Below are 112669 nucleotides of genomic sequence, written 5' to 3' on the forward strand. Positions count from 1 at the left end.
TGCATTCAAATTGTAGAACGCGATAAGGGTCTGTCCAGCGCAGCCCTTCAAATCAAGGAACTGGTGATAAGCGCTTTCTGACTTGCCATTCTAACAATCAGTGCTGGCCCTGACGGTGACGTCGCCATGACCCTAAGCTGCGCTGTGCTGCGACGCTTGACGATCCGATGAACAGCAGTTGAGGGCCGCCTTGATCGGGCTCGACGGCTCACGTTGGGCCGATGCTGCGCTGCCTCGAAGGTCGGCAACGAGCCCAAAGTGACAGATGCTGCAGTTGGAATTGATGTCTGCATTGGCGTTCGCGTTGTGCACTGTCGCGCAATTTTCAAGCGTATTTCAAGGAGTGAGCCGCAACGCCCGGTGTGGAGTGTTGCGGCTGGTAAATTGGAATACACGAACGGAGTGTTAATTACAATTTCTGGACCATCTCAGGGGAGACATTATCGGGATAATGTCGACCTGTGCCTGTGGCGCGGATCTAGAAGCTACCTGGATTGTGCCGTGGTGGATGCCTATCATGTATCATTGAATTCGTTTCGCAGTGATTGTTTCTCCAACGAACCAGCTTTCACCACCGTCCGCGCTTAATTCCATTGCCCACTCGAAACTGTTTTCAGCGATGTCAAAAAAGCGGATCCTTGCCTTTACTGAATTTCCGGGGGACAGGCTAATGACGGCGTTGAAATGCCCTTCGCCATCAATGAATTTACCGCGAAAAGTCTCGGAATGCCGAGAGGTAAGAGAGGAAAGGTAAACCATTTCCCATTCACCCGCTTCCACACCGAAGGTGCGCAAGGTCGCATCGTAAAGGACTTTTTCGCCAGTTGGTGAAAACCAGGTCACAGCGTCAAATAGAACCCGACCATCATCAAGAAACTTTGCCTCCCATTCGCCTTTATACTCGGCTGTTTGCGAACCATCGGGCAGATAACGTTTGCTCGTCGCTGTCCACTTGCCAGCAATAAAGTCAAAGTCGTCCATTTGGGCCGGTGCCTCGCCCAAAGGGGCAGCAAGGGAACTGAAATCTTCCGCATGCACTGCACACACAGAGGTGAGAATCAGTATGAGACTTGCTGCCAATGAATGGATTGCACTTTGTTTTTTCATTTTTGATATCCTCTTTCTAATTTTGGTACGCTAACCCGAAAAGGAGGTTAAGCTGTTGTTGAGTTAGGTCTTCTCGGGCAGCTGTGATGCGGCAAGCAGCAAGGTAGTTGTAATCAGGACCTCGATGATGATCTGCTCTAGCGCGAATGGGGCACCATGAACCGCCCAAGCAAGAACGCGCAAAACTGCGGCAGATCCCACGAAAATTGCAGAAGCTTGGTACCAGACGGTTTTTCGGGTCTTCAGTCCTAGCACCATCATTGCGCCCACCCCCCAAAAGAAGGCGCCAACGTCACCAATCTGACTGCTAAGACCCAGCCCCTCCATCATTGACATGCCCAGAATTGAGGCTGCGACTGTTGGCGCAAAAACCCAGCCGAGCCCATTTAGTAAAAAGACCAAGGCGAACAGGGCAACCAATGCCCGTATTAAGGTATGCATCTTAGACTCCATGTCGAAGTTTTCCTTGGATGTACTCAAGAGGTCGTGCGAGGCAGAAACTAGGAAATCCGCCGGACAAGGTTGGATTGTCGACGCACCCAATTTTTCTGTGTGAGGTCAGTCGCGGGCGCCTTTATCTGGCATCAAGGTCTCGTAATTTGGGGGACATTGAGGTCAACTTTGTTGAAGGTTCAGCGGCTTGACCGGATCTTGGATGACCCCTCGAATTCTATTCGAGGGTGATTGGATGAAATCCCTCTTGAACCTTGAACCCTGGGGAAAATGATCCGTCAGAATACACAAAGCGATGCTCGCCAGAGCTCGTATCATGTTGTACTTGATAGCAATATATGCCGTCCTTATCCCAATCTTCACAATAAGTGTCAGGCTCTTTAATAAACCACGGGGCAAAGCGCATTGGCGATCCGTCAACATGGATCACTGCTGTGCCATTCGCGTGAATGCGTTGCGCATACCGTGTGTTTTCTGCGCCGAACACACCTGAAATCGTGTTGCCGCTAAACAGTTCCATAATTTCGGTTGCAGAAAGTATCTTTGTTTCATCTGCAAAACCTGCAGATGCGATTCCAACTGTCATTGCGGCCGCAACAACCAAAGCGCGTTTTACGCATGTCATAGTTTCTTCCTTTCTGATTTAGCTTCAGCACGTAGGAAATTAGGATTGCCCAAGCCGGTTGGTTTGATAATTTCGTGAGGGGATTTGCGTGTCCAAGAGTTCATCGTGCCGATTGAGCTCTTAGGCGCCAACTAAGCAAAACCCATTCCCGAATGGATCAACACAAGCAGCAAAGTTCGCGGAAGCCTCGCCCTCGATGGAACCCCCGTGCGTCTGTACCAGCGCTGCTGTGGCAGCGACATCTTTTACGCCAAAGTCAAAATGGATCGGTGTCCAATGACGCTCATAGCTGCGTTTTTGATCAGCGGCCGCCACGGTACCTGCCGCCTTTTCAAGCAGGTTGATATCAAGCGTACCAACAGACAGCACAGCCCAATCGTCAGAGTTCTTTTTCTTTAATTCACAGCCAAGAGCCTGCGTGTAGAACGCCGTTGCAGCAGACAGGTCGGCAACATCAACCGTGATGGAAACTTGGGGTAGCATTTCTTTCTCCATTATCACCTTCTAATGCATATAGATGGTGATAACAAGATTTGCCAGACTAAAATCGAAGATGGTGATAGAACACAAAAATGGATCATGACGCGCTCGCATCAATACTCAGTACTGGCACCCCACCTGCGCCTGGCAACCTCGTGTTGTTGGAAGGGTTTCTGAACACCTATGCAGGTGAATTTGGCGTTGAAGATTTCGAGACGCCAGATAGCACCGAAGCGTGGCTGAGAAGCGTCAACCTGTGGACTGGCACCAAAAAGTTGTCCACAAGCCAAACCCGGAAAATCATCAACTTCCGCGACACCCTACGCATGTGGATATTGGACAAGGAAGCTTATCAACCCATCAATGATTTGATTCAGAAAGTTCCATTCCACGTTACCTTTGGCCCTCATGGCGAAATAGGATTTCAATCAAAGGGAGACGCTGCTGACCAAGTGCTGGGCGTGCTAATTGAAGTGATTTTAGAAAGCCAGAAAAATGGCACATGGGATCGCTTCAAATGTTGTGAATTGCCTACTTGTGCTTGGGCATACTACGATTCAACCCGCAGCAGGACTAAGCGTTGGTGTTCGATGAAGACATGTGGCTCCCGTCATAAAGCGAGAGAATATTATAAGCGCAAACGGTAGGTGTTGAAGAATTCTTCATGTCAGAATTACTATTCAAGTTCCTGATAATACGGGTGTGAACTTCGCCACGGTTTGCTTCCGGGCGGTACAGAACCCGCTCATCCAAGTCCCACCAGCACCAGGTATCTGCAGCACGGAAGGCCGATGGCTCTGTGTGTAACGCTTTCGAATCTACCCTGTTTGGTAAGGCCCAGATTAGAGCTGTGCCGAAAACGTGGCCCGTATAACTTGGCTAAGGAGAATTCGTCCGAAAGCCACCATCGGAGCGGGCGTGGCCAATGCACACTTAGTCCGCATTGCGTGAGTTCAACCTATCTCATCTTTTGCGCTTGCGGCGAACGGCAGCAATGCGGGCTGCGGATGCAGTATTTCAAGACAGTGTTCAAGGTCGGCTCTGGGCCGTCAACGTCGGCACGGGCGTCTTCCACCGAAGCGGTGATCTGCACTGCCGCATGATCGCAAAGAGCCCATTCTGACAAACGCTGCGCGCCCGACGCATATCGGCTCCTTGGCAAAATACCAAATCTCGCGTTCGGTCAACTTGTTGACGCGCTGCCTCTGTCGCGCGTTCTTCGAATCCATACTTCTGCAAGTAGGAGGTTGGGGACCCAACTCATCGCTACAGCGATGAAATATGCCGTGCCTGTTCCCAGATTGTCGCCTGCCAGGACCGGCACCCAGAAGCTGAATGTCACGAAGAAAAACGCCAGGAAATAACTTCGCAACATCCATTCACGGTGCAGAGAAACATTGCGTTTCCGGATCATCTTGTATGCGAAAAGCGTGGACAGGAGCCAAAAGAATCCCAGCAGGAAAAACGACAATCTCGCGGCCCAGCTCACATCGAAGAATGCAGCATTGAGTACCGCCGCGATGCTCGCCAGACATGCGCTGTAGACATAGATGCGGCCACCCCAGCGATGCGCGCGAATGAAACGGGTTCGTATCGCAGGGTTGAACTGCATTATCCCGGCGATCAATGCGATTCCGCCAGCCAGAGCATGGATTTGAAATGGCAACGGCAGCGCGCGCATCTTGTCAGTTTCAGCAAGGCCAATACTTGCTGCGATAGCGAAAACCCCATACGCCACGCCGGTAGCTGCAAGGATGCACCATGCGCCCCACATTTTCCAACGCCATCGCATGAAATGATCTTTAATAATGGCCATCTCCGCGCGCGCCTATCATCGACTTGCCCGCACCGGCCGTGAGCATCGACCCAGCAACCAGTTCGAGGATTTCGCAGGACCCTGGCCCCCGCACGTGGTCGTCACCAGACACCAGAGCAGCGGCAATCGACCCTGCGTAACCAAGCGACACAATTGCAACCGCCGCCCACACGCACCTTGACTGAAACTGCAGGCCGATCAATACGGCGAGAGTGAGCCCCAAGCCGATCTCGAGTACCATGAAAACCCGACCGTAGTATCGAGGTTCCCAATAGGAAACTGGTGAGCGGAAGATCCAGTTCGTGAAAGGCATCCATTGCGCGCGCGCATCGTCATGGTGCAGCAGAAAATCAATCCCCACATGCAGCAGTGCGGAGCTGGCGAACACGATCACTATCAGCGCGATCCTACGTGGCCAAACGGCAGGCAGGATCAGACCGGTGAGGCCCAGGGCGATAAGGGCGAGATACAAGGGGATCGAGTTCAGCAGCATCTGAAGCGTTGTCCACGGCTGCTCCCAGTACCGATAATGAAACACTTCGCACCCGCTGGCCCCTTGCTGCCGCTCGACTATGAACATCGCCCAGACATCGGTATCAGGCACTAACGCGCCCATCAGACCAGCCAGAGCAACTGTAGTACGTCCCGGCCTCGCGAAGATTGCGGCTCCGATCAGTAGATGGGTTTGCGTGAACATGAGCAGCATCACCATATTGACAATTAAGTTGTCATAATTCACATTGACACCTAAGTTGTCAAATAGAATCCCGGAGCCCCCGCGTGACGCAGCAAAACAAAGAACTCACCGCACTGATCAAAGAAATAAGGACAGCGTTCAACCGGCTCAAATCCGTTGCCGAAGCTCTGCACGCCGATCTGGATATCAATCCGTCGATGCGGGCGGTCCTTCAGGCATTGATCTTCAAGGCGCCACAAACGGTGCCCGATATCGCCAAAGCCAAAGGAGTCTCGCGTCAGCATGTGCAGAAAAACATGAATACCCTACTGGAGAAGGGTCTTGCCCACGCGCAGGACAATCCCGATCACAAGAGATCAGTACTCTATTTGCCCACCCCAACCGGCATTGATCTTTTTGCCGAGATGCAGGACCGGGAAGACGCACCGATGGCCGCGTTGGCCGAGGCCATGGCAGCGCATGATGTCGCAGCTTCGGCGCAGCTGTTGGCCAGTCTCAACGACGCGCTTGAAATCATGATGGAGAAGGGGAGCTAACGTGATTCAGCACTCGAAACGTCACAGCAAGACCCTCGGCATCGTCATTGTCGCACTATTTATATGGGGTGTCGCCTCCCTGTGGTTGTGGAATACCTTTGCAGTGGACCTTCTGGGGTTTCCCGAGATGCCGTATCGCCATGCGCTTGCCCTTGGCGTTCTCGGTCTTTCGACTGGCGGGTTGCTGGCGATGCCCCTGTGTATGTCTCGCGCGGGTAACGCGTAGTGTCGATGAAACCGAAGATCGTCGCACAGTTTCGGCATCCATCGGGCCTGTTGGGTGCGTTGGCGGGACGGATCATGGCAGCTCGGCAATCGAACCGTTTCCGAAATGACAGAACAGTCGATTTGATGGCTCTGTCGCCCGACAGCCGCGTGCTTGAGATCGGCTGCGGCCCCGGTCTGGCCCTCGCAAAATGTGCCTCTGTCGTAACGTCAGGGCGGGTGGTCGGTCTTGACCATTCCGTGGTGATGATCCGGCAGGCTCGCAATCGGCTGAGAGAACAGCGTGCCGCAGACAGAGTCACGTTGATCGAGGGCGGGATCGACCGCCTTGCTAACTGGCCGGGCGCATTTGATCGCATCTTCTCGCTGAACGTCATACAGTTTCAGAGCGATAAACACGGGTTTTTTGGTGCAGTATATGAAGCATTGGCTACGGGCGGGCTTTGCCTGACCACCTATCAACCACGGCTCGACGCGGATGGCCCGGGTGCTGCGCGACGCATGATCGCCAGCATCGAGGAAGCGCTCCACGCTGTTGGTTTCGAGAACGTGACCGAAATCGAGATCTTTGGCGGGGCCACTCCGGCGATTTGTGTCATCGGCCAGAAGAACGATCCTAACCGAAACTAACCAAAGGAGATCTAACACTGCACAAATTTATGGAATTGGAGGATCTTTCTTCAGATCTGATGATCCGGCTAGACTAGCAGAATGGTATGGGACCCATCTATCAATCCCTTCAACTCCGGCTTCGCCCACCATGCAATCCCGGATCAGCGAGCGCGGCGTGACAATCTTTTCGACGTTCCCGAAAGACAGCGACTACTATCCCGGAGACCGGGGCTTCATGCTGAACATTCCACGTCGCGGACTTTGATGCGACGTTCAAAGAGCTGAATGTTGCCGGAATCGAAAGCGGCGCCGAAGTCGCGATAGGGGATTGGAAGGTTTGCTCGCATTCGCGATCCGGAATTAAATCCAATCGATCTGTGGAAACCCATTCAGAGGTGTTGTCACATTAACCGTTGTTCGGTTACTCATGCTTGGAATTGGTAGTAAGTGGCATCGATAAATCCATCGCCCATCACCTGCAAGCGTCACCGATTTCCTTCTCGGATCATTACCCAGGCTGGGTGGCTTTATGTTCGAGCTTGCGTGAAGTTGACGCGAGGCTTCTGCAGCGCGGGGTCGATATTTCTTACGCGACCCTCCGCCGCTGGGTCATCAAGTTCAGACCGCTGACCGTAACACTGCGCGCAGAATTTTAACCTGAGCAGTACTGAGCGCAAAACGATGGTAAATCCAGGCGGCTTAGGCGATGATCTCTCGCGGAAAAACGATAGCACTTCAGGCGCTGCATTTTGAACGGCATCTTCATGCGTGAGCGGTAACCAGTTCAGAACGCGCGAACAAGTTGGCACTAACCATTTGTTGCCTGGAATGTCGCCTCCCAAGCAGCTTGAAATCTGAGCATGGGCACTTCTTTGTGGACTGGATGTTAACGTGACAACACCCAGAATCCCCCTATCTCGCGCTGTGCTACATGTGTGGTCACGATGAGAGCGATCGCCCATCCTGTCACAACGGCAGCCGCGGTGCCAAACCAAACACCGGTTTCGTTAAAGCCCAGCAGCCAAACAAAAACCCAGACAAAAAAGGCTACCCCAAACCCTTGCCGATACAGGCTGATCCACACCGTCCAGATCGGTCTTTTCAAAGCCTGCAAAAGAGAGTTGATCGAAAAAAGCATCATATAGAAAGGCAGTATCAGGCTGTCGACGCGCAAGTAACTCACTCCAACACGGATGACTTCGGGGTCATCAGTAAACTGCCGCAGCAAGGGTCTTCCAAAAATCCATAGAGTTGGCGCTGCGATAGCTGTCATGATGAAGCCAACTTTCCAGCAATAAAATACTGCTTCCCTTACTCTCGCGTATTCATGGGCCCCAAAATTTTGGGATGCAATTGGTAGCAGCGCCCCGGTTACACCCAGCACCGGCAAAAGTAGAATCTGTTCAAGTCGAATTGCCACTCCATGGCCCGCGATTGCGTGTTCCCCAAAGATTTTCAGGGCGAACTGCATGACAAAACCTGACAGCAACATCACCATGAAGGATGTGGCTGTTGGTAGAACCTGGACAGATATTTCGGCAAACTTTTCCAAACGTGGGGCAAAGTTTCGGAATCGTATGCGCCTCATCCTTCGCCGTCCGAGTACTTGCCGGACCATGAAGACCATGACGCCGGTCTGACTGATGACGGTCGAGACAGCCAAACCATCGAAGCCTATGCCGGGAACCAGACCTGGAATGCCATAGATCAACAGCGGGTTTAGACCGATATTGACAAAAAATGCGACCACGAGTGCGCGCTGCATCGAAACCGCATCGCCGTGCGCCTGTAGGATACCGTTGCACCCAAACGCCAGCAAGAACCCAGGCAGAGCCAAAAGCAACCAATAGAAGTAACGCAGCCCCGCATCACGATATGCGCCCGGCTCAGACACCAGCCGGATCAGAGCTGGACCATACCAGTGCCCAGCCAATGCCAATAGGCCGGACGCTATGAGCCCATAGCTCATTCCTTGCGCAGCCAGCCGACGGGCTTTGCGATGATCGCCGGCTCCCAGAGCGTTTCCAACAAGAGCGCTCATCGCGGCCCCAAGCCCAACGCCGACCGATATGGCAATAAAAAACGCCTGAAACCCCAGTGCCAACCCGGCCTGTGCGCTGGTGGACAAAAGCCCAGCAAAGAACATGTCCACGACGTTGTAGAGGGTGTTGAACAGCATTCCGACTGCGGCAGGAATTGCCAGTGTTCGAAAATGCGCCGAGATCGGTCCGCGTGTCAGATCAAGTTCGGCTGGAATGGCCATATCAGCAGGTCATTACGGGCGCTCGGCCTGCACGGTCAAAAAGACAAATTCTGGTGTCAAAACTTCTTCAAACCCATGGTTCAGTTCGGCATCCACGCTGATACTGTCCCCCGCCGACAAAGTGAACCGGGCCTCACCATAACGATAAACCGCCTGCCCCTCGATCGCCTGAACAAAGACAACGCCGTGACCTACGTAGGTTGGTGGATGGCCCTCGTCACGCAGCAGGGTTACACGGCGTGCCTGAAACCTCAGATCTTTCCGGGAATGTAGCGCGAGATTGACATACTCATGGGAATGACCGCTCGCCAGCCGGGTGGATTTCAATCCCTGACCGTGACGGACGAGGGTATAGTCGGTGTGATCCGTTCTTGCTTCGCGAAACAACGAGACGATGGGCACTTCAAGCGCCTCGGCCAATGCGGCCAATGTGTCGATCGAGGGCGAAACCAATCCATTCTCTATGCGGCTGACCATCGCCGCAGATATGCCAGACTGTTCGGCAAGTCGGCGGGCTGATTGCTTCCGGCTTTGGCGCAGCTCTTTTAGCGACGCGCCGATGGCGCGATCAATTTGTCTTCCCGGAGTGTCACCTTGCATGATACATCCTGTCACTCGTCGGCGTAGTAACCCACGACATCCCCATCCGTGGTGACGCCCAGACCGTTTAGTAAACGGTTGGCATAGTTGAAATAGCTCACAATCTGGTTGATTTCGAGGATCTCGCCGTCCTCCCAACCTTCATCTTTCAGAGTGGTTGCATCCGTCTCAACCATCGTTCCGGGTGCTAGGGTAAGTTTCTCGGCATAGATCAATGCAGCAAGGTGTGCCCCTTCAAAAGCATCCTGCGGTTGGTGGGCCTTTAGCGCAGCTTCAATTTCATCGGCGCGCGCATTGTCATCAATCAGGTGCCGAGCGTTTGCCCAGTGGTTGGCATAGGAGTAGGGGCAGTTGTTCAGGGTCGACACGTAAGAGCTGATGACTTCCTGAAACCACATCGGTATGGAGTTTGCGTGATCGTGCAGGCACGCCCGGTACAAAATAACATGCCCTTTCATTGTGTTGGGCCGCAGGGAATGCACGCGCATGACATTATCCACTGTCCCGTGCGGCGTGCGTGCCATATCCAATGTGGCCTTTAGCTGATCGTCGGCTTCTTCGTCAGAAATCATCCGAATCCAGGCAGACATTTATGTTTCCTCCCTTGGTCGTCAGCTCAATTTTTAGGCAGCCAAAACCTGCCCGTTGAGTTTTTTATTGACGAATATTGCATATTAAGCAACCATATTAATTAGCGTGCAACAGAATTGAGGATTCTATGGCCTTGCCCGATTGCTCCACTCAATCGCATCGCCAAGCCAACGGCTGCTATCTGGGCAATCCCCGGATCGTGCCACGGCAACAGAATTTCCCGACGGATTTTCGGGGCGGTAGCTTTCTCACCTCTGATTTCATCCACTCACGAGGACACCCGAAAGCGTGGTCTCCCGAAACGACAGGCCCGTCATGAACCAACCTTCTCCCATGATTGAGGTAACCAACCTGGATAAATTCTATGGCTCATTTCATGCGCTTAAGAACATTGATCTGAGTGTTCATCAGGGTGAAAAGGTGGTGATCTGCGGCCCGTCCGGTTCGGGGAAATCCACGTTGATCCGCTGTTTCAATGGTTTGGAGTGGCACAATTCCGGGCGTCTCGTGATCGATGGGATCGAAGTATATGAAGGCATAAAGGAAATCCGCGAATTAAGGCAAGAAGTTGGGATGGTCTTCCAACAGTTCAATCTGTTTCCGCATCTGACGGTTCTTGAAAACCTGATGATCGGACCGATGAAGGTGCGCAAGGTATCAAAATCTCAGGCCGAAGAGACTGCGCGCAATTATCTGGACCGGGTCCACATTCCTGAACAAGCAGATAAATACCCGGCTCAACTATCTGGTGGACAACAACAGCGGGTGGCCATTGCACGATCCCTGTGCATGGAAACCCGGATCATGCTTTTTGATGAGCCGACCTCTGCCCTTGATCCCGAAATGATCAACGAAGTGCTGGATGTGATGGTTGAACTTGCTGAGACCGGTATGACCATGGTCGTCGTCACCCATGAGATGGGATTTGCCCGTAAGGTCGCTGATACGATGGTTTTTATGGAAGCGGGGCAAATTGTCGAAGTTTCGCCGCCGGAACAGTTCTTTACCAACCCCTCAAGCGAACGCTGTCGCTTGTTTCTAAACCAAATTCTGGAACACTGATATGAGCGATCTGGGCATATCGGGACCTACAGGTCAGGCGCTGCCGAAACCGCCGGTCATTAAGAGGTTTTTTGGCTCAGTACCCGTATCGATCGCTATCTATACAATCATCGTAGGTTTGATTGCCTATGGCTCTTATGCTGGTGCTCAGGGCATGGGGTATAATTGGCAGTGGTACCGCGTACCACAGTTCCTTTACCGCAATACCGAGGTTGGGTTCGAGTGGGGCGAAATTCCTATTGGTCTGGTCGCCACTATTCAACTATCCGTCACGGCCTTTTTGCTGGCAACCGTTCTGGGGTTGTTGTTGGCGCTATTGCGGCTGTCCGGACTGGTCGTGGGTTCAGCGGTTGCGGTTGGCTACCTTGAGCTTATCCGAAACATCCCGCTCTTGGTTCTGCTTTATCTCTTTTACTATGTGCTGGGTCCGATCTTCGGGTTTAATCGTTATACCGCGAGTATCTTGACCCTGGCGGTGTTTCATTCTGCGTTGATATCTGAGATTTTGCGGGCGGGGATCAACGCCATCCCCACGGGTCAGTGGGAAGCGGCCAAATCCATCGGGATGAGCCCCTTTCAGGTATATCGTTACATCATCCTGCCACAATCGGTGCGGTTCATGCTCCCGCCGATGACCGGCGAGGTCGTTCATCTGATCAAATCATCAGCAATTGTCAGCGTGATTGCGGTGGCCGAACTGACCACTTTCGGACGTAACATCATTTCTGACACCTACATGAGTTTCGAAATCTGGTTCACCATCGCATTGGTCTATCTGGTGGTGACCCTGATCCTGTCGATCGGCGTGAGCTATCTGGAGAAGAAATATGCCGTCGACCAATAAACCTGAACAAATTGTCGGACAACAAGGAGAACCAATATGAAGCTTTCTCGCAGAATGCTCGGGGTAGCCCTGGGTGCGGTCGTGGCGACTGGACTGGCGACCTCAAGCTGGGCACAAAGCGCGACCCAGGAACTGTCCAGTGAAAGTGTGATTGAAACCATCAAGCAGGACGGGGTGATCCGGATTGGTCTTTCACTGTTCGTGCCGTGGTCGATGCGTGACAATAATGGTGAGCTGATCGGCTTCGAACTGGATGTCGGGCGCAAATTGGCCGAAGACATGGGGGTCGAGGTCGAATTCGTTCCAACCGCCTGGGATGGCATCATCCCTGCGTTGGTGTCGTCCAATTTTGACGTGATTATCTCAGGTATGTCGATGACCGCGCAGCGAAACCTGACCATCAACTTTACCGATCCTTACGCCTATTCAGGTCTGGCCATCCTGGCCAACAAATCGATGACCGAAGGCATGACCCTGGAAGATTTCAATAAACCAGAGATCACTTTTGCCGCCCGCCGCGGTGCGACCCCGGCTGCGGTGATCGCACAGAACTTCCCTGATGCGACCTTGCTTTTGTTCGATGAGGACGGGGCCTCGACCCAGGAAGTTCTAAACGGCAACGCGCATGCATCAATGGCTGCGCAACCGACTCCAAACCGCGAAGCGGGGCGCAATCCTGAAACGTTGTCCGTTCCGTTCGAAAATCTCTATGACCCGCGCGGTGAGGCCTTTGGGGTGCGCAAAGGTGATCCGGATGCCATGAATTTTTTCAACAACTGGATTGCACAGCAATGGCGGTCCGGTTGGCTGGAAGAGCGTCACAACTATTGGTTCGCCACCGAAGAGTGGGCTGATCAGGTTGCGCAGTAACTAAACTAACCGGGGGCGGGTGCACCGCCCCCGAGATTGACGCGGAGCGCGCCCGGTGCAGAATTTCATCAAGAAGCTCAGATGGCCCGACTACCTGATCTTGGCGATTTTGATTGCCTTTTTCGGGTATATCTGGCTGTCGATCGAAGGCACGCTCAATTACAAATGGCGCTGGGAGCTTATTCCTGGATATATAGTCGGCTGGCATTCAAGTCGTGAAGAGTACTTTGCCAACCTGCTTTTGCAGGGGCTAGCTGCCACCGTCCGCATCAGTATCTATTCCGGCATTCTGGCCCTTCTGTTGGGCACTATTTTGGGCGTTGCCCGGTGTTCAGCTAATTTGACAATCCGGATGCTGGCCCGAACCTACCTCGAGTTTTTGCGCAACGTGCCACCGGTTGTTGTCGTCTTTATCTTCTTCTTTTTCCTGTCCCAACAACTGATTGACGCCCTGAATCTCGAACGCTGGGCGCGTGGGATCGCGCGGCAAGAGAACAACCAGGTCTGGACTTTCTTTTTTGGTGAAATGCGGCGTTTTCCTTCGCTGGTTTCCGGAGTCATCGTTCTGGCGTTGTTTGAAAGCGCCTTTGTCGGGGAAATTATCCGGGCGGGTATTCAGTCAATTCCGAAAGGCCAGCGCGAAGCCGCGCGTTCGATCGGGATGAGTCAACTACAGGAACTTCGCTATGTAGTCCTGCCTCAAGCGTTGAAGAAAGTGGTCCCGCCGCTGGCAAACCAATTTATTTCGTTGATTAAGGACAGCTCGATCTTGTCACTGATCTCAGTACAGGAACTGACATACAAGACCGTCGAACTTGTTGCGTCCTCACGTATGATCTTTGAGGCCTGGATCACAACGGCAGCTTTCTATTTCATCGTCTGTTTCGGCCTCAGCCGTATCTTTGCCCGCCTCGAAAAACGATCGGATAAACGATAGGTCGGACGACCCGAATGATACGTCTTTATGATTTCAAGTTATCTGGTAGCTGCCACAAAGTCCGATTGTTGTTGTCGATGCTGAAGCTTGAATATCAGCTCATCGATATTGATCTGCTGAACTGTGACCAGACACAGGAAGAGTTTCTGCGGATAAACCCGCTGCACAAGGTTCCTGTTATCGATGATGACGGAATTGTTCTGCGCGACAGTACGGCAATCATGTTGTACCTGGCACAGAAATACGATGCTGAGAATTGGGGACCCAGAACACCGGAAGAACACGGCGAGATTCAGCAGTGGCTCTCATTCTCGGTCAATGAGATATTTCACGGCATGGCAACAGCCAGAGCGATTGTTTTATTTGAACGGGATGTTGATCTTATCGGACCGCAATCACTGGGCGAGGCGTCGCTGGAGATCATGGAGCGGCAGTTGTCAGACAGCCCTTGGCTGACGTGTGGCAGGCTGACCCTGGCGGATCTGGCCTGTTACCCGTACACAGCGTTAGCTTATCAGGGCAACATTCCATTGTCCCCGTACCCGTCGGTTCGAAATTGGATCCGACGGGTTGAAGCATTACACGGATATGTGGCTATGCCCGGAATACCGGCGCTTGCCTAACGCACATGGCTGACAGGTATGTGGACACATTCATAGCCTGACCTGAACCATTCCATTTTCGATCCGAGTGTCAAAAATGCGCATTGCTCGCGTTGCGGGTGCTGACACGGGTTTGCCGTCTCGTACATCGAACGCGCCCTGATGCAACGGACATTCAATCACGTGTCCATCGAAATAGCCGTCACATAAATCAGCGCCGCCATGGTTACACAGCGCCAGCGAGGCAAAAACACCGCTTGGCGTATCATAAACGGCAATTAGCCGTGGTCCGATCTCAACGCGCGTGACCCAGTTCTTTTCCAGCTTCGCAACATCGATCAGGTCGCGCCATGGTTTCTCATTTCCCATCGCTCAAACCTCTGCCGATTGCTCGGGTTCACGCCGCAAAATTTGCCGCAGAATGTCACGATGCGCTGCCAAGTAGCCGCCTCTTTCGACAAAAATGTGATCCTTCAGCTTTTCATGCAAACGCGGCAGCGAATGGAATGGAACCGATGCAACGTAATGATGTTCCGCGTGATAGTTCATGTTCCAGCACAGAAAGGCCATCGGTGTTGATACCAGATTGGTGCGGGTGTTTTCCGACATCTGGGCAACCGTTGGTCGCCCCACATGTTCGGTCATTCGCACAAATCGCATAACTGGTTCCCCCAGAAACAGTGGAATGATCCAATACCAGATCAGGCCCCACCAGCCGGTCAGAGCCATGGCTAGAAAAATGGCGGTGTAAATGGCAAGCATCCTGCGCGCGTCCCGAAAAACCGCTTTGTGCTCGACCTTGGGGATAAAGCGCAACTCTGTCTCGTTCAGCCGTCCGCGGGCATGTCGGAACACTTCGGTGAACTTACCGCGCCAATAGGGCAGGGCTGAAAGGTAAAGAAGATACTGTCCAATCGTCTTGGGCATAGGGATAAGTTCAGGATCTTCACCGGTGAGTTGGGTATAGGTATGATGGTCGCAATGCTCGTACCGGAAAAACCGGTGCGGCAGAATGATGATCAGCCCACAGATCTGACCAACCAAATCATTCAGCCAGCGTGTCCGAAACACTGTGTAATGCACACATTCGTGCTGCAGCGAAAAATGATGCACCAGGACAACGCCTTGAAGGAACATTGCCAGCCAGATCAGCCAGCTGTTCCAGGCAAGTGTTATCAGCGTCGTGGTAAACGCAAGCAACAGGATCCAAAGCGCCAGATGGCGCAATCCCGGTCCGTTTGAACGTTGCATGAATCCTTTGAGTTCTTCGCGCGTGAGTTTTCCTTCGGCCAAGGCCTGAGTCAGCGGCGTAACGATAGCTTTTGACATATGGGTTCCATAATTTTGCCGGTGCGGGGGGACTTGCCCTCTTCGTACATACCGGCACCGGAGACGGGAGTGCTCCGCACCATAAGACCAACTTGATCGGGTCCTATTAACAATAGATCATCCTATCTGGGCGCGATTCGATCAAGCTAGGAATGATCAGACAACCGCACGCAATCCTATATTCAGATCAGGATCAGCAAACAATGCCGCCGCGCAGGAATGGCGATCGAGAATTGACGGCCCAGCAGGCAGCCGTTCAGCGTGAAAAACACCATTGTCCCAGTAAGTCTCGCCGTCGATCACAATGGTCGGATCGATTACGTTCCAGCTGATTTCACCGGGGGCATAAGCTCCACAAGTGTGGAAATGCAGAATACGCGGATTGCCAAAAGCAGACCCGCCCCATCTTTCGTAATTTTCTCGCATATCCCAGGGATATCCGCAGCCTGGGTGAATCCCAGCATGCCACGAATGTACGAAATTACGATCTATGTCGAACTGCCCGGCAACCCGGTCATAGTGGGCCTCAGCCCTTGCAACATTAGCAAGCTCGCCGTCGAACCGCGTTAGCCGGCCATTTTCCATGATTGCAAAAATCGGTTCGTCGAATTCGACAGTATAATTGTCATAATACCTCGACCCGGTCCCGGTAAGAAAACTGACGGCCACCCTGCCAGAAAAACTATGTGCTGGAACCGGTGTAAAGACGGACATCGGAAAGCGCAGGATCGAGGTATCCCCAGTGGGCTTCAGATCCATAATCGGGTGTCCACGTACATCAGTTCCCAACGGGCAGGTGATCCGGACTTCGTCTGCCGCATCAAGCACTGCATTGACGTCTGACTTGAGTTCCAGAAACGCATCGTGGTGGCCGTTCGAAAACCCCGAGCCCAGCAGTTCTTTGTTCACCGCAAAACTGACAATGATCCTTTTGCCCTGCGGCATGTCCGAAAACCGCAACTGATCGCCCAGGCGCGCCAAGAACAGGATGATGTCTGCAGCTCGAAATCGGACAAGAAGGTCGGGCGAGAGATGGGGGTTGTCAGGGTTGAAACCCACATCAACCGCATCAACAATTAGCCCTAGGTGCTGTGCCGCCTGGCTGACGATGTCTACACAATTTGAGTCGAAATACCCGAACTGCGGAGGCTCGTAGGCGATCAGCAACCGGTCGCCCGCTGTTGCATGGGCACAGTTCACCAGAAGGTTTAGCGCTCCTCGCCCGGGCGTTGTGTCGGACATCAGTACCCCCAAAGATTTGATCTTAGAAATCTAGAGCTCTGTATCGACTCTAATCCATTTGAAAGAAGTAATGCCTGACATTAGGATAGCTAATATGATCCTGAATTTGCCATATTCGGCGCTTCGCGCTTTTGAGGCGGTCGTCCGCCATTCCGGCTTTTCGCCAGCAGCCGAAGAGCTGGGTGTAAGTCAAAGTGCGGTAAGCCAGCATGTAAGGTCGCTGGAGGAATGGCTTGGCAGAGAATTGCTGGTGCGCGGTGCGCGTCAGTCACGTCCCACACGCGAGGGCGAACAGCTGGCTCTGGCTATATCCGATGGATTGGGGCGTATTTCTGACGTCTGCGCTCAGTTGCGGGATAAAACTCGCAGCGACCGAACAATAGTCATTTCATGTCTGCCGGGCTTTGCGTTTAACTGGTTGTTTCCGCGGCTTATTCACTTTGATTTGGCGCATCCCGACTTGTCGATTTCGATCGCTACAGATACCGGGCAGCACCCCTTTTCTGGTGCCGATGCGGATATCGGCATTCGGTATGGGCTGGGTGAGTACCCGGGGTTGCAGGCCGATCTGTTGATGGAAGAACGGCTTTTTCCTGTCTGTGCTCCAGCTCTGTTACCCGATCTTCATGGCATCAAAGATTTGTCTCGTCACACACTGCTTGTGGATGAAAACCTACGTCATGGTGCGGCTAACCCGACGTGGGAATTCTGGGCCCGGCAATGTGATCTTAACTTGCCGACAGTGCTGCGTACACGTCGGTTGGGGCAGTCGAATATGGTTGTACAAGCTGCAATCGAAGGGCTCGGCGTAGCGCTCGGTCGTGAGCCGCTCGTGATCGACGCACTCTGTGATGGCCGATTGGTGCGACCGTTCCCACATTTGACGCCATCTCCTTTGTCCTACTGGCTGGTGCGGAGGCATGAGACGAAGGATAGCCAAAAGGTCAGCGAATTCCTGAACTGGATTCACGCCGAAGCCAAAGCGCAACCCGACATCCCGCTGCTCGCAAACGAGTCAAATTAGTAGGCCTTATATCTCCCATTACCAATCCAGCATGGCGAAGTGCGGGGAAATTACCCCATATTGGCGCAAGCTAGATATTGAACGGAGAGCGGGATCATGTATCTGAAAAACTGCTGGTATGTTGCCGCATGGAGCAAAGATATTGGTCGCGAATTGAAGGCCGAGACCTTTCTGGGCGAAAACGTCGTGCTTTATCGCCAGCAGGATGGCGCGCCGGTTGCCCTGGAGGATGCGTGCCCGCATCGCAAGCTGCCTTTGTCAAAGGGCAATCTGATAGGCGATCTAGTCGAGTGCGGCTATCACGGTTTGACTTTCGACTGCTCGGGCAAGTGCATAGACAGCCCCACCCAGCGTGGGATGACCCCACGCCGTGCGGTTGTCAGATCTTATCCGGTGGTTGACCGCTATCGATTGCTCTGGATCTGGATGGGGGATCCGGCACTGGCAAATCCTGACCAGATTTTCCCCGTAGAGAATTTCGATAACACAACCTGGGGCATGACGGATGGTGGCGTGATGGATATCGATTGCCACTACCTTTGGGTCTGTGACAACCTGCTTGATCCCAGCCATGTGGCTTGGGTGCACGTGAGTTCGTTTGCGGGGGCAGGGACGGACGAAGAACCATTGAACGTGGAAAAGACAGATCGCGGTGTAATCGTGTCGCGCTGGATTGAGAACAAACCGCCTTCACCTTACTATTCCAAGCTTGTGGCGTTCGGGGGCGAATGCGACCGCTTGCAACACTATGAGATGTGCATGCCTGCCATCGGGTTGAACAAGTCCATTTACACGCCGGTTGGAACCGGTGGGTATGACAAGAGTCCGGTTGCTGAAACCTTCATCAATATCTCATATAATTTCATGACCCCGATTGATGAGGATCGGACGAGGTATTTCTGGTTCCAGCATCGTAATTCCCTTGCCGACGATGCCGAAGTGTCAACCTACATGAATGACGGTGCGCGTATGGCATTTCTTGAGGATAAGGATGTGCTGGAGGCAGTCCACAAAGGTATGAAGAACGCCACTACGTCGAATATTGATTTGGGCCTCGATGCGGGCGCCAAACAATTCCGACGCGTTCTTGACCGTGCTATCGAAGCCGAGAATACGTCACTGGAGGCCGTCGCGCGGAAGGCCTGAGATCTTGGCAGAGGGCTGGGAAATCCGGCCCTCTGCCGCAGATTTACGCAGTTTCGTAGATGACGGGGAACCGTCCACCGGCAAACGGCGCGCCCGGTTTAAGACTGTCATCATGCAGCCATTCGGTGACGGAATCGCGTGGCTCATAAGTTGCTCCGTCAACGGCAAAACGGATTGCATACCCTCGCCTGCGACGGGTGGTGGTTCTGTTACCCATAGCAGAATGCACGGTCATCCCGTCAAAGGCCAATGCATCACCGGGCTGCATATTCTCAAAATGGAAGATGTCGTAGTCGTCGCGGTTTGCCTCAAAATCTGGCATATCGATATAGTCGGGATTGTCCTGTTCCAGATAGTGTAGAAAACCACCGAGTTGATCGGTTTTGAACGGACGGTACTTGGCCCCCCACGCATGTGAACCACGTACAAATTCCAGCGCTCCATTGTCCGGGTCGACTGGGTCAAGCGCGATCCACATTGTCATGATCGGGCCGGATACCGGCCAATAAGGCTGATCTGTATGCCATCCGGTTTGAGTCTGCGTTCCCGGCTCCTTCACGAATATTTGGTCATAGATCAGCGATGTCCATGGGCTGCCAGCTACCTGAGACACGCGCTGGCCGATATCCGACTTCAGGCAATAATCCTGAAACACACCCGGCGTTTCACGCATGTTCTTGTAGGCGAAATAGCGGTCGCCCTTTTTGATTTCGGTATCTACAGCGTGCCGCAGTTTGGTCAGCCATTCGTCAGATAGGATATCCCTTAGCAGCACGACACCGTCGCGTGCATAGGTATCCTGAACCGTCATAGTTTCAGTTGATGTTGTCATTGCTTTTCCATCCATAAATTCCACCCGAGATTGAGGGCGGTAAAAAAACAGGCGCTATGCGCCTAAGTTCTCATGGAGTCAGGATGTTGGAGAGCTGCGACAGTTTATGATGAAACAGGGCCACTTCGACCGGGTTGACCATTTTCCGGCTAGGTTTTGGTGAAACTGTTTGATGCGAACCTGCATGACGCACCCTACCCGAAATAACCTGACCGAACCAGCAAATACCACAACAAGTCATGTACGCGATGCGCGCGATGACTCGTTCAAATGCTGCGGCGCGCCAAAACGGGGATTGCATTTAGGTAAATTTATTTATTGACGAACATTGCTTCTTAGTAAATAGAATTACCAACATGCAAAAATACTCTGTGTTCTCACTCGCTCGAAACGCGCTCTCTGGCCATCGCAACTGGCCCTTGGCCTGGCGAAGCCCGCCCCTGAAAGACCAGTATGAAGTTGTCGTGATTGGGGCAGGGGGTCACGGTCTGGCCACTGCCTATTATCTGGCCAAGGAATTTGGCATTACCGACGTCGCCGTGCTGGAGCGAGGCTGGCTGGGCGGCGGTAACATCGCGCGCAATACGGTGACAATCCGTTCAAACTACATGCGGGACGAGTCGATCCCGTTCTATGTCAAATCAGTCGCGATGTACGAAGGGCTTACGCAAGAGCTGAACTTCAATATGATGCACTCAAAGCGCACCATGGTAGATGTCGTACAGACTTGGCCCAAGCTGCGAGAGCTTCGGCGACGGCAATTGGTCATGGACATCTACGGCTCAACTTACGAGCAGATCAATACAGACGAATTGCGCCGTCGCATTCCCGCGCTGACTGGCGGAGGACCTGATGCTCGCCTGCCAATCATTTGCGGCATGGTACATACTGATGCGGGTGTGAACCGGCATGATGCAGTGGCCTGGGGATATGCCCGCGCGGCGGACGCGATGGGGGTCGAGATCCACCAGCAGACCGCAGTGCAATCGCTGATCCGAGGTGCAGACGGCGCGATCGACGGTGTCGAAACCAATCGCGGAACCATTCGAGCCAAGAAAGTTGTCGTAGCGGTGTCTGGACATACCACAACGTTGACGGAAACCGCCGGGCTGAAGCTGCCGCTGCGAACTATGAACCTGACAGCTTTTGTTTCCGAGCCAGTCCAGCCGTTGGTCGATGTGATCGTGAATTGCCCCGACAGCGGGTTCTATTTCAGTCAATCTGACAAGGGTGAAATGGTAATTGGCGGCGCGCCCGACATGGGCCAGAGCTTTCGCCGGGACATCAAGCAAAACGTGTTCGAAGATACTGTGACGACGATGTTGTCGTTGTTCCCGTCATTCAAAAAGCTCAAGCTGATGCGACAATGGGGCGGGCATCTGGATATCGCGCATGACGCCTCGCCCATCATGGATCAGACCGAAGTGCCGGGGCTGTTCATCACGGCGGGTTGGTGGGGTGGTTACAAGGCGATCCCGGCAGGCGGTCTGACCCTGGCCCATCTGGTTGCTAAGGGTCAGCCTCATCCGCTGATGTCTTCATTTACCCTCGACCGATTCCGTCATCTGGATTTTGTGATGGAAGCCGGCACCACAACCGCCCGATAGAGAGGACAGGACCATGTTGCTTATCCCCTGCCCATTCTGCGGCAAGCGTAACGAAAGTGAATTTATCTTTGGCGGCCCTGTCGGTGCCGATCGGCCTGATCCAATTGCCGTGAGCGACGCGGAATGGGTTGAGTACCTGACTGTAGCACCGAACCCGTTAGGACCGGTGCAGGAAAAATGGTGGCACGGGCGAGGTTGCGGTGAATGGCTGACAATCTGGCGCGATACCCGAACCCATGACATTGTGGAGGCACCCGATGGCTCAGAGTAATCGTCGTGCCTCGGGCGGGCGTATAGATCGCACCTGCCCAATGACGTTCCGGTTTAACGGAAAAACCTATGAAGGTTACAAAGGAGATACTCTGGCCTCGGCCTTGCTGGCCAATGGGGTCCGTATCACAGCCCGCAGTTTCAAACATCATCGCCCGCGCGGCATCGTTGGTCATGGACCTGAGGAACCGGCGACTTTAGTCGAGCTGGACGGTGAAGATTCATCGGGTAACCGTCCGGCAACAACTGTGCCGCTGCGCGATGGGCTGAGCGCCCGCTCAGTCAACTGCTGGCCTTCGCCCGAGTTTGATCTTGGTGGCGTTAATCAGCTGTTAGGACGTTTCATTCCAGCGGGCTTCTACTACAAGACATTCAAGTGGCCCAACTGGCATCTGTTCGAACCATCTATCCGCAAAGCCGCGGGGCTAGCGGCAGCACCCTCGCAACCTCCTACTTCGGGCCACTTCGAAGCGCGTCATGCCCATGCCGATGTGTTGATCGCTGGTGCGGGACCTGCCGGATTGCAGACCGCGCTGGAGGCGGGCAGGGCTGGCAAACGTGTGTTCATTGCTGATGAGGGAACAGAGGCGGGCGGCAGCCTGTTAAACCGGGATCTAAAAATCAACGGGCGATCCGCATTGGACTGGGTGGCTGAAGCTGTTGAAGAATTGCGTGGGATGGGCAACGTTATCCATCTGCAAAATGCAACGGTCTGGGCCTATCGCGAACATAATCTTTTGATTGTGAATGAACGGGAACCCTTAGAAGGCAATATTTTGGAGCGGAGCTGGCGGGTGCGTGCAGACGAGGTGGTTGTCGCCACCGGGTCCACCGAACGCGCCATGGTTTTTGCAGACAATGATCGGCCGGGCGTCATGCTCGCTTCGTCAGTACAGGCTTATGTCAATCGTTGGGGTGTCACTCCGGGACAACGAGTTGTTCTTTTTACCAACAACAACAGCGTTTACGCAGTTGCAGCTGACCTAATGGCAGCAGGTGTGTTGGTCGTCGCAATCCTAGACAGTCGCGATACAGTGCCGCAAGCCGCACTGGATATGGCACAGGGCGTCACCGTTCATACAGGCACCGTCGCCGCAGGTGTGCGAGGTCACAAGCGGGTGCGCGCGGTACGTGCAGTATCCGTCAGTAGTGGGGCGGAGACCTGGATCGATTGTGACCTGCTGGGCCATTCCGGCGGTTGGAACCCAACCGTGCATCTGTGGTCTCAATCCAGAAGTACTCTGCGGTTTGATGAGGAGTTGTCCGCTTTCGTACCCGATCAGGCCGCCCAAGCTTGCCGCGCTGTCGGAGCTGCCGCAGGAGAGTTGACGCTTGACGGGATTATCGAAGGAGGTTCGGACCTGCCCTATGCCATCGAGCCGCTATGGCGCGTAGACGTCGCGGGGCAACGTGGAAAGGCATTTCTGGATCTGCAGAACGATGTGGCGGTTAGCGATGTACACTTGGCCCTGCGCGAAGGCTATGACAATGTCGAGCACGTCAAACGCTATACCACCGGCGGCATGGGCATCGACCAGGGAAAAATCGGTAATATCAACATTATCGGTACTGTTGCGATGCAAAAGGGTGTGCCCTTGCAGGATGTCGGAACGACAACCTTTCGCTCTCCCTACACACCAGTTTCTTTTGGCGCGATCGGAGGCTTGCGCGAGGAGACAGTGCTGTTCCCCTACCGCCACACGCCGGTCACGCAGTGGAACAAGGACAATGGTGCGGTGATGTACGAAGCTGGTGCCCGTTGGCAGCGTCCTGGATACTTCCCCAAACCTGGTGAAGGGTTGCAGGAGGCAGTGAACCGCGAATGTCGTGCGGTGCGTGACGGTGTAGGCGTCTATGACGGCTCCCCCCTCGGCACATTCGAGCTGAAAGGGAGTGATGTCCCGCACTTTCTCGATTTTCTTTACTCAAATGTCATGTCCAGCCTGAAACCCGGTGATGGGCGTTATGGTCTCATGCTGTCTGATGACGGGCTGATCCTGGACGACGGGGTGGTCTTTCGACTGGACGAGCACCGTTGGATGGTCTCAACGTCGACGGGTCATGCAGACGCGGTCAACCAGCACATGGAAAAGCTTCTTCAGACCGAGTTTCCCGACTGGCGGGTCATGATCACTACTGTGACTAGCCAATGGAACAACGCCACCATATGCGGGCCCCATGCACGCCATGTCATGCAAGTGTTGGGAACAGATATTGACCTGTCGTCTGAGGCCTTTCCTTTCATGTCTTTCCGCGACGGAACCGTGGCTGGGATCCCGGCCCGCGTCGTGCGTGTCAGTTTCACTGGCGAGCTGTCATTTGAGGTCAACGTCGCGCCGCGCCACATGGCTGAACTGTGGAACAAAGTGATCGAGGCGGGCGCGCCCTTTGGCATTCTGCCAGTGGGTTCGGAATCCAGCCACGTTCTGCGGGTCGAAAAGGGCTTTCTGTCTCTGGGGCATGAGGTGGACGGCACTGTAGATGCCCACGATCTGGGTATGGGATGGGTCATGTCGAAGAAGAAGCCTGACTATTTGGGTAAGCGTTCGATTGGGCTGCGTCGTGAAGGTGGCGGCACCCGGCGAGAACTGGTTGGCATTCTTCCTGAAGACCCCAATCGACAAGTGCCCGAAGGTGCACCGCTCACCCCCGGAGGCCGAAAAGAAGCCACCGAGGGGCTCGTCACCGCCTGTGTCTGGAGTGTGGTGAACGACCGTTGGGTCGGTTTGGCGTTGCTGGAAAACGGGCACGCGCGGCATGGGGAATCCGCCCATGTGCGCCTGAAAGATGGGGTTATCCCAGTCACCATTACCAAGCCGGTGTTCCACGACCCCGACGGCAAATTGCTGAGGTCCTGAGATGAGCTATGACGTACAGATCACACGCCAGAGTCTGAACGCACTGTTCGATCTCAAAGGGGCGTCGGCAGCGATTGAAAACTGGGTGGGGGACGCTTTGCCCCGTTTGTCCGATAAGCCTAATAGACGAACAGAGAAAGATGCGATTGAGCTGTATCACATCGGGCGAGACCACTGGATCGCCCGTGCTTCGCTGGATTTGGAACAAACGTTGAGAGCACAGCTCAAGCCTACCGATTGTCCCGCCGATATCAGTATTGTGCAGATTTCGGATACTCTGGCCTTTTTCAAAGTAGTGGGTCCGCAGGCGGGCGAAGTGATGGCCATTGCCTGCCCGTTGGATCTGCATGACACTGCATTCGGCAAAGACGCTGTCACCTATACTGAACTGTTTGGCCTCAAGGCATTGGTGATGCGATGCCAGGATGGTTTCGAATTCGCTGTCGAACAGAGCTTTAGTGACATGGTAGAGGACTATCTGGCTCGCGCCGTCACCTGAAGAAAGGGATGCCATGACCCGCACACATATCCACAAGTATCAGACCCGCTATCACGCGCAGGCGACCTATTCCAAAGCGATCCGGGCCCGAGGTGATTTTGTGTTCATGCAGGGACAGGTTGGTACTCTGCTGGACGGAACATTGATTGGTGAAGGCGATCCGGGCGTACAGGCAGATCAGGCCTGCCGCAACATCCAGCGCTGGATGGAAGAAGCCGGGGGCAGTTTGGCGGATGTCTGCAAACTTACCGTCTATGTCACCGACATCTCCTATCGCCCCGCCGTTTACGAGGTGATCAATCGCTGGTTTGACGGCGTGCACCACTGTTCGACCGGTGTTGTCGTGCAGGGATTGGCTGATCCATCGTTATTGGTCGAAATCGATGCAATGGGCGTCATAGACGACGAGTCCGAAGCATCCTGATGACCGAGGTACAATTTCGGCGTCGAATGACATTGATCTTCACTCTTTGAAAGTGTCGGGTTGGGTGTGTTCATTTTTGCCCACGGATCGCCATGCTGACGACACTGACTTCCATCCTGCCGATCTTTCTGATCATCGCTTTGGGCTTGGCTCTTCGAAAGGGCGGCATCCCCAGCACCGATTTCTGGAACCTGAACGACAAGCTTGTCTATTGGGTACTGATGCCTTGTCTGCTGTTTACTAAAATCTCGCTGTCGCAACTCGATAAATCCGCGCTTGGCCTTTACTCGGTTACAATTCTGGGCGGGTTTGTTGCGGCGCTGATCTTTGCCTTCATAAGTGCGCGCCTTTTTGGGTTCGCGGCGCCGCAAGGTACATCGATACTACAGGGAAGCGCTCGGCATAACTCATTCATCGGGCTGGCGCTGGCGGCAAATCTTTTTGGTCCCACAGGATTAGATATCGCTATTCTTGCGACTGCGATACTGGTGCCGACCACCAATATCGTAATGGTGGTCATGCTGGTCGGTGCACTGCAACGCGACAATGCCACCAGTTTGCCTGTTGCAATCCTGCGCGAGCTTGCCCGCAATCCTTATGTTATTTCGATATTGCTTGCGTTCGGCGCCAACCAGCTGATCGGTGACCGGATCCCGGTTTTACATGATGTAGCAGACGTTTTAGGGGCCGGGGCTTTACCGATTACCCTGTTGGCCGTAGGCGCAAATTTGAGAGTGCGCGCTATGGCCGCCAGTGTGCTGCCGCTTATCCTTGCGTTCTTAGGCAAGATGGTGGTCTTCCCCATTGCGGTACTGGTGGTCGGGTTGGCGGTTGGATTGCCCCGGGACGTGCTGCAAATTGCTGTCGTTTATTCCGTGGTGCCAACTGGTGCATCCTCGTACACGCTGTCAAAGCAACTGGGTGGCGATGCCCCTTTGATGGCAGCGATTGTCACATTGCAAACCCTCATCGCTGCAGTGAGCATCCCTCTGTCTTTGGCAATACTGCTGCCGCTGGTCGGTTGATACAGCATTCGGAGAGCGGGATTTATGCTGCTCAGCAGGATACCTGCAGAATCCCGTGCACCCATTGGGCGATGTCCAGCAAACGCTTATCTGCTCCGTACGGGCCGATCAGTTGTATACCTAGCGGTAGACCAGAGTGATCCGTACCAAAGGGCAGGGCGATTGAGGGCACCTGAAGCAGAGTCCACATCCGCGAGAACACCGGGTCACCTGTCGCGCCAAGCCCTGCCGGTGCCGGACCAGGAGCTGAGGGAACCAACAACGCATCCACGTCGCGGAACATTTGATCCAGCATGGTTGATGCACGGTTACGGGTCTCAACCGCAGTAAGATATTCGTCTTCTGTAACCAGCAGCCCATCGGCTATCAAATCGTGGAATTGCTGGCTGATACCGGGGACGCCAATTTGGTACTCTGTTTTGCGAAGGCGGGCTGCCTCGTACCCCATGACGGTTATTTGCGCCTGTGTAAGCCGGGAAAATATCGGCGGGTGCGTGATTTCACCTGTTTCCGCACCGGTCGCGGCAATGGCTGCCAGCGCACGTGTGCAGGTGTCGCGCATCTCTATCGATCCGTCCGCCCAATGGGGACCACGCATCAGGCTGACCCGGGGCAACGCAACGTCGTATTCAGGTGGCGGTGTCAGTTTTGCTCCACGCAAAACGGCATCTGCCAACGCCAGATCACGCGGATCTCTTGCCAGAACTCCCAGCGTGTCAAGGCTGCCTGACAAGCCCATAACCCCGCTCAGATCATAGTTACCGGTGGTTGGTTTGAGGCCGCAGATACCGCAATAAGCGGCCGGCCGGATCAAAGAGGCAGCTGTCTGCGAGCCAAATGCGAGCGGTGCCATGAAGTCGGCGACCGCAGCGGCAGACCCGGAGGAAGAGCCGCCGGGGGTATGTCCAGGACATGCCGGATTTGCAGTATTGCCCGGTCGAAAATAGGCAAACTCGGTTGTGACCGTCTTGCCAATTGGGATCGCCCCTGCGTTCAGAAAAGTCTGGACGCATGTCGCGTTTTTGCCTGGTTGTCGATCGGAATAAAGATCGCTGCCCCAACCTGTTGGCAAGGATTCTGTGTCGATAATGTCTTTGATAACAAAAGGTACGCCATGGAGCGGCCCACCGTTTGGAAGTGTATCGGCAGCGTGAGCAAGCTCCATGGCGTGATCCGCATCGAGGTACTGAAACGCCCCGATCGCAGGCTCCCGTTGCGAAATTCGGTCCAGATGTGCCGCCATCACCTGAGACGGTTTGACTTCACGCTCGCGGATCAACCGGGCCAATTCATGCGCGCTGAACCGGTTTAACTCCGTCATTTCTCCAACATTTCCATGGCCACAGCGAAGGGGGTGACCGGCATGTCATAAATACCCCCTCCCAGCCGGCCAGCTTCGCCAAGCTTGTCGAGGATACCCAGACCAATTACCGGCCCCGACCCTTCGGCCACCGCGCCTCGTGCCGTGCTGCCTAGTCGAATATCTAGTGTTCGAAAATAAGGATGTGTCCCTACGGATAGGCCGGAACTGCGCGCTTGAGCGTTGTCGGGCAGAAAGGCACCCAGACCCTTTTTCTGATCTGGGCTCAATTCGATGGCCATGGCGCCGAGTCCGAAAGCCTCAATTACGGCGCTGTCACCGATTGCTCCTAATGCCCTGTCCTGGGGCACATCGACTTCGAATTTCCCTTTTGGTGGATCGGCTTGAATTGTAAACCATTGGCCGGGCAAGCCCGAAATCTGGATGCCAACCTCGCGCCCGTTGCCACCGGCAGCAGTGACAAAACTTGAACCTTCGACACCTTCGGCCAACTTCATCATGCATTTTGTGGCTGCCATCCAAAGATTGAGGAACAGCGACGGCGAGCTGGCCATGAAGGCAAGTGCTTCTTCGTCCTTGATCCCGCCAATGGTACGATCTTTCAGTTCGGCGACAAGCGCGTCTGTTGCAACGGGTGTTCGTCCATGGCAGTCGTCCCCCCCTACCAGGCCAGTCACGGCCAGCGGCACAAGTGCGATACCTTCGGCGAGCCCATTGTCCAACACATCCACAAATCGGGTGTTGAGCCAGCGGATGTGCTCCAACACTGCCTTGGATCGTTGACCCAGCCGCATCGCTGGGCGGCTGCCCGCATTGATCGGTGTGAACACACGTTGCTGCCCGCGCCAGGCATCATAAATTGTGTGTAGCGGCATGTCTGCCGAGACAACAGCGGCCAGAGGAGTGACAAGATCGTGATCCTGCGCGGGTTTCAACTCGATTTCACCATTTAGGATCATCGCCTCGGCTTGGTCGAAATCCCGAGCAAGCCCCTGCCAGACTGCTGCGACGCAAGCTGAATTAAGGATCGGGGCCGTGATTAGATTGGGATCGGCAAAGGCGGGCCCTGCATGAAGCAGTGTGTTTTCCGCAAGCCCCAACGCGTCGGCGGCCGTGTTGAACCGGTTCCAGACCGGCTGTGTTACCATTGCCCTGTCAAATGCGAGTTGATCCGCAGGATGCAGCATCAAGGATCCTCCGGCGGGGTGATCCATGTCTCCGAAAAATATAGGAACGCGGTGGTCGTTTCGTAGCCGGCCTGTACCCTTGTTCCCAGCTTACCTGGCAGCCATTTGCCATTGACAATAATCTGTGCCGAATGCGCCGGCACGAGTAGCGAAAACATATTCTGTTCGCCCGAGGCAACCTCATGCGGCGACAGTTCCAGCGCCCGTGGCGGTTGGAGCCCCTCCCAGACGAGTTCGACGGTCAGGCTCTCACCTACTATTGTCTCGGTATAACGGTGGCTCATCGGATCGCCGGAGGTTCGCACAGCTTGTGCGCCGATTTCAGGCATGGTGGCAAATGCTGGTGCATCGGCAAATGCAGCCAGTTTGCTGATGAAGTTCTTTTTCAGGAATGTGGTTAGATCTGGATTGTCGCTGAGGATCACATTTGGAGCCTCTGGCGGTCCTTCAACCTGATCAGGTGTCCCATAAAGCAGCAATACCTGACCCTGTCCGACAGGCGACCAGGCAACGCGAAAGAACAAAGCCATCGCTGTGAAATCGCCATTGTCGTCTTTTAGCAGAATGCCCGGGTTTTCACCTGTCCAATCTACGGTGCCCGGTGTGACCGGCTCGTTCAATGGCATCACAGATCCTCCTGTGGCGTTACCCAGGTTTCCGAAAAGGCTAGAAAAGCCGTGCTCATGGTTCGGCCAAAGAACTGCCGATCGGCAACGACGCCAGGCAGGGGCGTACCGTTGATCACGACCTGTGCGGATTTTGCTTCCAGAAACACCGAATACATTTCATGCTCTTTGGTGGCCGAGTTTTCCTTGGTCACCTCGACCGGCAAAGGTGCACCCATGTCGTGCCAGATCATTTCGACCGTGACGCCTGATCCACGTAATGTTTCTGAGTAACGTGCCTTCAAATTGCCAGGACGCTTTTCGACACTGTCGCAGTCGAGCCAGGTCATCGCCTCTAGACCCGCTTTGCCGACGAAGGTCGGCATTTTGGTCACCCAGCCATCCACGATCCAACGCATCAAACGCTGGTTGTCGGTCATGATCAGATTTGGAACATGTGGCCAACCTTGCGCCCGATCCGGTGCACCTAAGATGACTGCCGCGTGACCGCGACCATAAGGCGAGAGCACAACGCGGAAAAACAGTGCCAGAGTATCATACTGTTCCTGATCAGCGTTCTGCTTGAGGTAAATGCCCGGGTTTTCACCTGACCAGTCAACTCGGCCAGGGTTGTGAGGGATACGCGTGGTCATGACCAACTTGCCTCGTATGTTTTTAGTGCCTCTATGATGAAGACTTTGCGATCATCGCCCTGCAAGTGATCGCCGGACATGTAAATCTCGGCCACCTGATGCGAGATCTCCTTGAGAACTGCACCATCGTCGCGCCCCTCCTGCACGGGTATTCTCAGCATCGTATCACCGGCGTAGGTTGGGATGATCTGTCCGGAGAAATTGTCAGACGGTTGTGCCGGACGTTCTCCGTTTTGCAGCGCGCGGATGGCATTTCGCAGCAGCCGGCGCGCCTTGGCCACCCCCCGGTCGGAAAAGCTGAGATTTTCGCGCGAATGGATATTTTTGGGCCCCTGACTGACCCAGGCATCATAGTCGCCAGGGTCGCGTTGCCGCATTTCATATGGGCGATCGGGATCCTGCCCATAGAAGTCGGTCTTGCCAAAGCCCACTTTGCTTTTGTCAGTCAGGCCCTTCGGGTCATCGTTGGCATCATCGTTGCGGAAATGACGCCAGGCAATGACCATGGTGTTCGTGTCGTCAATGGGTGTGATCCAGCGGGACAACCCGCAACGCCCAAAGTAACGCGACCCGTTGGGCACCGGGAAATGCCCACCGTTCTGGGTAAATGACGGCAGCATATGATCATGGATACGGATCCAGACGATGTCATCTACACGCCGCACATTGGTGTAAAAATCACCAGTGGCACTGGCATGAAACTCAATCATCGGCATTTCGGCGAAGGCGTCGATGAATTGGCTGCGCACGGCCAGCGTATGAAGATAGACCACATGAAACGGATCCCAGGCGTTCTCCATGACCTGAAGCCAGTTGCAAGGGGATTTGATCAGGTAGGGCACCAGCTCGTCACCCTCATCATCGAAAGTGTCCATTACAGGGAAAGGAGGTTGGGCTTCGGGTGGACCCATATAGGCAAAGGCGAGCCCTTTGTATTCGATCACAGGATACGCCCCCAAACAGGCCTTTTTCTTGACCTGTGATGCAGGCGGTTCGCAGGGGGTCTCCAGAATGGTGCCGTCCAGCCCGTATTTCCAACCGTGATAAGAGCAGCGAATGCCGCCTTCCTCCACGATCCCGAACTCAAGGCTCATGTTGCGGTGGCAGCAATGCAAGTGAGTCAGCCCCAGCTTGCCTTCTTTCTTCTCGCGAAACAGTACAAGGTCTTCGCCCAGAATGCGTAAACGATAGGGCAGATCACCAACCTGATCTGTCATTGCCACCGGCATCCAGAACCGGCGCAGATATTCACCGCATGGGGTGCCTGGGCCAACCTCAGTCAGCTCCGGGTCGGGTTTCTGAGCCCAAACTGACTGCTTGTCATGGCCTCTAAAATCGCCTTTGGGGGCGTCGAAATGGTCATTCATGGCGTCCTCCGTACGTATTGGTGCTGACAGATCAGGGAAACGGATCCGGGACCGGCGCTGCGCCGGTCCAGACGGATTTGATCTGACAGAAATCCTTGATCGCGTCCGGGCCAAGTTCTCGCCCATATCCGGACTGCTTGACCCCGCCAATAGGGCTGGCGGGATCGACGCTGCGATAGTGATTGATGTAAACGGTGCCTGCTACGATAGCCTCGGCCACTCGCTCGCCTTTGGCGGGATCCGTGGTCCAGACACCGGCGGCCAACCCATAGTCGCTATCGTTGGACAGCGCGATGGCCTCGGCTTCTGTATCAAATGAGGTAACCGCCAGCACCGGCCCGAACACCTCTTCGCGCCAGAGCTGCATGTCGGGCGTCACATTGTCGAAAATGGTTGGGCCAACAAAAAATCCGTCTCGCCCAGCGGCAGCTTCAAGCCCGTCCAGCAGGCAAACAGCCCCGTCCGCCTTTGCCCGTGCAATCATTTCGGTCACTTTGCGCAGGTGCGGTTCATTGGCCAGCGGAGCAATCTGAGTCTCAAGCTCCATCGGATCACCAAGACGTAAGTCGCGCGCCCGTGACAGCAGTTTTGCCAACAAGTTTTCTTTCGTGCTGGCTTCGACGATTAGACGTGACCCGGCGACACAGGTCTGTCCATTAGACAGAAAAATACCAGAGAGAATGCCGTTGACGGTGTTGTCCAGATCACAGTCTGCAAACACAACCTGCGGTGATTTTCCTCCTAACTCCAGCACTGTCGGGACCACACCCGCCGCCGCTGCTTCGGCGACTTTACATCCTCCGAGATCTGACCCGGTAAAGGTCACCTTGCGGGTCAATGGATGGCGAACGAGCGACTCGCCAACCTCATAGCCGAGCCCAGTCACTACATTAAGGACGCCAGGCGGTAACCCAGCCTCATGTACAAGCCGGGCAAATTCCAGCGTTGAGGCTGACGCCATTTCCGATGGTTTGACAACAACCGTGTTGCCCGCCGCCAGTGCCGGAGCCAGCTTCCACGCAAGGATCATCAAAGGAGAATTCCAAGGTGTTATTGCCACAACCACGCCATAGGGGATGTAGTGGCCTACGCTGCTCACACCGAGGACTGTATTTGCCTGTTGTTCGGGCTGCATTTTGCGAGCTTGTGCTGCGAAATGCCGAAACCAGCTATGCAATCCGGCAAATTGCCCCCGTACTTCGGAGATCCGCTTGCCATTGTCGCGGATCTCGGGCTCGACCAGTTCCTGCCAGCGGGTCTCCAAAGTATCGGCAAGCTGATCAATAACATAGGCCCTGTCATTTGGGCTGGTGTTGGCCCATGGGCCTTCCCGAAAGGCGCGGTCGGCATTTCGTATGGCTTGATCGGCTGTTTCAGCGCCACATCGTGCGATCTTGCTCCATTCAGTGCCGGTGGCCGGGTTAACACTCGGAAGTGTTTCAGCGGCCCAGGGTAGAAATGACCCGTTGATGAATGGCGTATAGGTCCGCATCTATGGCCCCTCGGGCAGAGGTTGCGCCACCAAGGTCAGCAAATCGCCCCGGCGCACCACACCGCGATTGCCATGGGCAAGAACAAGACCCGAAGCTGGAAACCTCAGATCCAACGGTGCGCGATCCGGTTCGGCCGGAAAAAAGAGCGTGCCAGCAGATGCTCCGGCCTCGACATATTGTCCGGCGGAGCAGCGTCGATCAAACAGGCCATCGGCAGGGGCGTAGAGACTGTGCGTTGGGTCCGCGATTTCTACGCAGTGCGTCGGGACAGATTCCGAAGACCTGCTGGGTAGAACACCCAGATGACGCAGGCAACGCATCAGGCCAGCCTCAGCAAGATCGGTCACATCAGGGTCGACACCGCCGCCACCGCTCAGTTCCGCCGCGATCATAGGGATATTGGCCCGAGCCGCGGCGGCGTTAACAGATCGGTTGTCGTTGTTCGCACCGAGTACCCAGATCAACGGCAACCCAAAGGCCCGAGCCAATTCCATATTGGCTGCTGTGAGCTGCGCATCCTCTGAGCGTGCAGCCAACGCGCAGGGTTCGAACACTGATGCCTTGCCACCCGAATGCAGATCAATCACGGCATCCGCCCGCGGGATCATTTCAGTTTCGATAAAATGGGCAAGCATGGCGGTTGGGCCGCCGTCTGCATTTCCGGGGAATGCGCGGTTCAGGTTTTGACCATCTAGCGGCGAAACACGCGAAGAGGCGTGAACCGCCGGCGCGTTCAGAGCCGGGATCAGGATGACCTGTCCGGTCAACTTTAAGGGATCAAGTTGCGCTGCAAGCCGAAGGATAGCTGCCGGACCTTCGAATTCATCACCATGAGTTCCCCCAAGCATCAACACGACAGGCCCCGGCTGTCCGCGGATGCTGATGACCGGAACGGGGTAATACCCAAGGGGCACAGCATTGTCGGACCATTTCAACATCAGATCACCGGTATTCCGTCCCGGTAAGTCCAGATCCGTTGTGAGATGAAGCCTGCTGTTAGAGGTCGCGTGGGGATCAGTCATGTGAGTCCTTAGGGTGGTATTCTGCACATCAATATCATAACATTTAAGAAAGTGAATTGCTAAAAATAACCAGTTATGTGATATGAAGGAAAATCACAACCCACCCCGCCTATTGGTGCAGGAGGACATGAATGACCGTTGCCCTCGCGAAAGCGGGAATTGACAGGATCAAACCCCATATGGTGAGCGAGGCGGCCGATATCGCGCCGCCCTCCGCAGTCCTGCTCAATTCAAACGAAAGTGCGTTTGGTCCCAGTCCGATTGCCCGAGACGCGGCACGGGCTGCCGCCAGCTCGATTGAACGTTATCTGGAAAATCCGGATCACATTCTTGCCCCGGCAATCGCGAGCCATTTCGGACTGGATGCCGCGCGCATCACAACAGGGCAGGGGTCCGACGACTTGCTGGCGCGGCTGGCGCGGGCATATCTTGGACCCGGTACCGAATTGATCCGCAGTGCAAACGGTTATCTGAAGGTCCCGAACTACGCCTATGCCAACGATGCCGAGGTTGTGTCGGTTGCAGATGATCATTTCAAACCATCCGCTGACCGTATGATCAATGCGTTGACTGATCGGACGCGGGTGGTTTATCTGGCCAACCCCGAAAACCCGGCAGGTACTTACCTGAGCGGAACTGAAGTTCGCCGCCTGCATGCTGCACTGCCGGACAACGTCTTGTTGATCATCGATGCAGCTTATGAAGAATACGTCGACGCGCCGGATTATGAACCCGCCCATATTCTGGTCGAACAGGCGGAAAATGTCGTCATCTGCAGGACGTTCTCCAAGATTTACGGATTGGCCGGCGCGCGCGTGGGTTGGATGTACGGGCCCGATGACATCATCGATGCTGTTCGTCGAGTCGGTTTGACATTTCCAGTGGCGTCGTCCTCTGCTGCAGCTGCGATTGCGGCATTGGAAGATGAGGCGCACACACGCTATGTCCACGATGCGAACCGTAGGGGCCGGGACTGGATCAGCGCCGAGATGCAGGCACTTGGGTTGGGCGTAATACCCAGTCAGGCGAATTTTGTTCTGGTTCATTTTCCCAATATGCAAAAATCCGCAGAAGCGGCCACAAGCGCGCTTTTGCAGGAAGGGGTCGCGGTGCGGCGGTTCGCCTCGTCCGCATACGGGGACTATTTGCGCATAACTGTCGGACATATGCGCGATCTGAGGATTGCGCGGGACGGTATTGCAAGATTTCTGGGCGGAGGCGCGTGATGGTCGCTTCGTCTAGGGTGGCGGCGGATGTGCCAAAGGTGGCGCATCCTTCTGGTGCAGCAATTCTGGCACAAATTAAGGCAGCGCAGGTGCGTGAAATCGTGGCCCTGCCTGATATTGTTACCAGTGATGGGTTGCTATGGCCAATTTCTCGGGATCCGGAATTTCGTCTGACCCGCATCTGCAAGGAAGATGAAGGTGTCAGTATCTGTGGGGCTATGTCATATAACGGAACCCGTGCGCTTTTGATGATGCAGCAAACAGGATTGATGGATTCTCTCAATGCAATCCGGGCTATCGGGGTGGATTACGAATTACCGGTCGTGATGATGGTGGGTCTGCAAGGAAAAGAACCGCACATACACCCAGATTACTCGGCCTCTTACGGGGTCAGGATCATCCGTCCGGTGCTGGATGCAATGGAACTGTCGCATTCGCTGATCGAAGAACCCGGAGATGAGGCGCATATCTGCCAGGCCGTTGAGGCCGCCTATACATCGTCAAAACCTCATATTTTCCTGATCGGGCGCCCCCCGGAGACACCATGACAATGCACCGAGATGCGGCGCTCGAGGCGCTGATCCCTCATGTTCGCGACGACGATATTGTGGTCGCAGTCTATCAAAGCTGTTTCGACTGGCTGGCGCTGAACCCACGTGAACTGAACTATGTCGCAGTCGGGGCGATGGGGCAGGCCTCATCTCACGGATTGGGGCTGGCATTGGCCAATCCAGATCGGCGCGTGATTGTTCTGGATGGTGATGGCAGTCTGTTGATGAACCTCGGGGCATTGGTCACAATTGCCAGTGCCGGGGCAAGAAACCTGTATCACTTTCTATCTTTCAACAGGGTGTACGAAGTGAACGGAGCGCATCCTCTGCCTGGGGCGGACATGGTTGATTTCGCTGCTATGGCCTGGGCTGCAGGGTACGCGGGTGTGCAACGTTTCACGGATATCGACCGGTTTTCCGAAGCGGCACCACAGGTTTTATCTTTGTCGGGCCCGCAGTTCATTTCGATGGAAGTAAAGGCAGGCGCGTCCTATCCCCGCGACTATGCCTATATCCACAGCGCTCAGGCGCGTTCGACTTTTCGGGCGGCTCTCAATCGGCGTTGAGATCTGATTGGACGATGTTCAGAAAAGACTTTCCAACGGCAGACAGGGTCTTGTTCTTTGACCAAAATAGAACAGCCCGGAAGTTTAACGGCGCGGCAAATGGTATAGCCACGCAACCTGGAATGGTCTTGAGGTAGTCCAGACTGGCGCCGACGACAGAAACTCCCAAACCACGTGAAACCAGCCTGCAGATAGAGTCGGTTGTGCGCGTCTCATACTGCATGCGCCGTGCAATCCCTTTTGCTTCGAAAAATTGGTCGATTTCATAGCGAAAGCGAGAGGAAGGCATATAGGAAATAAAACTTTCATCTGCCAGATCCCTCGCCTGGGCAAGAGCATTGTCGGCCAAGGCGTGATCCACCGAAACCACGCAGCACACATCACTGTCTTTGATCACAAGGCTTTCAAATGACGGATTCGCCGGTTGGGTTGTCGTGATGCCAAAGTCATAATTCTGGGACACCATCCATTCGACTGCGTCATCGCTGGGGGCAATTTCCATTCGGGCCATCGCATGTGGGCAAGTGGCAGCAAATTTCCCTATCAGGTCCGGCGCGAGTTGCGAAGAAACGCCCGGCGTAATCACAAGATTGAGGCGCGCGTGGCCAAACTTCCCAATAGCTGTGGCAGAATCCTTAATATGTTCCATACCGCTAACGGCTTGGCGCACTTCTTCAACCAGTAATCTGGCCTCGTCTGTGGGTATCAGCACACGGCCGACACGCTGAAAAAGTGGAAACCCAACTTCTTCTTCGAAATCAGAGATCAGCCGGCTGACTGCAGGTTGAGAAATACCCAACATCGCTGCGGCCTCGGTCACAGTCCCGGTCGAGACCACCGTTCGAAACGCGTCAACTTGTCGGAATGTGATGTTCATTTGGCCTCAGTGGTTTTTGCCTTGTCATTTAGGGTGTCAGATTCGACCCATAAGATATGGTTATTCGAAATTCAAAAATCTGACCAGCATGCGATATTACTTAGTTGGCGCCAAATTGGGTTGTGTATCTGGAATGCCCTACTATTGCTGACGAGTGGAGACGGCTATGAATTCGATCTTTTGCGAGTGGATTTTACGGAAACCATGCGGAAGCTTGGCATCAAAACTCAGCGTATCTCCCGCTGACATATCAAAATCTTCGCTGCCGCAACGATAGATTGCCTGGCCCTCGATTATGTATATGAAGACATAGCCTTCATGCTGATAGCCGGGCAAATTGTCTGATTGTTCTTTTGAAATACTGATCCGCGCCGACTGGAACGTCCCTTGGGGTGCACTGTGCTTGCCCAACAGAAGGTAGTTATGCGTGTGCCCCTGAGTGATACGCCGCGCCTGGAGACCATCCCCGGCACGCGCGTGATGCACATCTGCTGCCGCATCTGAGCGTGCAAACAATGCCACCAATGGCACATCAAGGGCATCCGCCAGTGATTGCAGCATCGCAAGCGAAGGTGAGACATTACCATTCTCTATACGACTGATCATCGCAGTGGACACCTGTGCCCGAGTAGCCAGGTCACCCAACTTAAGGTCACGCTCTTGGCGTAACCGTTGCAGTGTCTGACCTATTTCACTTTCAGTGCAGTTTTTCTTTTCCACTATTTTTGCTGCCGATCATGGAATTCAGGATATGGATACAGCGCATCCGGGATGTCAACATCAGTGCCCTAATTCGAAAATGCGTCAAGGCTCGAGTATTCAGAACACTTTTTGGATTCCCGATACCAGCAGATTGTTCAGCTGACTGGTCATTGTATTTGGGGCTTGGTCAGGTTGTTGATCGGAAAATGTTGCAATCTTTTGACCATCGACGCATTCGCAATTAGCGCGTGAATGACTGCTGGTCATATCAGGTCGAAAGCCGGTTCATGATTTCCTTTAAAGGCGCGCAATATCCGAAGGATGTATTCCTGTTCTCAGCGTTCTTCTACGTCCGCTACGGAGTCTCATATCGTGATCATGAAGAAATCATGGCAGAGCGCGGGGTCTCAGTTGACCACACCAAGCTGAACCAGTGGGTCACACGATATTGCGGCGCTATTGCTGATCCAGTGCACAGACGCAAAGGACCATGCAGGCTCGGACTCTGTTCATTCAAACAATTCGCTGAGCTGACCGTCTAGCTCCAATCCGATCATTGAAACAGCTCTTCGTGCTCAAAACTTTGCAACAAAACCCTCCACCTGAGGCTATTTCAAATTAGTCAGGCAGCACCGCCCATCACACCGGTTTTGGCATCTGGCGCTTGCCTTTCAAGCTGTAATAGCATCAGTGCCTCAACCCGTCATGTGTCTGATGTTTTGCAGAAAGCCACGCCGAGGAGCGAATTCGCAGGCACTCGCTGCGTGGCTGGTGTAGACTCCGTCTATGTCCAGGTCGGTGTCCAGAAATGTAACGCTTAAGCAGCTTCGTGCTTTCGTTCAGGTAGCGAAATGCGGGTCGTTCAGCAAGGCGGCGGACGAACTCGCCATTTCCCAACCTGCCCTGACCCTCAGCATCCAGCAATTCGAGGAAAACGTAGAAGCGGCTCTGTTGCAACGTACCACTCGCTCCGTTTCTCTGACACCTCAGGGAAAAGAGTTTCTGCACAAGGCTGAAGCCATCCTGAGCGGCCTTGACGCGGCGATCCTTTCGGCACGGAGCAGTGCCAGGAAACAGCGCAACCTGGTGCGTATCGCAGCACTGCCTTCCGTCGCAATTCGGGTACTGCCGCGGGCCGTCCGTGATTATGCGACTGTTAAGCCGGATGTCTCGCTGCAAATTCAGGACGATAACGGGCGCGGGGTTGAAACCCAGATTCTGAACGGTCTGGCCGATTTCGGGATTGCAAACAAGTGGTCCGACAATCCGGCTTTGACCTATGCTCCTTTCCTCCGGGATCGCGTGGGTTTGATCTGCCGCGCGGATCATCCGCTGGCGCGGCGCAAGGACAGGTTGGCATGGGCCTGTCTTGAAGATCAGTCTTTTGTCGGCATGGCCGCCGATACCGGGATCAGCCGCCTTACCGATGGCGTGCGGGGGCTGCCCGTTTCCGTATCCGATCCGGACTTTACGGTACTGACCATTGCCGCTCTGGTCGGAATTGTCGAACAGGGGATGGCAGTGTCGGCGTTGCCAGCACTGGCCTCGCCGGATTATCTAAACCCGTCGCTGGTTTACCGCAGCCTTTCCGAACCCGATCTGAATCGCGATCTGTGCCTTATTACCTCGGGCAAACGGCCACTGCCGACCGCCGCAAATGAGTTTCTAAAATTTTTGCAACTCCGTTCGCACAAGATGTCTGCCATGTTCCCGAACAATACGGTTCAGGCAAATGCTGATAAATTATAAATTCTGCAAATAAGTGCGCAAAATATTCAAATTTTACTCTACGGCCCATTCCGACGAAGCATTCCTCCAACGCAAATCAGTCTTAGGAGGGTCAAATGCTTGCTGCAATTTCCGACAGAATGCGCCCCGAAGCCGAGGTCATGGACCTCGCGCGGTTGGGGTCGCTGCATTCGTCGACACTCAGCTTCATGCGCACACTGGTGCGCCGCATCATGAAAGAGGAATGGTCCATCAACCGCCAACGCTTCGATCTCGACAACGACGGCTATGGGACCGCGATCTACCGGATCGAAACACCGAATGATGTATTCAGCTTTGTGCTGTTTTCAAATTTCTTGTCAGACGAAGATCGCAACGACCGCGTGATCGCCACCAGCTGGGATCTGACCATGGCGCTCTGTGAGGGCGAGGTAGACGACATCTGGCTGGAAGACATGCGCGGCAACGTGCCTCGGCAGGAAGCGGGCAGGGTGGATGCGCGTGTTTTCAGTCTGTCGCGAGCCAACCGCAGTTCGCGCCTGTTCACCCATGTGCTGGAGGAGCTCACCGCCGGGCGCCAGCCCGATGCTGAGCGGATCGCTGATGTGGGATACCTGTACCGCACTACTGCCGTTTATGGCAGCGGCAAGCTGGGCATGGCGGACTGGAACAAGGTGCGGGTTAAGTTTGCCGACTTCAACCGTCCCTTCGCGCCCGAGATGTTCATTTGCTACATGCTGCGTCAGTTCAGCCTGGATCAGGTGGATCACATCGCGAAGTCTCGCGCGCCCGAAACCGCCGTGGCACTGGACGATCGGCTCAAGCGCTTCTTTGGCATTGGAAACTCGACCGGCCTGGGAATGGCGCCTTATCTGGTGAACCATGGGGAGTTGCTGAGCCAGTGGATCGAGATGCGTGAAACAGCACTGGCGCAGGTCTTGCACAAAGCCACCCCGACCGACTGGCGCATCCAGCTGTTCCATGACCTGATCGACCGGGCCGAGCAACATTTCTCCGAAAGTCGCACGGCGGACGAAGAGCAGCTCGAACGCAACCGGGTTCTGATAGCGGAACTTGCCGAAGTGCGCGTCTGGCTATCGGCGCAGGGTGATGCGTTGGAAACTTGGTCAGTACTGTCGGATCATGCCCGCGACGTCTGGAGTCTGGAGACTCAGGAACTTATCCACGCTTTATGCCTGGAGATTCATCCCGAACTGGTGAACGATCTGGAAGATAGTTTCACGGTCCTCCCCAATCCGGTGATTGACCCCGACATGGCCACCGATCAGCTGCGCACACTGATCGAGGATCGCTATGACTGGGCGTTGGCCATTGACTTCTCGGACCCGGAAAAATCGGATGCGTTCTGGTATCGCTCGGAAGAAAAATTGGAGCCCCGGCTGGGTTTTGCCGGTGCTGATCCGGGGATTGAGAAACAAATGCCGCTGCCCATCGGGCGCCGTGTTCGCGCCTGCTATGACGTGTTGTTGGAAGACCTTGAAGAGCATCCAGGCAGTGACGTCATTCATTTCCTGTTGCGCCGCCCAGCTCTGAAAAGCATCGTGCGCCGCATCCAAACCATGAGCAGGCACAAATACGCCGAAATCCGAGCCAACCTTGCAGACCGGAACGTGCGGCCCATGGATCTGTTGCGCTGCAAGCTTGCCTTCTTTGGCGTCAGCAAGTTCGACCCTCGTTCGAAGTTATGGGTACGTAACACAATGTATCAGGGGGCACCGCTGATTGATGACATCGGCCAGACCTATGAAAGCTGGTTCCTGCCACTGAAACCGCAGATTGAGGAGGCACAAGCATGAAAGTATCCCGTAACGAAATGATCACCGCGCTGTCCCGCGCCTACGAAGGAGCCGGGCACGAGATCGGTGACTATGAGGACGCTGCCCAATTGGTCACTTGGTTGCAAATGACGGGTCTGAGCGGGTTCGACCGTATCACCCTGCCACCACTGGCCCCCAAGGGTGGAGCGACTCCGCGGTTGGTGTTCGAAAATGACGACATCGCCGTTCTTGATGCAGGTGGCGCGGATGTCTGCGAGCACGGCTCATTGGCGGCCTATCTGATGCACTCCAAGGCCAACAAGTCGGGCTTTGCGATCATCGAGCTGGCCAACTGCCGCTATCCTGGCCTAATCCTGCGAAGCCTGTCGATGGTCGCGCAGTTGGGCGTGTATATCTCAGCCTATTGGAAAGATCAGGTTGGATCACACGGAGCGAGCTTTGAAAGCGGCGCGACTTTCCCGCATTACTGGCGTTTGGATAATGCAGATGAAAGCAAAGAAATCTCGACTGTCACTATCATCTGCACAAATCAGCCTGCATTGCTGGCGGACGCGGTGACACGTCAGGTGGAGCAACCCGAACTTCAGCGGTTTGAGATTTCGGCGGCGCAGCTAGCAGCCAACTATAACCAAGCTTTGGAACAGGGGATTGAGGTTGACCCCGACCAATGGGACGCCCTGAACGCCGCCGCTTGGCCCATTCTCGTTCGCTCGGATACGCAATCCCGCTCAGGCGCGGGGCCCATGTGAGGCTTGGGATATGAGCCAGCGCTTGCTCCGTTTGCAAACAAAAAATGCCGCCCCGATTGGGGCGGCGTCGGTCCGGAACTCGTTCAGCATGTATTCCCGTTGAATCGGCGCTGGGTCGCCAAAGAACCTTTTGATCCTACGCGCCATGAGCCAGGGGTAGTGCACAGAGCCAAGGTCTGATGTGCGTCAATCCTGCCGGTTATGTTCTCGGTAGCTCGGACATTCTGGCAAGGATGTCCACGCCCTGCTGTTTCCAGAAATGTAAAAGGTCGATGAATATCCAGTTCTCGGCCAGCTTATCCCCGTCTCGCCGATAGATATCTATTACCCGAAATTCACCGGCTTTGTCAGTCGCAGGCATTCCCATGAACCCGCCAGTTGGACGGGCTGTGAAGTTCGGCCAGCCAAAAAAACCGCCATAATGACCCTCTGCCAGGCGGCATATGTGTTTGGTTTTCGACCGGTCAGTGAAACCAGCACGGAAAGGGCCTGCATGCTGTTGGGCGTAGCGTTCGATCGTGTAGGTCGCCCCGATCCCGGATGGCCCCCACCAGATCATGTCTTCGGACCATGTGCGCCGTAGCTCGTCCTCAAGGCTGAGGCCGCTGTTCCATTGGCCCAGATCGGAGATCATAGAGTTGATGGCTGCCAGGGTCCGCTCTCCTTCCGCCGCAGGTTGCGGACCGACCATCAGGCCGTCATGGGTCATGGGCCCCGGCTGCACGAGCTGCGCGGCTGTCTGAGGTGGGAACGGCTGCAATCCGGCCTGCATCATGAAATGAGGTATGTCGAAATACATCGCCGTTTCAGTGATTTTCCCGTTTTCGACCTTGTTGAATTCGCAATAGCGCAGAAATGTCATTTTGCCGTTTGGCGAGATACCTAGCCAATCTTTGTCGAACAGCCCCATGAGATGGCCCATTGATACAACCCAGACCGAGGTGAAACCGTCCATCTCGTTTTCTCCGGCCATGAATATGTCCAGGCGGCGCTGCATTCGGGTCAGGCTTTGTTTCAGCGGAAGCCAGAACTGGGCACCTACGTCACTGGGGCCATGCAGTTCGTCAAAGGGATGGAATCCGCGCCACAGATAGTCATCGGCGCAATATTTCGAGATCACGTCAGGGACCGCTGATTCTTCAGCTCGGCTCAGAGCTTCATAAAGATCCAGAACAATATTTTTTTCGGCTTCGTAAGGCATATTTTTTTCTTTCAGTGCTTTAGCAGGAATTGAGCACAGGTTTTCAGTATAGTGAAACGTAGATTTGCAAACGCATGCAAAAAAAGCTTGCCTGATGTTCCATCAGATGTCTATGCTCTTGCAAACGTATGCACGACAAGTGCACATGGGAGGACAGAATGGCCGAAATTCAACTTCGCAGTGTTGGGAAACGTTGGGGATCGTTTGTGGGGGTGGATAATTTCGACCTGACTATTGCCGATAAAGAGTTCCTGGTTCTTCTTGGCCCATCAGGCTGTGGCAAGACGACGACCATGCGCATGATTGCGGGTTTGGAAGACGCCAGCGAGGGCGATATTCTGATAGATGGCGAGCGTGTCAACGACATGGAGCCCAAGGACCGCGATGTCGCCATGGTGTTTCAGTCCTACGCGCTCTATCCGAACATGAATGTTTATGAGAATATCCGGTTCCCGCTGAAGGTGCGCGGCATCGACCCTTCCACGCATGACGAAAAAGTGCGCCGCGCTTCGGCCATGGTCGAACTGGATGACTTTCTGCACCGCAAACCAGCAGAGCTGTCGGGCGGCCAGCGCCAGCGTGTCGCTTTGGCCCGCGCCATTGTTCGCGAGCCAAATGTCTTTCTGATGGATGAACCGCTGTCAAACCTTGACGCCAAGCTGCGTGTTTCGACGCGCGCGCAGATCAAGAACCTCAGCCACGAGCTTGCCGTGACCACGATCTACGTGACTCATGACCAGATCGAAGCGATGACCCTTGCCGATCGTGTGGTGATCATGAAGCAGGGTATCGTGCAGCAGGTTGGCTCTCCGACCGATATTTACGATGCACCCGCAAACACTTTTGTGGCCAGCTTTATTGGCAACCCGGCAATGAACCTTATCGATGGTCAGGTTCAGGATGGGGTGTTTCGGGCTCAGAACACTGAGGTGCATGGGCTGAATGCGTCGGACGGCCCGATTACGCTGGGCTTTCGCGCCGAGGACGCCAATGTCGTGGAAAGCGGCGGCGAGATTAACGGGCCCATCTACACGCAGGAGCTTTTGGGCGACAGCACGATGGTCTCGGTTCGGATCGGTGGCGCGCTGGTTTCGGTCAAAGCCGACAAAACCTATCGCGCTGAAATCGATGATCAGGTTTCAATCCATATCCACACCGATCACTGCCACTTGTTTGATGCGCAAACCGGAACGCGTTTGGAGCGCTGAACAGAAAATCCAAACCCGCATTGCCGGGTTTAATGCAGGTGCAGACTTCGAAGATGCACCCATCTACCTAGGGAGGAATACAAATGTTTCTGAAGAAAATAGCATTGGCTGGGTCCTTGGCCGCCTTTGCCGCCAGCGCAGGTTATGCCTGTGAAATTAACGGGCGCGTGAATATCGTTGGTAACGAATTTGCGGCCATTCAGGCCGTCGCAACCGGCGCGAAAGAATGCACAGGCGCATCGGTCGATTCAAACCTGACCTCCGAGCACCAGACCATCAACGTGGCTGGTCTGTCCGGAAACCCGTCTGAATACACCAGTGCCATCATCGCCAACAGCTCGATCGTGGCGTTGATGAACGAAGATGTTATTCGGCCGCTCAACGATCTGGTGGAACAGCATGGTCAGGACCTGCAGCCAGGTCAGTTGATCAAGATTGGTGATGACATTATGGCCGTGGCGTTCATGGCGAATGCTCAGCACCTGATGTATCGCAAGGACGTGTTGGAACAGGCCGGTGTCGAAGTGCCAACGACCTATGAAGAATTGCTCGAAGCTGCCAAAGCCATTCGCGAGCAGGGCATCATGCAAAACCCGGTTGGCGGCGCCTATGCGTCGGGTTGGAATCTGGCACAGGAATTCAACAACATTTTTCTTGGCTATGGCGGCAGCCACTTCAAAGCCGGAACAGCCGAGCCCAACGTGAATTCTGAGGCTGGTGTAAATGCGCTGAACATGATGAAGGCTTTGTCGGAATACATGAACCCCGACTTCCTGACCCACGATTCCAATGCCACTAATGCCGAATACCGTGCTGGTAACGTTGCAATCATGAATATGTGGGGTTCACGCGCATCGCAGCAAACCACGACCGAAGGCGTGCTTCAGGAAGTGATCGACGGTCATGCGATCGGCGCACCACTGACAGTCGGCGGCGGGTCGACGCCGGCATCGACCCTGTGGTGGGACGGCTGGACCGTCGGCAAGAACATCTCGGATGAAGAAGCCGAGGCTACGTTCATCGCGATGAAACACGGTATCCGTCCTGACATGCTGAACGATGAAACCACGCCGCTGGCGGTATGGTTGATCGAAGGCTACGAGCCTGGTGCCGACGCCGAAGGCGTGTTTGAGGCGGCCAAAATGGGCACACCGCCTTATCCGATGTTGCCTTACATGGGCCTGATGCACAGCGCGCTAGGCAATGAACTTTCAGACTTCATGCAAGGCAAGGAAAGCGCTGAGCAGGCGCTGGCCGATGTCGAAGCCGCATATCGCGCCGCTGCCATCGAACAAGGTTTCCTCCAGTAGGGCCTGACTCGTGCGGGCGTCTGTAAGGGCCGCCCGCACAAACCAATTCACGTGGGGATTGCGACATGCGCCATAAGACCTTCCTGTGGTTCTTCCTGCCCACCGGGCTTGCGATGCTGCTGTTCATCGCGATGCCGATAGTCTCGGTGGTGACCCAATCCATTTTCGCGCCTCATCCGGCCGTTTTGTTAGAGGTCGAAAGCTGCACCCCCCTGATTGGCTGCACGACAGAGACCACGATTGATCAAGAGGCAACAGCCGCCCTTCGCGCCGAGAAACCACTGGGCCGATTTGTCGGATTGGACATTTACCTGGACCGTGGCCACCTGGCGATCCAGGAAATTGGCCAGATCTGGGCTGCGAATGAAACCTGGGGCGGTTTCTTCTCAAAGATCGGTAATTTGCCCTTTTACAGGGCAATGGCTTTTACGCTGACATTCACGTTTGTTGTGACGCCGCTCACAATCATTTTGGGGCTGGTGATTGCGCTGGCAATCAACTCCCTGCACCGAAATCTCAAAGGGCTGCTGATCTTCTTTTCGCTTCTGCCGATGATCGTCACTCCGTTGATTGGCTCGCTTATCCTGTTCTGGATGATTGACAGCCGCGGGGTCATCGGCAACGCCCTAGTATATCTGGCCGGGGATCCGGATTTTAGCCTGAAGGCCTCAACCGGGCTGATGTGGGTGGCGCTGATGGTTTATGGAGTTTGGCACGCCGCTCCATTTGCATTTGTCGTGTTCTATGCGGGGCTGCAAACATTGCCCCAGGATCAAATCGAGGCCGCCCAGATAGACGGGGCAACCCGCTGGCAACAGGTTAAGTTCGTGGTCGTTCCTCATCTCATGCCACTGGTCACATTTGTTGCGTTGATTCAGTTGATGGACAACTTCAAGGTGTTTGAACCGATAATCGGGTTCAGCGCAGGTGCGCACGCACAATCCCTTAGTACATTCATCTTCAACGACTTAGGCGGTGAAACCCGGCAGCTTTCTTCCGCGGCCGCGACCTCTGTGATCACGATAATTGGAGTCGCCATTCTGCTGTCACCCGTGCTTGTCCGCACCTGGCGCGACTTCAAAGGAGCAAGATAATATGGCCAGCCGCGCACAAAGAATGCCTAGAAGTCTCCGGATCGCCTCGTCCTTATTTGTGATCCTATGGTTCGTTCTGGCCGCTTTCCCGTTCCTCTGGACGGTCTGGGGTTCGTTCAAAGTAGAGTTGGATTTCTTTTCGATCGCCGACTGGACCAATGCCATCACCGGAGCACGGACCGAAGCCGTCTATGGCTCGCCTTTCACAACCACAGGGTACGAGGGCGCCTGGATACAGGAAGAATTCTGGCGGAATGTTCTCAACACAGGGATCGTCTGTTTCTTTGTTGTCACCATCTCGCTCACAATCGGAACGCTGGGGGGCTATGCTCTGTCCCGGTCGACCTACAACTATACGTTCTGGCTATTGATCACGGCACTTATCTTCCGGGCTATGCCACCGATTACGCTGGTCTCGGGATATTTGCTGCCTTTCTTCGAATGGAATATCTGGGGGATCCTTCCAACCACGATCATCGTGCTTGTGGCGATCAACCAGCCGTTCACTCTGTGGATGCTGCATTCTTTCTTTAAGAACATCCCAAGCGAGCTGGATGAAAGTGCCAAGGTCGACGGATGCAACCAGTTCCAGGCATTTCGTCGCGTGATCATTCCGGTGATGTGGCCAGGGGTGATCACCACCGGGCTGTTCTCGTTCCTGCTGGCCTATAACGATTTTGCCGTCGGGGCGATGCTGCTGTCCGAAAGCAACCGCACGATGGTGCCTGCCATTGCCGCGTTTCTTGGTACAACGCAGACTGAAGGTAACGTGATGTTCGCGGTTGCGGCTGTGGTTTCAGCCACAGTTCCATTGTTCATTCTGGTCATGTTCTTCCAGCGACAGATTGTGGGCGGTCTGACGGCCGGGGCTGTGAAAGGCTAACTCTGATGGGACGCACTCATCCTCAGTCCGTATCTGCCCATGCGCATACAGCCAGACTGAATGTGGCTGCGTGCAGGATCCGGCGGCCGGGACGAATTCCATTTGCTTTGATGCGCGCGGGACCTTGCGGGGCGCTTCTCCGAACACGCCCCGAACAGACCCCATTGAGACAGAGAAGATGAAAAACCTCGACCGCAAACCCTTTCTGAGTTTCACCGAAGCACAACGCCATCCTGGCAACTTCCGGCCGGCATTTGACGCTTTCTTCGCCCCCAGTGCACATGTCAACGTGGTGCATCCCTTCAATGAGGTCGCGGGCGGCCTCGGGCTGCACGATCACGTCATCGCCCCGCTCGCCGCTGCCTTCGACGGGCTTTTTCGGCGCGATGACATCGTCATGGCCGGCGAATTTGACGGGCAGGACTGGATCAGCGCCACCGGCTATTTCGTTGGTCGGTTCTCGCGCGACTGGCTCGGCATCCGGGCCACAGGCGAGCTTGCCTATCTGCGCTTCGGCGAGTTCCACCGGATGAAGGACGGCAAGGCGGTGGAAAGCTATATCTTCCTCGATATTCCAGAGCTGATGCTGGCCGCTGGACAATGGCCGATCCCCGACAGCCCGGGCAAGACCCGCGGTTTCACCGGCATGATTCAGGGCCCTGCCAGCCATGATGGCATCTTGACCACTCCGCAGGATCCTGCCGAGGGTGCCAAGAGCTATCATATGGTCACAGAAATGCTGGCCGGGCTTGCTACCGAGAACGAGGCTTGGCGCCCCTACTGGCATGACAACATGGTCTGGTACGGCCCCGGCGCGTTCGGTTCTTTCGTCGGGGTCGAGAGTTTTGCCACCTTCCAGGTGCCTTTTGAAGCCGCCTTTGAAGGCTGGTCCGGCGGCACTGCGGGCAATGGTATGACGGCGCATTTCACCCGCTATGGCGAAGGTAACTACGTATGCTCGGGCGGTTGGCCCTCGTTAACTGGCGTCCAAGTGAAACCTTTCCTCGGCCAGTCCGCAAGTGGCAAACGCGTCTTCATGCGGGTCTGCGACTGGTGGCGCCGCGAGGACGATCTGCTGGTCGAAAACTGGGTTTTCGTCGATGTCCCGCATGTGCTGTTGCAACTGGGCTATGACCTCTTTGCTGAAATCGCCGAGCAGGCTGCATGAGCTGCTCTGCCAGACATAACGCCGTTGCGCGCCATCCGGCGCTCAACCGGATGCCAAGGGATTTTCTGACGGCGGATTAATTCTCGCCCTCCACACAGAAGATCCCTTGGTAACCATAAAAGGAAGAGAAACATGAAGGGCTCCCGCCCCGAACAAGCCGTGCTGACACGTGACACGGACATGAGCAAAACCGACGAGACCCGCGCCGTGATCGAGGGGATGGTCGATGGTTTGAACGACCACCGTATCGAAGACATCGGCGAATTCTTCGCCGAAGGGTTCCGCTGGCTTGGCAACCAGGGTTGCGGCACCAAGACGGGCCTGAAGGAATTCCAGGAAAACTGGCAACGCCCGTTCCAGGCTGCGTTTTCCGACAAGACCTGCATCGACGAGGCCCGGCTTTATATGGGCGAGTGGGCGGCAGCTTTTGGCCGCCAGGAAGCAACCCATTCTGGCGAATTTCTGGGGATTGCGCCCACCGGCAAGCGCGTCGAGATCCGTTACATGGATTTCTGGAAAGTTGTCGACGGCAAGATCGTCGACAACTGGGTGAATGTCGATTTTGCCCATGTCGCCTCGCAGCTTGGCGTCGATCTGTTCCAGGGCAAAGGGTGGGAAACATTTGACCGGGGAGAAGAAATTCCGCCCCGGCCCGAAAATTGAGGATTAGGACAATGGCTATCGAATATCTGAAAAGCGGCAAACCCGAGGCCGACCGGGCCGAAGATGACGCCAAAACCCGCGCTGTCGTTGAAGCGACTCTGAAAGACATCGAAACCCGCGGTGATGCGGCAGTGCGTGATCTGTCGGAAAAGTTTGACAATTACTCGCCGGAAAGCTTCCGCCTGAGCCAGAAACAGATCGACGAGCTGATCGCCTCATTGACCGAACGCGAGCTGGCCGACATCAAGTTCGCTCAGAAACAGGTGATAAACTTCGCCCAGGCGCAGCGCGACTCAATGCTGGATATCGAGGTTGAAACCTTGCCGGGCGTCATCCTCGGCCACAAGAACATCCCGGTGCAGTCTGTTGGCTGTTATGTTCCTGGCGGTAAATTCCCGATGGTTGCCTCGGCGCATATGTCGGTTGCGACCGCTAAAGTCGCGGGTGTGCCTCGCATCATCGCCTGCACGCCGCCGTTTCAGGGCAAGCCCAATGCGGCCGTGATCGCTGCCATGTATCTGGGTGGGGCGCATGAGATCTATGTCATGGGTGGTATCCAAGCGATTGGTGCCATGGCGATCGGTACGGAAACCATTGATCCGGTCCACATGCTGGTCGGCCCCGGGAACGCCTTTGTGGCAGAAGCCAAACGGCAGCTCTTTGGTCGCGTTGGCATCGACCTTTTTGCGGGCCCGACCGAGACCATGGTCATTGCCGACGAAACCGCTGCCGATGCCGAACTTTGTGGGACCGACTTGTTGGGGCAGGCCGAGCATGGCTACAACAGCCCCTGTGTTCTGGTCACCAACTCGCGCAGGCTGGCCGAAGAAACGCTGAGCGAGATCGACCGTATCCTCGGCATCCTGCCTACCGCCGGAACCGCAAAAGTCAGCTGGGATGAGTATGGGGAAGTCATTGTCTGCGACACTTATGACGAAATGCTGCAAGTTGCCGATGATATCGCTTCTGAGCATGTGCAGGTGATGACCGACCGTGACGACTGGTTCCTGGAAAACATGACCAGCTATGGCGCGCTGTTTCTTGGGGCGCGGACCAATGTTGCAAACGGTGACAAGGTGATCGGCACGAACCACACGCTGCCGACCAAAAAGGCTGGACGTTATACCGGCGGTTTGTGGGTCGGCAAGTTCATGAAAACTCATAGCTACCAGAAGGTTGTTACCGACGAGGCTGCGGCAATGATCGGCGAATTCGGCTCACGCCTGTGTATGCTGGAAGGCTTTGTCGGCCATGCCGAGCAATGCAATATTCGCGTCCGGCGTTATGGGGGTATCAACGTACCTTACGGCGAAGGTGCGGCTTATCGCGAGGCTGCAGACGCGTCCTCATAAGAGTGAGGTCATTGCTGCAGAACTTGCGCTTGGGGTTTACCCGGGCACCACGGGTTTTGAAAGAAAAGCAGATAACACAATGCGAGATTTCGCAATGGACACACATTCTACCCATAAGGCCCTGATCGCGCCATTGCGCGAAGCCATGTATAACTTTGACGAAACCGGCGTCCGAGCTGCACTGCTGGCGGTGATTGCGCCCGATGCCGTCATCCACATGCCCCATCCATTCGGCGACCTGACCGGGCCGCAGGAACTCTATGATGCCTGCTACACACCGCTTTTGAAATCCATGCCTGATCTGGAACGCCGGGATTGGATTGTGATGGGCGGGCCGACGCAACATGGCAATGATTGGGTCTGCTGTGGCGGCCACTACGTAGGCACCTTCGTCGCCCCTTGGTTGGACATCCCGCCGACCGGGCATCTGACCCATATGCGGTTCCACGAATTCTACCGCTTCGAAGATCGCAAAGTTGTCGAAATCCAGGCACTCTGGGACATTACCGAAGTGATGATGCAAGCGAAGGCCTGGCCGATGGCCCCGTCTTTGGGGCAGGAGTTCTGTATTCCCGGCCCGGCGACGCTGGACGGTATCGTGCGGGGCCCCTGGGATGAGGCAAAATCGAAGGCCTCCTGCGACCATATCGTTTCCATGCTTGAGCATCTGGAAAAGCATCCCAGGCAGGGTAGCCCCGAAGTGATGGAGATGGAAAGGTTCTGGCATCCGCGCATGAACTGGTACGGGCCCGCCGGGATCGGCACCGGGCGCGGCATTGCAGGGTTTCGCAACTGGCACCAGATCCCTTTCCTAGGTGGCATGCCGGACCGAGGCAAATACGCCGACGAGATCACCTTTCATTTCTTTGGTGACGGTGATTATGCAGCTGTTACCGGCTGGCCGGACATGATCCAGACCATCACTCATGACGGCTGGATGGGTATCGCCCCTTCTGACCAGCGCATCACTATGAGATCGTTGGATTTCTGGCGATTGGAAGATGGCCTGATCCGGGAGAACTGGGTGTTGGTCGACCTGCTGGACGTGTACCGGCAACTGGGCGTAGATGTCTTTGCCCGCCTGCGCGAATTCAACAAAGCGCGTGTCGCGGGTGAAATTCCATACCCAGTCGGCGAGGTCTGATATGCTCAATTTTCCCAGCACCCCCAGTTTCAGTCTAGGCGGCAAACGTGCGCTAGTCGCCGGGGCATCGTCGGGCATAGGTCTGGCCTGCGCCGTAGCGCTGGCAGAGCATGGGGCCGAGGTCACATTGGCGGCGCGCCGCGCAAGTGCGTTACAAGAGATAGCCGATCAGATGACTGCCAAGGGATGGTCTGCCAAGGTGCTTGAGATGGATGTCACCGATGTCGCAGGAACTGCCGCGGCTGTCGCCGAAAACGGGCCGTTTGACATCCTTTTGAACTCGGCAGGGTTTGCACGTCATAGCAAGGCGGTCGAAACGGTGCCCGAAGATTTTGACTCGGTCATGAACGTCAATGTCCGGGGGGCCTATTTCCTAACCCAAGCCGTTGCCAAAGGGTTGCTTGAGGCCGGGCGTCCCGGATCGCTGATAAATATCTCAAGCCAGATGGGCCATGTCGGCGGGCAGGAACGCGCGGTCTATTGCGCCTCCAAGTTTGCGGTCGAGGGCTTTACCAAGGCGATGGCGCTGGAATTCGGGCCCGCAAAGATCCGTGTCAACACGATTTGCCCGACTTTCATCCTGACGGATTTGTCCCGGCCTACATTCGAGGACCCGACCAAACGGGCCTGGATTTTGGACAAGATCAAGCTAGGCCGCCCGGGAGAGATTGAGGATATTATGGGCGCGGTAGTGTACCTGGCATCAGAGGCGTCGGCTTTGGTTACAGGAACAGCAATGTTGGTGGACGGAGGCTGGACGGCAGACTGATGGTTACTCAGAAAGTTACATCGTTGGACGTTGCCCGGCTGGCCGGGGTCAGCCAATCCGCCGTTAGCCGGGTCTTTACGCCTGGTGCATCGGCCTCGCAAAAAACGGTCGCGAAAGTGCGCAAGGCAGCGGATGAACTGGGATATCGGCCAAATTTTCTGGCCCGTGCGGTGGTCTCGGGCAAAAGCCGGATCATTGGACTTGTGGTCGCCTATCTGAACAATCAGTTCTATCCTGAAGCGTTGGAAAAGCTGACAAACAAGTTGCAAGAGCGCGGCTACCACGTGCTGGTCTTCATGGCGTCGCATCAGGCCGGCAACATAGACAACGTGATCGAAGAAATACTGGATTTTCAGGTTGATGGGATTATCGCAGCTTCGGTGGCTTTGTCGTCGGATCTGTCGGATCGTTGTCTGGCTGCCGGTGTGCCGATGGTGCTGTTTAACCGGGTTCAGGACGACCCGGCCATGTCGGCGGTCACCTCGGACAATATCGCGGGTGGGCGCAAGGCTGCCGAATTCCTTTTGGCCGGGGGGCATAAAAAGATCGGGTACATAGCCGGTTGGGAAGGCGCGTCGACCCAGCGCGACCGCGAATCAGGTTTCAGGGCCGCCTTGCATGATGCGGGGGCGGAACTGCATGCGCGCGGCGTTGGGAACTTCACCAGCGAACAGTCGCGGGCGGCAACGCTGGAGATGTTTGCCTCGGACCCGCCCGACGCCGTTTTTGTGGCCAATGACCACATGGCTATTGCAGTGATGGACACCCTCAGATTCGAGTTGGGCCTAAGGATTCCCGAAGATGTTTCGGTTGTCGGATATGACGATGTGGCCGTTGCAGCATGGCCAACCTATAGCCTGACCACTGTACGACAGCCTGCAAACCGTATGGTTGCCGAAACCGTGGACATTTTGCTGAGCAAAATCGAAGGGCCCGATGTTGGTCCGCACCGATTGGAAATAGATGGACCGCTGATTGTTCGCGGTTCTGCACGTATACCTGAAGGATGGAAGACATGAAGGGATTTGACCCGAAATTCAAAGATTTTCCTGACTATATTATTGGGATCACAAAAGAAATCTGGGAAGATCGGGGCATTGCCACGCTGCACCATTACTATGCGCCCGATATCGTGGTTCGATCCCCGGGTTCAGTTGTCGTTGGCAATCAGGGCGTCATTGCCGCTACCATGGCAACGCTTGCCGAGTTCCCCGACCGCACATTGCTGGGTGAGGATGTGATTTGGTCCGGCACACCAGAAGAGGGCATGCTGTCCTCGCACAGGCTTTTGTCGACCGCGACCCATCTGGGAGACGGTGTCTATGGGAAGGCTACCGGGAAAAAGCTGGTCTACCGTATCCTTGCTGACTGTCACGCCATCAACAACCAGATCAACGATGAATGGCTGATCCGCGACCAGGGTGCGATTGTCCAACAGATGGGTTGGGACCCAAAAGAATATGCCCGCGATCTGATCGCCCGCGAAGGCGGCCCAGAGGCTTGCGCCCAGCCTTACACGCCGGCGAATGATCAGCCTGGACCTTACAAAGGGCGTGGCAATGACAATGAATGGGGTCAGAAATACGCCGACATTCTGAACCGGGTCATGTCTGCAGACCTGAGCGTGATCAGCGCCGAGTATGACCGCGCCGTGCAATCGGAATATCCGCGCGGCACGACTGGTCACAGCTGGGCTCCGGTCGATCGCTTTTGGATGGGGCTTCGCGCCTCTTTCCCGAATGCCGAGTTCAAAATTCAACATCAGATTGGTCGCGACGACCCAATGATGCCGCCCCGCGCCGCGATCCGCTGGTCGCTGCATGGCAAGCATGATGGATGGGGTGTGTTCGGCACGCCGACGGGGGCCGAGGTCTTTGTGCTGGGTATTAGCCACGCCGAATTCGGCCCCTGGGGCCTGCGCCGTGAGTACACTCTGTTTGATGAAACGTCGGTCTGGAAACAGATCCTTTTGAAAACCGGTGATCTGTAAATGTCGCATCGTCTCTCAAATCTGGAGGCTGGGCAGGCCCTGCGACGTTTTCACGCCCACCGGGCCAGCCTGCGTGCCCGGCGACTGAACAACCGCCCGCCTGGTTTCGGAGTTTGACCGCAGCGAACTCCAACCAAAAGGAAGACAGAAATGAGTACCATCCAAAGCCGCATCGTCCGTTATGGCGAATTGAAACCCTGTAAAACCGCGTTCATCGACGCCCATACCCCGGGGTCAGATCAAAAGGAAAACTTCACCATCGTCGGCGGGGGCGTATCCGAAAGCCCCGATCAACACGTCCACATCACCGATAAGATCGGTTTCAACATCGGTGCTGCGGGCCAACCGCCGAGATGCCGGAACTCTCTGCATAGCCACACCACGGCCGAAGTGTTCTTTGTTGCCAAAGGCCGTTGGCGGTTCTTCTGGGGCAGATACGGATCGGCTGGTGAGTTCATTGCCGAAGAAGGAGACATCTTCAACATCCCGACCGGTATCTTCCGCGGGTTTGAAAATGTGGGGCAGGACTATGGGATGATCATGGCGGTCCTTGGTGGTGACGATGCCGGGGGCGGGGTCACCTGGGCGCCACAGGTTATTCAGGATGCGCAGGCCCATGGCTTGATGCTTGGAAACAATGGGGTTCTTTACGACAGCAAAAAAGGGGAAACGCTGCCGCATAACGTACAGCCCATGCCCTTGCTGACTGAAGAGCAGTTGAAAGCCTATCCCGAGGTCCCCGTCGAAAATGTGATTGGCAATTACGTGGCCCGCTATTGGGATTTGATGGCGCTGTCATCAAACAAGCCTGCCGTTGTGATCGGTGAAAACGGCCTGATCAAGGACAAGCCGGGTTTCGAGGTTGATTTCCTTGGTCGCGGCTCGTGCGTGTCTGATCCGGTCAAAGCCGAAAAGCCTGTGGTCTTGATGCCGGCCAGTGGCCACTGGCGGATTACGATTGAGGATGTTGAAACAACCCTGACAAATGGGGATACCGCACTGGTTCTGCCCGGCGAAAGCTATGGCGTCACGCCTTCGATGACCGGTGACGCGGGGCTCTATCGCGTTACCGCAACCGAAGATCCGGCCGGTACAACTTGGACAGGTGCATGAAACAAACTGCGCTGCCTTCCGGGCGGCGCAGATTAGACTTGCAGAGGGAGAAGAAGGAATGACCCGCATTTCAACCACACATGTAGGGAGCCTTCCGCGTAGTCAGGAGGTCGTGGATTTCATCTTTGCGCGCGAGCGTGCAGAGCCATTTGACGCGGATGCTTTTGATGCGTGTATGACCTCGGCAGTGTCCGAGACAGTGCGCAAACAGGTCGGAGCCGGGGTCGATATCGTATCAGATGGCGAGACGTCGAAGATCTCATACGCCACCTATGTCAAAGATCGCTATACTGGTTTTGACGGGGACAGCCCGCGCAACGCGCCAGCGGATCTGAAGATGTTTCCCGGCTTCCTGAAACGCTTGGCTGATGATGGCGGTACGCCACAATATGCGCGCCCAATGTGTGTGGGTGAGGTGCGGTCAAAAGGGCAAGGTGAACTGCAAAAAGACATCGACAACCTCAAGGCCGCCATGGCCGCGCATGGTGTCGAGCGTGGTTTTATGAACGCGGCCAGCCCGGGTGTCATCTCGCTGTTTCTGCAAAATGATTTCTACCCCACACGTGAAGCCTATCTGGCTGCACTCGCCGATGCGATGAAGCAAGAGTACGAAACCATTGTGGGGGCCGGTCTGGATCTACAGCTGGATTGCCCCGACCTGGCCCTGTCTCGCCATATGCTGTTCTCTGACCTTTCGGACGAAGAATTTGTCAAAGTCGCCAATTTGCATGTTGAGGCCCTGAACCACGCATTGCAGGACGTTCCCGCTGACAAGGTGCGCGTCCATATTTGCTGGGGCAATTACGAAGGACCGCATTGTTGCGACATTGGAATGGACAAAGTATTCGGCACGCTGATGTCGACCAAATCCCGCTATGTCCTGTTCGAAACCTCGAACCCCCGTCATGCGCATGAATGGACGGTGTTCCGTGACCGCAAAGCCGAAATACCAGAGGACAAAGTGCTTGTACCTGGAGTTGTCGACACCACGACAAATTTTGTCGAACATCCGGAACTGGTCGCCCAACGTATTGAACGGTTTTCGAATATTGTCGGCCGCGAAAGAGTGATCGCGGGCTCGGATTGCGGATTTGGCACTTTTGCCGGATTTGGTGCGGTTGATCCCGATATCGCCTTTGCCAAGCTTGGATCTCTGGCCGACGGGGCTGCATTGGTCGCATGAAACCACTTGTTATGTTGCCCGGCATGATGTGCGATGCCCGGCTTTTTGCCCCGCAGATCGCGACGCTTTCGAGCAGCAATCCTGTCCTCTACGCGCCGATTGGGGGGCATGACACGGTGCAGGCTTTGGCCGCCGAAGTGTTGTCTTATGCGCCCCCGCGCTTTGTCCTTGCGGGTCTGTCCATGGGTGGCATCGTTGCGATGGAAATAATCCGGCAGCAACCGCAGCGCGTCGTCAGCGTGGCGCTGATGGATACCAACCACTTGGCCGAACGGGATGACGTCAAAGGCAGGCGTGGTCCACAAATCGCTTCTGTGTCCAGTGGGGGCTTGGGCCGGGTCATGGCCGAGGAGATGAAACCAAACTACCTGACCGATGGCCCGAACCGCGAGGCAATTCTGAACCTGTGCATGGATATGGCCTTGGGTCTTGGACCGGATGTTTTTATCAACCAGTCCAAAGCATTGCGAGATCGCCCCGACCAAAGCGATACCTTGCGCGGTTATCCCGGACAGGCCCTGATCCTGTGCGGGAAAGATGATGCTCTGTGCCCGGTTTCGCGACACGCCCTGATGCATGAACTTCTCACGAATAGCCGTTTCGAGGTCATTGAACAGGCGGGGCATTTACCTACACTTGAACAACCCGAACGGACGACAGCGGCTCTGTGCCGTTGGCTGGAGGCACTATGAAAAAACCCTTACTGGACCTTTTGAAATCCGTCGACACCCCCACCGTTTGCAATGCGATAGAAGTGGCGCAAGGCAAGCGTGGGTTCGACAATTTCACGCGGGGCACAATGCTGTGCTCGGATCCCGATGCGGGGGCAATGGTCGGTTATGCCAGAACGGCAAAGATAGCGGCGGTGAACCCTCCCGAAGACCCTCCCGAAGTGATCCGTCAGCGCCGGATGGATTACTACCGGCACATGGCAACGGGCACAGGCCCGGCTGTCACGGTTGTCGAAGATTTGGATTTCCCGGACTGCATCGGTGCTTACTGGGGTGAGATCAATACCACGGTCCACAAAGGGTTTGGCATCAGCGGTGCGTTGACCAACGGCGTGATGCGGGATCTGGGCGACTTGCCGGTTGGGTTTCCCGTTGTGGCGGGCTCGGTCGGTCCAAGCCACGGGTTCGTGCACGTCAAAGAGGTGGGCACCCCGGTGACCATCTTCAGCCTCTCGATCAAGGACGGGGACCTGGTGCATGCGGACCGGCACGGCGCTTTGGTGATTCCGCCCGAAGTGGTGGACAGCCTGGAACAGGCGATCCGCAAATTGCTTGAAACCGAAAAGCTTATTCTTGGCCCAGCACGCGCGTCAGAGTTTGATTTTGAGGCCTTTGAACAAGCATGGGCGGCGTTCGAAGCCTCGCGCACGTAGTGCGGCAACAACCGCGCGGCCCAGCCATAGACTAACCCGACAGCGAGGCGATGTGATCCTGAATAGACCCGTCATTAGCGATGGCGATCGTGTCGGAAATCGCGGCTGGATCACACCCATCTCATGCCCAAATCCGACAGATGCCTTTGAACCCGTCCAGGATAGTCCGAGACGATGGCATCAACGCCCAGATCAATCATCCTGCTGATATCCGCCGGTTCATTGACCGTCCATACGGCTACGCAAAGCCCAAGTTCTTTGGCAAGCGCGACGTCCTCAGATATCACATCTGCGAAATACGGACACCAAAGCGCGCCGCCCGCTTGCTTGACCATTTGCGGGATTTTTTCGCTTTGGCCTCGAAAGTCCGGACAAACGGCCTTGGAGGAATCCTCGCCAACGTCATCGGCATTTTCGGGAAGCTGCGTCAGGTAAGATGACGGCATGTCAGGTGCCTGCCGCTGACAGACTTCCAACAGGGTCCAGTCAAAGCTGTGCAGCAACACGCGATCGGATAGGCCAGCGGCCCGAACCTGCTGTACCACGCTTTCGACAAAGCGGTCCAGATAGGCCGCGTCATGGGCCAGATCCGGATCAGATTTCAGTTCGAGCATCAGATTGGCTTTGCCGTATTCCGGCCGATTGATCAGATCCAGAAGGTCCTGCAGCTTTGGCACGCGAACGCCGTCCAGTTGGGCCTGATCGGGGAACCGTCGACCATAATCCGAGTGTCCGTCCAAGCGCCCGATTTCGAACTGTTGAATCTGGTCGAAGGACAGGGACGAGACTTTGGGTTCTTTTCCGGTCAAAAACTGACCGCTGGCATCCCGAAAGGTCGGCGCATGCAGCCGATGGTTATGGGTTATGACGGGCACATCATCCACCGTCAGCACCACGTCAAACTCAAGAAGTGGAACCCCGATGGACAGCGTAAAATCGAAGCCGATCATGCTGTTTTCGGGCAGGACGCCGCGTGCCCCCCGGTGCCCTACTACACGGATCAGGTTTTTACCGCCGCGAAACGCCTCGACCTGAGGGAAAGGCATCAGCCCTCGAGCCTTATGCCAGAGGCCGGGTCAAACAGATGCATATGCTCTGGCGCAACAGAAAAACGCATATTGGGATGACGGCCTTCGATCGGATGAACACCCGGAAGGCTGATCGTGATTGCCGCGCCAGAGCCTGACACCTGACCGTGCAACAATGTATTCGCCCCCAGTGGTTCAGCTATCTGAACTATGACATCGAAGGGCCCGTTTTCATCAAGGAACAGATGCTCTGGCCGTATGCCCAATTTGAACGGGCCATCGGGCCCGTCCGAGGGGCCAATCTCGGTATCGTTGATCCTGATCTTTCCGCCCTGGCGCTCTGCATCAAAGGTATTCATCGCCGGGCTGCCGATGAATTGCGCAGCGAACAGCGTCCGCGGCGTCTCATAGACCTCAAGCGGGGTGCCGATTTGCTCGGCAACACCACCGTTCATCACGATCATTCTGTCGGCCATGGTCATGGCCTCGACCTGATCATGGGTCACGTATAGCGAGGTGATACCCAGCTTTTCTTGCAGTTCGCGGATTTCCAGACGCATTTGGACACGCAGCTTTGCATCCAGGTTTGAGAGCGGCTCATCAAACAGGAACACGGCAGGTTCACGGACAATAGCGCGGCCCATGGCAACCCTTTGGCGTTGACCGCCTGAAAGCTGACGGGGCTTGCGGTCAAGCAGCGGCTCAAGCTGCAACAGCTTAGCGGCCTCGGTCACCTTCTGGTCAATCTGAGCCCTGGGTAATCCGGCGATTTTCAGACCATAGCCCATGTTCTGGCGTACCGACATATGGGGGTACAGAGCATAGTTCTGGAACACCATTGCAATGTCCCGGTCCATCGGCTCCTTGTCATTGGCGCGCTCTTCGCCAATCCGGATTTCGCCGGATGTCACAGTCTCAAGCCCGGCCACCATCCGCAGCAAAGTGGATTTGCCGCAGCCCGAGGGGCCCACGATCACGATAAACTCGCCATCCGCGATATCGACGTCGATGCCATGAATGACGTCCGTCGGGCCAAAGCTCTTTTTGACGTTCTCAAGAGATACTGTTGCCATTTCTTATTTCTCGCTATCGACAAGGCCGCGGACAAAAAGCTTTTGCATCGACACCACCACAAGGACCGGTGGGATCATTGCCAGGATCGAGGTTGCCATGATTGTCGGCCAATGGGCAAAATCATCGCCCGAGGGGAACATCTGTTTGATGCCCATCACGATGGTGTTCATTTCGGGGTCGGTCGTGATCAGCAGCGGCCAGAGATATTGGTTCCACCCATAGATGAACAGGATCACGAACAGGGCCGCGATGTTGGTTCGGCTCATCGGGATCACGATATCAATAAAGAACCGCATGGGGCGGGCGCCATCCACCCGCGCGGCCTCGGCCAGTTCGTCCGGGATGGTCAGAAAGAACTGGCGGAACAGGAACGTGGCAGTGGCCGAGGCGATCAGAGGAAAGATCAGCCCCGAATAGCTGTTGAGCATACCAAACCCGGCCACCACCTCGAAGGTCGGGACAATCCGCACCTCAACCGGCAGCATCAGGGTCAGGAAGATCAGCCAGAAAAACGTGTTCCGCCCGGGAAAGCGGAAATAGACGATGGCAAAGGCTGAGAGGAGCGAGATGACGATCTTGCCCACGGCAATGCCAATCGCCATCACCAGGCTATTGAACAGCATCGTTGCGACCGGGACGTTCACGCCGGAAAACAGGGCCGCCTTGTAATTCACCCAGAACTGATCACCTGGCACAACCGGCATCGGGGGCGAGATGATATCGGCCTGAGTAACGGTCGAGGCCACAAAGGCCAGCCAGATCGGGAAGAAGATGACCAGAACGCCAAGGATCATAAACGCATGGGTCAGCCACAGGCCCGCACCACGTTTCTCGACCATTCCATGTTGTTGGGCCGCCATCAGTAATGCACCCTCTTCTCAACGTATTTGAACTGGATCACTGTCAGCAGGCCGACAACCACCAGCAGGATGACCGATTGGGCCGAAGACGACCCCAGATCTTGGCCCACAAACCCATCGGAAAAGACTTTGTAGACCAGGATAGTTGTGGCTTGTTGCGGACCCCCTCCGGTGATCGTGTGGATCACGCCGAAAGTTTCAAAGAAGGCATAGACAATGTTCACGACCAGCAGGAAGAACGCGGTCGGCGACAAAAGCGGCAGTACGATGGTAAAGAACCGGCGCCAAAAATGGGCCCCATCAATCGCCGCTGCTTCGATGACCGAGCGGGGCACGGATTGCAGCGCCGCAAAGAAGAACAGAAAGTTATAGCTGATGCGCCCCCAGGCCGAGGCGACAACGACCAGCCCCATGGCCTCGGCATCGTTCAGGACGTGGTTCCAGTCATAGCCGAGCTGGCCCAGATACCATGCGACCACACCAACGCGGGTGTTGAACATGAACAGCCACAGCACACCCGCCACCGCGGGGGCAACGGCGTAGGGCCAGATCAACAAGGTCCGATACACGCCCGAGCCCTTGATCAGTCGATCTGCGATGACTGCCAGGAACAAGGCCGGGATCATCGAGCACAGGGTCACAAGCGTAGAAAACACCGCCGTCGTCACGAATGAGGCGCGGTAGTATTTATCGCTCAGCAGGAATTCGAAATTGCCCAAGCCCACGAACTGAGATGACAACCCGAACGGGTCGGGAATGAACAACGATTGCCATACGGCCTGACCAGCAGGATAGAAAAAGAAGACGGCGGAAATGATGACCTGCGGGGCGATCAGCGCAAGCGGCAGCAGCCAGCCGCGAAAAATGACGCGTTTTTCCATTCTATTGGCCCACCAGAGTAGAATGCGGGCCCAACGAGGCCCGCATCAGATTACGACTTATTGATTGGCGGATTCGAACCGGCGCAGCAGCGCGTCGCCGCGTTCCTTCGCACTGTCCATCGCCTCTTGGGCGGTCTTTTCACCAGCCCAGATGGCCTCAAGCTCTTCGTCGATGATGCCACGGATCTGGTCGAATGATCCCAGACGCAGACCTTTCGAGTTTGCCGTCGGCTCTTTCGCGGTCATCTGGATGACGGCGATGTCGGTGCCTGGGTTTTCGTCATAGAAACCAGACGCTCGGGTCGCTTCGCCCGCCTCGGTGGTGATAGGCAGATAGCCGGTGTTCTGGTGCCAGGCTGCCTGAACGTCAGACGAGGACAGGAAGCTGAGGAATTCGCCGACGCCTTTGTATTCATCGGCCTCATGACCTTCCATGACCCACAGTGAGGCACCACCGATGATGGTGTTCTGCGGCTCGGCCGTGACAGCTTCCCAATAGGGCAGCGGGCGCACGTCGAAATCAAACTCGGCTTCGGCTTTGATCCCGGCGTATCCCGCCGAGCTTTCGGTGAACAGGGCGCATTCGCCGGACCGGAAGTTCGCGCCACCTTCGTTGCGGCGGCCCGTGTAGATGAACTTGCCGTCCTTGGCCCAGTCACCCATCGCGGTCAGGTGCGCAACCTGGGCCGGACCGTTCAGCATCAGCTCGGTATCCAGACCGGCAAAGCCGTTATCCTGCGAGGCGAAGGGGACGTCGTGATAGGCTGACAGGTTCTCAAGATGAATCCAGCTTTGCCATGCAGTGACCAACGGGCAATCTTCACCACCGGCCTTGAGCTGCTCCAGCGTTTCCCCGACCTTTTCCCAGGTCGACAGATCGGTGTCAGGATCAACGCCCGCCGCTTCGAACGCGTTGCGATTGACCCAAAGAACCGGCGTGGAAGAGTTGAAGGGCAGGGACAGCATGTCGCCATCTGTGGTCGTATAATACCCTTTGACCGAGCCGATATAGGCGTCCGGATCAAATGACGCACCGCTTTCGGCCATTACCTCATAGACCGGTTTGATCGCGCCCTGGGCCGACATCATAGTTGCGGTGCCAACCTCAAAGACCATCAGGATCTGCGGTTGTTCACCGGCGCGGAAGGCGGCGATGCCTGCATTCAGGGTTTCCGAATAGTTGCCCTTGTGGCTTTCAACCACGACATATTCATCCTGGCTGGCGTTGAATTCTTCAACCTGAGCTTTCACAAGCTCACCCAGGCGGCCGGTAAAGGCATGCCAGAACTGAACTTCGGTTTGCGCCATTGCCGCGATCGGGGACAAGGCTGTTGATACGGCAAGAGCGCCAAGCAATTTCGTTTTCATGATTCCTCCCATGCATCAAAGGCGATGCTTCGTTGAATACCGAGCGCTACGCGTAATCGGCACACATGACGATTTCACGACGTTAACGTTACAGAAATATAATTCAAGCCTGATTTTCTGGCAAAAAATATAATACGATGTTATGAACTGACCGAGGTTTGCAGCAAAAACAGGACGCTCCATGAGCCAAACCCTGAGAATTAGGCAGCTTGAGGCACTTATGGCGGTGACCGTTAATGGCTCGGTCACGGCTGCCGCATCCGATCTGGGTGTCAGCCAGCCTGCGGTCAGCAGGTTGCTTTCAGACTTGGAAAAATCGCTTGGGTTTCAACTGTTCGACCGCCGCGAAGGTCGATTGGTCCCAACGCAGGAAGTTCGCTATCTGCAACCCAGCGTAGAGCGCGTGCTGGAACTGATGCGGCAGATCTCGGATGTGAGTCAGGACATCACGCAACGCAAAGCCGGGCATATTCGCGTCGCCTGCCTTCCTGGCTTCGCCACCAGTCACTTACCAGATGTTGTTGCCGGATTTCTGAGCGACCGGCCTGGCGTCACCATGACGATAGAGCCGGATCGGCCCGAGCGCATCCTGGAGTGGATGATCGGCGAGCAATATGATTTCGGAATCACAGATGGGTTTAATGGCCACCCGGCTGTCGAAAGCACCCATATTGATATCCGCACAGTTTGCGTCTTTCCCGCAAGCCATGCGCTGGAAGACCTTTCGACCGTGACACCGGCAGATATTGTCGATCAGAAGATCATCCACACCCGGCGCGACAGCGACTTTTTCGCGCGCCTGTCGCGTGCATTTCAAAACTCGAATGTCGAACTGAACTCGCATATCGAGGTTCGGCAATTCACGGCCGCTTGCGAATTGGTGGTGAAGGGCGTTGGGGTGTCTGTCGTTAGCGAACTGGACGCAGTACAATATCAGAACAGGGGGTTGAGCTATCGGCCTTTCAGGCCATTTCTGCCTCATACGCTGTCGCTGGTGCGACCGGTTTTGAAGCAACCATCGCTGGTCACGCTGGAATTCATAGAACAGTTCAGCGACAGCCTTGGACCTTTCATCGCCGATCCTTAGCTGGATACAGCCGAAAGCGTTGCCCGATTGATTGCCTGAACGCGGCTTTGGGCATTGGCAAGATTTTACAAAAATCGAATTGAGACCCCGGGATTGCTTTACGCGCCCTGAAACTTGTGGGCAAACTGACTTGGTTCATGCCCAGTTCGACGCGTGGCAGGACCTGCCAGCCAGTGTCACACCACTGTTTCGCAGGGCCTGCACAAGTCGCGTCGACAAACGAAAATGAAAGGTGTCACATGCCATTTTCCAACCCCAGCTTGATGTCCCGCCGTCAGTTCCTTGCGACCACTACCGCCAGCGCCGCGGCCATTACACTTCATCCTTTTTCTGCGGCGGCTGCCAATAATCAGGCGCATTTACGGATAATGGAGACGACGGACATTCATGTGCATGTCTTCCCTTATGATTATTACGCCGACAAGCCTCGCGACACGGTAGGCCTGTCCCGCACCGCTTCGATCATCAACGGCATCCGGTCCGAGGCGACGAATTCTCTGCTGGTCGATAACGGAGACTTTCTGCAGGGCAACCCAATGGGCGATTACATCGCCTATGAGCGCGGGATGAAAGAGGGCGACAGCCACCCGATTATCACCGCCTTCAACACAGTCGGTTATGACGCCGCCACATTGGGCAATCACGAATTCAACTACGGTTTGGACTTTTTGGAAAAGGCGCTTGCTGGCGCGGATTTCCCGGTTGTTCTGGCCAATGTAGCAAAGGAACAGGGGGCAAACCCGCGTGAGGATAAAACGCTGGTCAAACCCTATGCGATTCTCGACCGCGAGATTGAAATGGGCGGTGGCAGCAAACACCCGATCAAGGTCGGCGTCATTGGGTTTACACCGCCGCAGGTCATGAACTGGGACCGCAAGCATCTCGAAGGCAACGTGCAGGCCCGCGACATTGTCGAGACAGCGCAGGCCTATGTGCCCGAGATGCAAGAGCAGGGCTGCGACTTGATCATCGCGCTTTCGCATTCGGGGATTGGCGATGCCGACCATTCCGACGGTATGGAAAACGCCTCGGTCGTGCTGGCCGGTGTTGACGGGATTGACGCGCTGGTGACCGGTCACAACCACCTTGTTTTCCCGTCCGAGACATTTGCCGACCGTCCCGGTATTGACGTTGCAAAAGGGACGTTGATGGGCAAACCCGCCGTCATGGGCGGGTTCTGGGGATCACATCTTGGCCTTCTGGACTTGCTGCTGGAGCGCGATGGTAACGAGTGGCGTGTGGTGACCACAACGTCTGAGGCGCGTCCGATTTCGGTTCGCAACGAAGATCGCTCGATCACGGCGCTGGTCGAGGATAATCAGGCCGTGCTGGCCTCGGTCGCGAAAGATCACGACGAAACACTAGCCTATGTGCGCCGTGCGGTCGGCAAGACGTCGGCCCCGCTGCACAGCTATTTTGCGCTGGTAGCGGATGATCCATCTGTACAGATCGTGTCGATAGCGCAGAAATGGTACGTCGAAGAAATGATGATGGGCACGGAACATGAAGGCCTGCCCATTCTGTCAGCCGCGGCGCCTTTCAAGGCCGGCGGTCGTGGTGGCCCGGAATATTACACCGATGTCCCGGTGGGTGACGTTGCCATCAAAAACGTGGCCGACCTTTACCTTTATCCCAACACCGTGCGCGCCGTACGGGTGAACGGAGCGCAGGTCCGAGGTTGGCTGGAGAGGTCTGCCGGAATGTTTAATCAGGTCGAACCGGGCGCAAGCGACGCGGTCCTGCTGAACCCAGAGTTTCCGTCCTATAATTTCGACGTGATGGACGGCGTCACCTATCAGATCGACCTGTCCCAGCCATCGCGGTTTGGACCCAAGGGTGAAGAGGTCAACCCTGGCGCGGCCCGGATCGTGGACCTTGCCTTCAATGGTTCTCCGGTCACGGATGACATGGAGTTCATTATCGCCACCAACAATTACCGAGCGTCCGGTGGCGGATCTTTCCCCGGCGCGATGGGCGACACGGTTGTGTTCGAGGCGCCGGACACCAACCGCGACGTGATTGTCCGCTATATCGTCGAACAGGGCACGATTGACCCCAAAGCAGATGCCAACTGGTCGTTTGCGCCGCTGGACGGCACCACGGTCCTGTTCGAAACAGGCCCGAAGGCGCGTGACTATATGAGTGACGTCAAAGGTGTTTTGATCGAGGATGCCGGTGAGGGCGCAGATGGCTTTGCGGCCTTCCGCATCCAGCTGTAACAGATCGAAAGCAGGCTTATCCCCCTATTTCTGACCCAATGGTATGGATCGGAATTGGGGGGTGAGCCAAAATTATTCTGTCAGGCAACTGTCCTGCGAAGCGGACCGTCTTGGGTCTAGAGTTTGCGTATTCCGTGAACGGTGAGCGTGCTGACCAGATCAGCGTAATCCTCACGTGCTTTGGTGCCTGCGCCGGTGTTCCACATGTAATACCAGTTCAGCATGCCAAAAACTGACATCGTCGCACCGCGCAGCTTGTCCTTGTCATCGCCAAACGAGTCCGGAGACAGGTCTTTCAGGATATCCCGGACGAAATTCACTAGATCCAGCTGATACCCTCGTAAGAGCTTTTGCTGATCGTCGCGCAGGGCGTTCATGCCGCTGATCTGCACTCGGTGTTCATCATCCGCACCCTGATAAGCGAACAGGATCTCACGAACGGTCTTTCGCAGCTTTTGCTCGGGTGTAAGACCCGTCAGATCGACCTCGCAAATGCGGTCGCGCAGCTCGCGCAGATAGGTTTCGAGGATGTCATACAGGATGGCATCCTTACTGTCGTAATAGTGGTAAATGTTAGCCTTGGAGATTCCGCACTCATTGGCCAAAAGGGTCATCGAAGCGCGATCAAACCCCTGGTCGGCAAATACTTTGGCTGCCGTTTTCAGGATTTGTTCCCGCTTTTGGTCGTGGTCTTTTGCGATTGTCCGGGCCAAGGCTTAATCCTTATCGCGGTTGTCGATGACGCGCTTCGCCTTGCCCTGAGAGCGTTCGACGTCGCCCGGCTCACCTACAACAATTTCAGTTGAAACTCCAACGATGTCCTTGATGCGTTTGGTCAGCATCCGGGCGGCCGCCGTCTTGGACATTTCATCGGTAGATCCCTGAGAGGCTTCGACAAAGACCCGCATGGCATCCATCCGGCCGGATTTATACAGCTCGACCTGGTAATAAGGCGCAAGGCCTCCGGTCGCCATGACCTGTTCCTCGATTTGGCTGGGAAAGACATTGACGCCGCGCAGGATCATCATGTCGTCGCTGCGGCCGGTGATCTTGGCCATGCGACGCATGGAACGGGCCGTTCCGGGCAGCAGGCAGGTAAGATCGCGCGTGCGATAGCGGATCATCGGCAGCCCTTCTTTGGTCAGGGTGGTAAAGACCAGCTCACCAGTTTCACCGTCGGGCAGTACTTCGCCGGTGGCGGGGTCGATGATTTCTGGCAGAAAGTGATCTTCCCAGATCACAGGGCCATCCTTGGTTTCGACGCATTCGCTGGCAACGCCGGGCCCCATGATCTCCGACAGGCCATAGATGTCGACCGCATGCATGTCGAATGCAGCCTCGATTTCCGAGCGCATCGCGTCGGTCCAGGGCTCCGCGCCGAAGATACCAACCTGCAGAGAGCTTTCGCGCGGATCAAGGCCCACCTTATGGAATTGTTCGAGGATGTTGAGCATGTAGGATGGGGTCACCATGATCCCATCGGGTTGAAAATCTGTGATCAAACCAACCTGTTTTTCGGTTTGCCCGCCACCCATCGGAACCACGGTCGCCTCTAGACGTTCGATGCCGTAATGCGCGCCCAGACCCCCGGTGAACAGGCCATAGCCATAAGCGTTATGCACGATATCGCCCTTGCGCAGACCTGCGGCCCGCAGCGACCGAGCACCCAGATCGGCCCAGTTGTCGATATCGCCTTTGGTATAGCCCACAACAGTTGGCTTGCCGGTTGTCCCGGATGAGGCATGCAGCCGAACCAGTTGGCTGCGCGGCACGGCGAACATGCCGAACGGGTAGTTGTCACGCAGGTCGTTCTTGTAGGTGAAGGGAAATTTCGAAAGGTCAGATAACTGTTGCAGGTCATCTGGATGCACGCCGGCATCGTCGAAGCGCTGGGTGTATATCGGCACGTTTTCGTAAGCGTGACGCAGGGACCATTTCAGACGCTCCAACTGGGTGGTGCGGATTTCGTCAACCGAGGCGATCTCGATCGGGTCCAGGTCAGCTTTGTTAGGGGACAGGTCCTCCATCGCGTTACTCCTTCGGTCGCGAAGCTATTCTTGAAAATTCGTGCCACCAATCGCGCGGGACATGCCGCGGAATTCGGCGACCACGTTGCTGTCTTGATTGGTGACGCGCACGTCATAGATGCCGCTGCGACCCGTAACCGAGACCTCGGTTGCGGTGGCCGTCAGGCGATCCCCCAGCTTGCCGGGGGCGAGATAGCTCATCATCGTGTGCTGGCCAACGGTCGCGTGATTACGGCTGTTGCAGGCAAAGGCGAATGCGCTGTCGGCCAGGGCATGGGTCACGCCGCCATGGCACATGCCGTGCCCATTACAGTGATGCGCAACGACAGTCAGCGCCAGAACTGCGCAGCCTTCGTCCACCTCGACAAGCTCCATGCCAAACCATTTGCTGGCTTCGTCACTCGCCCACATCGCAGCGGCTGATTTGCTGGCACGTTCCTTTGGTGTCATCGTCATTTACCCTGAAAATTGGGCGCGCGCTTTTCAAGAAAGCTGGACACGCCCTCGGCATAATCCGCGCTTTCGCCGCAGATTTTCATTGCATCAGCCTCGAGTTCCAGATGATCAGACAAAGAGGTCGTCGCCGCTGCTTGGATACAGTGTTTGGTCTTGCCCAACCCAAGGGTCGGGCCATTGGCCAGTTGATCAGCCAGCGTACGAGCCTCTGCCAATAGCTGATCGTCGGGTATGGCTTTCCAGATCAGGCCCCAGTCTTCGGCCTGTTTGGCGGGCAGCGGCTGTGCGGTAAAGGCCAGCCCTTTGGCGCGCGCCTCGCCCAAAAGGCGGGGCAGGTGCCAGCTGCCGCCAGTGTCTGGGATCAGGCCGACCTTGGAAAAGCTCTGGATGAATTTCGCGCTTTCCGCTGCCAGAACCATGTCGCAGGCCAGTGCCAGATTGGCCCCGGCGCCGGCAGCGACGCCATTCACGGCGCAGATGACAGGGCAGTCCAACGACCGGATCAGACGCACGAGGGGGGCATAGAAACTGCGGACGGTTTTGCCCAGATCCGGCGGCCCGTCCATATTTGACGGATTGCGGTCGCCAAGGTCCTGGCCGGCACAAAAGCCACGCCCGGCGCCCGTCAGCAGCACTGCCCGCGCGCCTGTATCGCGCGCGGAATTCAAGGTAGCCTGAAGCGCATGATGCATGTCTTCGTTGAACGAATTCAGCTTGTCCGGACGGTTCAATGTAATCTCGACCCAGTTCCCGTGATTTTCTACAAGAATCGTATCGCTCATCACTGCCTCGGCCGGTATCGTTTCAACTTTATGATTGCATTAACCGAACGGTTGGTCAATATATAAACGCAAGCCGAATCTGAGCAAATCAAAGGGATGGGTTATGGCAAAATCGCCGGTGGTGAGCGTTGAGCGGAAGGGTGACGTTGCCTGGGTAACGATCAACAATCCGCCAGTGAACGCGACATCCGCTGCGGTGCGTCAGGGGTTGGCCGACGCGGTAGGTGCCATCAAAGGCGCGCGCGTGGCTGTCCTGCGATGTGCGGGCAAAACCTTTGTTGCCGGTGGCGATATGTCAGAGTTCGACGCCCCACCGGTTGAGCCACATCTGCCTGACGTAGTACAGATGATCGAAGACAGTGAAGTTCCCTTTATCGCCTGCATGCACGGTACTGTTCTGGGCGGCGGGTTCGAGATTGCCATGGCTTGCGCTTGGCGCATTGCCGCGCCGGGCACCAGATTTGGTCTGCCAGAGGTCAATGTGGGTCTTATCCCCGGGGCAGGGGGCACCCAGCGTATTCCCCGTCTTGTGGGGATGGAGGCAGCGATTGACATGGCCTGCCGGGGCAAAATCCTGACTGCAGAAACGTTACTAGGGCTGGGTGGCCTTGATCTTGTCACTGAACAGCCTGAGGCTGCCGTTCAGGCCTTTGTGGCCAACCTGCCGCAGCGACCAGTGCCAGTCAGTCAGCGTAGCCTCACCAGCTTTGCACCGGACCTGATAGAGGTTTCGCGCACGGAACTTTTGAAACGGTCAAAGGGTCAGCAGTCTCCGCTGGAAAATCTGACGGCATTGGGGTGGGCAACCGAACCCTTTGCCGAAGCCCTGTCAAAAGAGCGCGCCCGCCATTTGGCCCTGCGCCAAGGTGCCGAAAGCAGGGCCCTTCGCCATGCTTTCTTTGCCGAACGGAGCGTGTCCAAACCTTCTTTGATCAGAGGCGTAACCCCGCGCGACATCAGCCGTATCGCGGTGGTCGGCGGCGGTCTGATGGGGGCCGGGATTGCAACCGCCGCCCTGAATGGGGGGTTTTCTGTCACGTTGATTGAGCAGAACGCCGAAGCCGCTGCGGCGGCCTTGGGGCGTGTTAAGGGTCTGCTCGAAGGCGCTGCCAAACGGGGAAAGCTGACTGAGGCGCAGATGCAGAGCCGCCTGAGCGCCTTTCGCGCCGTTGACAGCTATGCCGACGCACGGGATGCGCAACTGGCCATTGAGGCGGTGTTCGAGGACATATCTGTCAAACAGCAGGTTTTCGCGGAACTCGCCCGGCATATGGACACAAACGCAATTCTTGCCACCAACACATCTTATCTGGATCCAAACCAGATTTTCGCCGGTATCGACAGTCCGGCCCGCTGTATAGGTCTACATTTCTTCAGCCCAGCCCATGTCATGAAACTGCTTGAAATCGTACATTCCGGGCATTCGGACCCAGAGGTCATCGCCACCGGATTTGCGTTTGGCAAAAAGCTGGGCAAAGTGGCGGTCCTATCGGGCATTTGCGATGGCTTTATCGGCAATCGCATGCTGGCCGCCTATCGGCGCGAGGCTGATTATCTTCTGGCAGATGGTGCGCTGCCTTATCAAGTGGATCAGGCCATGCGCGACTTTGGTATGCCCATGGGTCCGTACGAATTGCAGGATCTGACCGGTCTTCAGATTTCATGGGCCAATCGCAAGCGCAATGCTGCAACACGCCCACCGGATGAGCGCTATGTTTCTGTGGCCGACCAGCTTTGCGAGATGGAGCGTTTCGGGCAGCGGTCCAGAAAAGGCTGGTATCGTTATGATGACGGCGACCGTACGCCGATCCGTGATACACAGGTCGAGGCTTTGATCGAAGCCAACTCGGCTGAACATGGCATCACCCGGCGCGCGTTTACGAGCACCGAGATTTCGTCCCGTTTGATGGCGGTACTTGCGAATGAGGGCGCATTGATCATCGAAGAGGGTATCGCCGAAAACGCGATGGCCGTGGATATGGTCCAGATCCATGGCTACGGATTCCCGCGCTGGCGCGGGGGGCCGATGAACTATCGGGATGAAATTGGGGCGCAGCTGTCGCGGGGAATAATGGAGACCGTCGCCTCTGAAAGCCCCGGGTCTTGGAGGATTGCGGGGCAGACCACATCACCATGACTATTGATGGTTACAAAACGGACTATTAACGCAGATTCAATGTATGTTTCAGAGGGAGGAGACAAAACCATGAAATTCAACAGTTTGAGCACGCTATTGGCCTCAGCCGCCTTGGCCGTTTCGGGCACCGTGGCGCTGGCCGCAGATTATACGCTGACCATATCCAGCTGGGCGCCGCCGACCCACGGTATCAACGCGAAGATGTGGCCAAAATTCGTGGAAATGGTTGAAGAGGCCACAGACGGTCAGGTCACCGCCGAACTGAAGTTGGGGATCGCGCCACCACCAGCACAGATGGACCTGATCATGGATGGCGCGGCGGATGCCTCGATCATTTTCCACGGCTACCAGCCGGGGCGCTTTGTCACCACAAAGATGATAGAACTGCCCGGATATGAAGGCTCGGCAGAGGCCGCATCGGTTGCATATTGGCGCACCTATGACGCGCATCTCAAGGCCGCGGACGAGCATCGCGGCGTGAAAGTGATCGCCCTGCATACGCATGGTCCGGCGCAGCTGCATTCCAGCAGCGCGGTGACCACGCTGGATGAAGTGTCGGGCCTCAAGGTCCGTATCCCGGGTGGGGTCGGCGGTGACGTCGGCACAGCGCTTGGCGCGACCGGCATCCAGGTGCCTGCACCGAAAGTCTATGAGACCCTTGCTTCGAAAGCAGCCGATGGCGTTGTCATGCCGTTTGAGTCCCGCAAGGGTTTTAAGCTGACCGAGGTTGCCCAGAACGTTTACGAGGTTCCGGGCGGTCTGTATCGCGGGTCGTTCGCCTTTATCATGAACGAAGAAACGTTTGCCGACCTGCCCCCTGAGCTGCAGCAGGCGCTGGAGGAGAATGTGTTCGGTGAACCGCTGAGCCGCGAAATCGGCAAGATCTGGGACGAGATCGACGGGATCGGCCGCGAGGCGACCGAAGCCACTGAGGGCAACGCAATCAACGCGGCCTCGGCGGAAGATCTGGAAAAGTTCAACGCGATCGCCGTTGATGTCCGCGCCAAGGTGATTGACGAGGTTAACGGCACCGGTGTTGACGCACAGGCGGCCTATGACATGATCGTAAATGAAATGGCTGCCCAATAACGCAGTCCGGCTGGCGGGGTCTCTTCGCCAGCCAAATTCACCAGCCGGGACCCAATCATGCAATCTCTCGTGACTTTTGCGCGTCGCGTCAGCATCGCTCCGACGCTGCTGGCCTGTATCGCGCTGTTCATCCTGATGGTGATGACCTTTTTTGACGTCATCCTGCGGTCTGTCTTCAACGCCCCGATTGAGGCGGCGACTGAGCTGACACGTATTCTCATGGCGATCATGGTGTTTTCGGTTCTGCCGATGATCTCAGCCGGAAAGGGTCAGATCGCCGTCGACCTTACGGACGGAGTATTTTCCCGCTTGCGGCTGAGCCGAGCGCGTGACGCTGTTGTATATATTGTGTCGGGCGTGATGCTCATCTGGCCGATCAAACGCGTCTGGATTCTTGCCGAGCGCGCACGGGACTATGGCGATGTGACTGAATACCTGTCGATCCCGGTATTCTATGTCGGCTGGTTCATCGCTGGGTTCACTGCGATCACGGCCATGGCGATGATTGTCACGGGCCTAATTACTATCTTCTCCCCCCAATCCTTGTCGGAGACCTCTCAATGACCGCCGCACTTATCGGTTTTGCCCTTGTTCTGGTGCTTGTACTGGTGCGTCTGCCTATCGTCTTCGCGATGGGTCTGGTTGGTACGCTTGGGTTCGCCTACGAACGTGGCGGCAGCATCTTTTCGGAGCGCGGCTTGAAGGCGGCGATGTCGATGGTGGGTCGGCAGATCACCGATACGGCACAGGATTACGGATTGTCGGTGGTGCCTCTGTTCATCCTGATGGGCCTGTTCGTGAACAAAGGCGGGCTCGCGCGCGAGCTCTATGCGGTATCCAACGCATTTCTTGGCCATTTCCGGGGCGGCATCGCCATGGCGACTGTCGCAGCCTGCGGCGGGTTCTCGGCAATTTGCGGGTCGTCTCTGGCGACCGCGGCCACCATGTCCAAGGTCGCGATGCCAGAAATGCGCCGGTATGGCTATGCGGATGAGCTTTCGACTGCGTCGATTGCAGCGGGTGGCACGCTTGGCATCCTGATCCCGCCCTCGGTGATCCTGGTTATATATGGCCTGCTGACGGAAACCTCGATTGGCAAACTGTTTGTTGCGGGCATTATCCCCGGTGTGCTTGGCATTCTGTTTTATCTTTTCGCGGTGCGCTGGACCGTCTGGCGCAAACCAGAGGCGGGACCGGCAGGCGAACGCCACGGTTGGGTCGAGCGCCTGAGGGCCTTGCGCTCGGTCTGGGCCGTGTTGCTGCTGTTCTTTCTGGTCATTGGCGGGCTTTATGGTGCCTTCGATTTTCAACCGCTGAACCTGACCTTCAGCCCGACCGAGGCGGCAGGGATGGGGGCCATGGGCGCCTTTTTGATTGCTTTGTCGCGTGGCGGGCTTAGCCTGGGTTCAACATTCGAGGTTTTGAAGGAAACCACCGCGACCGCTGCGGCCCTGTTCTCGGTCCTGATCGGGGCGCAGATATTTTCGAACTTCATCAACCTCGCCGGTTTGCCCGAAGCGCTGATCGCCATGGTTACAGCGTATGACGTTGCGCCCTTTGTGGTGATCCTGATGATCCTTGGCATCTACATCATTTTGGGGTGTGTTTTTGAATCCCTGTCGATGCTACTGCTGACCGTGCCGATCTTTTTCCCTCTGGTCACATCGCTGGGATATGACCCGATCTGGTTCGGCATTGTTGTGGTCGTCGTCACCGAAATCAGCCTGATCACCCCGCCCGTGGGGCTGAACGTGTTCATTCTGAAGGGTGTGGTCGGGGATGTGTCGACTGGGACGATCTTCAGAGGGGTAACTCCGTTTTGGATCGCAGATATCTTTCGGCTGGCCCTGATCGTTCTGGTGCCCTGGCTTGTGCTGGTTCTGCCGGAACAGATGGGGGCGATGGGCCACTGATGTTTGCGCTGACCAAGCTGCCTGACGGGTTCCACGATGATCCCTATCCTACCTATTGGGCGCTGCGTGAAGATACGCCCGTCTGCCTGCAACCCGATGGGTCGGTGATCCTGTCACGACATCAGGATCTGGACATCATCTATCGGAACACAACGCGATTCATTTCGGACAAGAAGGCCGTGTTTGGCCCCAAATACGGGGTGGATAGCCCATTGTTTGAACATCACACCACCAGTCTTGTGTTCAATGATCCGCCCCTGCACTCGCGTGTCCGCAAGGTGATGGTGGGCGCGATGAACCCGCGCGCTTTGGCGCAGATGGAGCCGGGTCTGATCGAACTTGTCGACGGGCTGTTGGATCAAATGCAGGCCAAGGGCACAGTTGAGTTGATCGAGGATTTTGCCGGGGCGATCCCGATCGAGATCATCGGCAACCTGCTGGGCATCCCTCGGTCCGAGCGTGAGCCGTTGCGTGAGTGGTCCTTGGCCATTCTCGGGGCGTTGGAACCGCAGCTGACGCCCGAGCAGGAAGATTGGGGCAACCGCGCAGTCCGCGAGTTCAAAGCCTTTCTGCGCGATATCATCGACGACCGCAGGGCCAACCCGGGCAACCCGGAGACCGATGTTTTGACCAGGTTGATACAGGATGACACCGAGGGCGGCCTGACCGAGGTTGAACTGTACCAGAATTGCATCTTCATTCTGAATGCCGGGCATGAGACCACGACAAACCTGATAGGCAACGCTTTGGATCTGTTGGACCGCCACAGGGATAAGCGGACCGAGCTGTTGGTTAATCCAGACCTGATTTCCACGGCAGTTGACGAGTTTCTGCGTCTGGAAAGCCCGAACCAGTTCGGCAATCGCCTGACCACTGAAGAGGTGGAATTTCACGGACATGTCATTCCAGCAGGAACCGATCTGCATCTTTGCATAGGCGCGGCCAACCGCGATCCGCGACAGTTTGATTACCCCGATGACATGATGTTGGATCGCCGTCCCAACAAGCACCACGCGTTTGCGGGCGGACCGCATACTTGCGTTGGTTTGACCTTGGCCCGGATGGAAGGTCGAGTTGCCGTTAGCCGGTTTTTGAACCAGTTCCCTGATTACCAGATCACGGAAAGTGCTCAGCGTGGGGGGCGTATCCGGTTTCGGGGGTTCGCCCACCTGCCCGCGCAGGTTTGAACTAGCCGCGCTGCTCGTTCTGAAATTTATTGACCGACCGTACGGTTAATAATAAGATATCGCAAACCCCCACGCGCTAGCCCTGCCGCGAGTAAGGAGAGACCTATGACGATCCAACAGATTTCAAGTTTTGCTGCGGGCGAGTGGATTGCGCCGGGGGCAGGTGCTCGCAACATCGCAAGCGCGGTGACGGGAGAGGTGATCGCAACAGCCGGAAACAACGCCTTGGACGTTCAGGGAATGCTGCATCATGCGCGCAATGTTGGTGGTCCTGCGCTGCGCAAGATGACGTTTCACCAGCGGGCCAAGATGCTCAAGGCGCTGTCTGTTCATCTGGGCAAGCACAAGCAGGCGATGTACGATCTGTCCTTCAATACCGGCGCAACCCAGGCGGATCATCTGATCGACATTGACGGCGGTATTGGCACGATGTTCGTCTTTGCCTCAAAAGGGCGGCGCGAGATGCCGGACGGGCATGTCTATCTCGACGGCGAGGTCGAGCAGCTTTCGCGAAATGGCACCTTTCTGGGGCAACATATCTGCACCCCGTTGAAAGGTGTTGCGATCCATATCAACGCTTTCAACTTTCCGGTCTGGGGCATGCTGGAAAAGCTGGCTCCGACTCTTCTGGCGGGGGTTCCGGCCATCGTCAAACCGGCCACAAATTCCTGCTATGTGACCGAGCTGTGCGTTCGGCTGATGCTCGAGTCGGGCATATTGCCCAACGGTGCATTGCAACTGGTGTCAGGCGGGCTGGGCGACATGCTCGATCGCCTGACCATGCAGGATGTGGTCAGCTTTACCGGCTCGGCGGATACGGCGCTGAGGCTGCGCGCGAACCCCGTAATCCTGGAAAATTCGGTCCGGTTCGTGGCGGAACAGGACAGCTTGAACTGCTCGGTCCTGGGCCCTGATGCCGCGCCGGGAACGCCCGAATTCGATCTGTTCGTCAAAGAGGTTCAGCGCGAGATGACCACCAAGGCGGGTCAGAAATGCACTGCCATCCGCAGGATCATCGCGCCCGAGCCGCATGTGCAAGCCGTGATTGAGGCGCTGTCCGCGCGTTTGGCAAAGACCACCATCGGGGATCCGAAACTGGAAACCACCCGAATGGGTGCGCTGGTCTCAGCCAGTCAGAAGCGCGATGTTTTAGAGAAGGCCGCGATTATAGGGCACGAGGCCGAGTGCGTCTTTGGCAACCCGGACGACTTCGTGGTCGATGGGGCCGATGCAGATAAGGGCGCCTTTATGCCACCGATGCTGTTCCATTGCAGCGATCCCGATGCCTCGCAACGTGTGCATGATACCGAAGCCTTTGGGCCCGTCAGTACAATCATGGGCTATCGCGATACCGACCACGCGATTGAGCTGGCGAACCGAGGGCAGGGGTCTCTGGTGGCCTCAGTCATCACACATGATGCTGATGTTGCCCGCAAATTTGTTATGGGGGCAGGGGCCTATCATGGGCGGCTCTATTTCAACAACCGAGACTCGATGAAAGAATCCACAGGCCATGGCTCTCCTTTGCCGCATATGGTCCATGGCGGTCCCGGCCGTGCTGGCGGTGGCGAGGAAATGGGCGGTGTGCGCGGTGTGATGCATTATATGCAACGTACGGCGATTCAAGGATCGCCGGACATATTGACAGCTATTGGCGAGAGATGGGTGCCGGGTGCAGCCGAGGTCAATGCGCCAGCCCATCCATTTACACGCCGCTATCACGATCTGGCCATTGGTGAGACGATCCACACCGCACCGCGGACCGTGACCATGGAAGACATTGAACATTTCGCCGAATTCACCGGCGACACCTTCTATGCCCATATGGATCAGGCCGCAGCTGAGCGTAACCCGTTCTTTCCGGGCCGGGTCGCGCATGGATATCTTTTGCTGTCTTTCGCGGCGGGTCTTTTTGTGGAACCGAACGAGGGGCCGGTCCTGGCCAATACTGGGCTCGATAACCTGCGCTTTATGAAACCGGTAGAGGCAGGCGACAGCATCAAGGTGCGCCTGACGGTCAAAAAGAAAACCCGCCGCAATGATGAATATGGCGAGGTGCGCTGGCATGTCACCCTGACCCAACAGGATGATGAGCCTGTGGCCGAATATGAGCTGCTGACCATGGTGGCCTACTAAGATTCTTGGGCCGGATGGTAATTCGATCTGGCCCGATTATACTTGCTGCATGAAAGATTCAGCCCCCGATTGGTTTGAAGCCTGCGTTAGCCATCTGACCTCTGAGGGTACACAACGGGTGTGGTCCGTGCTGGTGACGATATTCGGTGATCTGGCGCAGGAAGAAACAGATCAGATAAGTGGTGCGGTGATCACCGCACTGACCAGCCTTGCCGGGATCAAGGCCGAAGCCACGCGTGTTGCCCTGCATCGGCTGCGCAAGGATGGCTGGATCGAAAGCACCCGCAAAGGGCGCAGCAGCTTTCACCGCCTGACCGCGTTTGGCCGTCATCAGAGTGTGACCGCCGCACCGCGTATCTATGCCAAGGAAACGCCGGAACCCGGCCTCTGGCATGTACTTATCGCCAGCAATTCGGACTCATCGCGCAAAGAATTGGCTGATCTGATGCTGACCGGGGACTACATCTCTCTCAATCCTGCAACGTCGATGGCTCCGGGTCAGGTTCCGGCGGGTCTTGAAGAGCTGATGGGCGTGGAAAGCAGCGCTATCTCTGTTCCTGGCTGGCTTCGGGATCTCTGCGGGCCAGAGGCGTTGAAAGCCGCCTATGATCAGTTCTTGAGATCGACACAGATCATCGACCAAGAGATGCCGCCCGAGGGGGCGGGCGACCCGATGAAGACGGCCATTCTGCGTGTCCTGATCGTGCATAATTGGCGTCGTATTGTTCTGCGCCATCCCGCCTTTCCTGCAGCGTTTCTGCCCGCTGACTGGAAAGGCCCTGCATGCCGGGCGGCTGTATCTCAGTTGTTGGAAAAACTGCCGCGCCCTGATTTGGAATCCTTGGAAGCCGAGCTGGACAGCTAGGTTTTCTTTAGCGTCACCTATCTGATCCGCCCGATGCTGGTCATTCGGCGATCAATGCGGGCGTTTCTCTCGCGCTTAATGTTACAGAAAAACTAAAAAAGAAAAAGAACTCGTAACATAAAGCTTGCCTCGAATCGATGGACGCCCTAAAAACCGACCATGCGGTCAATGATACGGATCAGCATCTACAGGAGAACTAAGTGATGGACGCATTCATTTGCGACGCGACGCGCACTCCGATTGGGCGATATGGGGGGGCTTTGTCGTCAGTCAGGACAGATGATCTTGCCGCGATTCCATTGGCCGCCCTGAAAGAGCGCAACCCGCAGGTTGATTGGGCCAGCGTTGATGATGTGATCTATGGCGATGCAAATCAGGCGGGTGAAAGCAACCGCAATGTGGCGCGGATGGCGGCCTTGTTGGCTGGATTGCCGGTTGATGTGCCCGGAACAACAGTGAACCGATTGTGCGCCAGTGGAATGGATGCGGTTGGAATGGCGGCGCGGGGCATCAAGGCGGGCGATTATGATCTAGCTGTGGCCGGCGGTGTCGAAAGCATGTCGCGGGCGCCCTTTGTGATGCCCAAGGCGACCTCGGCCTTTACCCGCAGCAATGCGGTCTATGATACGACGATCGGCTGGCGCTTTGTGAACCCGAAGATGAAACAGGCCTATGGCATCGACTCGATGCCGCAAACGGCCGACAATGTGGCCGAAGACTTTGGTATCAGCCGCGATGACCAAGATGCTTTTGCGGCGCGCAGTCAGGCCCGATGGGCCGCCGCGCACGAGGCAGGTCTGTTCCGGGATGAAATCACCCCGGTCACGATCCCGCAACGCAAGGGCGATCCGATCATTGTTGATACGGATGAACATCCGCGCCCAGATGTTACCGTGGACAAACTGTCTGGTCTCAAAGGTGTCAACGGGCCGGATAAGACGGTGACCGCTGGCAACGCCTCGGGCGTCAATGACGGCGCTGCGGCCATTTTGATGGCCAATGAGGCGGCAGCGTCAAAGAACGGCCTGACCCCGATGGCCCGGGTCGTGGGCATGTCTGTCGCCGGGATTGAGCCGCGTGTCATGGGCATTGGCCCGGTTCCGGCTAGCCGCAAAGTTTTGGCTCGCGCCGGGCTGAGCATCGAGCAAATGGACGTGATAGAGTTGAATGAGGCCTTCGCGTCACAGGGTCTGGCTACACTGCGCGAACTGGGCATGCCAGACGACGCGCCGCAGGTGAACCCGAATGGGGGCGCGATTGCCATTGGCCACCCGTTGGGCATGTCCGGCGCAAGGTTGGTTATGACCGCGGCCTATCAGTTGCGGCGCACGGGCGGGCGATACGCGCTGTGCACCATGTGTGTCGGCGTCGGTCAGGGCGCAGCGCTTATTCTTGAACGCGTATAGGGGAGATGACGGGACATGTATGCTCAGATGGTTAAGTCCGAGGCGACACAGGAAGATCCTGCAAAGCTTGCTGCCTTTCAGGCGCGCATAGACGCTGACGAAAAGATCGAACCCAAGGATTGGATGCCCGAAGGCTATCGCAAGACGCTGATCCGCCAGATCGGCCAGCACGCCCATTCCGAAATCGTTGGGCAACTGCCCGAGGCGAACTGGATCACGCGGGCACCCACACTGGAACGCAAGGCGATCCTGTTGGCAAAAGTTCAGGACGAGGCCGGGCATGGTCTGTACCTGTACTGCGCCGCCGAAACACTGGGTGTCAGCCGGGATGAGATCACCGAAATGCTGCTGGACGGGCGCATGAAATACTCGTCCATCTTCAACTACCCCACCCTGAACTGGGCTGATGTTGGTGCCGTTGGCTGGCTGGTGGATGGCGCCGCGATCATGAACCAGGTGCCGTTGCAGCGCACGTCTTACGGTCCCTATTCACGCGCCATGATCCGCATCTGCAAAGAAGAGAGCTTTCATCAGCGTCAGGGCTATGACGCCATCCGCAAGATGGCCGAAGGCACGCCGGACCAGAAACGAATGGCGCAGGACGCTTTGAACCGCTTTTGGTACCCATCGCTGATGATGTTTGGACCGTCCGACAAGGACTCGGTGCATTCGACGCAGTCGATGAAATGGAAGATCAAGATGAACACCAATGACGAGCTGCGTCAGAAATTCGTCGATCAGACTGTGCCACAGGCCGAGTATCTGGGCCTGACCATCCCTGACCCAAAGCTGAATTGGAACGACGATCGCGGCCATTATGATTTCTCAGAACCCGACTGGTCCGAGTTCTTCGATGTCATCAGTGGCAATGGCCCCTGCAACACCGACCGGCTGGCCGCCCGAAACCAAGCCTGGGACGACGGCAAATGGGTGCGCGACGGGCTGATGGCCCATGCCGAAAAGAAACGCTCTGGCACAGTGGCTGCCGAATAAGTCGACCCTGAGGAGGAAACCCGATGAAAAACGAATGGCCCCTGTGGGAAGTCTTTATCCGCGGTCAGCATGGTATGAGCCACCGTCACGTCGGCTCGTTGCATGCCCCGGACGCGGAGATGGCCATCAAGAACGCGCGCGATGTCTATACCCGCCGCAACGAAGGTGTGTCGATCTGGGTGGTCGAGGCGAATAATATCTCGGCCTCCTCGCCCAGCGACAAGGGCCCATTATACGAGCCCAGCGAAAGCAAGGTCTATCGTCACCCGACCTTTTTCGACATCCCCGATGAAGTGGGGGCCATGTGATGGACCGGGACACGGCATTTGTACAATTCCTTCTACGGATGGGCGACAACGACCTGGTCCTTGGCCATCGCGTCAGTGAATGGTGCGGCCATGCGCCGGTGCTGGAAGAGGATATCGCACTGGCCAACACGGCCTTGGACCTGATCGGGCAGACTCAGATGTGGTTGGGTCTGGCGGGGGAAATCCAAGGCGGCAAAACCGCTGACGATCTGGCCTTCCTGCGCGATGCCTGGGATTTCCGCAATGTGCTGCTGGTCGAGGTTCCAAATGGGGATTTTGGCCGGACCCTGATGCGCCAGTTCCTGTTCGATGCGTGGCATTCCATCATGCTGGGACGCTTGCTCAACTCTACGGATGACCGTGTCGCGGCCATTGCCGCGAAAGCCAGCAAAGAGGTGGCATATCACCTGGAACGCTCGGGCGACACGGTGGTTGGTCTGGGGGACGGAACAGCGGAAAGCCACGCTTGGATGCAGTCGGCTCTGGACTACCTGTGGCCGTATGTCGGCGAGATGTTCACCAGCGACGAAGTTGACGCCGAGATGGTCGCGGCGGGCATTGCGCCGAACCCCGCGGATCTGCGCGCGGCGTTTGACACTTTGGTGCAGCGGATCCTGTCCGAGGCGACCTTGACGATCCCGGAAGGCGGCTTTGCCCATAAAGGTGGGCGTGACGGGCGGATGCATACGGAACATCTGGGTCATCTGTTGACACAGATGCAGTGGCTGCAACGCGCCTATCCCGAAGCAAGCTGGTAACGCCGATGGATCGGGCATCGACCAAACAAATCTGGGAATGGCTGGATGCTGTTCCTGACCCTGAAATTCCGGTGATTTCGGTAGTCGATCTTGGCATTGTGCGCGATGTGCAGTGGCAGGACGAGACGTTGAAGGTGACGGTCACTCCAACCTATTCCGGCTGTCCGGCAACATCCATTATCAGCCTGGATATCGAAACCGCCTTGCACGATCGCGGGATCAGTGACGTGCAGATCGAAACCAGCATCGCCCCGGCTTGGACCACCGACTGGCTCAGTGAAAAGGGCCGGGCACGGCTGGAAGACTATGGCATTGCCCCACCACAACCGGCAGGCGGCCCGGATCGCTGCCCGCGCTGCGGCAGCAAAGCGGTCGAGAAGGTCAGCCAGTTCGGTTCGACCCCTTGCAAGGCGCATTGGCGATGCACCGACTGCCTGGAACCATTTGACTATTTCAAGTGCATCTGAGGAGGACCACCGGATGGCACGTTTCCACGACCTGAAAGTCACAGATATCCACAAAACCATTCGCGATGCGGTGGTGGTGACACTGGAACCTGTGAACGGCGCTGCAGATCAGTTCGATTTCACCGCCGGTCAATATCTGACATTTCGTCGCGAATTTGAGGGCGAAGAACTGCGCCGGTCCTACTCGATCTGCGCGGGCAAGGATGAAGGCGTGCTGCAGGTTGGCATCAAACGTGTTGAAGGCGGCGCCTTTTCCGGATGGGCGAATACTGAACTGAATGTCGGCGACATCGTCGAGGCCATGCCGCCGATGGGCAGCTTTCATACTCCGATAGATGCGGGTGCGGAAAAGCAATATCTGGGCTTTGCAGGGGGCTCGGGGATTACTCCGGTCCTGTCGATCCTCAAAACGACCCTCGCACAGGAACCGCAATCACGCTTTACCCTTATCTATGCCAATAAGGGCATCAACACGATCATGTTCCGCGAGGATCTCGAAGACCTCAAGAACCTCTATATGGGTCGCCTCAATGTGATCCACGTTCTTGAGACGGATTCACAAGAGATCGAGCTGTTCACTGGTTTGGTGACCCAGGAAAAATGCGCAGAGTTGTTCAAACATTGGGTCGATATCGACCATGTCGACACCGCATTTATCTGCGGCCCGGAACCGATGATGCTGGGCATTGCCGCCGCGCTGCGCGAGCACGGTCTGGATGACGGCCAGATCAAGTTCGAGCTGTTCGCCAGCGCTCAGCCCGGACGGGCCAGAGCCAAGCCGGTCTCGGCCGATGCAGCCGCGCAGGGCAATCAAAGCAGCGCGTCGATCACGCTGGACGGATCCACACAGACCGTGACCATACCCAAGGACCAGTCCATTCTTGAGGCCGCCCTGGCAAACGCCATGGATGCCCCGTTTGCCTGCAAGGCGGGTGTCTGTTCGACCTGCCGCTGCAAGGTGCTTGAGGGTGAGGTCGAGATGCTCGCCAATCACGCGCTGGAAGATTACGAAGTGGAAAAAGGCTATGTGCTAAGCTGCCAGGCCTATCCGGTAACAGACCGCGTGGTCGTCGATTACGACCGTTAGAAAGGGGGCAGATATGTCCGATTCAATGACACTCGACAGCTATCTGGCCGCAGGCGGTGTTCTGACCAACCCATCGAATGTGCCGCCTCGCTATCGGGCCGAGCTGATGAAGCTGATGGCGACTTTTGTCGACAGCGAACTGGCCGGGGCCGCCGGGTTTGCCGACATCATCAATCAAGGGCCGGGGATCAAGGAACGGATCGCCGCCGCAAAGATCGTGCTGGAAAAGTCAGACCACGCCTACCGCGTTCTTAACATCATGGGAGAGTTTGGCGCAGACACCGAACGTTATGCCAATCACCATCCTTGGACCATGCGCTTGTCGCGGGATGCGGATATCGGGGCCACCCGGTCCGAGCATGACATGCGTCTGGCGGTATTCAACTATCCGCTGTCCGGCTGGACAGACGCTGTGGTCATGAACCTGCTGATGAGCCGCGCGGTGGCCGAACAACTGGCCGAGTATTCCACCATCTCGTATCAGCCTCTGGCCGAAGCCTTCCGATCCATCGCCCCGGTCGAGGCGCATCATGGCGAGCTGGCGTTGGAAGGGGCGGTCAAACTGATCGAGAACGGCGTCGCGGAAGACATGCAGAACTCGGTCGCTTACTGGTGGCCTCGGGTTGCGGTGTCCTTCGGCGGCGATGACCCGAAACGGTTCGAGCTGTTGAAATCAATGGGCCTGCGTCGCAACACAAACAGCGCATTGCAGGACCGTTGGGGCCAGACAATGGCTGCAACTCTGGCAACGCTTGGCCTCAAATCGCCTGCTTGAACGAAAGCGCCCTAGGCGGACACCCTTCTCGCCCTATCCAAAGAGCCGTCCGAACTGAGGGTTGAGGTCCTCAATGCCGGCCAATCGAAGCATATGCCAGGCAAGCGCCTGATTACTGGAAATGACTGGAATCCCGATCTTTTCTTCTGCCTGAACAATGACGTCAAGGCATCGCAGGTTCGTGCAAGAGACAATGACAGCATCGCAGGGCGCTTGAGCCGCGACCTTTTCAATAGCGTCAAGGATCGACCCTTCTGTGATCCGCGCAACAACGCGATCATTTCCTTCCTCGAACGACCCGAATCCTGCGATTTCGAAACCGGCCTGTTCCAGCTTTGTGCGCATCCCAGCGGAAACTTCGGGAATATAGGGGGTGACGAAGCCCAATCGTCGGGCTCCTAAATGCTGACCGGCAGCGATGATTGCCGCCAACGGATCTGTCACACGTGCATCCGGGCAGACCGTCTTTATCACCTTGGCCACATTCTCGGACCCGATCACGGTCGAGGCCGAGGTACAGCCAAATCCGATTGCATCAAAGCTGAGCGATGGTGGCAAAAGCCGTGCCGTCGCAGGCAGGTCCTGTTCCATCCGCGCCAGTGTGTCGGGTCGGATTTCGGGCACCATCGGAATCCGGCTGTGATAGAGCGCGACACCAGCTAGGCGCATGATCCGAGAGAATTCGTTCTCTAACGTCTCGTCAGTCTCAAGAACAATCACACCTAGATTGGCGCGGGTGCCAATGCCTTCGTCTGTTTCGAAATCAAGCTTCATGATTGGCCTCAGATGATTGGTAGTTCGGGCGCGGCGCGTTTGGTCAAAAGCTCTGCCCCACTTGCACGTATGACGATGTTCTCTTCGTGCACCATGACCCGACCGTCGCCATAGCCAAGCGATGGTTCAAGGGTCAGTACCATATTTTCGGTGATCTCAGTTGTATCCCAACTGGTGTGCGAGGGCCATTCGGTCAGCTGCATGCCAAGCCCATGACCCAGCCTGCCGACGTCACCACCCTGATCGTCGAGCTCAGCGATCACCTTCTGCATCGCTTGAAACAATTCTCGGCAAGTCGCTCCGGGGCGAGCTGCGGCGATCCCGGCCTCAGTCGCGCGCCAAAGAACATCATATGCACGGCGTGAGGCGTCATCGGCGCGGCCAATGGCCCAATTACGATCGAAGTCGCAAAAATACCCGTCCCAGTTGGCCCCCGTGTCGAGCATCAGCACATCGCCGCGCGCTAGCGGGCGGCGCGACGGGGGCGAGATGACGTCGTGATAGCCACCCGTATCCGCACCGCCGACCAAATACGGAACATCATCGGCACCCTGCGCCAGCCCTTCGCGCCGAAAGGAGCGGAAAACATCCTCAAGCGGCTGCCCTTCGCGGGCGATTTCGGGCACCCGCTCAAATGTGCGCGACCCGGTGGCGCAGATATAGGTGAGTTTTTCGATCTCGGCATCGGATTTCACCATTCGCAAGCCTCGGACGATCTCGGTCGCGTCAGTGATCTTTAGCCCATTCAGGCCCGAGATCAGCCGCTCATAATCGCCAAGGGGCATCCGTAAATGGGTTTCGTGGCCCTTCATCAGGCCAACAGTCTCGCCGCGGCTGGCAAGCGGCGCCAGCAGTTCGGTCAACAGCCCGATACCGTCATCCTTTGGTGCAGGTGCGCCCCAGGTACGGATATCGGTGACCCAGGTTCGCCGCATAAGGTCTGCGCCGATCTCAGGGATGATTGCGATGGGCTTGCCGGTTGCCGGGATGAACAGGAACCATGGGCGGGTCGGGCTTTGCCAAAACAGTGTGTGGAACCCGCTGAAATAGCGCACATCCGGTTCAGTTGTCAGCAATATGCCCGCCATACCGGTTTCGGCCATCTTTGTCTGCGCCGCTGCGGTACGCGTTGCGAATTCTTGTTGGTCAAAACCACGTCGTGGGGCGTTCATGACTTTTGATCCTTTCGCAGGGGCAACCGGTCCTGAACCAATCGGACCCAGAATTCAGCTCCGATCGGCAGCAGTTCATCATTGAAATCATAGTCAGAAGCATGAAGCGGTTGGCCATGTGGCCCGGTCTCGCCATTGCCCAGCAAAAGGAAACATCCTGGCACGGCGGCCGAAAACTGGGCGAAATCCTCTGAAAAACTCATCGGCTGCCGATCCTTGATCAGGTCACAACCGGCGGCTTCGGCTGCGCGATATACCGCAAGGGCCGGGGTGGGGGCGTTGATGGTCTCGACGAACTGCGTATCAAAGCTGACCGATGCTTGAATGCCATGAGCTGCCGCAATCCCTTCGGTGATCTGGCGCATGAAACCTTCGATGGCGTTGCGGTCTTCGGGCGATCTGGCGCGAAAATCTCCTTTGAGAGTGGCGTTGCCCGGCAAGACGTTTCGCTGGCCGTCCGTCAGGAATTCGGTCACGGACACTACCGCGCCAGAGGCGGGCGCAAGCTTTCGTGCCACCACGGTCTGCAATGCCACCACAATCTCGGACCCTACGGTAATTGCATCAACGCCGGTTTGTGGCATCGAGGCATGACCGCCCTGGCCTTTAACCGTGATCTCGAACAGGGTTTCACTGTTACAGATAATACCGGCGCGGGTCGAAATCTGACCGGTTGGAGCGCCTGGCAAATTGTGGATTGCATAGATTTCTTCGACCGGAAATTGCTCTAGCACACCGTCGTCGATCATCGCGCGCGCGCCCAGGCCGTGCTCTTCGTTTGGCTGGAATAGAAAAACAACCGTACCGTCAAAGGTAGGATCTTTTGCCAGACGCTCTGCCGCCCCAAGCAGCATGGTTGTATGACCATCGTGGCCACAAGCATGCATCACACCGGGTGAGGTCGAGACATAGTCATGGGACGAGGTTTCGGTGATTGGAAGCGCATCCATGTCTGCACGCAGGCCAATGGCTTTGTTGCCACCGCCGGATCGAAGCACACCTACAACGCCTGCGCCTTCGTGCACTTCGATCCCAAGGGCGCACAGCCGTTCAGCGACAACCGACTTGGTCCGCGTCTCTTGAAAGCCCAGTTCCGGGTGCCTGTGCAAATCCCGCCGAAGCGCGATCATACGGTTTTCTAAATCGCTCATTTCTTCATCCGCGTGTGAGTTGCATCGGTTCTACAGGATAGGGCTGCGTGTTTCGCATCAAATTTCCGACCCTAAAGCAGAAAAAATTGCACAAAAGCGCCAAGTTCAGATCGGAAGTTCCAGACCAATCTTTGTACGGTCCATCGCGACGGATGTGCGAAATCTGCGGACATTCGAGTTATCGAAAAACAAGCGATGGGTCAGGTCCTCGAAATCCTCCATGTCCTGCGCGACGCAGATAAGAACAAAATCGGCATCACCGGTCACATAATAGCATTGCTGAACTTGCGGCTCGTTCCTGGCGCGTTTGCGGAACAGATCGAGTTGCTGAAGCGATTCCCGGTCAAGTTCTACCAGAACGATGAAGGTCATCTTATAGTCAAAGCGCGACGGGTTGAGCACCGCGACCTCTTTCAGGATCAGACCGGAATCTCGCAACCGCTTGAGCCGCCGCTGCACCGAGGGAACTGAAAGACTGCATTCTTGCGCCAGCTGTTCCAGCCCGATTCGACAATCCCTTTGCAGGGTTCTGAGGATTATCGTGTCTGCATCATCAAGTTGTTGGTTCATGAAAAATCCTCGCGATGGAAGAGGCGGGTTTGAAACATATTATCGAGATTAGGGTCAAATACGATAAATAGAAATAGGCCGGTCATGCACAATCTCTGCACATGGAAAAAGCGGATGAAAAATACATGACAGCGACCGACGACGTAAGCTTCGCCCCGGATTTCGTCCGTGCACAGGAGTTTTTTCAGGGGCAAGAGACCTATGCTGTATCGCCGCTGATTGAAATCACGGGGCCGGATGGTCAGAGCATTCTGGCCAAGAACGAGACAGAGCGTATGGGGCTTGGAGCCTTCAAAGCTTTGGGGGCACCCTATGCGGTTGCACGCCTTCTCGAGGATGCATGGCACGAGAATACCGGTGAAACGCTCTCCTTCACGCGGATGAAGGATGCCGATTTTCGAGAATTCGCATCTGGCCACACATTCGTCTGCGCAAGTGCAGGCAACCACGGAATGGGCGTTGCGGCTGGGGCGCGGGCGATGGGCGCAAAGGCGCGAATTTATCTGGCGCAGACCGTACCGCTAGGGTTCGGCGACCGTCTTAGAACCTTCGGTGCCGAGGTTGTCCGTTCGGGCGATGTTTATGACGAAAGCGTCGCCGCCGCTATTGCTGACGCCAAAACCACCGGTGCCACGCTTTTGGCCGACGGAACCTGGCCTGGTTACACCGAGATTCCGAAACTGGTGATGGAGGGCTATTGCGTCATCTCCGAAGAGTTGCGTCAGCAGTTTGAAGCCTCGGGGCAGTGGCCTACGCATGTCTATCTGCAGGCCGGTGTCGGTGGATTGGCCGCCGCAATGTCGCATATGATCCGTCTGAACTGGGCGGAACAGCCTGAACTGATTGTTGTCGAACCCGGCGCTGCGTCCTGTTTGCGGGCCAGTCACTTGGCCGGACGGGCCACCCGCAGCGATGGGCCGGATTCGAATATGGGTCGGCTTGACTGCAAGGCACCGTCGATCGTGGCCTGGGATGTGCTCGAGCGCTGCGGCGTGAGCTACGAAACCCTTTCCGAAGAAGAAGGCCAGGCAGCCGCAGAAGCTGTCACAGCACTTGGAATCGCGACCACGCCGTCAGGCGCGGCCGGTTACGGCGCCCTGTGCAAGAGAACCAACCAACAGGCGAGGACGCAGGAAATACGTCCTCTTGTCATCATCTCAGAAGGGCTCGCATGAGCGGGCAAGAAAGGACTAACAGAATGACATCCATCTTTAGCAAGCTGATTACCTCGGCGGTTTTCGCGGCAGGTCTGTCGACTGCTGCCTTTGCGGACACCTGGAAATTCGCCTCGGAAGAGGACAAAGGCGACGTACAGGATATCTTTGCACAGGCCTTCGCCGAAAGTGTCAAAGAGCAGTCCAATGGCGACATCAAAGTGCGCATCTACTACTATGGTCAGTTGGGTACCGAGAACGATATTGTCGAGCTGACATCTAAGGGTACGGTCCAGTTCGTATCTGTTGGCACCGGTCATCTTGGATCTTATGTGCCCGAGGCACAGGTTCTTGATCTGCCCTATGTTCTGGGCGGTGATATCGACGTGATCCGCGAGGTTCTGACCACCAGCCCGACCATCTATGAAGACCTCAGCGAGAAATTCGAGAAAGTGAACCTCAAGCTGCTCACTATGATCTCGGAAGGCGACATGGCCTGGGGTGCCAACAAGGCGATCCGCAGCCCCGCTGATTTCGAAGGTCAAAAGATCCGTACCTTCACCTCGACCATTCCGGTGGAAACCTTCAAGGCGTTTGGCGCCAACCCGACGCCTTTGTCCTGGGGCGAGGTCTATGGCGCGCTGCAGTTGAAGACCGTCGATGGCATGGTGAACCCGATCTATTTCATCTACAACGCCAAGTGGCATGAGGTTCAGGATTACCTGATCTTCCCGGGCCAGCTTCCTTACGTCGGCACCGTTTCCACCAACAGTGAATGGTTCAACGGTCTGCCCGCGGATCAGCAAGAGATGGTCAAGAACGCCATCGCCGAGGGCGAGCAGGCTGCGCATGATTATCAGATCAAGATCAATCTGGAAAACATGGACAAGATCAAGGCCGAGCGCCCCGATCTGCAGGTCATCGTCTTGACTGAGGACGAGCGCGCTGTCTTTGAAGCCCAAAGCGCCACATTGCATGAAACATTCTTCGATGTGGTCGAAAACGCCTATGACGACGCCGAGAAACCTGCGGCCCGCGCGCAAGCCCAGAAGATCCTCGACGGCCTGCTTAACGAGGTGAGCAATGCGTCGCAATAAAAGCTGACATCACTGAAAGGCGCGGCGTCTCATTCAGACGTCGCGTCTTTCATTTACGGAACGCTGACTGGCGGGCCGAGGGAGGGAAAATCATGAAAAGCGCATTGGTCGCCCTGAGTAGGGGCACCGAGTTCATCGAGAAATTCGTTATCATTCTGGCCATATTGTTGATGATGGTGAATTCGACCGCTAACGCCATTGGCCGCTACGCCTTTGGCAAAAGCCTGTTCTTCTCGGAAGAGCTGAACCAGTTTCTGATTGTCAGCGTGACCTTTTTTGGATTTGCCTATGCGGTTCGGAAAGGTCGGAACATTCGGATGACGGCGGTTTATGACACGCTGTCCCGCCGGTCCAAGAAAGTGATCCTGACGCTGATTTCGATCACGACCAGCATGCTGCTGGCCTTTTTGGCCTATAAGTCCGTGTTCTACGTGCTTGAGATCAAAGAGCTGAACCGTCTGAGCCCGGCGCTGCAGTTTCCGGTCTATATCATCTACTCGGTGATCCCGGTCGGCCTGTTTATGGCCAGCCTGCAATATCTGATCGCATTCATCATGAATGTCACTCATGTCGGCATCTGGCACTCGTACGAGGTCGAGGACAATGACGCAGTGGATGTAGGAGTCTGAGATGCCCGGATTCCTTGATTTCTTTGGCGATGTCATAGCTGGTGAGCTGGATATCTATGTCATCACCTTTGCTCTGGTCGTGGCGATGGTGGTTCTGCTGTTCCTCAGCTACCCGATGGTTGTTCCGCTAGCGGTTGCCACGCTGATTGGCCTTGTTCATTTCTCGCAAAGCGATACTGGCGTCATCATCCAGCAGATGGTCACCGGCATTTCGCCAAACGCGCTGATCGCTGTGCCGATGTTCATATTCGCCGCCGATATCATGGCGAGAGGTCATACGGCCAACAATCTGCTGGGGCTGATCGAAGCCTTTGTCGGTCACCGCCGGGCCGGATTGCCGATCACGGCCTGCATCAGTTGCACATTGTTCGGCTCGGTTTCGGGTTCGACTCAGGCGACCGTGGTTTCGATTGGTCAGATCATGCGGCCAAAGCTGTTGAAGGCCGGTTACAAGGACAGTTTTGTTATGGCGTTGATCATCAACGCAAGCGACATCGCCTTCCTTATCCCTCCAAGCATTGGGATGATCCTGTACGGAACACTAGCCAATACCAGCGTGGGCGAGCTGTTCATTGCAGGAATTGGTCCGGGCGTTGTTCTGGCGCTGATGTTTTCGGTCTATTGCTATTTCTACAGCGTCCTGCAGGGCGATCTGATCGCGCGGGTGCCAAAGAAATCCGGGGCCGAGCGGCGCGCAGCGTTTCGCAAGGCCATACTGCCGCTTGGTTTCCCGGTCCTGATCGTCGGCGGTATCTACACCGGCGCAGTGACCCCGACCGAAGCAGCCTCGTTTTCGGTGCTTTATGCGCTGATCGTCGAATGCGTGATTTATCGGGAACTGAAACTCAACGACGTTTTGGATTCCGCTCTCAGCACAGGATTGATTACGGCGGTTGTGTTCATCCTTGTCGGGATCGGTCAGGCGTTCTCCTGGTATATTTCCTTCGAACAGATCCCACAGGGCTTGTTAGAGCCGCTGAACCTGGAAGGCGCGTCGCAGGAATACATCCTGTTCATCATCGCGCTGTGCTTCTTCGTGGGATGTATGTTCGTCGACTCGCTGGTCGTGCTTGTCATCCTTACGCCAATCTTCGTTCCGATCGTGGATGCCTCGGGGATTGATCCGGTTCTTGTCGGGGTTATGGTGACGCTGCAGATGGCCATCGGATCAGCAACACCGCCGTTTGGCTGCGATATCTTCACCGCAATCGCGATTTTCAACAGACCTTATCTTGAGGTGATCCGGGGCACTTTGCCGTTCTTCGCGATCCTGGCGCTGATGACGGCTATGCTGATCTACTTCCCGGGTATCGCGTTGTTCCTCAGGGATCTGGCGGCGTTTTGACAAAATGAATGACGGATGGCCGGTTGTTTTGAATCGGCCATCCAAACTTGATCCGAAGATCAGCGCCCAATACCGACGTAACTATCGAAGCCGGATTTCTTGACGGCGGGTTCGGAATAGATATTGCGCAGATCGACCATTCGGGGGGATTTCATCGTGCCAGCTAGGTCGCTCAGATTGAGCGCACGGAACTCGTTCCATTCGGTCAACAGCACAACGACATCCGCATCTGCAGCAGCAGCATAGGGGTCTTCGCACCATTCGACGCCGGGCAGCAGGGCCTCACCTTCGGAACGCCCCTGAGGGTCGACAACCCGCACCGTTGCCCCACCACCGATCAGTGCAGGCACGATAGTTAACGAGGGCGCATCACGCATATCGTCGGTATTGGGTTTGAAGGTCACGCCCAGAACAGCGATCGTTTTTCCATTGAAACTGTCGTCGCAGACATCTCGGATTTTCTGGATCATCCGTTTCTTGACCTCGTCATTCACCCGGATGACGGTTTCGGTGATCTGCATCGGGTAGGCATGTTCCTGACCGATCCGGGCCAGAGCGGCGGTGTCTTTTGGAAAGCACGATCCGCCATATCCCGGACCTGCATGTAGGAATTTATTGCCAATGCGCCCATCCAGACCGATGCCTCGGGCGACCTCTTTCACGTCGCCGCCAACACGTTCGCACAGGCCTGCGATCTCATTTATAAAGGTGATCTTGGTCGCAAGAAACGCGTTAGCGGCGTATTTGATCATCTCTGCGCTTTCCAGATCGGTGGTCAGGATCGGGAAGTCCCGCAGGTAAAGCGGGCGGTATATTTCCGCCATGACATCGGCGGCGCGGTCTGATTCAACGCCGACAACCACACGATCCGGGCGCATGAAATCATCAATGGCGGCCCCTTCGCGCAGGAATTCAGGGTTCGAGGCGACGTCGAATTCGGCCTTCGGGTTGGCGGCAGAAATGACCTGATGCACCTTGCGATTGGTGCCAACTGGAACGGTCGATTTGGTTACCACCACAGTGTAGCCCGTAATCGCATGCGCAATTTCTTCTGCGGCGGCCATCACATAAGTTAGATCGGCGTGACCGTCCCCGCGACGTGTGGGCGTGCCCACGGCAATAAAAACAGCATCCGCACCATCCACTGCTGCGGCCAGGTCCGTGGAAAAGCTGAGCCGACCAGCGGCTACGTTTTTGGCCATCAGGACGTCAAGCCCTGGCTCATATATTGGGACTTCGCCAGCCTGCAGCATCTCAATTTTCTGTTCGGCCTTGTCGACGCAAATAACATCATGGCCGAAATCTGAAAAACATACCCCGGACACCAAACCTACATAGCCGGTTCCGATCATCGCAATACGCATACTAAAATACCCTTCTTAACAAATACCGCCTTTGGCGCGCACACATTCGAAGAAAGTTCCGCCGGTTTCAATGCCTGTCAGCGTGCTTGGGTTGCATTCCGGGGATTCTTGCTGTTTTTGGGTCGGCAATCATACACATTTGTTTTCGTAGGGCGGAACTATGACAAAAACGGCATTAATCACCGGGATTACCGGACAAGACGGATCGTATCTGGCCGAGTTTTTGTTGGAAAAAGGTTATGAAGTTCACGGTATTAAGCGCCGCGCGTCCTCATTCAACACGCAACGCATCGACCACATCTATCAAGACCCACACGTTCCCAATCCCAAACTGCACCTGCACTATGGTGATCTGAGCGATACGTCTAACCTGACGCGAATCATTCGCGAAGTACAACCGGACGAGGTCTATAACCTTGGCGCACAGTCCCATGTGGCCGTCAGTTTTGAATCCCCGGAATACACTGCGGATGTGGATGCCATTGGTACTTTGCGTTTGCTGGAAGCGATACGTTTTCTCGGGCTCGAGAAAAAGACACGCTTCTATCAGGCCTCGACCTCGGAACTCTACGGTCTGGTGCAAGAGACCCCGCAACGCGAAACCACCCCGTTCCACCCACGGTCACCTTATGCGGTTGCCAAACTTTATTCTTACTGGATCACGGTCAATTACCGTGAGGCCTATGGCATGTATGCCTGTAACGGGATCCTGTTTAACCACGAAAGCCCGCGCCGGGGCGAAACTTTTGTTACCCGCAAGATCACACGCGGTTTGGCAAATATTGCGCAAGGATTGGAAAGTTGCCTGTACATGGGCAATATCGACAGTCTGCGGGATTGGGGTCACGCGAAGGACTATGTGCGGATGCAATGGCTGATGCTGCAGCAGGACAATCCTGAGGATTTCGTGATTGCGACCGGGGTTCAGTATTCGGTACGTCAGTTCATTGAATGGTCGGCAGCCGAGCTTGGCGTTTCACTGGAATTCACCGGGTCAGGGGTTGACGAAACCGCGACTGTTGTCTCGATCGAGGGGGACAAAGCCCCGGGATTGAAACCCGGTGACGTCGTAATGCGGATAGACCCACAATATTTTCGCCCGGCCGAGGTCGAAACCCTTCTGGGCGATCCCTCAAACGCCAAGAACAAACTGGGTTGGGTACCAGAACTGACCGTGCAGGAAATGTGTGCTGAGATGGTGACCGAAGACCTGAAGACGGCCAAACGTCACGCGCTTTTGAAGGAGCACGGGTTTGAGCTGCCAATGAGCCTGGAAAACGGCTGAGGAGGCCCTCATGCGTAAGATCTATGTTGCCGGGCATCGTGGTATGGTTGGCGGTGCAATCCTGCGCCGTTTGCAAAACCGCAAGGACGAAGGCGAAGCGCTGGAGTTGATCACGCGCAGGCATTCCGAACTGGATCTGACCGACCAATCCGCCGTGCGTGATTTTATGCAGACTGAGCGTCCGGATATGGTGATCCTAGCCGCGGCCAAGGTCGGTGGGATTCACGCAAATAACACGTACCCCGCAGATTTCATTTACGAAAACCTGATGATTGAATGCAATGTGATCCATCAGGCTTTTGCAGCGGGGGTAAAGCATTTGCTACAGCTGGGCAGCTCGTGCATTTACCCACGGGCTGTGCCTCAGCCCATGCGTGAAGACGCTTTGCTGACCGGCGTGCTGGAATCCACCAACGAACCCTATGCGGTTGCGAAAATCGCCGGGATCAAGCTGTGTGAAAGCTATAATCGCCAACATGGCGTCGATTACCGGTCGGTTATGCCAACCAATCTTTACGGACCCGGAGACAATTTTCACCCCGAAAACAGCCATGTCCTGCCGGCCCTGATCCGCAGATTCCACGAGGCACAGCGCGACGGGCTGGAAGAGGTGGTGATCTGGGGCACAGGAAAACCGCGACGCGAGTTTTTGCATGTCGATGATATGGCCGAGGCGTCCTTGTTTGTGCTCGACTTACCGCGCGATATCTACGACGCGAATACCCAGCCGATGCTGAGCCATATCAATGTGGGATGCGGCGAAGATATCTCAATCGCTGAGCTGGCGGCCCTGGTGGCCGGAACAACCGGATTCACGGGTAAGATCACTCAGGATGTCAGCAAGCCTGACGGGACACTGCGCAAGTTGATGGATGTGTCCCGACTGGCAGATATGGGGTGGCGCGCACGCGTTGGACTCGAAGATGGTATCCGCGAGACCTATGCGTGGTTTCTGGAGCAGGCAGACACCGATTTGCGCGCCAAATGACCGCCTGGGCATAGCTCCGGACGGTCTAAAGCTCAGAACCAGCGACCGGTTGCGATTACCGTTGGGGACAGGCTGCTTGTGTCCGAGGATGCCGATAGAACCTTAAAGGGCACTTGTGTTTCAGTGGCCGCGCCCAAACCTATAAACCGGCTTGTCGCGCCGCCACTGCCACCGACCGAGGGTGAGGTTCCGGACGCAAAGGCTGCGGGAAAGCTCCAGGTGGTCTCGGCGCTGGAATACAGCGATCCTTCGGCGTTCACGCAATCGGTGGCCGTCAGAACGCCCGTGCAGATTTGTGTACCATCCGCAAACCGGACGTATTCGCCATTGGCGGTTGATCCGCGTTCGACGACCGCGCCGGTTGGCACCCCGGCGGTTTCTGACACAGAGCCCAGCAGGTTTCCGGGGCAGTAGCCATAGTCGGCCCGCATCAGACGACCTGCGGTGATGTCTTCGGCATCGTTTTGAATGGCAGAGCCTGAGGCTATTCCGGTGGCGGGGTCAAAGCTCAGCGCCTCGGTCCAGGATCCGCCATCAGCCGAGACTTTGATGGAAAAACCGGTATTGCCAGACAATCCCATTTCCGCATGGCCAACCCAGTTTGACTGGAACAAAAGCGAGGCGGTATCCCCGGCCGCTGCCTTGTTGATCTTCAACTGGTGACCCGCCCCGTCATGGCTGAGCAACGTCGCAGGCGACCGGATCGAAAGCCGATTGGTGCTGTCATACCCTGTTGCGATACCGACACCGTCCAGGTTCTGGGTTGCGACCTGAGGCTCGGACCAGTCTGCGCCATCCCAGATCTTCAACCGGTTGGCCTGTTCATCCCAGGCCCGCCAGCCGATTCCCGGGGTCACAAAATGCCAAGCGTCATCCAACCAGGCCGCAAGGGCGCCCGGCTGCGCGGCCCAATCCCCGGTAGGGTTGGCGCCAAGCGCGTGAATCTCGCCCTGTTCCGGCACCGCAGGCGGGACCGAGGCGTTTGTCGACGCTACGCTCAGCTGGACAATCAGGTCCAGAGCACGCAGCGCCTCGTTATGGGTGACGTGTTTCTGGGCCTGCGAAGGTTGCAGGAAAGGTAAATCCAATCTGGGTGAGTTTTGTGACACGGGCGGCGTCCTCCTGTAGCTGTCGGTCCGACTATTGCATTGCGCGCCACATTGCCGTGCCCAGGATGAATCCGGTCTGATCTGACCGAACGTTCGAATAATCATTTGCTAACGTTTGGAGGATTCCATGGGGCGTAGCCAAAGGTCAGGATTCAACGAAAAAGGGCAGCCGAAGCTGCCCTTAAGTTTACCAATCACCGTGAAGGGTTAGCTGCGGGCGTACACATCCTCGTACCGGATGATGTCGTCCTCACCCAGATAAGACCCGGTCTGGACCTCGATCAGAACCATCGGCACCTTGCCCGGATTCTCCATCCGATGAACGGCACCGAGCGGGATGTAGACAGACTGGTTTTCAGAGATCAGGCGCACATCTTCGTCGATCGTAACTTTTGCCGTGCCCTGTACAACGATCCAGTGTTCAGACCGGTGGTGATGGGATTGCAGGCTTAGTGAGGCGCCGGGGTGAACGTGTATGCGTTTGACCTGGAACCGATCCCCGATGACCAGGCTTTCGAACCAGCCCCAAGGGCGATGATCGACCGGCAGCGATTCCGCTTGTTTGGCGCCTTTGGCCTTCAGGGCCGCAACCGCCTGTTTGACGTCCTGAGCCTTGTCCATGCTGGCCACCAAAACCGCATCGGGCATGGCGACCGCAATCATGTTTTCCAGACCCATCGCAACAACTTCTTGCGTGGGGGTTTCTGAACGCACCAATACGTTCCGGCAGTCAATGGTGGTAACCTGGCCCGTGGTGGCAACCCCATCGGCGTCTGGATTGCTCAGCTCTTGAACTGCCGACCAGCTGCCGACATCCGACCAGCCCGACGCATAGGGCACGACGCTCAGATTGCGGGCTTTCTCCATGACCGCATAGTCGATCGAGATATCCTCGACAGCGCCCCAGGCTTGGGGGTCGAGGCGCAGAAACCCGAGGTCGGTCTTTGCCTCACGGACGGCCTTGCCGACCGGATCCAGCAGTGCGGGCGCATGTTCTTTGAATGCAGCGATTATGTCTTTGACCGCGAACAGAAATATCCCCGAATTCCAAAGATAGCTGCCATCGGCGATCATGGCTTGGGCATTCGGCAGATCAGGCTTTTCGACAAAACGGTCCAGCGCAATGGCGGTGTTGCCCGTATCTGGGGCATGGCTGAGCTTGAGATATCCATAGCCGGTTTCCGGCCGGTCCGGAGTGATCCCGAAAGTGACGAGATCCCCACGATCCGAAATCGCGCGCGCGCCTTCGGTAACTGCCTGATGAAACGCAGCTTTGTCCGGGATGACATGGTCCGATGGGGCGACAAGCATGATCGCATCCGGGTTGCTGGCGGCCAGATACAACGCGGCGGCCAGAACCGCCGGTGCTGTGTTGCGCCCTTCGGGTTCGATCAGAATGGGGCCAGGATCTATGCCAATCGCGCCCAGTTGTTCCGGAACCACAAAACGGAATGCATCATTGGTAAGGATCAGCGGCTTGGCATAAGGCGCGTCCTTGGGTCCCTGCATTCGTTCAGCACAATCCTGAAGCAGGCTTGAATCACCGATCAGAGGGACGAACTGCTTGGGGTAACTTTTGCGCGACAGGGGCCACAGTCGGGTGCCGGACCCTCCGCAGAGTATGATGGGATGGATGGTGGTCATTGCGGCTTGCCTCGAAGGTTCTTGGACTTTGTCACTTTTGAAACGACATGCAGAAGGTTGCGAGCGCTATTGAGCGGCCTTCCCGGCGGCGGCTATCTCGTTCAGATACTGGCTCAGGTCATCACGCAGATCACTACGGGCCAACGCAAAGGCAACAGTTGCCTGAAGGAACCCGGCTTTCGAGCCGCAATCAAACCGCTGACCGTCGAATTTATAGCCAAACACAGGCACGCCGTTGCGAATGTCTTCGGCAATCGCATCGGTCAGCTGAATCTCACCGCCACTGCCCGTTTTCTTTTGGTTGAGATTGTACAGCACTGACGGCCCCAGAATATACCGACCGATAACGGCTAGGTTCGAGGGGGCTTCTTCCGGCTTGGGCTTTTCAACCATTCCTCTGGCACGAACCACTGAGCCGACGTTTTCGCCGACGTCCAGAACGCCATAGGAACTGGTTTTTTCGTTTGGCACTTCCATCGTTGCGACCATATTGCCGCCGGTTTCCTCATAGGCTTCGACCATCTGCTGCAGACAGGGTTTATCAGCAGCAATGACGTCATCAGGCAACATTACTGCAAATGGCTCGTCGCCGATCAGACGGCGGGCACACCAGACTGCGTGGCCAAGACCAAGCGCCTTGTGCTGGCGGATGTAGGCGATGGCGCCGCTTTCCATATTCGTTGCATTCAGCGCTTCAAGCAGGTCATCCTTGCCCTTGGCCTTGAGCTCTTGTTCCAGAACGAGGTTGTGATCAAAGTAATCTTCCAGCGCAGATTTGCCACGCGAAGTTACAAAGATGAATTCGGTAATACCTGCGGCGCGGGCTTCGTCGATTGCGTATTGAACCAAAGGACGGTCAACCAGTGTCATGATCTCTTTGGGGACGGATTTTGTCGCTGGGAGAAAACGCGTGCCCAATCCCGCAACGGGGAAAATCGCCTTGGTGACCTTGCGTACCATGTTACCTCTCAAATTCAATTCTTGCCCGACCGCGTAGGGCAGGCCGGGGTTTCCTATTAGGCTGCGCAGTCAGAACAATCAATGACATCGCGGCCGCAGTCTAAAATCTGACAGGAAGGTGCCACCGGGGGTAGGGGAAGTCAAAACGAACCGCCGTTTGATGCCTTTGAAACCCGTCATTTACCGGTGTTTTGTTGTACAATCCGGCCCTTCGTCCATTCATTGGCAAGAATACGCCAAGAATCGTCATGAAGTCGTGCAAAGCCGAACCTGTCCCCGAGGCTGTTCATGCGGCCTCGGGGACAGGGGATTTATGTGTTCGCCAGTATTGTCTCAAGCGGGTCATGCTCGGCCACGAAATGGTTTGGTGCGACCTCGTTGAGCTGTGGAACATAATCGTTCTGACCGGCCGATAGCCGGCTGGGCAAGAACCTGAGCGCCGCTTTCGGGTCCATCGGCGAAGGCAGCTCGCCCGGCAATTTGAGGCGCTGGCGTTGCCGTTCCACATCCGGATCGGGGATCGGGACGGCCGAGATCAGCGATTTGGTATAGGGGTGTAGAGGCTGCGAACAGATCATCTCTCCATCTCCCAATTCGACGATGCGCCCCAGATACAGTACCATGATCCGGTTTGACACTGTCCGTACCACGGACAGGTCGTGGCTGATGAAAATCATAGACAGCCCGAATTCCTGCTGCAGCTCTTTCAAAAGCTCTACGATCTGGGCCTGGATCGACACGTCCAGAGCCGAGACCGCCTCGTCACAAATGATCAGCTTGGGCTTGTTGATCATCGCCCGCGCGATCCCGACCCGCTGGTTCTGCCCACCGGACAGCTCGTGCGGATAGCGGTTGATCATGTTGGCCTGCAGGCCGACCCGCTCCATCATTTCGCCGACCATTTTCTTGCGCTCACGCTCTGTCAGATCCGGGCGATAGGTTTTCAGCGGTTCAGCGATAGAGGCCGAGATAGTCATCCGCGGATCGAGGCTGGCCAACGGATCCTGGAACACAATCTGCAGGTCCTTGCGGTACTTGTTCAGCTCGGCCCGCTTTAGCCCGACAATCGGATGGCCCAGCCAGCTGACATTGCCACCGCTGGGTTCGATCAGCTGCAGAACCGCCCGCGCCAGTGTGGATTTGCCACAGCCGGATTCACCCACAACGCCCAGCGTCTCGCCCTTACGGATGTCAAAGCTGACGCCGTCCACAGCTTTCAGTGGTACCTTGCGCCCGAACAACCCGCCCGATACGTGGATAGGGAAATGCACTTTCACGTCATCGACCCTAAGCAAAGGTGCGTCGGTTTCTTCCAGTGCTTTTGGCGCGTCACCGGCATCAATGCGCGGCATCGCTTCAAGCAGGGTGCGGGTGTATTCATGCTGCGGCGCTCGGAAGATCTCGCGTGTTTCCCCGGCCTCAACAAACTGACCCAGACGCATGACCTGAATGCGGTCACACATCCGTGCCACCACGCCCATGTCATGCGTGATCAGTGCAATGGCAGTGCCTTCGTCTTTTTGCAGGTGCACCATCAAGTCCAGAATGTCGGCCTGGACCGTCACATCCAGCGCCGTGGTCGGTTCATCGGCGATCAGCAGCTTTGGGCTGCACAACATCGACATGGCGATCATGACACGTTGGCGCATGCCCCCCGACAATTCGTGCGGGTATTGATCCAGACGACGGTTTGCCTCGGGGATGCGGACCCGATCCAACCACTCCAGACAGCGCGCCCGAGCGGCCGAACCCTGCAACCCTTCGTGAACCTGCAGAACCTCACGCATTTGCTGCCCGACCCGCAGATGCGGGGTCAGGGCGGTCAGCGGATCCTGAAAGATCATGCCGACGTCATCGCCCCGGACCTGGTTCAGCTTGTTGATCGGCAGATTCAGGATTTCCTTGCCGTTCAGCGTGGCCGAACCGATTGCACGACCCGCTGAAGGCAACAGCCCCATTGCGGCCATGAAAGTCTGGCTTTTACCGGACCCGCTTTCGCCCACAATACCAAGGCATTCGCCCGGATTAATGTCGAAGCTGATGCCTTTGACGGCCTCGACCACACCATCGGGGGTGTCGAACTGGACGCTTAGGTCCTTAACAGAGAACAAGCTCATATCAGCGATCCTTTGGGTCCAGAGCGTCACGCAGCCCATCGCCGATGAAGAACATCGTGATGATAATGGCGACATAGAATGTCAGAGGGAACATCAGCTGCCAGAGGGTTCCGTACCCCATTGTGCCTGCCCCTTCAGCGATCAGACGGCCTAGCGAGGTATAGGGCTCCGAGATGCCAAGTCCGAGGAACGAGATAAAGCTTTCGGTCAGGATCATCTCGGGCACCAGAAGCGAAGCATAGACGATTACCACGCCCAGCAGGTTAGGCAGGATATGGCGATACATGATGGTGAATTCGCTGACACCGGCGGCACGCGCGGCCTCGATGAATTCGCGGTTTTTCAGGGCCAGAGTCTGCCCTCTGACGATCCGTGACATGGTCAGCCAACCAACTGCGCCCAATGCGATGAACAGGGTAAAGAACGACCGACCGGCCACTACAAGCAACAGAATGATGATCAGAGTTGTCGGAATGGCCAGAAGGATATCGACGAACCGCATCATCGCGCCGTCAAGGCGCCCGCCAATATACCCGGCGGCGATGCCATAGCAGGTGCCAACAATCAACGCGGTGGCCGCCCCGACGAGCCCCACCAACAACGATGTTGTTGTGGCCTGAATGACCCGGCTGTAAAGGTCGCGCCCCAGATCGTCGACGCCAAAGAAGTGCCCGGTCTCGATCGACGGCATTCCCATGCCACGGATGTCACCCATCACGTTCCAGTCGATTTCCTCATTGCTCCAAACGGCGAAATATGGGCCGAAGATTGTGAACAGAACGATCATCAGCAAGATGAATACGCTCGCCATTGCGGCTTTGTTGCGGACAAACCGCATCCGCGCATCCTGCCAGAGGGAACGCCCCTGAACGGCCGTGAAATCGGTGATATCCTCGGCCAGATGGGCGGCTTTTTGTGATTTTCCTAGCATTTTGTGCCCCTCAGTACCGGATTTTCGGATCGAACCAGGCATAAGCCAGGTCGGTCAGCAGGTTCACGATGACAGTCAGCGTGCCGTACAGGATGGTGACCCCCAGCAGCACTGCATAATCGCGCGACAGGGCCGAGCCGACATAGGCCTGCCCCAGACCACCGGTCGAGAAATAGATGTCGACGAAAACCGATCCGGTCAGAACATAGACAAAGACCGGCCCCAGATAGGACACCACCGGCAGCAGCGTGGGCTTCAACGCATGGCGCCAGATTACGGTCCTGGTAGGCAAACCCTTGGCCCGGGCCGTGCGGATAAAGTTCGAGTTCAGAACTTCCAGCATCGACGAGCGGGTAATCCGCGCGATCGACCCCATATAGGATGTGGCCAATGCGATGACAGGCATGATCAGGTATTGCCACTGACCGCCGTTCCAGCCACCACCCGGCAACCATCCCAGCCACAAAGTGAAGGTCAGGATCAGGATCGGGCCCATGATGAAGTTCGGCAGCGCCTGCGCAGCGATCCCCAGACCTACAGCAAAATAGTCGATCCAGCTGTTGTGTCGGATGGCTGCGGCGATCCCAAGGCCAATACCTACGACACTTGCCAGCAGGAATGACAATGACCCATAAGTCAGCGAGATCGGGAAGCCTTGCGAAATGATATCATTGACGTCCCGGTCCTTGAACTTGAAGGACGGGCCGAAATCGAAATGCACGACAATGTTGTACAGATAGTCCCAAAGCTGTTTCCACAGCGGTTGGTCCAGACCATAGCGCGCCTCAATATTGGCCAGTACCTGCGGCGGCAATGGCCGTTCCGAGGTAAACGGCCCGCCGGGCGCGTAGTGCATCAGAAAAAAACAGGCAACGATCAGCAACAGGATCGTTGGAACGGCGATCAGCAATCGCCGGATGATATAGGCAAGCATTTCATGCCCCCATTATTGGCTTTGCCCCGGGGTGATCCTCGGGGCAAAGCGTGGTCTAAGGAAGGTTATTCGGCGATCTTGTAGAGGTTCTTGGAGTACCAGTTCTGCTCTACGTTCTTGACCGGCCAGTTGCCGACATCGCTGTCCATCATGTAGACGCCAGCATAGTGATAGATCGGGATAACCGGGGTCTCTTGTGCAATGATCCGCTCAACCTCGGTATACAGTGGTGCTGCGTCATCTGCTGTCTTGGCCTGGGTCAGCAATTCGTCAACCTTGGAGTTGTTGTACTTGCCGTCGTTATAGCCGGAATCCGACTGCAACAGGTCCAGGAAGGTCGAGGCTTCGTTATAGTCGCCACACCAGGCGCCACGGGCCAGATCGAAGTTCTGGTTGCCGCGCTCTTCCAAGAACACTTTCCATTCCATATTGGCCAACTCGACCTGTACGCCCAGTTTCTGTTTCCACATCTGGCTCAGTGCCACTGCGACTTTCTTATGGGCCTCTGATGTGTTGTAGACCATGTCAAAGCTCAGCGGGTTGTCGGGGCCAAATCCGGCCTCGGCCAGCAGCTCCTTGGCCAGCTCGTCACGCTCGGCTTGCGTCATCGAAGCCATTTCGACTTCAGGGACGGTGAACCCAGCGGTTGCTTCGGGTGCGAACGTATATGCGGGCGGCTCACCACCGGCTTTGACGTTCTTGGTGATGATGTCGCGGTCAACTGCAAGAGACAGGGCTTGACGTACATTTGGGTTCTTGAATTCTTCCGGTCCGCTGTCAGACAGGTTGAATGTATAGTAATAGTTGCACAGGCGCGGGAAGCTGATGGCCTCTTCGGGGTGCTCTTTCTGTAGGCGCGGGAACTGACCAGCAGGTACTTCAGTGCGGTCCAGCTCGCCTGCGAGGTAACGGGTCAGGGCTACGTTTTCGTCGTTGATGACAAGGGCCACGACTTTTTCGACAATCGTATTGTCGTTATCCCAATACATCTCGTTGCGCTCACGGACCGAGCGTTCCTGTGGCAGGTGTTCGGTCAGAACATAGGCGCCGTTCGAGACGATGTTTTCCGGCTTAGTCCAGGCGTCGCCGAACTCTTCGATCACCTTCTGCGGGGCAGGGAAGGTGGTGGAATGGGTGGTCATTTGCGCGAAATAAGGCAGTGCTGCGCTCAGCTTGACCTCAAGTGTGTGGTCGTCGATGGCAGTTACGCCCAGTTCGTCCACCGGCTTCTCACCAGCAATGATTTCGGCCGCATTTTCGATCGACATCAGCTCCATGAACCACGCATAAGGCGAGGACAGAGCGGGATCGACGGCACGTTTCCATGCAAAGACGAAATCGCCTGCCGTGACCGGATCACCATTGGACCATTTGGCGTTATCACGCAGTGTAAATGTGTAAACGTCCTTGGTATCGTTTGTGGTATAGCCGGTTGCGACACCGGGCACCAAATTGCCGTCTTCGTCTTGGTTCATCAGGCCTTCGAACAGGTCGCGGACAATTTCCGCGCCGGTAACGTCTTCAACAACCTGCGGGTCAACCGAACTGTGCTCATCCAGAACGCGATAGGTGAAGGTTTGATCATCCGCCAGCGCCTCGCCGGTTTCGGGATGGGTGCCGGCGGCAAATGCAGCGCCGGTGATCATGGTCGAGGTCAGTAACCCCGCCAGAGATGTCCGAATGTATTTGTTCATATCTTTCTACTCCCATTTGTGTGGTGGCAAGGTACGCACATCCGTTCAGGATGGTCGCTGACCACCATGATTGTCCGACTCAGATAGACCGGGACTTGTTCGAATTTTGCTTTTTCAGATCGCAATGAACACCGCGTCGCAGTCTTTCGGTTTGCTGTCGGAAACGTAGTTGCGAAAGTCGCCTTTCACTGATGCAGAACGTGGCACTATTTCAAAAAAGGTTAAAGCCTTTGCGTGCAAAATGGCCAGGTGCGGCCGAAATCTAAAAAATTCCACGGGAGAACGGAAATATTATAATGATACGCGATGGTTTCTTGACATTTTTGTGAAGCTCTTGAGTAAGCGGTTGAGCGTTGACGCAAGGTCCGCTTTTGCGGCTTTCCAAAAATTGGCGCGAATCGCTATTGGGTCAGTGCCCGGACCATATGGGTCTGAGGAAAGCATGTGGCGGACTGATTGGTGGCCTCTTGCCAGCGCCCGATAGAGCGGCGTGTTCGAAAGCCCGGCAGGCCGTCAGCGCCGCCGACGTCATGGCCCATCTGTTCCAATGCGCGCTGCATGGCTGCTATATCCGATCGGTAAAGACCGCCGACTTTGTCCCACCGGCCGCGGAAATCCTGGACGCCATATTCTATCCTATCCCCAACATGGCCGACGAACAGGGCGTAGAGATCGCTTTTGTTGTATTCCTTCAGGACATAAAAATTGGGGGTGACAATGAAGGCCGGGCCATTGCGCCCGGCGGGCATCATCAAAAACCCTTGTCCCTGCATTTCTTGTTTTGGAAACGGCTTGCCAGATACACGGGTGATCCCCAACCCGGCCCAGTCGCGAATAGGACGGCCTTGATCCGGCCCTTCAAGGGTGCAGGAAACCGAAGACGGGACAGTTACTTCGAACCCCCAATCACGACCCGAGACCCAGCCATGTTGGTCGAGGTAGTTTCCGATCGATGAAATTGTGTCTTCGGCCGAGGTCCAGATATCCGCGCGCCCGTCGCCATTTCCATCGGCCGCATAAGTCAGGTAGTTCGATGGCATGAACTGCGGTTGCCCAAGCGCACCGGCCCAACTGCTTTTCATTTGATCCGGCGGTATGTGGCCAGCCTCGGCAATCTTGAGCGCGGCGATAAGCTCTGACGTGAAATATTCTGAGCGGGTGCTCATGAAACCTTTGGTGCCCAGAACCTGAAATGCATTATGCCGGATAGCCACCTGCCCATATCCGCTTTCGCGGCCCCAGATCGCCAGAATGATGCGCGCAGGGACGCCGGTATCGGATTCCACCTGGCTTAGCGTTGCGCTATAGCGCCGGGCCATCTTGCGCCCGACAGAGGTGGCCCCCTGAACCGAACCAGCGTTGAAATAGCGGCCCGGTGATCCGAACTCGGCCTGTTTTTGCTGTTTGGGAACTGCTTTTGCCGTGCCCGGAGGCACCAGATCTGGCAGTTTCCAGTTCAGCGTGACGCCGTTGAAGGCCCTGTTCATCGTGCGCTTTGAAATACCCTCGGATTTCGCCCGCGCCCAGACCGTGTGTTTCAGCCATGACTGAAATTGAGCCTCGATCGCCGCACGATCCTGTGCTGTCGCACTTGTCGACAGGTAGCAAAGTCCAAGAGTAAGGATTAACCAACGCATTGTCCTATGATCTCACCTGCGATCTACTTTAAGTCAACCTACCAGAATGGCGTTTCTGCCGCTGTGATCAGGGTGGCAAGATCAAATCTCGGGAAACAGGCAGAGCTGCGTAAAAATCCTTGTGAAAATTCAGGACTCTGCCGATAGTTGTCCCAATCAATTTTGAAATGAGGATGAACAGGCGTGACATATTCCAGACCGTCTTTTGCATCCTTGGTTGTCCTGTCTGCCGCCATCGCAGGTCTTGGCTTTGTGCCGGTTGCCGAAGCCAGCAACAATTTCTTGGACCCTCAGGGACCTGTCGCCGCCCTTCAGAAAAGCCACCTTTTACGGGCAACTGTTCTGATACTGGTCGCAGTTGTTCCGGTTCTGATCCTGGTGCCTTTGATTGCCATACGGTATCGAAGGCGAAAGGAGGGGCAGGCAGACTATCGACCGGAATGGGATTTTTCCGCCCGGTTGGAGTTTCTCATGTGGGGTATCCCGGTTGTTATTGTGGCCATCCTTTCATTCTATTTGTGGAAAGCCACCCACCGGCTGGACCCTTACGAGACCTCATTCGGAGAAGAACCGGCGCTGAAAGTGCAGGTTGTTGGTCTCGACTGGAAGTGGCTGTTCATCTACCCCGATCTTGGCATCGCCAGCGTCGGTGAGATGGGGCTCCCGGTCAACCAACAGGTGGCTGTCACACTGACAACAGATACGGTGATGCAGTCCTTTATGATCCCGGCACTGGCCGGGCAAATCTATGCCATGCCGGGGATGACGACCAAATTGCACCTTGTCGCCGATAGGCCCGAAACAATGCAGGGCGAAAATACGCAGTATAACGGACGTGGCTTTACCAAACAGAAATTCAAAGCCATTGCCATGGCGTCTCAGGAGTTCAATGACTGGGCCGAGAATGTCCGGGCAAACGGGGTTCCGTTGAGCGCTGAAACATACCGAACGCTTGCCATGCGAACGGACCGGGACGAGGTGCAGGCCATGTTGGGCAATGATCAGATGCCGACTGATGCGCTGTATTTCACGCTAGCCGATGGTGATCTGTTTCAGTCGATCCTGCACCGCTATCACGGGGCCACACCCTTGCCTGCCGATCAGCAACCGGGCACTGCCGAATATGGTCAGGAGAAAACACAATGACCAATGTCGAGACTGGTTTTTTCGGCCGTCTAAACTGGGATGCTTTTCCGATCACCGGGTTGATCCAGTCGCCCAACGCAAATGAGATCGTGGCAAATGCTGCCGCTGGGATCGTGATTGTGGGCGTCATTGCCGTTGTGGGGCTGCTGACATGGTTTCGTCTGTGGGGGCCGCTGTGGCGTGACTGGCTGACCAGCGCCGACCACAAGAAGATCGGCATCATGTATATCGTCTTTGCCATCGTGATGCTGGCGCGGGGGGTTCTGGAAGGCGTTGTCATGCGCGCCCAGCAAGCCGCAGGGCCGGGCGAAGGCTTTCTGGAAGCCGAGCATTTCGCCGAGCTTTTCAGTACCCATGGCACGATCATGATCTTCTTTGTGGCCGTTCCGTTTGTGTTCGGCGCCGCCAATTTCCTGATCCCGCTGATGATTGGCGCCCGCGACGTGGCATTCCCGGTGATGAACCAGATCAGCCTAGGCCTGACCGTGTCCTCGGGCATGATGCTGATGGTTTCCCTGGTGGTCGGAGAGTTCTCGACCGGGGGCTGGACGGCCTACCCGCCCTTTACCGGAGCGGCCTTTAATCCCGGCGTTGGGCCGGATTACTGGATTTGGGCCATCGTTGTGTCGGGGATCGGAACGACGCTGACAGGGATCAACTTTGCCGTCACGATCTACAAACTGCGCGCGCCGGGGATGCAGTTCATGCGGTTGCCGATGTATTGCTGGACGATCATCTGCAGCTCGATCCTGATTGTCTTTGCCATGCCGCCGCTGGGTGTTGCGGCGCTGATGCTGGCCGCAGACCGGTACTTGGATTTCCACTTTTTCACCAATGACCTTGGCGGCAACATGATGAACTATGCCAACCTGTTCTGGCTGTTCGGACATCCCGAGGTCTATCTGTTGGTCCTGCCCGCCTATGGTATCTATTCCGAGGTTTTTGCGACCTTCTCGGCCAAGCGCCTGTACGGGTACAACTCCTTGGTGATTGCAACGATGTCGATTGCGGTGCTGTCCTTCACGGTCTGGCTGCACCACTTTTTCACCATGGGCCAAAGCGCGCTGATCAATGCGGTGTTTGGGATTGCCACGATGCTGATCGCCATACCGACTGGCGTGAAAGTCTATGATTGGATGGCCACGCTGTTTCGCGGGCGTATCCGGTTCTCGGTCCCGATGCTTTATGGGTTGTCTTTCCTGATGCTGTTCGTGATCGGAGGGCTGTCGGGCGTCATCCTGGCCAATCCGACCATCGACTATCAGGTGCATAACACCCTGTTCCTGGTCGCGCATTTTCACAATGTGCTGCTGCCTGGCGTCCTGTTTGGCCTGCTTGCGGGATACAACTATTGGTTCCCCAAAGCCTTTGGCTTCCGCCTGAATGAAGGCTGGGGACGGATATCTGTCGCGTTGTGGACCATTGGGTTTATGTTGACCTTCCTGCCGCTTTATTTTGTCGGCCTGATGGGGATGCCGCGTCGATCTTACAGTTGGGAAGATCCCAGCTTTCACCCCTATATGATCGTCGCCGTGCTTGGGTCTATGGTCATTCTCGCAGCGCTTCTGTCGATCATTGTCCAGCTGTGGGTCAGTATTCGAGACCGGGAAAAAACCCGCGTGCCGGTTGGCGACCCTTGGGATGGGCGCACGCTGGAATGGTCAATTCCGGCACCGCCGCCTCCGTATAACTTTGCAATCATTCCGCATGTGACCGACCGGGATGATTTTGCCGCCGCAAAAGAGCGCGGCAACGCCTATCCGTCCCTTGATGCCTATGAAGATATCCTCATGCCACGCAATACGGCGATCGGGTTCGGTCTGTGCGTTCTCAGCGGTATCTGGATGTTTGCACTGGTCTGGTGGATCTGGTGGCTGGCTATTGCGACGACCGCAGCGATGTTGGCGGCCTTCATCGCCTGGACTTTCAGATCCGACACCGAAGAGGTTATTCCGGCCGAGCAGGTCCGCAAAGAGCATGAAGCCTGGCTTGATCTCGTGCGCGCATCGGTTCCGGTCAATCGAGATCATGAATACGCGCCCGAGAACCGCGGCCTTGCCCGTCCCGATCTGGAGGCCACTACATGAAACGCGCGCCGACACACAGCTATCCGGGCCTAAACTTGGGCCGACGGCATCCGGGTGCCGACAAGGCCAGCGAAGTGGTCACCTTTGGGTTCTGGGTCTTTCTGATGAGCGATCTGGTCTATTTCGGCCTCATGTTCGCGATCTATATCACCATGATCGACGCGCAGGCGGGTGGGCCCGGTCCGCATGAGCTGTTCGACCTGACCAGCATTTTTGCCCAGACCCTGATCCTGTTGACCAGCAGCCTTACAGTGGGCCTTGCGATGCTGGCGTTGAAATACAACCTGCCACGGCCCCGTATCGTGCTTTGGTTCGCGGTAACTCTGGTTCTGGGCCTCAGCTTTCTGGTACTTGAGATACGTGACTTTCTGGCTATGGCGGAAAAGGGTGGCATTCCACAGCGCAGCGGGTTTCTGTCAGCGTTTTACGGGCTAGTCCCGCTGCACGGGCTGCATGTCGCTGCGGGGTGTCTGTGGTTGATCGTTCTGGGTATTCAGCTGCGTGTGTTTGGTCTAACCGACGCTCTGATGTCACGGGTGGTTCGTCTGGCCTTGTTCTGGCATTTTCTCGACCTCATCTGGATCGGCATAATCACGATCGTCTATTTCGGAGGGCTGACCTATGGATAGGCGCAGCGAAATGCACCGACGTGAACGCCGCCGATATGTGATTGGCTATGGCGGATCGCTGCTGCTGACACTGGCGGTCTTTACAATTGCCTATACGTTCGGGATCGAGACCAAGGGCGTTTATTTGTCGATCGGTTTGTTGGGGCTGGCGCAGTTGATTGTTCAACTGGTGTATTTCCTGCATATCGACCGTCGACGCAGCAGCCGCGAGGACTTGGACCTAGTCCTGTTTTCCACGATGGTTCTATTGATCATCATTGTTGGGACGGTCTGGATAATGGGGAATCTGGCGGTGCGGATGCATACCTATCCGATGTAGGTCCGGCTGCACCGGATCAGCGCATAGCCATCAGCCCAAGCCACAGCGCGCCCCAACACAGCAAAAGGCTCAGCGCGATATTGCCCGCTGCCGTAGCGATTGTGCGTTCGCGCCGCAGTTCCAGGGACTGGTAGGCAAAGCTGGAG

General features: G+C 56.0%; 110 protein-coding genes and 1 pseudogene (1 of these 111 cut by a window edge). 65 read left to right on the forward strand and 46 right to left on the reverse strand.

The genetic code is table 11. The annotated features are described in order from the left end of the window. Positions 1-522 precede the first annotated feature (522 nt). The 4 genes from AC2FLE_RS15750 to AC2FLE_RS15765 form a co-directional block, all read right to left on the reverse strand. Positions 523-1107, reverse strand: a complete 585-nt coding sequence (locus tag AC2FLE_RS15750) for a hypothetical protein (protein WP_496698200.1) — start codon at positions 1105-1107, stop codon at positions 523-525. A gap of 63 nt (positions 1108-1170) precedes the next feature. Then, positions 1171-1548, reverse strand: a complete 378-nt coding sequence (locus AC2FLE_RS15755) for a hypothetical protein (protein ID WP_496698201.1) — start codon at positions 1546-1548, stop codon at positions 1171-1173. 229 nt (positions 1549-1777) lie between these two features. Next, positions 1778-2185, reverse strand: coding sequence for a hypothetical protein (locus AC2FLE_RS15760; RefSeq protein WP_496698202.1), 408 nt, complete (start codon positions 2183-2185; stop codon positions 1778-1780). A 120-nt stretch (positions 2186-2305) separates the two neighbouring features. Next, positions 2306-2680 (reverse strand): VOC family protein, encoded by a 375-nt coding sequence (locus AC2FLE_RS15765; RefSeq protein WP_496698203.1) that lies wholly within the window; start codon positions 2678-2680, stop codon positions 2306-2308. Positions 2681-2757: 77 nt separating this feature from the next. Here AC2FLE_RS15765 and AC2FLE_RS15770 point away from each other — a divergent pair, with 77 nt between their 5' ends. Beyond that, entirely contained in the window at positions 2758-3312 is a 555-nt protein-coding gene (locus AC2FLE_RS15770) for a CGNR zinc finger domain-containing protein (RefSeq protein WP_496698205.1), read from the forward strand. A 536-nt stretch (positions 3313-3848) separates the two neighbouring features. On the opposite strand, the gene AC2FLE_RS15775 is transcribed toward AC2FLE_RS15770, so the two are convergent. Together AC2FLE_RS15775 and AC2FLE_RS15780 are read right to left on the reverse strand one after the other, a co-directional pair. Continuing rightward, complete coding sequence (locus AC2FLE_RS15775) at positions 3849-4481, reverse strand: DUF2306 domain-containing protein (protein ID WP_496698206.1); 633 nt, start codon at positions 4479-4481, stop codon at positions 3849-3851. Beyond that, positions 4468-5178, reverse strand: a complete 711-nt coding sequence (locus AC2FLE_RS15780) for a hypothetical protein (RefSeq protein WP_496698207.1) — start codon at positions 5176-5178, stop codon at positions 4468-4470. The genes AC2FLE_RS15775 and AC2FLE_RS15780 overlap by 14 nt, the downstream gene beginning before the upstream one ends. An 83-nt stretch (positions 5179-5261) precedes the next feature. Between AC2FLE_RS15780 and AC2FLE_RS15785 the strand changes: the two genes are divergently transcribed. The 3 genes from AC2FLE_RS15785 to AC2FLE_RS15795 are packed head-to-tail and all read left to right on the forward strand — an operon-like array spanning position 5262 to position 6569. Next, on the forward strand, positions 5262-5714 hold the full coding sequence (locus AC2FLE_RS15785) for a MarR family winged helix-turn-helix transcriptional regulator (RefSeq protein ID WP_496698209.1): 453 nt from the start codon (positions 5262-5264) through the stop codon (positions 5712-5714). Between the two features lies 1 nt (position 5715). Then, complete coding sequence (locus tag AC2FLE_RS15790) at positions 5716-5940, forward strand: hypothetical protein (protein WP_496698211.1); 225 nt, start codon at positions 5716-5718, stop codon at positions 5938-5940. A 5-nt stretch (positions 5941-5945) separates the two neighbouring features. Continuing rightward, on the forward strand, positions 5946-6569 hold the full coding sequence (locus tag AC2FLE_RS15795) for an SAM-dependent methyltransferase (protein WP_496698395.1): 624 nt from the start codon (positions 5946-5948) through the stop codon (positions 6567-6569). Positions 6570-7437: 868 nt separating this feature from the next. Here the strand turns inward: AC2FLE_RS15795 and AC2FLE_RS15800 are convergent. From AC2FLE_RS15800 to AC2FLE_RS15810, 3 genes are read right to left on the reverse strand one after another with little or no spacing between them, the layout of a single operon-like run. Continuing rightward, a complete protein-coding gene (locus AC2FLE_RS15800; RefSeq protein WP_496698212.1) occupies positions 7438-8814 on the reverse strand; it encodes an MATE family efflux transporter in 1377 nt (458 codons plus the stop codon). A gap of 12 nt (positions 8815-8826) precedes the next feature. After that, on the reverse strand, positions 8827-9414 hold the full coding sequence (locus AC2FLE_RS15805) for a helix-turn-helix domain-containing protein (protein WP_496691476.1): 588 nt from the start codon (positions 9412-9414) through the stop codon (positions 8827-8829). 11 nt (positions 9415-9425) lie between these two features. Beyond that, positions 9426-10004: a carboxymuconolactone decarboxylase family protein gene (locus tag AC2FLE_RS15810; RefSeq protein ID WP_496698214.1), complete on the reverse strand. Its 579-nt coding sequence runs from the start codon at positions 10002-10004 to the stop codon at positions 9426-9428. A 316-nt stretch (positions 10005-10320) separates the two neighbouring features. On the opposite strand from AC2FLE_RS15810, the gene AC2FLE_RS15815 reads away from it, so the two are divergent. Genes AC2FLE_RS15815 through AC2FLE_RS15835 form a run of 5 tightly spaced genes read left to right on the forward strand, consistent with a single transcriptional unit; the run spans position 10321 to position 14341 of the window. Continuing rightward, positions 10321-11067: an amino acid ABC transporter ATP-binding protein gene (locus tag AC2FLE_RS15815; protein ID WP_496698216.1), complete on the forward strand. Its 747-nt coding sequence runs from the start codon at positions 10321-10323 to the stop codon at positions 11065-11067. Position 11068: 1 nt separating this feature from the next. Further along, positions 11069-11911, forward strand: a complete 843-nt coding sequence (locus AC2FLE_RS15820) for an amino acid ABC transporter permease (protein ID WP_496698218.1) — start codon at positions 11069-11071, stop codon at positions 11909-11911. A 36-nt stretch (positions 11912-11947) separates the two neighbouring features. Continuing rightward, positions 11948-12781, forward strand: a complete 834-nt coding sequence (locus AC2FLE_RS15825) for a transporter substrate-binding domain-containing protein (protein WP_496691480.1) — start codon at positions 11948-11950, stop codon at positions 12779-12781. 55 nt (positions 12782-12836) lie between these two features. Further along, the gene (locus AC2FLE_RS15830; RefSeq protein ID WP_496698220.1) at positions 12837-13718 is read left to right on the forward strand and encodes an amino acid ABC transporter permease; all 882 of its coding nucleotides are present in this window, start codon (positions 12837-12839) and stop codon (positions 13716-13718) included. A 14-nt stretch (positions 13719-13732) separates the two neighbouring features. Continuing rightward, complete coding sequence (locus tag AC2FLE_RS15835) at positions 13733-14341, forward strand: glutathione S-transferase family protein (protein WP_496698222.1); 609 nt, start codon at positions 13733-13735, stop codon at positions 14339-14341. A 30-nt stretch (positions 14342-14371) separates the two neighbouring features. Here AC2FLE_RS15835 and AC2FLE_RS15840 read toward each other — a convergent pair whose 3' ends face one another. The 3 genes from AC2FLE_RS15840 to AC2FLE_RS15850 form a co-directional block, all read right to left on the reverse strand. Beyond that, positions 14372-14689 carry a non-heme iron oxygenase ferredoxin subunit gene (locus AC2FLE_RS15840; protein ID WP_496698224.1) on the reverse strand — a complete coding sequence of 106 codons (318 nt, stop codon included), beginning with the start codon at positions 14687-14689 and terminating at the stop codon, positions 14372-14374. Positions 14690-14692: 3 nt separating this feature from the next. After that, the gene (locus tag AC2FLE_RS15845) at positions 14693-15649 is read right to left on the reverse strand and encodes a fatty acid desaturase family protein (RefSeq protein ID WP_496698226.1); all 957 of its coding nucleotides are present in this window, start codon (positions 15647-15649) and stop codon (positions 14693-14695) included. 156 nt (positions 15650-15805) lie between these two features. Then, the gene (locus tag AC2FLE_RS15850; protein WP_496698228.1) at positions 15806-16891 is read right to left on the reverse strand and encodes a hypothetical protein; all 1086 of its coding nucleotides are present in this window, start codon (positions 16889-16891) and stop codon (positions 15806-15808) included. A 94-nt stretch (positions 16892-16985) separates the two neighbouring features. On the opposite strand from AC2FLE_RS15850, the gene AC2FLE_RS15855 reads away from it, so the two are divergent. Together AC2FLE_RS15855 and AC2FLE_RS15860 are read left to right on the forward strand one after the other, a co-directional pair. After that, positions 16986-17915: a LysR substrate-binding domain-containing protein gene (locus tag AC2FLE_RS15855; RefSeq protein WP_496698230.1), complete on the forward strand. Its 930-nt coding sequence runs from the start codon at positions 16986-16988 to the stop codon at positions 17913-17915. 96 nt (positions 17916-18011) lie between these two features. Beyond that, complete coding sequence (locus AC2FLE_RS15860) at positions 18012-19061, forward strand: aromatic ring-hydroxylating dioxygenase subunit alpha (protein ID WP_496698231.1); 1050 nt, start codon at positions 18012-18014, stop codon at positions 19059-19061. Positions 19062-19104: 43 nt separating this feature from the next. On the opposite strand, the gene AC2FLE_RS15865 is transcribed toward AC2FLE_RS15860, so the two are convergent. Beyond that, positions 19105-19893: a phytanoyl-CoA dioxygenase family protein gene (locus AC2FLE_RS15865; protein ID WP_496698233.1), complete on the reverse strand. Its 789-nt coding sequence runs from the start codon at positions 19891-19893 to the stop codon at positions 19105-19107. Between the two features lie 356 nt (positions 19894-20249). Between AC2FLE_RS15865 and AC2FLE_RS15870 the strand changes: the two genes are divergently transcribed. The 6 genes from AC2FLE_RS15870 (at position 20250) to AC2FLE_RS15895 (ending at position 26576) form a co-directional block, all read left to right on the forward strand. Further along, on the forward strand, positions 20250-21500 hold the full coding sequence (locus AC2FLE_RS15870) for an FAD-dependent oxidoreductase (protein WP_496698235.1): 1251 nt from the start codon (positions 20250-20252) through the stop codon (positions 21498-21500). Positions 21501-21513: 13 nt separating this feature from the next. After that, complete coding sequence (locus tag AC2FLE_RS15875) at positions 21514-21771, forward strand: sarcosine oxidase subunit delta (protein ID WP_496698237.1); 258 nt, start codon at positions 21514-21516, stop codon at positions 21769-21771. Then, entirely contained in the window at positions 21758-24628 is a 2871-nt protein-coding gene (locus AC2FLE_RS15880) for a 2Fe-2S iron-sulfur cluster-binding protein (RefSeq protein WP_496698238.1), read from the forward strand. The genes AC2FLE_RS15875 and AC2FLE_RS15880 overlap by 14 nt, the downstream gene beginning before the upstream one ends. Position 24629: 1 nt before the next feature. Continuing rightward, entirely contained in the window at positions 24630-25127 is a 498-nt protein-coding gene (locus AC2FLE_RS15885) for a sarcosine oxidase subunit gamma (RefSeq protein ID WP_496698240.1), read from the forward strand. Positions 25128-25140: 13 nt separating this feature from the next. Next, positions 25141-25551 (forward strand): RidA family protein, encoded by a 411-nt coding sequence (locus AC2FLE_RS15890; RefSeq protein ID WP_496691493.1) that lies wholly within the window; start codon positions 25141-25143, stop codon positions 25549-25551. A 92-nt stretch (positions 25552-25643) separates the two neighbouring features. Then, positions 25644-26576 (forward strand): AEC family transporter, encoded by a 933-nt coding sequence (locus AC2FLE_RS15895; RefSeq protein WP_496698242.1) that lies wholly within the window; start codon positions 25644-25646, stop codon positions 26574-26576. A 31-nt stretch (positions 26577-26607) separates the two neighbouring features. On the opposite strand, the gene AC2FLE_RS15900 is transcribed toward AC2FLE_RS15895, so the two are convergent. From AC2FLE_RS15900 to AC2FLE_RS15930, 7 genes are read right to left on the reverse strand one after another with little or no spacing between them, the layout of a single operon-like run. After that, complete coding sequence (locus AC2FLE_RS15900) at positions 26608-27897, reverse strand: amidase (protein ID WP_496698244.1); 1290 nt, start codon at positions 27895-27897, stop codon at positions 26608-26610. Further along, positions 27894-29084 carry a YlbE family protein gene (locus AC2FLE_RS15905; RefSeq protein ID WP_496698246.1) on the reverse strand — a complete coding sequence of 397 codons (1191 nt, stop codon included), beginning with the start codon at positions 29082-29084 and terminating at the stop codon, positions 27894-27896. The genes AC2FLE_RS15900 and AC2FLE_RS15905 overlap by 4 nt, the downstream gene beginning before the upstream one ends. Then, complete coding sequence (locus AC2FLE_RS15910) at positions 29084-29710, reverse strand: hypothetical protein (RefSeq protein ID WP_496698248.1); 627 nt, start codon at positions 29708-29710, stop codon at positions 29084-29086. Before AC2FLE_RS15910 ends, AC2FLE_RS15905 begins: the two co-directional genes overlap by 1 nt. After that, positions 29710-30342, reverse strand: a complete 633-nt coding sequence (locus tag AC2FLE_RS15915; protein WP_496698249.1) for a hypothetical protein — start codon at positions 30340-30342, stop codon at positions 29710-29712. Before AC2FLE_RS15915 ends, AC2FLE_RS15910 begins: the two co-directional genes overlap by 1 nt. Further along, on the reverse strand, positions 30339-31709 hold the full coding sequence (locus tag AC2FLE_RS15920; RefSeq protein ID WP_496698251.1) for a Rieske 2Fe-2S domain-containing protein: 1371 nt from the start codon (positions 31707-31709) through the stop codon (positions 30339-30341). Before AC2FLE_RS15920 ends, AC2FLE_RS15915 begins: the two co-directional genes overlap by 4 nt. Before the next feature lie 31 nt (positions 31710-31740). Beyond that, positions 31741-33201 carry an aldehyde dehydrogenase gene (locus AC2FLE_RS15925; RefSeq protein ID WP_496698253.1) on the reverse strand — a complete coding sequence of 487 codons (1461 nt, stop codon included), beginning with the start codon at positions 33199-33201 and terminating at the stop codon, positions 31741-31743. Further along, positions 33202-34224, reverse strand: coding sequence for a succinylglutamate desuccinylase/aspartoacylase family protein (locus AC2FLE_RS15930; protein ID WP_496698255.1), 1023 nt, complete (start codon positions 34222-34224; stop codon positions 33202-33204). It lies immediately after the preceding gene. 131 nt (positions 34225-34355) lie between these two features. Between AC2FLE_RS15930 and AC2FLE_RS15935 the strand changes: the two genes are divergently transcribed. Genes AC2FLE_RS15935 through AC2FLE_RS15945 form a run of 3 tightly spaced genes read left to right on the forward strand, consistent with a single transcriptional unit; the run spans position 34356 to position 36567 of the window. Then, a complete protein-coding gene (locus AC2FLE_RS15935) occupies positions 34356-35450 on the forward strand; it encodes a pyridoxal phosphate-dependent aminotransferase (RefSeq protein WP_496698257.1) in 1095 nt (364 codons plus the stop codon). After that, positions 35450-35998: a decarboxylase gene (locus AC2FLE_RS15940; protein WP_496691503.1), complete on the forward strand. Its 549-nt coding sequence runs from the start codon at positions 35450-35452 to the stop codon at positions 35996-35998. The genes AC2FLE_RS15935 and AC2FLE_RS15940 overlap by 1 nt, the downstream gene beginning before the upstream one ends. Further along, positions 35995-36567 (forward strand): thiamine pyrophosphate-dependent enzyme, encoded by a 573-nt coding sequence (locus AC2FLE_RS15945; protein ID WP_496691504.1) that lies wholly within the window; start codon positions 35995-35997, stop codon positions 36565-36567. Before AC2FLE_RS15940 ends, AC2FLE_RS15945 begins: the two co-directional genes overlap by 4 nt. Here AC2FLE_RS15945 and AC2FLE_RS15950 read toward each other — a convergent pair. Then, a complete protein-coding gene (locus AC2FLE_RS15950) occupies positions 36554-37444 on the reverse strand; it encodes a LysR substrate-binding domain-containing protein (protein ID WP_496691505.1) in 891 nt (296 codons plus the stop codon). The two genes, AC2FLE_RS15945 and AC2FLE_RS15950, sit on opposite strands and share 14 nt — an antisense overlap. Before the next feature lie 141 nt (positions 37445-37585). Next, the gene (locus AC2FLE_RS15955; protein WP_496698260.1) at positions 37586-38164 is read right to left on the reverse strand and encodes a helix-turn-helix domain-containing protein; all 579 of its coding nucleotides are present in this window, start codon (positions 38162-38164) and stop codon (positions 37586-37588) included. A gap of 269 nt (positions 38165-38433) precedes the next feature. Between AC2FLE_RS15955 and AC2FLE_RS15960 the strand changes: the two are divergent. From AC2FLE_RS15960 to AC2FLE_RS15975, 4 genes and pseudogenes are all read left to right on the forward strand, one after another. Further along, positions 38434-38637, forward strand: a pseudogene (locus tag AC2FLE_RS15960) (IS6 family transposase); the annotation flags it as partial. Positions 38638-38944: 307 nt separating this feature from the next. Continuing rightward, entirely contained in the window at positions 38945-39895 is a 951-nt protein-coding gene (locus AC2FLE_RS15965) for a LysR family transcriptional regulator (protein ID WP_496698261.1), read from the forward strand. Positions 39896-39990: 95 nt separating this feature from the next. Next, complete coding sequence (locus tag AC2FLE_RS15970) at positions 39991-41691, forward strand: hypothetical protein (protein ID WP_496698263.1); 1701 nt, start codon at positions 39991-39993, stop codon at positions 41689-41691. Then, positions 41688-42422, forward strand: a complete 735-nt coding sequence (locus AC2FLE_RS15975) for a DUF3726 domain-containing protein (protein WP_496698265.1) — start codon at positions 41688-41690, stop codon at positions 42420-42422. The genes AC2FLE_RS15970 and AC2FLE_RS15975 overlap by 4 nt, the downstream gene beginning before the upstream one ends. Positions 42423-42621: 199 nt before the next feature. Here AC2FLE_RS15975 and AC2FLE_RS15980 read toward each other — a convergent pair whose 3' ends face one another. Beyond that, on the reverse strand, positions 42622-43623 hold the full coding sequence (locus tag AC2FLE_RS15980; protein ID WP_496698267.1) for an ester cyclase: 1002 nt from the start codon (positions 43621-43623) through the stop codon (positions 42622-42624). 158 nt (positions 43624-43781) lie between these two features. Between AC2FLE_RS15980 and AC2FLE_RS15985 the strand changes: the two genes are divergently transcribed. The 15 genes from AC2FLE_RS15985 (at position 43782) to AC2FLE_RS16055 (ending at position 58884) form a co-directional block, all read left to right on the forward strand. Next, positions 43782-44831 carry an ABC transporter ATP-binding protein gene (locus AC2FLE_RS15985; RefSeq protein ID WP_142639930.1) on the forward strand — a complete coding sequence of 350 codons (1050 nt, stop codon included), beginning with the start codon at positions 43782-43784 and terminating at the stop codon, positions 44829-44831. A gap of 83 nt (positions 44832-44914) precedes the next feature. Beyond that, on the forward strand, positions 44915-46141 hold the full coding sequence (locus AC2FLE_RS15990) for an ABC transporter substrate-binding protein (RefSeq protein ID WP_496691510.1): 1227 nt from the start codon (positions 44915-44917) through the stop codon (positions 46139-46141). Positions 46142-46206: 65 nt separating this feature from the next. Continuing rightward, positions 46207-47235: a carbohydrate ABC transporter permease gene (locus tag AC2FLE_RS15995; RefSeq protein ID WP_142639926.1), complete on the forward strand. Its 1029-nt coding sequence runs from the start codon at positions 46207-46209 to the stop codon at positions 47233-47235. 1 nt (position 47236) lies between these two features. Beyond that, positions 47237-48118 (forward strand): carbohydrate ABC transporter permease, encoded by an 882-nt coding sequence (locus AC2FLE_RS16000; RefSeq protein ID WP_281972841.1) that lies wholly within the window; start codon positions 47237-47239, stop codon positions 48116-48118. A 178-nt stretch (positions 48119-48296) separates the two neighbouring features. Continuing rightward, positions 48297-49286, forward strand: a complete 990-nt coding sequence (locus AC2FLE_RS16005) for a nuclear transport factor 2 family protein (RefSeq protein ID WP_496698270.1) — start codon at positions 48297-48299, stop codon at positions 49284-49286. Positions 49287-49418: 132 nt separating this feature from the next. Further along, a complete protein-coding gene (locus AC2FLE_RS16010; protein ID WP_142639920.1) occupies positions 49419-49949 on the forward strand; it encodes an ester cyclase in 531 nt (176 codons plus the stop codon). An 11-nt stretch (positions 49950-49960) separates the two neighbouring features. Next, on the forward strand, positions 49961-51301 hold the full coding sequence (hisD, locus tag AC2FLE_RS16015) for a histidinol dehydrogenase (RefSeq protein ID WP_496698272.1): 1341 nt from the start codon (positions 49961-49963) through the stop codon (positions 51299-51301). Between the two features lie 79 nt (positions 51302-51380). Further along, on the forward strand, positions 51381-52445 hold the full coding sequence (locus tag AC2FLE_RS16020) for an ester cyclase (RefSeq protein WP_496698274.1): 1065 nt from the start codon (positions 51381-51383) through the stop codon (positions 52443-52445). A 1-nt stretch (position 52446) separates the two neighbouring features. Next, positions 52447-53214 carry an SDR family NAD(P)-dependent oxidoreductase gene (locus tag AC2FLE_RS16025; protein WP_281995153.1) on the forward strand — a complete coding sequence of 256 codons (768 nt, stop codon included), beginning with the start codon at positions 52447-52449 and terminating at the stop codon, positions 53212-53214. Beyond that, positions 53214-54233 carry a LacI family DNA-binding transcriptional regulator gene (locus AC2FLE_RS16030; protein WP_496698276.1) on the forward strand — a complete coding sequence of 340 codons (1020 nt, stop codon included), beginning with the start codon at positions 53214-53216 and terminating at the stop codon, positions 54231-54233. Before AC2FLE_RS16025 ends, AC2FLE_RS16030 begins: the two co-directional genes overlap by 1 nt. Then, the gene (locus AC2FLE_RS16035; RefSeq protein ID WP_496698277.1) at positions 54230-55204 is read left to right on the forward strand and encodes a nuclear transport factor 2 family protein; all 975 of its coding nucleotides are present in this window, start codon (positions 54230-54232) and stop codon (positions 55202-55204) included. Before AC2FLE_RS16030 ends, AC2FLE_RS16035 begins: the two co-directional genes overlap by 4 nt. A gap of 150 nt (positions 55205-55354) precedes the next feature. After that, on the forward strand, positions 55355-56317 hold the full coding sequence (locus AC2FLE_RS16040; protein ID WP_496698278.1) for a cupin domain-containing protein: 963 nt from the start codon (positions 55355-55357) through the stop codon (positions 56315-56317). 58 nt (positions 56318-56375) lie between these two features. Continuing rightward, entirely contained in the window at positions 56376-57500 is a 1125-nt protein-coding gene (locus AC2FLE_RS16045; RefSeq protein WP_496698280.1) for a cobalamin-independent methionine synthase II family protein, read from the forward strand. Continuing rightward, positions 57497-58192: an alpha/beta fold hydrolase gene (locus AC2FLE_RS16050; protein ID WP_496698282.1), complete on the forward strand. Its 696-nt coding sequence runs from the start codon at positions 57497-57499 to the stop codon at positions 58190-58192. Before AC2FLE_RS16045 ends, AC2FLE_RS16050 begins: the two co-directional genes overlap by 4 nt. Next, complete coding sequence (locus AC2FLE_RS16055; RefSeq protein WP_496698284.1) at positions 58189-58884, forward strand: RraA family protein; 696 nt, start codon at positions 58189-58191, stop codon at positions 58882-58884. The genes AC2FLE_RS16050 and AC2FLE_RS16055 overlap by 4 nt, the downstream gene beginning before the upstream one ends. 110 nt (positions 58885-58994) lie before the next feature. Here AC2FLE_RS16055 and AC2FLE_RS16060 read toward each other — a convergent pair whose 3' ends face one another. Genes AC2FLE_RS16060 through ugpB form a run of 5 tightly spaced genes read right to left on the reverse strand, consistent with a single transcriptional unit; the run spans position 58995 to position 64095 of the window. Continuing rightward, on the reverse strand, positions 58995-59930 hold the full coding sequence (locus AC2FLE_RS16060) for a glycerophosphodiester phosphodiesterase family protein (protein ID WP_496698286.1): 936 nt from the start codon (positions 59928-59930) through the stop codon (positions 58995-58997). Next, positions 59930-60985, reverse strand: coding sequence for a sn-glycerol-3-phosphate ABC transporter ATP-binding protein UgpC (gene ugpC / locus AC2FLE_RS16065; protein ID WP_496698288.1), 1056 nt, complete (start codon positions 60983-60985; stop codon positions 59930-59932). Before ugpC ends, AC2FLE_RS16060 begins: the two co-directional genes overlap by 1 nt. A 3-nt stretch (positions 60986-60988) precedes the next feature. After that, positions 60989-61825, reverse strand: coding sequence for a sn-glycerol-3-phosphate ABC transporter permease UgpE (gene ugpE / locus AC2FLE_RS16070; RefSeq protein WP_281973021.1), 837 nt, complete (start codon positions 61823-61825; stop codon positions 60989-60991). A 20-nt stretch (positions 61826-61845) separates the two neighbouring features. Next, positions 61846-62727, reverse strand: coding sequence for a sn-glycerol-3-phosphate ABC transporter permease UgpA (gene ugpA / locus AC2FLE_RS16075; RefSeq protein ID WP_142639899.1), 882 nt, complete (start codon positions 62725-62727; stop codon positions 61846-61848). A 57-nt stretch (positions 62728-62784) separates the two neighbouring features. Beyond that, positions 62785-64095 carry a sn-glycerol-3-phosphate ABC transporter substrate-binding protein UgpB gene (gene ugpB / locus AC2FLE_RS16080; protein WP_271949090.1) on the reverse strand — a complete coding sequence of 437 codons (1311 nt, stop codon included), beginning with the start codon at positions 64093-64095 and terminating at the stop codon, positions 62785-62787. A 181-nt stretch (positions 64096-64276) separates the two neighbouring features. Between ugpB and AC2FLE_RS16085 the strand changes: the two genes are divergently transcribed. Both AC2FLE_RS16085 and AC2FLE_RS16090 read left to right on the forward strand, forming a co-directional pair. Beyond that, the gene (locus tag AC2FLE_RS16085) at positions 64277-65182 is read left to right on the forward strand and encodes a LysR substrate-binding domain-containing protein (RefSeq protein ID WP_496698290.1); all 906 of its coding nucleotides are present in this window, start codon (positions 64277-64279) and stop codon (positions 65180-65182) included. A 239-nt stretch (positions 65183-65421) separates the two neighbouring features. After that, positions 65422-67401: a bifunctional 2',3'-cyclic-nucleotide 2'-phosphodiesterase/3'-nucleotidase gene (locus tag AC2FLE_RS16090; RefSeq protein ID WP_496698292.1), complete on the forward strand. Its 1980-nt coding sequence runs from the start codon at positions 65422-65424 to the stop codon at positions 67399-67401. Between the two features lie 116 nt (positions 67402-67517). Here AC2FLE_RS16090 and AC2FLE_RS16095 read toward each other — a convergent pair whose 3' ends face one another. The 4 genes from AC2FLE_RS16095 to paaG are packed head-to-tail and all read right to left on the reverse strand — an operon-like array spanning position 67518 to position 70666. Next, positions 67518-68114, reverse strand: a complete 597-nt coding sequence (locus tag AC2FLE_RS16095; RefSeq protein WP_496698294.1) for a TetR/AcrR family transcriptional regulator — start codon at positions 68112-68114, stop codon at positions 67518-67520. A gap of 3 nt (positions 68115-68117) precedes the next feature. Beyond that, on the reverse strand, positions 68118-69428 hold the full coding sequence (gene paaK / locus AC2FLE_RS16100) for a phenylacetate--CoA ligase PaaK (RefSeq protein WP_496698296.1): 1311 nt from the start codon (positions 69426-69428) through the stop codon (positions 68118-68120). A gap of 24 nt (positions 69429-69452) precedes the next feature. Next, the gene (gene paaI, locus AC2FLE_RS16105) at positions 69453-69878 is read right to left on the reverse strand and encodes a hydroxyphenylacetyl-CoA thioesterase PaaI (RefSeq protein WP_142639944.1); all 426 of its coding nucleotides are present in this window, start codon (positions 69876-69878) and stop codon (positions 69453-69455) included. 2 nt (positions 69879-69880) lie between these two features. Continuing rightward, positions 69881-70666, reverse strand: coding sequence for a 2-(1,2-epoxy-1,2-dihydrophenyl)acetyl-CoA isomerase PaaG (gene paaG, locus AC2FLE_RS16110; protein WP_496698298.1), 786 nt, complete (start codon positions 70664-70666; stop codon positions 69881-69883). Positions 70667-70769: 103 nt separating this feature from the next. Between paaG and AC2FLE_RS16115 the strand changes: the two genes are divergently transcribed. From AC2FLE_RS16115 to AC2FLE_RS16180, 14 genes are all read left to right on the forward strand, one after another. Next, positions 70770-72803, forward strand: a complete 2034-nt coding sequence (locus tag AC2FLE_RS16115) for an FAD-dependent oxidoreductase (protein WP_496698300.1) — start codon at positions 70770-70772, stop codon at positions 72801-72803. 69 nt (positions 72804-72872) lie between these two features. Continuing rightward, positions 72873-73892, forward strand: coding sequence for a TRAP transporter substrate-binding protein (locus AC2FLE_RS16120; RefSeq protein ID WP_271949076.1), 1020 nt, complete (start codon positions 72873-72875; stop codon positions 73890-73892). Between the two features lie 57 nt (positions 73893-73949). Then, on the forward strand, positions 73950-74456 hold the full coding sequence (locus tag AC2FLE_RS16125) for a TRAP transporter small permease (RefSeq protein ID WP_496691527.1): 507 nt from the start codon (positions 73950-73952) through the stop codon (positions 74454-74456). Further along, entirely contained in the window at positions 74453-75805 is a 1353-nt protein-coding gene (locus AC2FLE_RS16130; RefSeq protein WP_496693796.1) for a TRAP transporter large permease, read from the forward strand. Before AC2FLE_RS16125 ends, AC2FLE_RS16130 begins: the two co-directional genes overlap by 4 nt. Further along, positions 75805-76992 carry a cytochrome P450 gene (locus AC2FLE_RS16135; RefSeq protein WP_496698303.1) on the forward strand — a complete coding sequence of 396 codons (1188 nt, stop codon included), beginning with the start codon at positions 75805-75807 and terminating at the stop codon, positions 76990-76992. The genes AC2FLE_RS16130 and AC2FLE_RS16135 overlap by 1 nt, the downstream gene beginning before the upstream one ends. A 105-nt stretch (positions 76993-77097) precedes the next feature. Beyond that, positions 77098-79128: a phenylacetic acid degradation bifunctional protein PaaZ gene (gene paaZ / locus AC2FLE_RS16140; RefSeq protein WP_496698305.1), complete on the forward strand. Its 2031-nt coding sequence runs from the start codon at positions 77098-77100 to the stop codon at positions 79126-79128. Between the two features lie 49 nt (positions 79129-79177). Then, a complete protein-coding gene (locus AC2FLE_RS16145) occupies positions 79178-79993 on the forward strand; it encodes a PaaX family transcriptional regulator C-terminal domain-containing protein (RefSeq protein ID WP_496698307.1) in 816 nt (271 codons plus the stop codon). A 203-nt stretch (positions 79994-80196) separates the two neighbouring features. Further along, the gene (gene pcaF, locus AC2FLE_RS16150; RefSeq protein WP_496698308.1) at positions 80197-81399 is read left to right on the forward strand and encodes a 3-oxoadipyl-CoA thiolase; all 1203 of its coding nucleotides are present in this window, start codon (positions 80197-80199) and stop codon (positions 81397-81399) included. A gap of 15 nt (positions 81400-81414) precedes the next feature. Next, positions 81415-82392: a 1,2-phenylacetyl-CoA epoxidase subunit PaaA gene (gene paaA / locus AC2FLE_RS16155; protein WP_496698310.1), complete on the forward strand. Its 978-nt coding sequence runs from the start codon at positions 81415-81417 to the stop codon at positions 82390-82392. Between the two features lie 23 nt (positions 82393-82415). Next, positions 82416-82700 carry a 1,2-phenylacetyl-CoA epoxidase subunit PaaB gene (gene paaB / locus AC2FLE_RS16160; protein WP_142639870.1) on the forward strand — a complete coding sequence of 95 codons (285 nt, stop codon included), beginning with the start codon at positions 82416-82418 and terminating at the stop codon, positions 82698-82700. Continuing rightward, positions 82700-83458: a 1,2-phenylacetyl-CoA epoxidase subunit PaaC gene (gene paaC / locus AC2FLE_RS16165; RefSeq protein ID WP_496698312.1), complete on the forward strand. Its 759-nt coding sequence runs from the start codon at positions 82700-82702 to the stop codon at positions 83456-83458. Before paaB ends, paaC begins: the two co-directional genes overlap by 1 nt. 5 nt (positions 83459-83463) lie before the next feature. After that, positions 83464-83925 (forward strand): 1,2-phenylacetyl-CoA epoxidase subunit PaaD, encoded by a 462-nt coding sequence (gene paaD, locus AC2FLE_RS16170; protein ID WP_142639942.1) that lies wholly within the window; start codon positions 83464-83466, stop codon positions 83923-83925. Between the two features lie 13 nt (positions 83926-83938). Beyond that, a complete protein-coding gene (locus AC2FLE_RS16175) occupies positions 83939-85012 on the forward strand; it encodes a 2Fe-2S iron-sulfur cluster-binding protein (RefSeq protein WP_496698314.1) in 1074 nt (357 codons plus the stop codon). A 13-nt stretch (positions 85013-85025) separates the two neighbouring features. Continuing rightward, positions 85026-85787, forward strand: a complete 762-nt coding sequence (locus AC2FLE_RS16180) for a Phenylacetic acid catabolic protein (protein ID WP_496698316.1) — start codon at positions 85026-85028, stop codon at positions 85785-85787. A 33-nt stretch (positions 85788-85820) separates the two neighbouring features. Here the strand turns inward: AC2FLE_RS16180 and AC2FLE_RS16185 are convergent, their stop codons facing one another. The 4 genes from AC2FLE_RS16185 to AC2FLE_RS16200 all read right to left on the reverse strand — a co-directional run bounded on the left by AC2FLE_RS16185 (position 85821) and on the right by AC2FLE_RS16200 (position 89454). Continuing rightward, positions 85821-86561 (reverse strand): maleate cis-trans isomerase family protein, encoded by a 741-nt coding sequence (locus tag AC2FLE_RS16185; protein WP_271949047.1) that lies wholly within the window; start codon positions 86559-86561, stop codon positions 85821-85823. 8 nt (positions 86562-86569) lie between these two features. Next, positions 86570-87733: a M24 family metallopeptidase gene (locus AC2FLE_RS16190; protein WP_496698318.1), complete on the reverse strand. Its 1164-nt coding sequence runs from the start codon at positions 87731-87733 to the stop codon at positions 86570-86572. Further along, complete coding sequence (locus AC2FLE_RS16195; RefSeq protein ID WP_271949043.1) at positions 87730-88884, reverse strand: amidohydrolase; 1155 nt, start codon at positions 88882-88884, stop codon at positions 87730-87732. Before AC2FLE_RS16195 ends, AC2FLE_RS16190 begins: the two co-directional genes overlap by 4 nt. Positions 88885-88989: 105 nt before the next feature. Continuing rightward, entirely contained in the window at positions 88990-89454 is a 465-nt protein-coding gene (locus tag AC2FLE_RS16200) for an Lrp/AsnC family transcriptional regulator (RefSeq protein WP_271949042.1), read from the reverse strand. A gap of 125 nt (positions 89455-89579) precedes the next feature. Between AC2FLE_RS16200 and AC2FLE_RS16205 the strand changes: the two genes are divergently transcribed. From AC2FLE_RS16205 to AC2FLE_RS16220, 4 genes are all read left to right on the forward strand, one after another. Further along, complete coding sequence (locus AC2FLE_RS16205; protein ID WP_496698321.1) at positions 89580-90629, forward strand: pyridoxal-phosphate dependent enzyme; 1050 nt, start codon at positions 89580-89582, stop codon at positions 90627-90629. A gap of 23 nt (positions 90630-90652) precedes the next feature. Next, on the forward strand, positions 90653-91705 hold the full coding sequence (locus tag AC2FLE_RS16210; protein ID WP_496698322.1) for a TRAP transporter substrate-binding protein: 1053 nt from the start codon (positions 90653-90655) through the stop codon (positions 91703-91705). 92 nt (positions 91706-91797) lie between these two features. Further along, positions 91798-92334: a TRAP transporter small permease gene (locus AC2FLE_RS16215; protein WP_271949035.1), complete on the forward strand. Its 537-nt coding sequence runs from the start codon at positions 91798-91800 to the stop codon at positions 92332-92334. 61 nt (positions 92335-92395) lie between these two features. Beyond that, positions 92396-93679 carry a TRAP transporter large permease gene (locus AC2FLE_RS16220; protein WP_416383921.1) on the forward strand — a complete coding sequence of 428 codons (1284 nt, stop codon included), beginning with the start codon at positions 92396-92398 and terminating at the stop codon, positions 93677-93679. Positions 93680-93738: 59 nt separating this feature from the next. Here AC2FLE_RS16220 and AC2FLE_RS16225 read toward each other — a convergent pair whose 3' ends face one another. Beyond that, positions 93739-95043 carry a UDP-glucose dehydrogenase family protein gene (locus AC2FLE_RS16225; protein WP_496698325.1) on the reverse strand — a complete coding sequence of 435 codons (1305 nt, stop codon included), beginning with the start codon at positions 95041-95043 and terminating at the stop codon, positions 93739-93741. A gap of 160 nt (positions 95044-95203) precedes the next feature. On the opposite strand from AC2FLE_RS16225, the gene gmd reads away from it, so the two are divergent. Next, positions 95204-96328 (forward strand): GDP-mannose 4,6-dehydratase, encoded by a 1125-nt coding sequence (gmd, locus tag AC2FLE_RS16230; RefSeq protein WP_142639846.1) that lies wholly within the window; start codon positions 95204-95206, stop codon positions 96326-96328. A 10-nt stretch (positions 96329-96338) separates the two neighbouring features. Next, positions 96339-97316 (forward strand): GDP-L-fucose synthase, encoded by a 978-nt coding sequence (gene fcl, locus AC2FLE_RS16235; protein ID WP_496698327.1) that lies wholly within the window; start codon positions 96339-96341, stop codon positions 97314-97316. Between the two features lie 32 nt (positions 97317-97348). On the opposite strand, the gene AC2FLE_RS16240 is transcribed toward fcl, so the two are convergent. From AC2FLE_RS16240 to AC2FLE_RS16275, 8 genes are all read right to left on the reverse strand, one after another. Then, the gene (locus AC2FLE_RS16240) at positions 97349-98425 is read right to left on the reverse strand and encodes a DUF2793 domain-containing protein (protein ID WP_496698329.1); all 1077 of its coding nucleotides are present in this window, start codon (positions 98423-98425) and stop codon (positions 97349-97351) included. Between the two features lie 207 nt (positions 98426-98632). Further along, positions 98633-100069: a mannose-1-phosphate guanylyltransferase/mannose-6-phosphate isomerase gene (locus AC2FLE_RS16245; RefSeq protein WP_496698331.1), complete on the reverse strand. Its 1437-nt coding sequence runs from the start codon at positions 100067-100069 to the stop codon at positions 98633-98635. Positions 100070-100135: 66 nt separating this feature from the next. Beyond that, positions 100136-101029, reverse strand: a complete 894-nt coding sequence (gene galU / locus AC2FLE_RS16250; RefSeq protein ID WP_496698333.1) for a UTP--glucose-1-phosphate uridylyltransferase GalU — start codon at positions 101027-101029, stop codon at positions 100136-100138. Positions 101030-101340: 311 nt separating this feature from the next. Continuing rightward, entirely contained in the window at positions 101341-103146 is a 1806-nt protein-coding gene (locus AC2FLE_RS16255) for an ABC transporter ATP-binding protein (RefSeq protein WP_496698335.1), read from the reverse strand. A gap of 1 nt (position 103147) precedes the next feature. Next, positions 103148-104077, reverse strand: a complete 930-nt coding sequence (locus AC2FLE_RS16260; protein WP_142639834.1) for an ABC transporter permease subunit — start codon at positions 104075-104077, stop codon at positions 103148-103150. 10 nt (positions 104078-104087) lie between these two features. Beyond that, on the reverse strand, positions 104088-105011 hold the full coding sequence (gene oppB, locus AC2FLE_RS16265; RefSeq protein ID WP_142639832.1) for an oligopeptide ABC transporter permease OppB: 924 nt from the start codon (positions 105009-105011) through the stop codon (positions 104088-104090). A gap of 65 nt (positions 105012-105076) precedes the next feature. Next, positions 105077-106705 carry a peptide ABC transporter substrate-binding protein gene (locus tag AC2FLE_RS16270; RefSeq protein WP_142639830.1) on the reverse strand — a complete coding sequence of 543 codons (1629 nt, stop codon included), beginning with the start codon at positions 106703-106705 and terminating at the stop codon, positions 105077-105079. Between the two features lie 401 nt (positions 106706-107106). Continuing rightward, on the reverse strand, positions 107107-108342 hold the full coding sequence (locus AC2FLE_RS16275; RefSeq protein WP_142639828.1) for a lytic murein transglycosylase: 1236 nt from the start codon (positions 108340-108342) through the stop codon (positions 107107-107109). A 183-nt stretch (positions 108343-108525) separates the two neighbouring features. Here AC2FLE_RS16275 and AC2FLE_RS16280 point away from each other — a divergent pair, with 183 nt between their 5' ends. From AC2FLE_RS16280 to AC2FLE_RS16295, 4 genes are read left to right on the forward strand one after another with little or no spacing between them, the layout of a single operon-like run. Beyond that, entirely contained in the window at positions 108526-109488 is a 963-nt protein-coding gene (locus AC2FLE_RS16280) for a cytochrome ubiquinol oxidase subunit II family protein (RefSeq protein ID WP_496698338.1), read from the forward strand. Then, positions 109485-111575, forward strand: a complete 2091-nt coding sequence (locus tag AC2FLE_RS16285; RefSeq protein WP_496698339.1) for a cbb3-type cytochrome c oxidase subunit I — start codon at positions 109485-109487, stop codon at positions 111573-111575. The genes AC2FLE_RS16280 and AC2FLE_RS16285 overlap by 4 nt, the downstream gene beginning before the upstream one ends. Continuing rightward, positions 111572-112204: a cytochrome c oxidase subunit 3 gene (locus tag AC2FLE_RS16290; protein WP_496698341.1), complete on the forward strand. Its 633-nt coding sequence runs from the start codon at positions 111572-111574 to the stop codon at positions 112202-112204. The genes AC2FLE_RS16285 and AC2FLE_RS16290 overlap by 4 nt, the downstream gene beginning before the upstream one ends. Then, positions 112197-112523 (forward strand): cytochrome o ubiquinol oxidase subunit IV, encoded by a 327-nt coding sequence (locus tag AC2FLE_RS16295; RefSeq protein ID WP_142639820.1) that lies wholly within the window; start codon positions 112197-112199, stop codon positions 112521-112523. The genes AC2FLE_RS16290 and AC2FLE_RS16295 overlap by 8 nt, the downstream gene beginning before the upstream one ends. Positions 112524-112539: 16 nt before the next feature. Here the strand turns inward: AC2FLE_RS16295 and AC2FLE_RS16300 are convergent, their stop codons facing one another. Next, positions 112540-112669: the 3' end of a fluoride efflux transporter FluC gene (locus AC2FLE_RS16300; protein ID WP_496698343.1), read on the reverse strand. Its footprint extends 233 nt past the window's final position; 130 of the gene's 363 nt are visible here — the last part of the coding sequence; its start codon lies off the right edge, out of view; it ends in the stop codon at positions 112540-112542.

Source organism: Ruegeria sp. CDSA077 (genome assembly GCF_059612265.1).

What these genes read in the sequence shown, in the direction of transcription:
- AC2FLE_RS15810 (WP_496698214.1), bottom strand. Translation starts at nt 10,004, where the DNA reads ATGTCTGCCTGGATTCGGATGATTTCTGACGAAGAAGCCGACGATCAG.
- paaK (WP_496698296.1), bottom strand. Translation starts at nt 69,428, where the DNA reads ATGGAGGACCTGTCCCCTAACAAAGCTGACCTGGACCCGATCGAGATC.
- AC2FLE_RS16175 (WP_496698314.1), top strand. Translation starts at nt 83,939, where the DNA reads ATGGCACGTTTCCACGACCTGAAAGTCACAGATATCCACAAAACCATT.
- AC2FLE_RS16120 (WP_271949076.1), top strand. Translation starts at nt 72,873, where the DNA reads ATGAAATTCAACAGTTTGAGCACGCTATTGGCCTCAGCCGCCTTGGCC.
- AC2FLE_RS16200 (WP_271949042.1), bottom strand. Translation starts at nt 89,454, where the DNA reads ATGAACCAACAACTTGATGATGCAGACACGATAATCCTCAGAACCCTG.
- AC2FLE_RS15870 (WP_496698235.1), top strand. Translation starts at nt 20,250, where the DNA reads ATGCAAAAATACTCTGTGTTCTCACTCGCTCGAAACGCGCTCTCTGGC.
- ugpE (WP_281973021.1), bottom strand. Translation starts at nt 61,825, where the DNA reads ATGGTCGAGAAACGTGGTGCGGGCCTGTGGCTGACCCATGCGTTTATG.
- AC2FLE_RS16275 (WP_142639828.1), bottom strand. Translation starts at nt 108,342, where the DNA reads ATGCGTTGGTTAATCCTTACTCTTGGACTTTGCTACCTGTCGACAAGT.
- AC2FLE_RS15950 (WP_496691505.1), bottom strand. Translation starts at nt 37,444, where the DNA reads ATGAACATCACATTCCGACAAGTTGACGCGTTTCGAACGGTGGTCTCG.
- paaZ (WP_496698305.1), top strand. Translation starts at nt 77,098, where the DNA reads ATGACGATCCAACAGATTTCAAGTTTTGCTGCGGGCGAGTGGATTGCG.
- AC2FLE_RS16180 (WP_496698316.1), top strand. Translation starts at nt 85,026, where the DNA reads ATGTCCGATTCAATGACACTCGACAGCTATCTGGCCGCAGGCGGTGTT.
- AC2FLE_RS16010 (WP_142639920.1), top strand. Translation starts at nt 49,419, where the DNA reads ATGAAGGGCTCCCGCCCCGAACAAGCCGTGCTGACACGTGACACGGAC.
- AC2FLE_RS16135 (WP_496698303.1), top strand. Translation starts at nt 75,805, where the DNA reads ATGTTTGCGCTGACCAAGCTGCCTGACGGGTTCCACGATGATCCCTAT.
- galU (WP_496698333.1), bottom strand. Translation starts at nt 101,029, where the DNA reads ATGGTACGCAAGGTCACCAAGGCGATTTTCCCCGTTGCGGGATTGGGC.
- AC2FLE_RS16260 (WP_142639834.1), bottom strand. Translation starts at nt 104,077, where the DNA reads ATGCTAGGAAAATCACAAAAAGCCGCCCATCTGGCCGAGGATATCACC.
- AC2FLE_RS15845 (WP_496698226.1), bottom strand. Translation starts at nt 15,649, where the DNA reads ATGTCAAAAGCTATCGTTACGCCGCTGACTCAGGCCTTGGCCGAAGGA.
- AC2FLE_RS15975 (WP_496698265.1), top strand. Translation starts at nt 41,688, where the DNA reads ATGAAAGTATCCCGTAACGAAATGATCACCGCGCTGTCCCGCGCCTAC.
- ugpB (WP_271949090.1), bottom strand. Translation starts at nt 64,095, where the DNA reads ATGAAAACGAAATTGCTTGGCGCTCTTGCCGTATCAACAGCCTTGTCC.
- AC2FLE_RS16290 (WP_496698341.1), top strand. Translation starts at nt 111,572, where the DNA reads ATGAAACGCGCGCCGACACACAGCTATCCGGGCCTAAACTTGGGCCGA.
- AC2FLE_RS16025 (WP_281995153.1), top strand. Translation starts at nt 52,447, where the DNA reads ATGCTCAATTTTCCCAGCACCCCCAGTTTCAGTCTAGGCGGCAAACGT.
- oppB (WP_142639832.1), bottom strand. Translation starts at nt 105,011, where the DNA reads ATGCTTGCCTATATCATCCGGCGATTGCTGATCGCCGTTCCAACGATC.
- AC2FLE_RS15860 (WP_496698231.1), top strand. Translation starts at nt 18,012, where the DNA reads ATGTATCTGAAAAACTGCTGGTATGTTGCCGCATGGAGCAAAGATATT.
- AC2FLE_RS15815 (WP_496698216.1), top strand. Translation starts at nt 10,321, where the DNA reads ATGAACCAACCTTCTCCCATGATTGAGGTAACCAACCTGGATAAATTC.
- AC2FLE_RS15990 (WP_496691510.1), top strand. Translation starts at nt 44,915, where the DNA reads ATGTTTCTGAAGAAAATAGCATTGGCTGGGTCCTTGGCCGCCTTTGCC.
- gmd (WP_142639846.1), top strand. Translation starts at nt 95,204, where the DNA reads ATGACAAAAACGGCATTAATCACCGGGATTACCGGACAAGACGGATCG.
- AC2FLE_RS15915 (WP_496698249.1), bottom strand. Translation starts at nt 30,342, where the DNA reads ATGACCACGCGTATCCCTCACAACCCTGGCCGAGTTGACTGGTCAGGT.
- AC2FLE_RS15835 (WP_496698222.1), top strand. Translation starts at nt 13,733, where the DNA reads ATGATACGTCTTTATGATTTCAAGTTATCTGGTAGCTGCCACAAAGTC.
- AC2FLE_RS16040 (WP_496698278.1), top strand. Translation starts at nt 55,355, where the DNA reads ATGAGTACCATCCAAAGCCGCATCGTCCGTTATGGCGAATTGAAACCC.
- AC2FLE_RS15925 (WP_496698253.1), bottom strand. Translation starts at nt 33,201, where the DNA reads ATGCGGACCTATACGCCATTCATCAACGGGTCATTTCTACCCTGGGCC.
- AC2FLE_RS16000 (WP_281972841.1), top strand. Translation starts at nt 47,237, where the DNA reads ATGGCCAGCCGCGCACAAAGAATGCCTAGAAGTCTCCGGATCGCCTCG.
- AC2FLE_RS15840 (WP_496698224.1), bottom strand. Translation starts at nt 14,689, where the DNA reads ATGGGAAATGAGAAACCATGGCGCGACCTGATCGATGTTGCGAAGCTG.
- AC2FLE_RS16190 (WP_496698318.1), bottom strand. Translation starts at nt 87,733, where the DNA reads ATGAACGCCCCACGACGTGGTTTTGACCAACAAGAATTCGCAACGCGT.
- paaC (WP_496698312.1), top strand. Translation starts at nt 82,700, where the DNA reads ATGGACCGGGACACGGCATTTGTACAATTCCTTCTACGGATGGGCGAC.
- AC2FLE_RS15775 (WP_496698206.1), bottom strand. Translation starts at nt 4,481, where the DNA reads ATGGCCATTATTAAAGATCATTTCATGCGATGGCGTTGGAAAATGTGG.
- hisD (WP_496698272.1), top strand. Translation starts at nt 49,961, where the DNA reads ATGGCTATCGAATATCTGAAAAGCGGCAAACCCGAGGCCGACCGGGCC.
- AC2FLE_RS15755 (WP_496698201.1), bottom strand. Translation starts at nt 1,548, where the DNA reads ATGCATACCTTAATACGGGCATTGGTTGCCCTGTTCGCCTTGGTCTTT.
- AC2FLE_RS15920 (WP_496698251.1), bottom strand. Translation starts at nt 31,709, where the DNA reads ATGAATGACCATTTCGACGCCCCCAAAGGCGATTTTAGAGGCCATGAC.
- paaI (WP_142639944.1), bottom strand. Translation starts at nt 69,878, where the DNA reads ATGACACCAAAGGAACGTGCCAGCAAATCAGCCGCTGCGATGTGGGCG.
- AC2FLE_RS15935 (WP_496698257.1), top strand. Translation starts at nt 34,356, where the DNA reads ATGACCGTTGCCCTCGCGAAAGCGGGAATTGACAGGATCAAACCCCAT.
- AC2FLE_RS16195 (WP_271949043.1), bottom strand. Translation starts at nt 88,884, where the DNA reads ATGAGCGATTTAGAAAACCGTATGATCGCGCTTCGGCGGGATTTGCAC.
- AC2FLE_RS16185 (WP_271949047.1), bottom strand. Translation starts at nt 86,561, where the DNA reads ATGAAGCTTGATTTCGAAACAGACGAAGGCATTGGCACCCGCGCCAAT.
- AC2FLE_RS16020 (WP_496698274.1), top strand. Translation starts at nt 51,381, where the DNA reads ATGCGAGATTTCGCAATGGACACACATTCTACCCATAAGGCCCTGATC.
- AC2FLE_RS16125 (WP_496691527.1), top strand. Translation starts at nt 73,950, where the DNA reads ATGCAATCTCTCGTGACTTTTGCGCGTCGCGTCAGCATCGCTCCGACG.
- AC2FLE_RS15910 (WP_496698248.1), bottom strand. Translation starts at nt 29,710, where the DNA reads ATGCCATTGAACGAGCCGGTCACACCGGGCACCGTAGATTGGACAGGT.
- AC2FLE_RS16130 (WP_496693796.1), top strand. Translation starts at nt 74,453, where the DNA reads ATGACCGCCGCACTTATCGGTTTTGCCCTTGTTCTGGTGCTTGTACTG.
- AC2FLE_RS16205 (WP_496698321.1), top strand. Translation starts at nt 89,580, where the DNA reads ATGACAGCGACCGACGACGTAAGCTTCGCCCCGGATTTCGTCCGTGCA.
- AC2FLE_RS16045 (WP_496698280.1), top strand. Translation starts at nt 56,376, where the DNA reads ATGACCCGCATTTCAACCACACATGTAGGGAGCCTTCCGCGTAGTCAG.
- AC2FLE_RS16055 (WP_496698284.1), top strand. Translation starts at nt 58,189, where the DNA reads ATGAAAAAACCCTTACTGGACCTTTTGAAATCCGTCGACACCCCCACC.
- AC2FLE_RS16225 (WP_496698325.1), bottom strand. Translation starts at nt 95,043, where the DNA reads ATGCGTATTGCGATGATCGGAACCGGCTATGTAGGTTTGGTGTCCGGG.
- AC2FLE_RS15760 (WP_496698202.1), bottom strand. Translation starts at nt 2,185, where the DNA reads ATGACATGCGTAAAACGCGCTTTGGTTGTTGCGGCCGCAATGACAGTT.
- AC2FLE_RS16030 (WP_496698276.1), top strand. Translation starts at nt 53,214, where the DNA reads ATGGTTACTCAGAAAGTTACATCGTTGGACGTTGCCCGGCTGGCCGGG.
- AC2FLE_RS16085 (WP_496698290.1), top strand. Translation starts at nt 64,277, where the DNA reads ATGAGCCAAACCCTGAGAATTAGGCAGCTTGAGGCACTTATGGCGGTG.
- AC2FLE_RS15885 (WP_496698240.1), top strand. Translation starts at nt 24,630, where the DNA reads ATGAGCTATGACGTACAGATCACACGCCAGAGTCTGAACGCACTGTTC.
- AC2FLE_RS15795 (WP_496698395.1), top strand. Translation starts at nt 5,946, where the DNA reads ATGAAACCGAAGATCGTCGCACAGTTTCGGCATCCATCGGGCCTGTTG.
- AC2FLE_RS15800 (WP_496698212.1), bottom strand. Translation starts at nt 8,814, where the DNA reads ATGGCCATTCCAGCCGAACTTGATCTGACACGCGGACCGATCTCGGCG.
- AC2FLE_RS15865 (WP_496698233.1), bottom strand. Translation starts at nt 19,893, where the DNA reads ATGACAACATCAACTGAAACTATGACGGTTCAGGATACCTATGCACGC.
- fcl (WP_496698327.1), top strand. Translation starts at nt 96,339, where the DNA reads ATGCGTAAGATCTATGTTGCCGGGCATCGTGGTATGGTTGGCGGTGCA.
- AC2FLE_RS16215 (WP_271949035.1), top strand. Translation starts at nt 91,798, where the DNA reads ATGAAAAGCGCATTGGTCGCCCTGAGTAGGGGCACCGAGTTCATCGAG.
- AC2FLE_RS15895 (WP_496698242.1), top strand. Translation starts at nt 25,644, where the DNA reads ATGCTGACGACACTGACTTCCATCCTGCCGATCTTTCTGATCATCGCT.
- AC2FLE_RS15875 (WP_496698237.1), top strand. Translation starts at nt 21,514, where the DNA reads ATGTTGCTTATCCCCTGCCCATTCTGCGGCAAGCGTAACGAAAGTGAA.
- AC2FLE_RS15765 (WP_496698203.1), bottom strand. Translation starts at nt 2,680, where the DNA reads ATGGAGAAAGAAATGCTACCCCAAGTTTCCATCACGGTTGATGTTGCC.
- paaA (WP_496698310.1), top strand. Translation starts at nt 81,415, where the DNA reads ATGTATGCTCAGATGGTTAAGTCCGAGGCGACACAGGAAGATCCTGCA.
- AC2FLE_RS15820 (WP_496698218.1), top strand. Translation starts at nt 11,069, where the DNA reads ATGAGCGATCTGGGCATATCGGGACCTACAGGTCAGGCGCTGCCGAAA.
- AC2FLE_RS15900 (WP_496698244.1), bottom strand. Translation starts at nt 27,897, where the DNA reads ATGACGGAGTTAAACCGGTTCAGCGCGCATGAATTGGCCCGGTTGATC.
- AC2FLE_RS16090 (WP_496698292.1), top strand. Translation starts at nt 65,422, where the DNA reads ATGCCATTTTCCAACCCCAGCTTGATGTCCCGCCGTCAGTTCCTTGCG.
- paaG (WP_496698298.1), bottom strand. Translation starts at nt 70,666, where the DNA reads ATGAGCGATACGATTCTTGTAGAAAATCACGGGAACTGGGTCGAGATT.
- AC2FLE_RS15980 (WP_496698267.1), bottom strand. Translation starts at nt 43,623, where the DNA reads ATGCCTTACGAAGCCGAAAAAAATATTGTTCTGGATCTTTATGAAGCT.
- pcaF (WP_496698308.1), top strand. Translation starts at nt 80,197, where the DNA reads ATGGACGCATTCATTTGCGACGCGACGCGCACTCCGATTGGGCGATAT.
- AC2FLE_RS15905 (WP_496698246.1), bottom strand. Translation starts at nt 29,084, where the DNA reads ATGCTGCATCCTGCGGATCAACTCGCATTTGACAGGGCAATGGTAACA.
- AC2FLE_RS15995 (WP_142639926.1), top strand. Translation starts at nt 46,207, where the DNA reads ATGCGCCATAAGACCTTCCTGTGGTTCTTCCTGCCCACCGGGCTTGCG.
- AC2FLE_RS16210 (WP_496698322.1), top strand. Translation starts at nt 90,653, where the DNA reads ATGACATCCATCTTTAGCAAGCTGATTACCTCGGCGGTTTTCGCGGCA.
- AC2FLE_RS16050 (WP_496698282.1), top strand. Translation starts at nt 57,497, where the DNA reads ATGAAACCACTTGTTATGTTGCCCGGCATGATGTGCGATGCCCGGCTT.
- AC2FLE_RS16035 (WP_496698277.1), top strand. Translation starts at nt 54,230, where the DNA reads ATGAAGGGATTTGACCCGAAATTCAAAGATTTTCCTGACTATATTATT.
- AC2FLE_RS16270 (WP_142639830.1), bottom strand. Translation starts at nt 106,705, where the DNA reads ATGAACAAATACATTCGGACATCTCTGGCGGGGTTACTGACCTCGACC.
- AC2FLE_RS15855 (WP_496698230.1), top strand. Translation starts at nt 16,986, where the DNA reads ATGATCCTGAATTTGCCATATTCGGCGCTTCGCGCTTTTGAGGCGGTC.
- AC2FLE_RS15825 (WP_496691480.1), top strand. Translation starts at nt 11,948, where the DNA reads ATGAAGCTTTCTCGCAGAATGCTCGGGGTAGCCCTGGGTGCGGTCGTG.
- AC2FLE_RS15945 (WP_496691504.1), top strand. Translation starts at nt 35,995, where the DNA reads ATGACAATGCACCGAGATGCGGCGCTCGAGGCGCTGATCCCTCATGTT.
- AC2FLE_RS15850 (WP_496698228.1), bottom strand. Translation starts at nt 16,891, where the DNA reads ATGTCCGACACAACGCCCGGGCGAGGAGCGCTAAACCTTCTGGTGAAC.
- AC2FLE_RS15770 (WP_496698205.1), top strand. Translation starts at nt 2,758, where the DNA reads ATGGATCATGACGCGCTCGCATCAATACTCAGTACTGGCACCCCACCT.
- AC2FLE_RS16295 (WP_142639820.1), top strand. Translation starts at nt 112,197, where the DNA reads ATGGATAGGCGCAGCGAAATGCACCGACGTGAACGCCGCCGATATGTG.
- AC2FLE_RS16115 (WP_496698300.1), top strand. Translation starts at nt 70,770, where the DNA reads ATGGCAAAATCGCCGGTGGTGAGCGTTGAGCGGAAGGGTGACGTTGCC.
- AC2FLE_RS15780 (WP_496698207.1), bottom strand. Translation starts at nt 5,178, where the DNA reads ATGTTCACGCAAACCCATCTACTGATCGGAGCCGCAATCTTCGCGAGG.
- ugpA (WP_142639899.1), bottom strand. Translation starts at nt 62,727, where the DNA reads ATGGAAAAACGCGTCATTTTTCGCGGCTGGCTGCTGCCGCTTGCGCTG.
- AC2FLE_RS16245 (WP_496698331.1), bottom strand. Translation starts at nt 100,069, where the DNA reads ATGACCACCATCCATCCCATCATACTCTGCGGAGGGTCCGGCACCCGA.
- AC2FLE_RS15880 (WP_496698238.1), top strand. Translation starts at nt 21,758, where the DNA reads ATGGCTCAGAGTAATCGTCGTGCCTCGGGCGGGCGTATAGATCGCACC.
- paaD (WP_142639942.1), top strand. Translation starts at nt 83,464, where the DNA reads ATGGATCGGGCATCGACCAAACAAATCTGGGAATGGCTGGATGCTGTT.
- AC2FLE_RS16255 (WP_496698335.1), bottom strand. Translation starts at nt 103,146, where the DNA reads ATGAGCTTGTTCTCTGTTAAGGACCTAAGCGTCCAGTTCGACACCCCC.
- AC2FLE_RS16145 (WP_496698307.1), top strand. Translation starts at nt 79,178, where the DNA reads ATGAAAGATTCAGCCCCCGATTGGTTTGAAGCCTGCGTTAGCCATCTG.
- paaB (WP_142639870.1), top strand. Translation starts at nt 82,416, where the DNA reads ATGAAAAACGAATGGCCCCTGTGGGAAGTCTTTATCCGCGGTCAGCAT.
- AC2FLE_RS16005 (WP_496698270.1), top strand. Translation starts at nt 48,297, where the DNA reads ATGAAAAACCTCGACCGCAAACCCTTTCTGAGTTTCACCGAAGCACAA.
- AC2FLE_RS16060 (WP_496698286.1), bottom strand. Translation starts at nt 59,930, where the DNA reads ATGCCTTTCCCTCAGGTCGAGGCGTTTCGCGGCGGTAAAAACCTGATC.
- AC2FLE_RS15930 (WP_496698255.1), bottom strand. Translation starts at nt 34,224, where the DNA reads ATGACTGATCCCCACGCGACCTCTAACAGCAGGCTTCATCTCACAACG.
- AC2FLE_RS15890 (WP_496691493.1), top strand. Translation starts at nt 25,141, where the DNA reads ATGACCCGCACACATATCCACAAGTATCAGACCCGCTATCACGCGCAG.
- AC2FLE_RS16285 (WP_496698339.1), top strand. Translation starts at nt 109,485, where the DNA reads ATGACCAATGTCGAGACTGGTTTTTTCGGCCGTCTAAACTGGGATGCT.
- AC2FLE_RS15750 (WP_496698200.1), bottom strand. Translation starts at nt 1,107, where the DNA reads ATGAAAAAACAAAGTGCAATCCATTCATTGGCAGCAAGTCTCATACTG.
- AC2FLE_RS15805 (WP_496691476.1), bottom strand. Translation starts at nt 9,414, where the DNA reads ATGCAAGGTGACACTCCGGGAAGACAAATTGATCGCGCCATCGGCGCG.
- AC2FLE_RS15940 (WP_496691503.1), top strand. Translation starts at nt 35,450, where the DNA reads ATGGTCGCTTCGTCTAGGGTGGCGGCGGATGTGCCAAAGGTGGCGCAT.
- ugpC (WP_496698288.1), bottom strand. Translation starts at nt 60,985, where the DNA reads ATGGCAACAGTATCTCTTGAGAACGTCAAAAAGAGCTTTGGCCCGACG.
- AC2FLE_RS15970 (WP_496698263.1), top strand. Translation starts at nt 39,991, where the DNA reads ATGCTTGCTGCAATTTCCGACAGAATGCGCCCCGAAGCCGAGGTCATG.
- AC2FLE_RS15985 (WP_142639930.1), top strand. Translation starts at nt 43,782, where the DNA reads ATGGCCGAAATTCAACTTCGCAGTGTTGGGAAACGTTGGGGATCGTTT.